Consider the following 105,477-nt stretch of genomic DNA (forward strand, 5'->3'; position numbering starts at 1 on the left):
CATCGCCCACTGCGCCGCGGTCAAATCTCCCCGACCCACGCAAAGATCATCTCGGAAGTGGACCCAGATGATCCACTTCTGAAACAGGCCCTAGTTCCCAAGCAGCATGGTTGGCGCTGAGGCACAAACAATCCACCTCTGAAGGCTCCCCGGACCGAGCCAATGCGACGGCCGCTATGGCCCGAGAAACCGCTGCCCGATCGGTACAGGGCCCTCGGGCAGGGAATGGCCCGCCAGCTCGGGCTGGGAGTGGCCTGTCAGGCCGCCCAGCCATGCGCCGACAGCCAGCCGTGATGTACGGGGATGACGTCCGACACGACAGAGCCTTGGGAACTGGAGAACGGCTTGTCACGTGGGTAGCGGCCCGCGATGCTCTGGTCGGCGGTCGGCGGTCGGCGGTCGGCGGTCGGCGGTCGGCGGTCGGCGGTCGGCGGTCGGCGGTCGGCTGGACATGGGCTGGACGGCGGGCTGGACGGCGGGCGGTCGATGGTCGGCGGTGGGCTGGACGGTGTGTCGCCATCTGATGGACGGCTCCGGCCCGGACAAGACCGCCGAGTTCGTCTATGCAGTGGGCTGGGCGGTGGGTGGGGACAATTGTCTGGCCGGCGTTTGGTACGAGGCGAGGGTGTCCGTTCGGGCGATGCCCATAAGTCACCGCCGCTGAGACGTGGAGGCAGGCGAACATGCTCCTGCAAGCCGGCCTCCGCGGGACGTAACCCCGCGCCCGGGCCGCCGCCACGCATTCGAGTCCCGCCCCGCCCGGCGTTCTTGTTTTCGAGGAGCGCATAGGTGCTCCAGAGTCCGTCGTTTCTGAAGCGCTCTCAGTCTTTGCCGGCACCCATCGCTGCGTTCCCTCGCGGCCTCAACCACATCCTCAGACCGCGTGTCCGCTGATCCGCCGGAGAGTGCGCCCGGCGTCCAGGAGTCGGTGGATGCAGCGGGGCTGAGGGAGGTTTTCTCCACGCTTAAATGTCGGCCGTTCAACTGGTGAATGTCAGCGGAACGACGAAGATGTCAGTGAAATCAGGGATGTGAAGGGCTTTGTCTGTGCTGGTCAGAGCGTTGATCACGGTCTGCGACAAAGTCGGGGTCACCGGTTACAGATCCCCCTCGCGCACCACCGCTCGCGGGGCAGACTGATGTCTGCGGCCATCGCTTTGCTCTCCTTCGGTCTCGACTTAGGCCCTCGAAGGATCAAGCGATGGCCGTCACCATTTCCCGCCCCTCGCTCTTGAACTTCCAACTCCACGCTCGTGAGCGGTCGTTCGAGTTCGCTTGGTCCTATGGTGCAAACCACGATCAAGTTGAGGCGGCACCGCGCCTACTACTGTCATGGCCGAAAGGGTCCAGGGGGAAGATGCGCGGCCAGGCGGTGACTCCACTCCATGGTGCTGGGTCGGCTCAACGCGGGAAGGCAGCGTGAACCGCCCCGACTTTGATGGACGCCTTGGTGTGCCCCGACTTCGGTGGAGTCGCTGGCGCGCCCCGGGTTGAGCGGAGGTGGTCCATGCCAGGGTGGAGGGCCCCGGAGCCGTTCACCACGGCACCGACGAGAACCTGCAACCTGGCCGACTTTGAACGGGTCTCCGAGGTGCCGCTAGCTCGGGCGGGACGGGATGGACAACTGCGGGCCCCGGTCGAGGGCCTGGCCTGGCGCGCAATCGGGTTCTGGGCACGACCGGGGCTGGCGAACGTGACGCGAATTGACCTGAGACAGGGCAAACCAGGTGCTGGTTGACCACGGGCGGGGTTGGTTTCTGGTTGAGAGGTGAGGTGTTGTTCTGACTCCGGTGGTTATGAGTTGTTCCTGGGATGGGGTTGAGCTTGAGTGGGGCGGTGAAGTTTTTCCTGCCTGTCGTGGCTTGGCAGTGGGAGGGATCGGAGTGGGGGGTTCTGGGATGAGTGGGGGTGTCGGTCGTGAAGAAGTGGTGGGGGAGTTCGGGCGGCATCTGCGGATTGAGCGGGATCTTTCGCAGCACACGGTGCGGGCCTATCTGAGTGACGTGAACTCCTTGCTTGATCATGTGGATGGGCGGCTGGAAGGACTTGATATCGGGGTGCTTCGTGAGTGGCTGGCTGAGCAGTATCGGGCCGGCAAGGCTCGGGCCACGCTGGCGCGGCGGACCGCTTGCGTTCGTACCTTTACCGCCTACTGCTACCGCCGCGGCTGGCTTGCGGCCGATCCGGGGTTGTTGCTGGGCAGCGCGAAGGCGGCTCGGCCGTTGCCTGCTGTTCTCGCTCCGGAGCAGGCGCAGGCCGTCCTGGAGGTGCCCTCGGCTGGGGAGCCGAAGGAACTTCGAGATCAAGCCCTTCTTGAGTTGCTGTACGCCACCGGTGTGCGGGTGAGTGAGTTGTGCGGGCTCGACGTCGATGACGTGGATCGGGATCGGCATGTCATCCGGGTCCTGGGCAAAGGGCGCAAGGAACGGTCTGTGCCCTTTGGGCTGCCGGCTCTTCGGGCGGTGGACAAATGGTGCATTCACGGGCGGCCGTTGTGGGTTCGGGCGCGGTCAGGGGCTGCGCTTTTCCTTGGGGTACGGGGAGGCCGCATCGATGCGGGGACTATTCGGCGGGTCGTGCATGCGCGGCTGGCTCAGGTGGAGGGGGCTCCGGACATGGGGCCGCATGGGTTGCGGCACAGTGCGGCGACTCACTTGCTTGAGGGTGGTGCAGATCTACGGAGTGTTCAGGAGTTGCTTGGCCATGCGTCTCTGAACACCACGCAGATCTATACGCATGTCTCGATCGAGCGGCTGCGGGCGGCTTATCGTCAGGCTCATCCGAGGGCCTGATGAGAGACCGCGGTGATCAAGTACGCGGGGACGTCGATGGTCGGTTGGCTGGGTGCGTCGCCGGGTGATCTTCTAATTTCTGTCGGTTGCGGATTTGCGGTGGCGGCCGGACTTCGCGTTGGTGGTTGTGAGGCGGCTGGGCGCTGGGTGGTTCTCCCCACGGTGCCGGGCGCCGGTGTTCGCGGGCTCTTGCTCTTCTCCCGTAGTAGCGCGGTGCTGGCCCCTTCTTCGGGGACGGTGGTCTGTTCGAGTACGTCTGTGGCTGCGCAGGGCTGTGATCAGGAGTCCTATCCCTAGCAGGGTGCCGAGGCCAATAGCCGATGTCGTGGTGGTGGTCGAGGCCGAGCGAGCCAGGAAGTCGAGCGCCGGGGTGGAGAGATCGGGGTGGTGTCTCCGGCGTGAGGTGGTGGGAGTGAAGGAGCCGGCTGCTGCCAGGGGGTGGCGTTGGCTTGGTGTGCTGTCGTGACGGCTTGGCGATGGGGTGTGCCGGGGCAGGCTGTGGGTCCCGTACTTGATCAAGGTGAGGGTGGGTGGGGTGGCGGCCAGGGCCCTTGGCGTTGCTGGTGGTGCAGGGCCGAGGATGGCTGGGGATCTTTGTGGCTGTGTGGTGAGCGGTCTGGTGGTCTCTCCGGCTGGCGGTTGGAGGAAATGTTCGTGCTCGTCGACATCCCGTAGAGAGTGCTCATGCACGGGCGGGAGCGAGTTCTCGTCGTCGTGCCAGAAAGGGAGGAGGCGGATGGTCGCCTGGCCCAGGAGCAGGAGGGGGTCGAGGTAATGGGTGCCGCGTCGGAGGCCCCAGTGCAGGCAAGATTCCCGGCAGTGGCCTGATGAGGCTTCTACGACGCCAAGCCTGGATCCCGGGGCGACGGGTTCGCCTCGCCGTACGGACGCTTTGACAGGGAGGTACGTCGTACGGAGGCCGCCCTCGTGCTCGACGGTGACCACACCTTTTCCGGCTACGGGGCCGGCGAAGCGGATTGTGCCGGTGCCGGCTGCCAGGACTGGGGTGGATGGGGCAGCGGCCAGGTCGATGCCGCGGTGTCCGGCAAGCCAGGGCTCGGGCGGTGGGGTGAAGCGGCGCAGCACGTGGGGGTGTCCGTCCAGTGGCCAGCGCCATGTGGGTGGAGATGCTCTCGCCGGGGGAGCGGGGAGAAGAAGGATCGCGGCGGCAGCGAAGAGCAGTGTTGTCAGGGTGCTCTGGGCTGCCGCGAGGGCATGGCGAGGGTGGGGTGGCATGGCTCTTTGCCCGGGTGTGGGGGCCTGGTCAGTACGGGGTGGTGTGGCCTTTTGCCTGGGTGTGAGGGCTTGGCCAGTGGGGGTTTGGCGAGGGTGGGGTGGCATGGCTTTTCGCCTGGGTGTGGGGGCCTGGCCAGTGCGGGGTGGTGTGGGTTCTTGGCTGGGTGTGGGGGCTTGGTGAGTGTGGGGTGGTTCGTCTTCTCGAGGTGGATTGAGGGGGTGGTTGGGTGGAGATGATGCGGCTTTTTGGGCCGGTTTGGGGAACTGGTGGGTGGGCGGTGGTGGGGTGCTCTGTGTTGCCTTGGGTGGGTAAGGCGTTCTGTTGGGGTGGAGTGTTTGGTGGAGGCTGCCCAGGGTGGGGGCGCTGATGGGGTGGTGGGTGTCGGGCTCTGGGGAGTGGGTGGGCCTTCTTTGGACCGTGAGGGTGGTTGTTGATGCTGGTGGGTGGGTTGCCGGGGTGGGAGGGAGAGAGGTCATGGCGCGAGTTTGGTTGAGCGCGCCGGGGTGGTTGGGAGGCGAACGGGGTTCTGGGGATGGAGCGGGCGAGGTGTTTATGGGTTGTGGATAACTGGCTCGATGGCGGCTTGGGGCGGGATGAAGCGCTGCGATGATGAGGCTGCCGGTTCTGGCCTTGGGCAGGTCAGTGGGAGGGGACACGCGCCGGGCGGTCTGGTTGGGGCGCGTGAGTGGGGAACCGGCGGGGCTTTGCCGAGGTGGCCGTTGCTGGGTGGATCGCAGGTGCTGAATTCGTCGGCGGATTGCGGAAGGAAATGTGCCGCATTGGCTCCTAGCGTGGCCAACACTCAAGCCGACAAGGAGCGTCAGATGGAGATTCGGCCGTTCACCATCGCTGTCTCACAGCCCGACGTCGATGACCTGAAAGTCCGGTTGGCCCGGACTCGCTGGCCGGACGAACTGCCCGGTATCGGGTGGAGTCGCGGGGTGCCGCTGGAGTTTCTGAAGGAGCTGGTTGCGTATTGGGCCGAGAGTTACGACTGGCGCGCTGCCGAGGCGCGGCTCAACGAGTACCCGCAGTTCACCACCGAGATCGATGGGCAGCGGATCCACTTCCTGCACGTCCGATCCGGCAACCCCGACGCTCTGCCGCTGGTGCTCACTCACGGCTACCCCAGCGCGTTCGCCGAGTTCACCATGCTGATCGAGCACCTGCGGCAGGACTTTCACGTGGTGGTCCCATCACTGCCCGGCTTCGCCTTCTCCACGCCGGTGGGCGAGACGGGCTGGGCGATGGCTCGTACCGCTCGGGCCTGGATAGAGCTGATGCGGCGGCTCGGCTACGACCGATACGGCGTCCACGGCGGCGACATCGGCGCCGGCGTCTCCGGTGCGGTGGCGGGCCTTGATGGCGAGCATGTCGTGGGCGTTCATGCGGTGACCGATCCGTACACGGCGGCGGCCACGGCCACGTTCCTTCCCGGCATGGCCGACAGGCTCGACCCGGCGGACCAGGTCGACCAGGCGGCCCTGGAGCGGATGGCCGAGTTCCGCGCCGACGGCTCCGGTTACCTGGCGATCCAGAACACCCGCCCCCAGAACATCGGCTACCTGCTCAACGACTCGCCCGCCGGGCAGCTCGGTTGGATCGCAGAGAGCTTCGAGCGGTCGACCGACCTGCCCTACGACCGGGATCAGCTTCTCACGATCGCCAGCCTCTACTGGTTCACCGGCTCTGGCATCTCCGCCGCTCGATTCCTGTACGAACAGGCCCACTCTTCCGAGTGGGGTGCGCCGCCGGCCGTGCCGCAGGGTTTCGCGGTGTTCAGCGCCGATCCCACCGTCCGCAAGCTCGTCAACCCGCCTGCCGAGGCCCACTGGACGGAGTATGAGAGGGGCGGACACTTCCCGGCCATGGAGGCACCGGAGATGCTGGCGAAGGATCTGCGGGTCTTCTTCGGGGGTTTGAAGTGATCAAACGCCTCTGACTCGACCGCACTTTCGCCCGCCATCTGTTGGTTTCGGGGCTCGGGTTGGGCTCGTCTGAGGGGTGGCGGGTTAGTGAGGAGCGTAGCGTTTGCAAGCGATCAAGGAGTTCATGGTTTGGGATGGGGGCGGCTCGCTGCTGGGTTTCGCCAGGCGGGTGGGGCGTGGTTGGCGGTGAGGGCGTAGGGGAGATGTCCAGATCCAGATGGCGCTCAGGGCGATGCCTGCTGCGCAAATGAGGATGACCGGGCGTAGGCCGATGAATTCGGCGAGGATGCCGCCGGTTATGCCGCCGAGGGCCAGGACGCCTTGCACTGCGAAGGTCATGGTGGCGTTCACCCGGCCGCGGAGCTCTGGGGAGGTTTCGCGCAGGGTGATGGCGCCCATGCAGGTGGCGAAGGCTACGACGATGCCGCCTGTGATCGTTCCGGTTAGGGCGAGCAGCGAGAGTTTCCACCAAAGGGGGCCGGTCAGCAGGCCTACCGCGAGGATTTCGATGGGGAAGAAGAGCACCGAGACGAGCAGGATGCGGTTCTCGCCGTAGCGCTTGGACAGGCGGGCCGTGATCCAGGCGCCCAGCATGCCGCCGATGCCGCTCAGGGCGATGAGGGCACCTAGCAGGGGCTTGGGGATGTTGAGCGTGTTCACCATGTAGAGCATGTAGATGGCCGTGTACGCCATGGCGAAGAAGTTGATTGTGACGCCTGCGCTCAGGAGAGCGCGGAGTACGGGATGGGTGACGCTGGTCCGCAGGCCCTCCATGACGTCGTTCCACATGCCTCGGGAGGTTGCCGGCTCGTTCCTCTCCGGGGTGCGGATGGCGCGGAGCAAGAGGGCTGAGGTCAGGAACGACAATGCCTCCGCCAACACGGCCAGCGGGGCCGTGAAGAGCTGAACCAGGAGACCGGCCAGGCCGGGGCCGCTGACCGACGCCACCGAGTAGGAGGCGTTCAAGCCGGCCATCGCCTCGGTTCGCTGGGGAGGGGCGGCGACTGCTGCCACGTAGGGGAAGTTCGCTGCCCTGAAGAGTACGCCGGCTGTGCCGATCACCAGGGCCACGGTGATCAGCCATGCGACGCTGAGGAGGTCGAGGAGCCAGGCCAGGGGGACTGTGGCGGCGGCTGCGCATGAGACGAGTTCGCAGGCGATCATGAGGGGCCGGTGCCGGGTGAGCCGGTCCGCGATGGCGCCTGACTGGAGGCCGAACACGAGGGCGGGCACCGAGGCGGCGGCCGTCAGCAGGCCCATCTGGGAGGGGGAGGCGGCCAGCAGGGTTACCGCGGTCAGGGGGATGGCCAGCTTGGAGACCTCCGAGCCGGTGACGGAGATCGTTCGGGCGGCCCAGAGGAAGCGGTAGTCGCGCTGTTTTCTGAGTGGGATGGGCGCGTGTGAGCTGCGGTCATCGTGGTTGGGGTGATTCGAGCCGGAGGTGCCGTCACGGGCCGCGTGCTTGGGGTCGGGGGTGTGGCGCTGGGGGATGTGGCGCGCACCGGCGGCGTGGTTGTCGTGAGGGGCGCGGTTTTCGTTAGTGAGGTTGCGGTCAGGCATTCGATCCTCGGTCAATGACGTGGCGGTCTCGGTCATGGCGCCTGCAGCCTCGGACGTGGCCGGCTGGAGGGATGGACTGAGCTGATTGGGGTCGGGCTTGGGCACCGGTGTCGTGGCTGTTACTGGGTGCGCGGCGGTGAGGGCCGGGTGGGTCAGTGGCGTTTGGGCTGATGTGCGGGGTTGGCGTTTGGTGGTGCTGGGCTGAGCGGGGGTTTGGCCTGGCCGTCGGGCCTTTGGCTGGTTATGGGTTGCGGGGGATTCGGTCTGGGTCGTCGTCGGTTGTGGGGTGCCCAGGCCGTGCGCCCGGGGGCGTCGGATCGGTGGGTTGATCGCGGATGGTGGGAGTGACTTCGGCGTTGGTGTTGTGAGGGTGGGGGACGGGGTGTTGGACGTATTGGTGGGTTGTGGGCGGTGCTTGGGTGGGCGTGGTTTGGGGTGATTGACGGGCGTTCTGGCTGGTGCGGGGGCGTGGTGGAGTTGTGAAGGGAACGCTTCATAACTGTGAAGATATCCCTTCATAGTTATGAAGGCAATGCTTCATACCTTGGGACGGGTAATCTTGGCGGCATGAGTGAGGGGCTCAGTGATCCCAGGGCGATGCGGGCGCTGGCCCACCCGGCGCGCCTGATGATCCTCAATCGGCTGGGTCTCGAGGGCAGTGCCACTGCCACTGAAGTGGCGGAGATCGCGGGGATCACGCCCAGTGCCGCGAGCTATCACCTGCGCATGCTGGCCAAGTACGGGTTCGTGGAGGACGCGCCGCCGCGTGGTGATGGCAGGGAACGGCTGTGGAAGAGCGTGAACAAGCCGATCAGCGTCGGAGTCAAGCCGGGCGATCAGCCGGACGTACGGGATGCCAAGGTGGCTCTGATGCTGGCGTTCCGCCGGGAAGCGCATGAAGAGGCGGATCGCGCTATGGCGGCCGTTGAGGCTGAGCCTGATGAGTGGCGGGATGTCACCCGGTTCAACCGGATGCGGATCAGGGTCGACCCGGAGGAGCTGGCTCAGCTCAACGAGTCGATCGAGAAGCTGGTCGAGCCGTACCTCATTGCCAATCGCGATGAGAAGGCCGCGCCGAGCGGGGCCAGGATCGCCGAAGCGCAACTGAACCTTTTCCCGGTCGCGAAGAGGCCGACGCCGGGGCTGCCTACCGAGGATCACGATGCGGCCGGCTGATGTGGAGCCGGCAAGGGTTGGGCGGAGGGCCTGGTTGAGGCGGTGGTTGACGTGCGGAATCGTGCTCTGGTCCGCGGCTGAGGTGCGGGTTTGGTCGGGCGGTTTGTGGGGGTGAGCTGCCGGGCGTTGGTCGAGTTGCAGGAAGCGGCCGGTGTTGGCGCGGTGCATGTCAGATGTTGATGGTGTTTGGTGCCTGGATGACTGAGTGATCACGATGGGGGTGGGTGTGAGGATAGAGAGCTGGATGTCTGATTGACCGTTGACGGTCAGGCTGGGCTGGTGCGGGAGGTAGACTTTTCGGTGGCCTGTGACCACAGGCCGACTTCGCATGCCCCACTGCGGACCGCGCCATCGGTCCGGGCCATGGGCCCGGCTGGCGGGGTTTCGGGGCATCAGGGCGGCAGACGACGCGCTGCTGCGGCACAACCGAGAACCGCGCCCTTCCGCAGGGCGCCAAGACCTGGAGGACCAGCACATGGCCCCCGTCGTCACCATGCGACAGCTGCTTGAGAGCGGCGTTCACTTCGGTCACCAGACCCGGCGCTGGAACCCGAAGATGAAGCGATTCATCTTCACCGAGCGCAACGGCATCTACATCATTGACCTGCAGAAGTCGCTCTCTTACATCGACCGCGCATACGACTTCGTCAAGGAGACCGTCGCCCACGGCGGCACCATCCTGTTCATCGGCACCAAGAAGCAGGCTCAGGAGGCCATCTCCGAGCAGGCTGCCCGAGTCGGGATGCCGTACGTCAACCAGCGCTGGCTGGGCGGCATGCTCACCAACTTCTCCACCGTGCACAAGAGGCTTCAGCGGCTGAAGGAGCTCGAGGAGCTCGACTTCGACAACGTCGCGGGCTCGGGGCTCACCAAGAAGGAGCTCCTCATGCGCCGTCGCGAGAAGGACAAGCTCGAGCGCACGCTCGGCGGTATCCGTGACATGGGCCGCGTGCCCAGCGCCGTGTGGGTCGTCGACACCAAGAAGGAGCACATCGCGATCAGCGAGGCCAAGAAGCTTGGCATCCCTGTGGTCGCGATCCTCGACACCAACTGCGACCCCGACGAGGTCGACTACCCGATCCCGGGCAACGACGACGCCATTCGCGCCGTCGGTCTGCTGACCAGGGTCGTCGCCGACGGTGTCGCGGCCGGTCTGATGGCTCGCTCCGGCGCCGCCCGCGGTGACGAGAAGCCTGCCGCCGCCGAGCCGCTGGCCGAGTGGGAGCGCGAGCTCATCGAGCAGGGCACCGGCGAAGCCGCTGCCGAGGCGCCGGCCGAGGCTGAGGCGCCCGCCCCCGCGGCCGAGGCTGCTCCTGAGGCCGCCCCCGCGGCGGAGGCTGCTCCTGAGGCTGACGCCGAGCCGCAGGCCTGACGTCAGCGCTCAGGTACCCGGGGTTTCCCAGGTACGGGCCCGTCCCGGTCGGGTGGGTGAAGAGTCCACCAGGCAGGGCGCGCGCCTTGCTCCGGCGAACGGAACGGCAGGACGAGGGATGTCCCTGGTCCTGCCGTGACCGGGCAAGGAACGGGCCACGAAGACAAGTGAACGGTTGAGCGAGGGGCCGCGGCCTCGCCGGGTGAGTGATCGCCAGGCGAGGACGCTTCCCAGTCAGGCAAGGACCAAGAGCCGGGCTGAGATCGAGGCTCAAGGTTCAGGGCCGATGCCGAGGCTGAGGCTGTGAGCCGGGATCTGGGCCGTAGGTCAAAGGCCTGGGTCGCGGTCCAGGGCCGGGCCTGTGAGGTCGCGGTTCAAGGGCCGTGGTCCAGGGCCGGGCCTGTGAGGTCGCGGTTCAAGGCCCGGGGCCGAGGCCCTGTGCCGAGGTTCGGGCCGGGGCCTGAGGTCTGGGTCGCGGGCTGGGGTTGTGAGCCGAGGTCCGGGTTGCGATCCAGGGTTGGGTCGCAGGCCGGGCCGGTGGTGAGCCGGGCCGTTCCGGGTGACCGGGGCGGATGGCCGGGCCGGGTTGGACCGGGTAGTTCAGCGGGCCAGGGTGGTCGGCCGGGCCGGAGAGGGCGGGTTCGCCCGAACCGGGCGGCGGGCCGGCCGGGTGGCGTCGGTGCTGGCTGGTGATGGTCCAGGATGGTAAGCCAGGGCGAGGCTGGGCAGTATGCCAGGCGAGCCGGGCCCCGAAACGCAAGACAGAGGCTGACGCAAGACAAAGGCTTCCGTACGGCAAGCGCCCGCCGTACGAACCAAGGGTGAGCAGGCGTGCCGTTGCCCGCCCACCTGATCCACGACGACGACGAAATCCCACAAGGAAAAGCAATGGCTTCCGTGAACATGGCCGATGTCAAGCGGCTTCGCGAAATCACCGCTGCCGGCATGATGGACTGCAAGAAGGCGCTCGAGGAGTCCGAGGGTGACTTCGACCGCGCCATCGAGCTCCTGCGCCTCAAGGGCGCCAAGGACGTAGGTAAGCGCGAGGCCCGCACCGCCTCCAACGGCCTGGTCGCGCTCAAGCAGGATGGCGACTCCGCTGCCGCGCTGCTCGAGCTCAACTGCGAGACCGACTTCGTGGCCAAGGGCGAGCGCTTCCAGGAGCTGGCCGCCCAGGTTGTCGAGCACATCCTCGAGACCAAGCCCGCCGACGTGGCGTCGCTGCTCGAGTCGTCCTTCGACGGCAAGAGCGTCAAGGAGCACCTCGACGTCGCCAACGCCGCGCTCGGCGAGAAGATCGAGATCCGCCGGTTCGCGGTCCTCGAGGGCGGCTACATCGGTGCTTACATGCACAAGACCGACCCGGCGCTGCCGCCGGCCGTCGGCGTGCTGATCCAGCTCGACAAGCCGAACGCCGAGGTCGCCAAGGACATCGCGCAGCACGCCGCCGCGATGGCCCCGCAGTACCTCAAGGCCGCCTCCGTCCCGGCCGACGTGGTCGAGAAGGAGCGCAAGCTCTTCGAGGAGATGACCCGCGAGGAGGGCAAGCCCGAGGCTGCCATCTCCAAGATCGTCGAGGGCCGTGTGAACGGCTGGTACAAGGACTTCACCCTCCTCCAGCAGGCCTTCGTCAAGGACAACAAGAAGAGCGTGGGCAAGTACGCCGAGGAGAACGGCGTCGAGGTCCAGGCCTTTGTCCGCTTCAAGGTCGGTCAGGCTTAGGCTTAGGCAAGCAACCGGCCAGGCAGGCTCGCCGCTCAAGGCGGGCCGCCCGGCCAAGGCAAGAAGCAAGCCGACAGCCTGAACTTGATTCACCGAACGAAGGAGGCCGCCGCCGTGCAGGACCACCGGGAGCCAGCCCACGAATCCACACGGACGGCGGCTTCCTCATCTCAAAATCCGCACAACCCGCTCAGATGGAAGCGGGTGATGCTGAAGTTGTCAGGAGAGGCGTTCGCCGGTAGCGAGCCGCTGGGCATCGATCCGGTGATCGTCGATCATCTGGCCGATTCGATCGCCGAGGCCGTCAAGGAAGGCGTACAGGTCGCGGTCGTGGTCGGCGGCGGCAACATGTTCCGCGGCGCCACCCTGTCGCAAGGAGGCATCGACCGCGCCAGAGCCGACTACATGGGCATGCTCGGCACGGTCATCAACTGCCTGGCCCTACAGGACTTCCTCGAGCGGCGGGGCGTCGAGACGCGCGTCCAGACCGCCATCACCATGCAGCAGGTGGCCGAGCCGTTCCTGCCGCGCCGCGCGATCAGGCACCTCGAGAAGGGGCGCGTGGTCATCTTCGGCGCGGGGCTCGGCTCGCCGTACTTCTCCACCGACACCGCGGCGTCCCAGCGGGCCCTGGAGATCGGCGCGGAGGCGCTGCTCAAGGGAACGCAGGTGGACGGGATCTACGACTCCGATCCACGCAAAAATCCGGATGCGGTCAGGTTCGACCATCTTGATTACGGCGAGGTGCTGCTCCGCGACCTCGCTGTCATGGACGCCACCGCGATCAGCCTGTGCAAGGACAACGACCTGCCGATCGTGGTCTTCGACCTCATGGGCGAGGGCAACATCCTGCGAGCGGTACGCGGTGAGAAAATCGGCACGCTGGTGAGTCCCGCAGGCAAATGAGGGAGCGAGCCCGACACCGCCAGCTAGAAGACAGGGAGCCGCTGTGATCGACGAAACCCTCCTCGAAGCCGAGGAAAAAATGGACAAGGCCGTCTCGGTCGCGAAGGAGGACTTCGCGACCATCCGTACGGGCCGCGTCACCCCCTCGATGTTCAACAAGATCAACGCCGAGTACTACGGCACGCCGACGCCGATCCAGCAGCTGGCGTCGTTCCATGTGCCGGAGGCGCGCATGGTGCTCATCCAGCCTTTCGACAAGAGTTCGATGGGCGCCATCGAGAAGGCCATCCGCGATTCCGACCTCGGTGTCAACCCCACCGACGACGGCCAGGTGATCCGCGTGACGTTCCCGGAGCTCTCCGAGGAGCGGCGCAAGGAGTACATCAAGGTCGCCAGGAACAAGGGCGAGCACGCCAAGGTGTCGGTGCGCAACATCCGCCGCTCCGCCAAGGAAGTCCTCGACAAGATGATCAAGGATGGCGAGGCGGGGGAGGACGAGGTCAGGCGGGCCGAGAAGGAGCTCGACGACCTCACCCAGAAGCACGTCGCGAAGATCGACGAGCTGCTCAAGCACAAGGAAGCCGAGCTGCTCGAAGTCTGAGCGGCACGCCGCACGGCGGACCGCGTTCGATGGGCCGCCGCAGGCAGCAGGCCTACGGTGGTCGCGTTGGGCCGGCCGCCGCAGGCAGCGGTTCGCACCTATGGCGGGTCGTCGCAGGCGGTGGTTCGCACTTCCGCGGGTCGCCGCAGGCGGTGGTTTGCACTTACGCGGGTCGTCGTAGGCGGCGGTTCGTGCCTGCGGCGGGTTGTCGTGGGTAAGGGGTTCGTGCCTGCGGCGGGTTGTCGTGGGTAAGGGGTTCGTGCCTGCGGCGGTCGTCGCGGGTAGCGGCTTGGGCCTGCGGTGGTCGCATTGGGCTGGCCGCCGCAGGTAGCGGGTCTTGAACGGCCCTCGCCCCGAGTGGCGGGGGCCGTGGCTCTTGGAGAAACTCTGTGGAAGAACGTACGGCTGACACCAGCTCGAGCGGCGGCGGCCGTACCGGAAGGAACCTGCCCGCCGCGATCGCGGTCGGTGTGGTGCTGGGCGCGCTGGTCATCGGCACGATCTACACGATCAAGGAGCTGTTCCTCCCGGTGGTCGCCGCTGCCGTGGGCGTCGGCGCGATGGAGCTGATCAAGGCCTTCGCCACCCGTGGGATCAAGGTGCCCGCCGTGCCGGTGCTCGCGGGCCTGGTGGCGATGCATGCGGGCGCGTACTGGGGCGGGCCGACGTGGCTGCTGGCCACGTTCGCGGTGTTCGCGTTGGTGCTCCTGGTCTGGCGCATGTTCAGCGACGGGACCGACGGTTACGTACGGGACGCGTCGGCTTCGGTGCTCACGCTGTTCTATCCCGCCATGCTCGCGGCGTTCGTGCCCATGATGCTGCGGCTCCACGACGGCGACCACCGGGTGCTGATCTTCATCGCGGTGACCGTGGCCAGCGACATCGGCGGCTACTTCGCGGGCGTGCTGTTCGGCCGGCACCAGATGACGGCGATCAGCCCGAAGAAGACCTGGGAAGGGCTCGCCGGGTCGGTGATCGCGTGCACGGCCGTCGGCGCGTGGCTCGTGGTCTGGCTGATGCACGGCGCCATCTGGCAGGGCGCGCTGATCGGCGCGCTGGCGGCGGTGCTGGCCACCGTGGGCGACCTGATCGAGTCGATGATCAAGCGGGATCTCGGTATCAAGGACCTGGGCACGATCCTGCCCGGCCACGGCGGTCTGATGGACCGGCTCGACTCGCTGGTGACGACGCTGGTGCCGGTCTGGCTGCTGATGACGCTGTTCTTCTAGCTACCGCTGCTGCGCCTCCAGCGTCTCGGTGGTGACCGGTGAGAGCCAGAGCCACCGTACGGCCTCACCCCCGAACGCGAATCCCGACATGTCTGGCATGTGGGGTGCGTTGGCCAGCATCAGGACCCCCGAATACCGCGGCCCCAACGGGAACGTCGAAGGCTCGTGATACCACTTCGCCGTGTGCCCGTGGCCGAGCCACGTGACCGAGTGCCACGGATACTGCGACAGCCACACCAGCAGCAGCGCCGCGTCGCGCGGGTCCTCGCGGGTGGCCACGGCCAGCTCGATCCTGGCGTACGCGCCCGGCTTGTCGATCCACTGCTCGACCGTGGGCATGCGCTGGCAGCTCATCCCCACCGTGGACAGCACGGTGTAGGCGCGGCCCTGATGCGGCGGCCGTTCGGTGATGCCGACGGTCGGCAGCCGCTCGCCGCTGGCGTCCCAATAGCGTCCCGCGGGACCGAGCGCCCCGTCCAGATGGCCCATCACGAACTGCTGGAACGACGGCCACGACCCCTCGCTGTGCCGCCAGCCCCAGTAGGACCTGGCGTTGGAGAGGCGGGGCAGCAGCCCTTCGAGCGCCTCCGACAGCGCCCACGCGAACGGCGACTCGCCCACCGCGTCGCGGGCGTAGCCGGGCATGCCCCTGCTCATGTCGGCCCAGCCGGGGATGACCGCCAGCAGCTCCTCGTCCTCGTACAGGGCGACCCCGTCCCCCTCCTCGAACCACAGCGCGGTGAGCTGCCCGAGCGGCCTGCGGCCGTCCGGGTGGAGGGTGTTGGCCCTGGGCATCAGCGGCGGCAGGCCGGCGTTGATGCGGGCCAGGTCGACCACCGCCGGGGCGGGGCGATGGTTGGCCAGCCAGACGGCGCCGTGCACCGTGCCGTCGGGCGAGCACAGGTAAGCTACCGAGGAGTCCTCGTCACGCTCGACCACGAGCGTCCGGCTGCCGTACGGGTTACCGGCGGCGAGAACGACCTCGGCGCCACCCTCGCCAGATGTCGACCGAAAAATCGCCATACGTGATGACTGTAGATCCGGTGGCAGCCACGATGCGAGCCGTACCGTAACCAGGAATGCCACCTCCGATCCGAACGTTCATTACCCTGATTGACAGCCACTCAAAGCAAAGGCAGGAACGTGTCCCAGCCCCCAGGCCAGCTCACCTTCGTCGCGCCCCGGCGGGCCAAGCCCGCACGGCACCTGGCCGACCTGTCGATGGCCGACCGGCGGGCCGCGGTCACCGAGCTGGGCGAGAAGGCGTTCCGCGCCGACCAGCTCTCGCGCCACTACTTCGAGCGGCTCACCACCGACGTCGGCGCGATGACCGACCTGCCGGCGGCCTCCCGCGAGAAACTGGCCGCGCTCCTGCCCGACCTGCTGACCTCGGTGAGGGAGATGACCACCGACCGGGGCACCACGCGTAAGACGCTGTGGCGGCTGTTCGACGGGGCGCTGGTCGAGTCGGTGCTCATGCGCTATCCCGACCGGGTCACGATGTGCGTGTCCTCGCAGGCCGGCTGCGGCATGAACTGCCCCTTCTGCGCCACCGGCCAGGCCGGCCTCACCCGCAACATGTCCACCGCCGAGATCGTCGAGCAGGTCGTCGCGGGCGCCCGGGCGCTGGCGGCCGGTGAGGTGCCCGGCGGGCCCGGCCGGGTGAACAACGTCGTGTTCATGGGCATGGGAGAGCCGCTGGCCAACTACAAGCAGGTCATCGGCGCGGTGCGGCGGCTGGTCGAGCCCGCGCCGCACGGGCTGGGCATCTCGGCCCGGGGCGTCACCGTCTCCACCGTCGGGCTGGTGCCCGCGATCGGCAAGCTCGCCGACGAGGGGCTGCCCGTCACGCTGGCGCTGTCGCTGCACGCGCCCGACGACGAGCTGCGTGACACGCTGGTGCCGATCAACACGCGGTGGAAGGTGGCCGAGGTCCTCGACGCGGCGTGGGCGTACGCGGCGAAGACCAAGCGGCGGGTCTCGATCGAGTACGCGCTGATCAAGGACATCAACGACCAGGAGTGGCGGGCCGACCTGCTCGGCAAGCTGGTCCGGAACAAGCTCGTGCACGTCAACCTGATCCCGCTCAACCCGACCCCGGGATCGAAGTGGACGGCTTCCCGGCCTGAGGACGAGCGGGCGTTCGTGCAGCGGCTGGAGTTCCACGGCGTGCCCGTGACGGTACGCGACACGCGCGGCCGCGAGATCGACGGCGCCTGCGGCCAGCTCGCGGCCGCCGAATAACCCACCCGCCGCGAGTTCCCCGGGCGGAACCGGGCTAGTGGGGTGCGATCGAGCGGGCCGCGAAGCCCTCGATCAGGTCGGCGATCATGGCGGCGCCCCTGCTGTTCAGGTGGATGTTGTCCGTGGTGAGCTGGAGGCCGCGGCCCTTGGAGATGGCGTCCAGGCTGCGGCCGAGCAGGAAGTGCTGCATCGCGGCGGTCTGCGCCAGCCGCCCCTCCGCCTGGTAGCGGATGCCGGGAGCCCGGCCCCGCTCCTCCAGGTAAGCCGTCATCCGCTCGTTGAGCGGCAGGTACGTGACACCCTCGGCCGCCGCGACCCGCCGGACGATCTCGCTGTACTCGGCGGCCCGCCGCACCGAGACCGAGTCGAGCTCCTCGCCGATGACGGGCAGGGAGAGCATCGCCACGCGGGCCATCGTCTCGTCCTGGAGGCGGCGGGCGATGGTGGTGAGGTTGGCGGCGTAGGCCTCCGGGGTGGGGTCCGTGGAGAGTTTCCAGCGCTTGCGCAGGGTCTTGGCGAGTGTCCCGCTGAGCGTGGAGTTCGCGTCGTTCGTGCCGATCAGTACGGTCACCACGTCGGGATCCTGGCTCACGACGTCGTCGAGCCGCTTGACCGTCTCCGACGACGGCTCGTAGTTGACCCCGGCGTTGATCACGGTCGCCTCGGGCAGCCGGGAGCGGAGCATGGCCACGTAGTCGGCGCTCACCTGTGCGCGGGTGATGCTGTCACCCAGGCAGATCATTTTCACCGTCGTCTCCTCTAGGGTGAGTGAGTGTTCACTAACCTACCCTACGCCGGAGCCACACGTACGTCCCCAGGCCGATCAGGCACCACACCAGGGTGATGGCGCCGAGCTCGGGGAGCTGGTCGAGGAGGTGACCCCCGTTCGCCGCCTTCATCCAGGCGATGAGCGGGACGGTGAGCCAGTGCAGGGGCGAGGAGCTGAGCAGCAGCATCGCCAGGAACCCCAGCAGCAGCCCCATGATCGAAAGCGCGGGGGAGCTGATGACCGCGCGGCTGGTGAGGGCGCCCAGCGCGGTGCCGGTGAGCGCGGCCAGGGCGTTCAGGACGAGAGCGGCGGCCAGCACGCCGCGCGACGGAGCCTGGCTCACGCCGAGCAGGAGCGCCGCGCCCATGCCGAGCGCCGCGAACGCCACACACGTCACGAACGCCGCCATCAACCCCGCCGCCACCTCCCTGCCCCGCCCGCCCACCTGGATCGCGGACAGCTCGCGCTGCCGGTCGGGCTCGGTGTCGAGGAGACTCCTGGTCGCCCAGGCCAGGATGGGGATGATCAGCACGGCGCCGTCCGTGAGGGCCGCGGCCTCGCCGCCGCGCGGCGCCCGGCTGCCGTAGAGGATCGCCAGCATGGCGAAGGCCAGAAGGAGCGCCTGGAACATGCGGTGCGAACGGATGTAGGCGGCCAGCCGGAACGTGGCCAGGGCGATCATCCGGACTCCTCGATCTCGCGGGCCAGGTAACCCTCGCCGCGCATCCTGGCGAGGAAGTCGTGGACGTCGGACGCGGGCACCGTGACGGCCACGACCGTCCCCCTGTCCTCGACCGGTTCGAGGCCGGGCGCCGTCGTGCTCTCCTTGAGGCGGCCGTCCACCAGCGACCAATGGCGTATCCCGGGCAGCGAGCGCAGGCCGCCCTGGTGGTCGCTGACGATGACGATGCCGCCGCGGCCCGCCACCTCGCCGGCGATCGAAGGGAGCGCTTCACGGGTGTCCACGTCGAGCCCGGCGAACGGCTCGTCCAGGATCAGCAGCCCGGGCTCCGACATCAGCGCCTGGACCAGGCCGACCTTGTGCGCGCTGCCCTTCGACAGCTCGCCCAGGGCGACGGTGAGGAGGTGGCCCATGTTCAGGCGCTCGGCCCACGGCTCCCAGCGGGCGCCATCGCGTACCCGGGACATGTGGCGCAGATAGGCCGTGACCGTGAACGGCTGGGCAGTCGGGAAGCGGTCGGGAGCGAAGCCGACCACCTCGGGACGCCCGGCGATCGTGCCGGTCGTGGGCCGGGTGAGGCCCGCAAGGAGGCGGAGCAGAGTCGACTTGCCTGCCCCGTTCACGCCGGTCAGCTCGATCACATCGCCGGGGGCGAGCTGGGTGTCGACGTCTTCGATGACGAAAGGATCACGTCTTCGGTAGCGGAAGGAGACCTTGGACAGACGCATGGTCTTGTAACGCTATATGTCGGGTCGCATCTCTAGCATAAAGAGCCCCACAATAGAGACGCCCCCAGCACGTTCTCAAGAGGAGTGGGCTTGAATCGCTTTCCACGCGTCATGGGTATGCGTTCAGGCTATGACCCCGCCGAAGTCGACGCCCTGATCGGGCGGATCGAGTCGACCCTGGGCAGGGGCATGCCCACTGTGGAGCCCGTCAGCGCGGACGACGTGCGACGGGCCACGTTCCGAGCCAAGCGTGGCGGATATGTCGAGACCGCGGTCGACTTCGCCCTGGAGGCGTTCGTGGTGGCGCTGGAGACCCAGGCCAAGCGGCCGGTACGCCTCGCCATGGCCGAGCCGACCGGCGAGATGCTGCGCGAGGAGTGGTTCGAGACCCAGGCGGCCCGCGTCGAACGGGTGGCCTTCCGCCCGGGTCGCATGGGCACCGGCTACAACGAGGACGAGATCGACGCCTTCCTGGACCGCATCGTGGCCACCCTGCGCGGGACGACCGACTTCCCGGTGACGGCCAAGGAGGTGCGGGCGGCGAAGTTCTCGACGGTGCTGTTCCGGTCCGGCTACCTCATCGCGGACGTGGACTCCTTCCTGGCCGGCATCGCGGACGTGCTGGAGCAGCGCCGTTAGGCGTTCTCGACCACGGAGAGCAGCCCGCCGAGGTCGGGCAGCCGCTGCTGGATGATCTTCTCGTCGGCGGGCCGCTCGCCCTGGCGGTTGATCCACACGCGCGGGATACCGAGGCGGTGGGCGGGGACCATGTCGTGGAAGTAGCTCTGCGCCACATGCACCCATTGAGTGGGCTCGTACGAGCGCCTGAACGTCTCGAAGTGCGCGTTGGCGGGCTTGTACGCGCCCACGTCCTCTGACGTCAGCACCGCGTCGAACGCCACGGGCAGCCGCCGCCGGGTCTCGGCGATGAAGTCGCGGTCGCAGTTGGTGAGCAGCGCCAGGCGCCAGCCCGCGCCGCGCAGCGCCGACAGTTCGGCGCCCACCTCGGGGAACACCGGCCAGTACGGGATCGTCGTGCCCAGCACCTGGGCGTCGTCCTCGTTCAGCTCCACCTTCTCGTCGGCGCAGGCCCTGCGGAGCGCCTCGGCCAGCACGTGGCGGTAGCGGAGTGTCGGGGACTCGGCCTGCACGACGTGCTCGTGCCGGTTGTACGCCTCCAGCAGCCGCGCCCCCTGACCCGGCGCGATCAGCTCGGCGCTGGTGCGGATGCCGTGCCGCCAGTCGACAAGTGTTCCGAAGCAGTCGAACGTTACCCATCGCATAGATCTCATAATGAGGGACATGGCGATATCCGTGCGTCCCATCGAGCCGCAAGATCTCGCGTACGTGACCCGGGTGCTGACCGAGAGCTGGGGCGGCTCGACCGTGGTGGCCCTGGGCCGCGGGGAACTGGTCGACGCGGCCGCGCAGCCGGGCTTCATCGCCGAGATCGAGGGTGAGCCGGCCGGGATCATCACGTACGCCCGGCGTGGCGACTCCGTGGAGATCATCACGATCGACGCGGTGGTGCCCGGCAGGGGAGTGGGGGCGGCGCTGCTGGACGCGGTGCGCGCCGTCGCGGCCGAGGGCGGGGCGGCCAGGCTCTGGCTGGTCACCACCAACGACAACACGCACGCCCTGCGGTTCTACCAGCGGTACGGGTTCGACCTGATCGCCCTGCACCGCAACGGCGTGGACCGGGCGCGGGACCTCAAGCCGGGCATTCCCGCCGAGGCCGACGGCATCCCGATCCGGCACGAGCTGGAGCTGGAGCTGCTCCTCTGACCCTCCCGCTCCCCGCGCGGGCCGGGATCGGCTCGTCGGTGGCATGGGGGCAGAGCTGGGGTCAGTGGAGGATCTGGTGGAGGGTGGCTGTCAGGCGGGTCGCCGGGTCGTCCTCGCTCGCCGAATCGTCCGAGCGCCAGGCCACGTAGCCGTCCGGGCGCACCAGGACGGCGTCGCAGCCGTACCGCGACTCCCAGTGCCCCTCGACGTCGACCAGCTCCGACCCCACCCGGTACACCCGCACGCCCTCGACCGCCACCCGCGCCCACTCCTCCCCGCCGGGCCCGCACAGCAGCACGAACGAGTCGTGGAACAGGTCGTGGACGCCGATCCGCCGCCCGTCGAGGGAGAGCCAGAGGTGCGGGGCCCGGGTGCCGGGAAGGGCGTGCCGTGACACCCCGTCGCCGAACACCGACTCGGGCGGGGTCCCGGCCATCGCCGTGGACGCGTACCGCTGCCCGAGGACGCACGTGACCGGGTCCACCAGGTCGTCCTCCGGGCCGGAGCCGAACCTGGCGGCCTGGCTGCGCACGGTCACGTCGGCCAGCTCCAGCGCCACCGGGCGGCGCTCGGCCTCGTACGTGTCGAGCAGCGCGTCCGAGGCCCGCCCCGCGAGCACGGCGGCGAGCTTCCAGGCCAGGTTGTGCGCGTCCTGGACGGCCGAGTTGGCCCCCAGTCCCTGGGCGGGCGGCCACACGTGCGCGGCGTCCCCGACGAGGAAGACCCGGCCGGAGCGGTAGCTGTCGGCCACGCCGACCGCCTCCGTCCAGGACGCCTTGCTGACGATCTCGACCGGTACGTCGCGGCCGATGACCGCCTTGGCCGCGGCGACGCAGCGCTCGTCGGTGAAGTCGTCGGGCGACTCCTTGTCCGGGTCGTAGAGCAGGGACAGGCCCCAGTGGTCGCGCAGCGCGTGGGAGACGAACGCCGCCGAGGCGGTGCCGCCGGGTTCGCCGACGATCCAGAACAGGGCCCGCTTGGTGATGATCTCCGACAGGTCGGCCTTGATGACGTAGGTCACGAAGTGCCGCAGGGGGCCGAGGCCGGTGCGGGCGATGCCGAGCCGCTCCCTGGTGGCGCCGCCGTAGCCGTCGGCGCCGATCACGTACCGGGCCCTGATCGTGTGCCGCTCGCCGGTGGCGCGGTCCTCCACCACGGCCGTCACGCCGTCGGCGTCGGGCTCGATCGACCGGCACTGCGTGTCGAACCACAGCTCCGCGCCCTTGGCGCGGGCGGCCTCGATCAGGATGGGCTCGACCGTGCTCTGGTCGGCCATGCAGAGCTCGCCCGCGGTCAGCTCGGGCAGCGCCCGCGGGGACTCGTCGCCGAACAGCCACTGCCACTCGCCCGCCAGCGTCGCGCAGCGGGCCACGCCGGCCTCCTCGTCGAAGGGCCGGCCCGCCTCCTTCACGCGTTCGTCGAGGCCGAGCGACCGGTAGATCTCGAGGGTGCGCGGGTTGATCCCCCGGGCCCGGCCCAGGAGCGACACGCCGGGGTGGCGGTCGACCAGGAGGCAGGGCACGCCCTGGTGGGAGAGGAAGAGAGCCGAGGCGAGGCCGGCGTAGCCGCCGCCGACGATGAGGACGGGGGTCTGCTTCACGACGCATTCTCCAGGGTGCGGGCGGGGTCGTCGACGGTCGGGTGGGTGCCGTTCCGGTGGGCCTGGCGGACGTCGCGTACGTACTCGGGGGACAACATCGCGGTGATGATCGCGACGCCGCCGCGGCGGACGCGGATCTCGCTGCCGGCGGCCCTGCCGACCAGGCGGATGCGCCGCGCGGAGCCCTCCGCGGGCACCTGGTGGTCCTTGACCTGGCCCCTGCCGCTCCAGCGCAGGTCCTGGTGCTCGACGGTGGCGTCCTCGGGGACCAGCAGCTTGACCACGCCGCGGTCGAGGTCGAGCCGCAGCTCGATCTCGGCGGGCAGGCCGGGGGAGCGCAGGTCGACGGTGGTCTGGCCGTAGCGGGTGCGGATCTCGAAGCGGCCCGCGGTGGTCCAGTTGCCCAGGCGCCGGGTGACGGCGTGGTCGGTGTGGATGCGTTCGATGTCGCTCATGAGGTTGATAGTTGCAGTGAAACTAGTTTCACGTCAACTAGTAATTTTGAGGCTAGTATTGGCCCATGGCTCTCGATCGTGGCTCGCCGCTCGCCCTGACCGTGCTGGCCCTGCTGCGCCACCAGCCGCTGCATCCGTACGGGATCCAGCGCATGCTCAAGCAGTGGGGCAAGGACCTGGTCGTCAACGTGGGCCAGCGGGCCGGCCTCTACCGGACCATCGACCGGCTGCTGGAGGCCGGCCTGATCAGCGTCCGGGAGACCGAGCGCGACCAGCAGTACCCCGAGCGCACGGTCTACGAGCTCACCGCCGAAGGCGGGACGGCGCTGCTCAAGTGGCTGGACGAGATGCTGGCCACGCCCAGGCAGGAGTTCCCGCAGTTCCCGGCCGCGCTGGCGAACGCGCTCATGCTCGCCCCGGAGGACCTGGCGGCGGCGCTCGAGCGGCGCGAGCGGGCGGTCGCCGAAACGCTGGCCGGGCTGGAGGCGAGCCTGGCCGACGATGCCGACCTGCCGCGCATCACCATGCTGGAGATCGAATACCTGCGCGAGGTGACGGCCGCGGAGACCCGGTGGCTGCGCGCGGTCATCGACGACCTGCGGGCCGGGCGGCTCACCTGGTCGCGGGAGTCGCTGGAGGAGGTCGCGGCGGAGCGAGAGTGACCGGGGCGGGCTCGGCCCGCGGCCTGTGCAGCAGGGCCACGATCACCGCGGTCACCGGGGCGGCCAGGAACGCGCCGATGATCCCCCAGAGCAGGCCGCCCACCGCGATCGCCACCAGGATGATCACCCCGGGCAGGTCGAGAGCCTTGCCGTAGACCTGCGGCGCCAGCACGTGCCCCTCGATCTGCTGAATCGCCACGGTCACCCCGACCACGATCAGCGCCACCAGCCAGCCCTTGGCCACGAGCGCCACCACCGCGGCCAGCAGCCCCGCCGTGAACGCCCCCACGATCGGCAGGAACGCCCCCACGAACGTCAGCACCGCCAGCGGCAGCGCGATGGGCACGCCCAGGATCCACAGCGCGAGGCCGATGAAGAACCCGTCCACCGCACCCACGATCGCGATCCCGCGGATGTAGCGGCCGATCACGGAGAAGATCAGGACGCCGGTCTCGGTGATGCGGGCCCTGGCCGAAACGGGCGCGAGCTCCACGAGCCAGTGGAAGAGCCGGTCGCCGCCGTGCACGAAGTACACCGACAGGACGAACGCCACCGCCGCCCCCACCACGATCTCGCCCGCGGTCCTGACCCCGGCCAGCGCGCCCGTGGCGATCTGGCGGCCCTGGGCGGTCAGGTACTCCTTGGCCTGCGCGGCGAGCTTGCGCGGGTCGACCCCGAACCTGGAGGTCAGGTCGTACAGGTTGTCGAGCACCCTGGTGAGGCTGACCCGCAGCTGCGCGACGCTGTCGATGGTGGGCGGCACCAGCAGCGCGATCAGCCCTCCGGCCAGCACGATCCCGCCGACGAAGACGATCGCGGTGGCCAGGGCGCGGTTCACCCCGCGTGACCTGAGCCAGCGGGCCGGGGGCAGCAGCAGCGCCGTGATGAACACGCCGACGATGACCGAGATGACCACCGTGGCGATCTGGTTGAGGCAGAAGCCGACCACCGCGATCAGCGCGACCCACCCGAGCAGCCGCCACGGCCCCATCCCCTGCCCCCTATCGTGCCTGGTCAGAGGCCTTCCCCGGGGGGATGGGGGGCAACCCTGGTCAGGCGGGCGGCGTCAGGTGGAGGCGCTGGGAGCGCTTGTTCTCCTCGTACGTCTCCCGCGCCGCGCCGGTCGTGCCGCCGACCTCCGCGACCGGCACGTCCCACCACGCCTCGGAGGAGGGGGCGTCGTCCGCCATCGGGTCGGTGCGTACGTAGATCACCGTGGTCCTGTTCCCCGAGCGGGCCTCCTCGAGCGCCTTGCGCAGGTCGGCGACCGACTCGGGGCGCAGCACCGTGGCGCCGAGGCTGGCCGCGTTGGCGGCCAGGTCGACGGGCAGCGGCCCGCCGTCGCGATGCCGGTACGAGGTGCCGAGCCGCTCCGCGCCCACGCTCTCCGACAGGCGGCCGATGGAGGCGAACCCGGAGTTGTCCACCAGGACGACCACCAGCTTGATCCCCTCGGAGATCGCCGTGATCAGCTCCTGGGCCATCATCAGGTACGAGCCATCGCCCACCAGGACGAACACCTCGCGCTCCGGCACCGCCATCTTGACGCCCAGCCCGCCGGCGATCTCGTAGCCCATGCAGGAGTAGCCGTACTCGACGTGGTAGTTGCCGGGCCCGCTCGGCCGCCAGAGCTTGTGCAGGTCGCCGGGCATCGAACCGGCCGCGCACACCACCACGCCGTCCTCGGCCGCCGCGGCGTTGACCGCGCCGATCACCGCGGACTGGGGCAGCGGCGAGCCCTCCAGCGAGTAGGCCCGGTCCACCGCCGCGTCCCACTCCCTGGTCAGCTCGGCGGCCCGCGCGCGGTAGTCCTCCGGCGCGCCCCTCCAGCCCGCGAACGCCTCGACCAGGTCCGCCAGCCCGTCGCGGGCGTCGCCGACCAGTTGCAGTCCCGACAGCTTGGCGGCGTCGAAGGCGGTGATGTTGAGGTTGAGGAAGCGGGCGTCGGGAGCGAAGATCGTCCGGGAGGCGGTGGTGAAGTCGCTGTACCGGGTGCCCACGCCGACGATCAGGTCGGCCTCGCGGGCCAGCGCGTTGGCGGCCGTGGTGCCGGTGGCGCCGATCGCGCCCACGGCGAGCGGGTGCCCGTACGGGAGCGCGCCCTTGCCGGCCTGCGTCTCGGCGACCGGGATGCCGTACGTCTCGGCGAAGATCCGCAGCTGCTCCGTGGCCTCGCTGTAGATCGTCCCGCCGCCCGCGACGATCAGCGGGCGCACGGCCGACTTGACCAGCTGGGCCGCCCGGAACACGGCGGCCCGCTCGGGGCGCGGCCTGGGGACGTGCCAGACGCGGCGCGCGAACAGCTCCTCCGGCCAGTCGTGGGCCTCCGCCTGCACGTCCTGCGGCAGCGCCAGCGTCACCGCGCCGGTCTCGGCCGGGTCGGTGAGCACGCGCATGGCGGCCAGCAGCGCCGACGGGAGCTGCTCGGGGCGGTTGATCCGGTCCCAGTAGCGGGAGACCGGCTTGAAGCAGTCGTTGACCGAGATGTCGTACGAGCGCTGGTCCTCCAGCTCCTGCAGCACCGGGCCCGCCACGCGGGTGGAGAAGATGTCGCCGGGCAGCAGCAGCACCGGCAGCCGGTTGATCGTCGCGCCCGCCGCGCCCGTGATCATGTTGGTCGCGCCGGGGCCGATGGAGGTGGTGCAGGCCAGGGTGGCCAGGCGGTTGCTGGCCCGGGCGTAGGCGGCGGCCGTGTGGACCATGGCCTGCTCGTTGCGGCTCAGGTGGTAGGGGAGGTCCTCGGTGGAGGTGGCCAGCGCCTGGCCGAGCCCGGCCACGTTGCCGTGGCCGAAGATGCCGGAGCAGCCGCCGAAGAACCTGCGCTCCACGCCGTCGCGCTCGCTCCACTGCTGGGCCAGGAAGCGCACGACGGCCTGGGCGACGGTCATATAGGTCATGAAGTCCTCCCGAACGGCAGTCTCGGGTCTGTGGGCTGGCTTTCCCAGGAGGAGCGGATCCACGCGTGGCGGGGGTCGTCGCAGAAGGCCATCGAGCGTTCCTCCGCCGGGCCCGCCAGGACGTTCAGGTAGTAGAGGTCGTAGCCGGGGGCGGCCATGGCGGGGCCGTGGTAGCCGTACGGGACGAGGACGACGTCACCCGAGGAGACCTCGGCCAGGGTGTCGATGTGGCCGCGTTCGGAGGAGTAGACGCGCTGGTAGGCGTTGCCCTGGCCGGCCACCTCGAAGTAGTAGATCTCCTCCAGGACCGCCTCGCCGGGGTTGTCGGTGTCGTGTTTGTGCGGCGGGTACGACGACCAGTTGCCGCCCGGGGTGATGACCTCCACGGCCATGAGCTTGTCGCAGTCGAAGGCGCCGGGGGCACAGAAGTTGTTCACCTGGCGGGTGGCCTGGCCCGCGCCGCGGATCTCGACCGAGACCTGGTCGGCGGGCACGTGGCGGGGCTCGAGGGCGCGGGTGGCGAGGGCGGAGGGCAGGGCGATGCGCCCGGTGCCCCGGAGGGTGACGTGGGAGCCGATCGGCACGTAGGCGAAGTCGCTCGGCCCGCTGAAGACCGAAGGCCGTCCCGTCAGCTCGAACGTCGCGGCGGAGGTGGTGACCGTGCAGGATCCCGACAGCGGGAGGACCAGCGTCTCCTCGTCGCCGGTGTCGAACGAGACCGGTGTGTCCGCCAGGTCCACGATGCGCAGGCCCGAGTACGTCCAGCCCGCCAGGGACGGGGTGATCTCGACGGACCAGGGGCCGTTCGCGGCCTTGCCGAACGGAACGTATGTCATGCGCGGGTCTCCCGTACCAGTGCCGCGGCGTTGTCCACCGCTTTCGCTACGTCGTCATCCGGAGGGTAGAGCAGGGCTCGGCCCACGACGAGGCCGCGTACGCCGGGAAGGCTCAGGGCGCGGTCCCAGTCGGCGTAGGCGGCGTCGATGTCCGGCGGGTCGCCGCCGAGCAGCAGTGCGGGCAGGGTGGTGGCGGCCATCACGCGCTCCATCTCCGCCACCGCCGGGATCTTGAGCCAGGTGTAGGCGGAGGTGGTGCCGAGCGCCTGGGCGATGCTGATCGCGCGGATCACGGCCTCGGGGGACAGGTCGTTGCGCAGCGCCCCGGACTCGGAGCGCCGCGCCCAGAAGGGCTCCACCATGGCCGGCAGGCGGTGGCGGGCCAGGTCGGTGACGGCCCGGGCGCAGGACTCCAGGGTGGCCACCGTGGCGGGGTCGGCCGGGTCGATGCGGAGCAGCATCTTGCCGCCGTCCAGGCGCATCTCGTCGATCGAGGCCGCGTCGAAGCCGGTGAAACGGTCGTCCACCTCGAAGACCGAGCCCAGCAGGCCGCCCCGGTTCATGGAGCCGAAGGCCAGCTTGCCCTCCAGGGCGCCGAGCAGGAGCAGGTCCTCCATGACGTCGGGGGAGGCGAGGATGCCGTCCACGCCGGGGCGGGAGAGCGCCACCTGGAGGCGGTCGAGCAGGTCGGCGCGGCTGGCCATGGCCAGCGGGCGGTCGCGTACGCCCAGGGCGCCGCGGGCCGTGTGGTCGGCGGCGATGATCAGCAGTCGCTCGCCCTCGCCGGGCAGGCCGCGCCGCTGCCGCCGGGCCGCGGCCTCGGCGATCTCCTCCGGCCGGGTGGCCCGGATCTGGGTGAGCCGCTCGTAGCCGGAGGTCCTGGGCAGGGTGAGGTCGCTCAAGAGCCCGCTCCGTTCAGCAGGTCTTCCACCTCGGCCGTGGACGGCATGGCGTCGGCGCAGGCCAGCCGGGCGGCCACGAACGCGCCCGCCGCGTTGGCGAAGCGCACCGTCCGCTCCAGCGGCCAGCCGCGCAGCAGCCCGAGGCAGATCGCCCCGCCGAACGCGTCACCCGCTCCGATGCCGTTGACCACCTTCACCTCCACCGGTTCCGCCACCACGCTCTCCTCGGAGGTACGCGCGAGAACCCCCTCAGGGCCCATTTTCACGATCGCGACCTTCACCCCGGCGTCCAGGAGCGCCTGCGCGGCGGCCTCCGGGTCGCGCACGCCGACCGCGTTCTCCACCTCGTCGAGGTTGCCGACCGCGACGTTCGCGTACGGGAGCGTCCGCCGCGCGGCCTCGTGGGCCGCCTCCCGCGACTTCCACAGCGACGGCCGCCAGTCGAGGTCGAACACGGTCCAGCCCGACGTGCGCGCCGACAGCGCGGCGGCGTGGGCGGCGGCGCTCGGCTCCTGGCTCAGCCCGGTCAGCGAGAACCAGAACAGGCTCGTCTCCGCGATGGCCCCAATGTCGAGATGGGACGGGGAGATCTGCAGGTCAGGCGGGTGCTCGCCGCGGTAGAAGTAGATCGGGAAGTGGTCGGGCGGGAAGATCTCGCAGAACGTCACGGGGGTCGGCGGGCCCTCGACGGTGCTCACGAAGGCGTCGTCCACTCCGAACCCGCGGATCGCCCTGCGGACGAACTCTCCGAAGGGGTCCGCTCCCACGCCGGTGATCACGGCGGAGCGCAGCCCGTGGCGCGCCGCGGCCACGGCGACGTTGGTGGGGCTGCCGCCGAGGAACTTGCCGAAGGATTCGACGTCGGCCAGGCCGACACCGGTCTGCAGCGGGTAGACGTCGACGCCGGAGCGCCCGAACGTGATCAGGTCGTACAAAGCACCTCCAGGATGGAGCTTACCTTCGACACTATGGCATATTGTCATGACATTCGGATGTCCGCTATGTAACCTAATGTCCCTCAGCTCAAACCCCCGGGCGACTCACAACACGCCTGTTCGGACGGTTGGCTCCCGGCCCGATGAGCAAAGACACAGCGTGTGAGCACTCTCCGTAAATTTGGCCAGGCCTTTACGTCATATGGATGTCATGACATATTGGCCCAGGGCGTTACCTCCTTACGGACCTGTCGGAGGGTTTGGATGGCATTGCGGAAACGGTCGATAGGTGTGGTCGCGGTCATCACCGCGGCCGGGCTGGGGCTCGCGGCCTGCGGCCAGTCGTCCGGTGGCGGCGGAGGCGGTGACGCCATCGAGCTGACGATCACCCAGAACGCCATCGCGGGCGGGAAGAACGCCGCCGGCGCCAACTTCATCGCGAACTGGGTGATCCCCAAGTTCGAGGCGGCGCAGAAGGCGAAGGGCAAGAACGTCAAGGTCAAGTTCGTCCCCAGCGGCGTCGACGACGAGCAGTACAAGACCAAGCTCTCCCTGGACCTCAAGTCAGGCAAGGGCGCCGACGTGATCGACATCGACGGCATCTGGGCGGGCGAGTTCGCCGAGGCGGGTTACCTCAAGCCGCTGGCGGACCTGGTCGGCGCGGACGCCGACAGCTGGGACGGCTGGTCGCAGATCCCCGAGGCCGTCCAGGGCCTGGCCACGTTCAACGGCAAGAAGTACGCGCTGCCCGTCGGCACCGACGGCCGGGTGCTCTACTTCAACAAGACGCTCTTCCAGAAGGCCGGGCTGCCGGCCGACTGGCAGCCGAAGAGCTGGCAGGAGGTCCTCGACGCCGGGACGAAGCTGAAGTCCTCCGGCGTGCCCGTGCCGATCCAGATCAACGCCGGCACGGCGATGGGCGAGGCCACCTCCATGCAGGGCGTGCTGCCGCTGCTCGCGGGCGCGGGCGGCGAGGTGCAGAAGGACGGCAAGTGGGCGGGCGCCTCCCAGCCGCTGAAGGACGCGCTCGGCCTCTACCAGAAGATCTACGGCGGCGGCCTCGGCGACCCCAAGCTCCAGCAGGAGGCCAAGGGCCGCGACAAGTCGTTCCAGCAGTTCGCCACGGGCAAGATCGGCATCCTGATGGAGGGCGACTACTTCTGGCGCGGCGTCGTCAACCCCGCGACCGGCGTGGCCAAGATGGCCGACCGCGACCAGGTCGTCGGCTATGCCATGATCCCCGCGATGGAGCCCGGCAAGGGCATCCGCGGCCAGGACTTCGTCAGCATGTCGGGCGGCGCGCTGCGTGCGGTGAACCCCAACAGCAAGCACCCGAAGGAGGCCTTCGAGCTGGCGACCTTCACGCTCTCTCCGGAGGGGCTGAAAGAGGAGACCAAGGACGGCAACGTGCGCATCACGCCGCGCACCGACGTCAACAAGGAGATCCTCGCCGGTGAGCCGCTGCTGACGTACATCTCGGAGAAGGTGCTGCCGCTGACGGCCTACCGGCCGCCGGTGGCCGTCTACCCGCAGGTGTCGGTGGCGCTGCAGGAGGCCACGGCCGCGGTGGTGGGCGGCACGGCGCCCGACCAGGCGGCGGCCGACTACCAGAAGAAGCTCGAAGGAATCGTCGGTGGCCCTGGCAACATCGCCTCCTGAGCCCACCGAGGCCGCCGCGCCGGGCCGCTACAGCTCGGACGCGGCGGGTCTGGGCAGGCTGCGGGCAGGGGCCTTCGTGGCCCCCGCCCTGCTGCTCGTCGCGGTCTTCCTCGTCTTCCCCGCGCTCTGGGTGCTCTATCTCGGCCTCACGAACTACCGCCTGACCGGCGCCGCCGCGGCGGCGCCCCAGTTCGTCGGGCCGGCCAACCTCATCGACGCGGTCTCCAACCCGGAGTTCTGGAGCTCCACCTGGCTGACGGTCGAGTTCGTGGCGGGCTCGGCCGTCATCGGGCAGGTCGGGCTCGGCTTCACGATCGCCTGGTTGCTGCGCGACCGGCGCGGGCCAGTGAAGCGGGTGGTCGAGGGCCTGGTCATCCTGGCCTGGATCCTGCCCAGTGCGATCGTGTCGTTCCTGTGGGTGGCGCTGCTCGACCGCGACGCGGGCACGCTGAACGCGCTGCTCGGCATCCAGGGCTTCGCCTGGCTGCTCGACCACCCCATGCTGTCGATCATCGTGTTCAACATCTGGCGCGGCACGGCCTTCTCGATGATGTTGTACGGCGCCGCGCTCGGGAACGTGCCCCCGTCGCACCTGGAGAGCGCCCGCCTGGCCGGGGCCTCCGGCTGGCAGCAGCTCAGGGATGTGGTGTTCCCGCACATCAGAGGCCACATCCTGACGAACCTGCTGCTGATCAGCCTGTGGACCTTCAACGACTTCACCCCCTTCCTGCTCACCGCGGGCGGCCCCGACGGCAAGTCCGAAGTGCTGGCCGTGCACGTGTACAAGGTCGCGCTGCAGAGCGGGGAGCTGGGCCACGGCGCCGCGGTCTCCACGATCATCCTGCTCATCAACCTGGTCGTGGCGGTGTTCTACCTGCGGCTGCTCCGGAGCAAGAAATGACGCGTTTCGTGCTGGGCCGGATCGGCTTCTACACGCTGATCGCGGTGCTGCTGGCCTTCTTCACGATCCCGCTGCTGTGGCTGGTGACGGCGCCCTTCACGTCTAACCCGACGTACCAGGTCACGGTGCCCGACTTCACCTTGGAGAACTTCAAGGCGGTCGTCGAGCATCCGTACGCGCTGCCGTCCCTCTACAACTCCGTGCTGCTGTCGGTCGGCACGGCCGTCCTGGTGGTGATCATGGCCGGGCTGGCCGCGTACGCGCTGAGCCGGGTGCGGCTGCCCGGCCGGGACGCGCTGCTCTACGCGTTGCTGCTGCTGTCGTCGATCATCACGGGGACGGCGGCCATGGTGCCGTTGTTCCAGCTCGCGGTGGAGCTCAACCTCATCGACTCGCAGCTCGGGCTGATCCTCATCCTGACCGGCGGGCTGCTGCCGGCGGCGATCTTCATGCTCAAGGACTTCATGGACTCGACGCCGAAGTCGTACGAGGAGTCGGCGCGGGTGTTCGGGGCCACGCCGCTGCAGATCGTGCGGCACGTGGTGGTGCCGCTCGTACGTCCTGGTCTGGCGACGGTCGCGGTCTGGGCCGTGGCCAACGTGTGGGGAAACTTCCTGATGCCGTATCTGCTGCTGAGGGACGTCGAGCAGTATCCGGCGGCGGTGATCACGTACACCCTCTACACCGAGGGCGGCCAGGCCAACCTCAGCATGTTGTCCACGTTCGGCCTGCTGTACTCGATTCCCGTGGTGCTCATGTACCTGTTCGTCAGCAAGAAGTACGGCTTCCGCTTCCACGGAGGGATCAAGCGTTAATGGCCGGAATCGAACTACGCGGGCTGACCAAGGTCTATCCCGGCGGGGTGAAGGCGCTCGACTCGCTCGATCTGGTCATCCCCGACGGCGAGTTCTTCGCCCTGCTCGGCCCCTCCGGCTGCGGCAAGACCACGCTGCTGCGCACGATCGCCGGCCTGGAGACCGCCACCGGCGGGGCCGTGGTCATCGGCGACCGGGACGTGACGGGCGTGCAGCCCGGCGGCCGGGACGTCGCCATGGTCTTCCAGGACTACGCGCTCTTCCCGCACATGGACGTCACGGACAACATCGCCTACCCGCTGCGCATCAAGAAGGTCGCCAAGGGCGCCCGCCGCGACAAGGCCGCCGAGGTGGGGGCGCGGCTCGGGCTGGAACAGCTCATGGATCGGCGGCCGGGCCAGCTCTCGGGCGGGCAGCAGCAGCGGGTGGCGCTGGCCAGGGTGATGGCCACGCAGGCGCAGGCGTTCCTGTTCGACGAGCCGCTGTCCAACCTGGACGCCCGGCTGCGGCTGGAGGCGCGTACGTTCCTGAAGAAGCTCCAGCGCGAGCTCGGCGTCACCACCGTCTTCGTCACCCACGACCAGGCGGAGGCCCTGGCCATGGCCGACCGGATGGCCGTCATGGAAGCCGGGCACATCCGGCAGATCGGCACGCCGGCCGAGGTCTTCCAGCGGCCCGCGAACACGTTCGTGGCCGGATTCATCGGCTCGACACCCATGAACCTGCTCGACGGCGTCGTACGAGGTGACACGCTGGAGGTGGCAGGGTGCAAGGTGGCGGTCCCGGCCTCGGCCGAGGGACGGCTCTCCGACGGGGAGAAGATCGTGTACGGCGTGCGACCCGAATACCTGGCCTACTCGCCCGAGCCCGGCGGGGGCGCGCTGGGCGGCAAGGTGGCCATCGTGGAGAACCTCGGCGCGTCCCACCTGGTGACCCTCGACGTCAACGACGTGACCGTGCAGGCCGTCGTGCCCGAGGGGAGCGAGCCCGAGATCGGCGACGACGGCTACGCGACGCCCCGGCGCGACCGCGCCCTCGTCTACCGGGACGGGGAATTGGTGTGAGGGGTCACTGGAGCCTGGACGACCGGCTGGAGCGGATCCTGCGCGAGGTGCCCTTCGAGGTGCCCGCGGGGACCGCCGCCGTGACCGTGCGGCTGGCGTACGACCGGTCGCAGGGTGTCATCGACCTCGGCTGCGGCGCTCCCGGCGGCTTCCGCGGCTGGTCGGGCGGCGCGCGTGACGAGTACACGATCACCCCGGACTGGGCGACGCCCGGCTACCTGCCGGGCGAGCCTGAGGCGGGCACGTGGCACGTGTGGCTGCGGCTGCACCGCATCCCGCCGCAGGGCCTCGACTACTCGCTGGAGATCACCACCTCGGCCGTCGCCCCCGCCGAGCCGGTGGCCGAGGAGCCGCCGCACGGGGAGCGCCCGCCCCGGCGGGACGTGCCCTCCGTCGACGGCCTGCGGTGGTTCGCGGGCGACTTCCACGCCCACACCCTGCACAGCGACGGCAGCCTGACCATCGCCGAACTGGCCGAGCTGGCCCACGCGGGCGGCCTCGACTTCCTGGCCGTCACCGACCACAACACCGTCAGCCACCACCCCTGGCTGGGCAAGATCGACCGTGGGATCACGCTCATCCCGGGTCAGGAGGTCACCACCGACCGGGGCCACGCGAACGTGTTCGGGGAGGTCGGCTGGGTGGACTTCCGGCAGCCCGCCGACTCCTGGGTCGAGCACGCCGAGCGCGCGGGCGGGCTGATCTCGATCAACCACCCGCTCGGCGGCGACTGCGCCTGGCTGCTGCCCATCACCCGGCGGCCGCGGATCGCCGAGGTCTGGAGCTCCGGCTGGTGGGACCGCCGCTGGGGCGCGCCGCTGGCCTGGGCGGACGCCTGGCGCGACGACGTGATCGCGATCGGCGGCAGCGACTTCCACCGCCACGGCTCCGACGGCCTGCCCGGCGGACCGACGACATGGGTGCTGGCCGAGGACACGAGCACGGTGCTGGACGGCGTGCGCGCCGGGCGCACCGCCGTCTCCACCGGCCCCGACGGGCCGCTGCTGCTCAGGCTGGGCGACGAACTGCTCGCCCTGGACGCCGACGGCCTGGTCCTGGTACGCCCCGACGGCACCCGGCAGGTCGTACGCGGGGAGCGCGTCCTGCTGCGGGCCCTTGACGGACGCCACCGCCTGGAAACTTACGAGAACGAGGTGATCGCACTGTGCGAGTGAAAGTCGCCAACGCGCCCGTGAGCTTCGGCGTGTTCGAGCTGGCCACCGAGCCGCCACCGTTGAGCGCCGACGAGATGGTCCGGGCGCTGTCCGAGGCCGGGTACGAGGGCATCGACTCCGGGCCGATCGGCTACCTGGGCACCGGATCCGGGCTCGCCGACCGGCTGGCCGGGAACGGGCTGCTGCTCGCGGGCGGCTGGGTGGACCTGCCCTACAGCGACGCGGCGGCGTACGACGCCGGGCTGCCCGCGCTGGAGGCCGCGCTCGACGTGTTCGCCGCCGCGCCGCCGGCGCCCGAGGGGTTCGGGCCCCGGCCCACGCTGGCCTGCTCGGGGTCGCCGGAGCGGTTCGCGCGCCCGGGTGGGAGCGTTCCAGGATTGGCGGCGTCCGAGTGGGCGGGCTACGCGGCCCGGGTGCAGAGGGCGGTCGACCGGTGCCGCGAGCGCGGGCTGGAGCCCGTGTTCCACCACCACCTCGGCACCTACGTCGAGACCCCCGACGACGTCGAGCGGCTGCTGGAGCTGACCGACGTGCAGCTCTGCCTGGACACCGGCCACCTGCTGCTGGCCGGGGGCGAGCCGGTGAGCGCGCTGCGCGACTGGTCGGGCCGGGTCGGGCACGTGCACATCAAGGACGGCGACACGAAGATCCTCGCCCAGGCCCTGGCCGACGGCGTGGACCTGCGCGAGCTCATGGGGCGCGGCGGATTCGCCCCGCTCGGTGAGGGCGAGCTGGACCTACCCGCCGTGGTGCGCGTCCTGGACGAGATCGACTACGCGGGATGGGTCGTCATCGAGCAGGACACCCTGCCCGGACGCCGCACCGTCGCCCAGAACATCGCCGACCAGGCGGCCAACCGCCGCATGCTGGAGGACTTGGGACTGTGAGAATCGCGCTGGTGGGATGCGGCGCCGTCACGCAGGCGGTCTATGTGCCGTTGCTGTCGAGGCGGCGCGACCTGTTCGAGGTGGTCGCGGTCTGCGACCTGTCGCGGACGCTCGCCGACGCGGTGGGTGACCGGCTGGGCGCCGCCGGGCGCTTCACGTCGGTGGCTGAGCTGCTCTCGGCCGGGGGTTTCGAGGCCGTGCTGGTCCTCGCCTCGGGCTCGCACGGGGAGACGGTCGGCCGGGCGCTGGCCGGCGGGTACGCCGTGCTGTGCGAGAAGCCGCTCGCGCTGACCAGGGCCGAGGTGGCCGGCCTCCCCGAGGGGCGGCTGATGGTGGGCTACATGAAGCAGTACGACCCGGCCGTGCGCCGGGCCGAGGAACTGCTGGCCGAGCTGGGCGGACCGGAGGCGATCAGGTCGGTCGAGGTGACCGTGCTGCATCCGAGCGGGGAGTCGCAGCTGGCGTTCGCGAACCTGACGCAGGCGCGGGACGTGGATCCGGGGCTGCTCGACTCGTTGCGGGCCGCCGAGCGCGATCTGGTCTCGCGGGCGCTGGGGGAGTCGGCGCCGGAGCAGGTACGGGCGCTGTACGGGGTGGCCTTGGGATCGATATGCCATGATTTGTCGCTCTTGAGGCGCTTTACCGGGTCTCCTGCGGAAATTTCGTACGTTGAGGCGTGGGGGCCCGCGCCGGGGTCCATCGAGATCACCGGGCCCCTTCCCGTCCGGGGGCGGTTCTCGATCCGCTGGCACTACCTGGAGGACTACCCGGCCTACCGCGAGACCGTGGCCATCCACCACGACAGGGGCTCGCTGGAGCTGGTCTTCCCCTCGCCCTACCTGATGAACGCGCCCACCACGCTCACCGTGGTCTCCGGCGCTGAGAGCCGCACCGAATACCGCGACGTGACCGAGGCGTTCGAGGTACAGCTGGCCGCCTTTCATGCTTTCGTGAACGATGGCAAGCCGCCCCTCACCGACGCGGGCGGCGGGCTGGAGGACATCGTGACCGCCCAGCGGATCGCCGCTCGTTACGCCGTACAGCATGATCTGCCCATCGGAGGGGAGGCCATGAGCGAGCGGAGCGAGCGACCAATCAAACACAGTAGCGTCGCGCTCATGCGACCGACGGAGGAGGGCGCATGAGCGCCGAGATTGTCGTCGTACCGCACACGCACTGGGACCGGGAGTGGTACGAGCCGTTCCAGCGCTTCCGGCTGCGGCTGGTGGCGCTGCTCGACGAGGTGCTCGACACCATGGAGCGCGAGCCCGCCTACCACTTCACCCTCGACGGGCAGCTGGCCTGCGTGGACGACTATCTGGAAGTGCGGCCCGAGAACCGCGACCGCATCGCCGCGCTCGTCGAGTCGGGGCGGCTGGCGGTGGGGCCGTGGCAGATCCTGCTCGACGAGTTCCTGTGCTCGGGCGAGAACATCGTGCGCAACCTCGAACTGGGCATGAGCCGGGCGGACAAGCTCGGCGGGGCGATGCCGGTGGGGTACCTGCCCGACATGTTCGGGCACACGGCGCAGATGCCGCAGATCCTGCGCAAGGCCGGGCTGCTGCACGCGTGCGTCTACCGCGGGGTGCCGTCCTCGGTGACCGCGGACGCCTTCGCCTGGGTCGCGCCGGACGGGACGGCGCTGCGCACCCAGTACCTGCCCGCGGGCGGCTACGGGAACGGGGCGCACCTGTTCTCGGACTCGGCCGGGCTGGCCGAGCGGGCGGCCGCGTTCGTCACGACCATGCGGGAGTGGCACGGGCCCGAGGGGGCGCTGCTGGCCATGTACGGCACGGACCACTCGGCGCCGGTGCGCGGGCTGCCGGAGATGGTGGCGGCGATCGGCGCCCGGATGGACACCCTGTCCGGATATATCGGGAAATATTCCGGTGAGGTGGACGGGCTGCCGCGCGTCGAAGGCGAGCTGCGCTCCCACGCCCGCGCCAACATCCTGCCCGGTGTCATCTCGGTCCGGGCCCACGTCAAGCAGGCCATGGGCCGCGCCGAGCGGATGGTCGAGCGCTACGCCGAGCCGCTGGCCACCCTCTGGGGCGCCGAGTGGCCGGGCCGCTTCCTCGACATGGCGTGGTGGCGGCTGGTCGACGCCAGCGGCCACGACTCGGTGACCGGCTGCGGCGTGGACGACACCGCCCAGCAGGTGGCCGCGCGCATCGCCGAGGCCGAGCACCTCGGCCAGGCCGTCCGCGACATGGTGACCGCCCGGCTGGCCGCATCGGTGCCCTCCGACGGGGTGCTCCTCGTCAATCCGACCCCCGCCGCGCGCAGGGGCGTCGTGGTCGTGGACGTGGCCGGCACCGACCCGCTGGTGGACCCCTCGGGCGCGCCGGTGCCGGTGCAGCCGCTGGAGTACGCGCCCACGCTGCTGCTGGACGAGGAGATGGACGCCGCCACGGCGCTGACCTTCGTCCACGGCACCGAGCTGTACGGGCAGCACATCACGGCCTGGTCGGTGGAGGGCGAGACGCTGACGTTCACGGTGGCGCGGGAGACGTCGGCCGTGATCGACCTGGACGACCTGCGCGCGGCGACCGGCGGCGTGCGGCGGGTGCGCATACTCGCCGAGCCCAGGCGCACGGTCGCCGCCCTGGTGGAGGTCCCGCCGCTTGGCCACACGAGCATCCGGCCGGTGCCCCGCGAGCAGGTGCACGGGTCGCCCGCCGGTGCGGGCCGACCGGCTCCGACACCGGTGCGCGGCGACGAGGAGGTGCTGGACAACGGCCTGCTCCGGGTCACGATCGCCGGCGACGGCACGCTGACGCTGGTGAGCGCGGACGGCACGACGGTCACGGGAGCCGGGCGCATCGTGGACGGCGGCGACGTCGGCGACACCTACAACCACGCACCTCCGGCCGACGACCTGCTCGTGTCCGAGCCGTCGTCCGTCGAGACGGAGCTGATCTGCTCGGGTCCGCTCATGGCGGCGGTGGACGTACGGCGTACGTACCGGTGGCCGGCATCGGGTGACGGGATCGACGGCGCGCCCGAGCTGCCCGCTCCCTCGCGGGCCCCGCGGACCGAGGAGATCGTCGTCACGACCCGCGTCGAGCTGCGGGCCGGCGAGCCGTACGCACGCCTGCGCGTCGAGTTCGACAACCGGTGCGCGGACCATCGGGTTCGGCTGCACGTGCCGTTGCCCGCCCCGGCGACGGAGTCGCACGCCGAGGGCCAGTTCGCCGTGGTCACCCGCGGGCTCACCTCGGAGGGCGGCTGCGGCGAGACCCCGCTGCCCACCTTCCCCGCCTCCTCGTGGGTGGCGGCCGGAGGCGTGGCGGCGCTGCTGGAGCACGTGACGGAGTACGAGGTGGCGGACGGCGAGCTGGCCCTGACGCTCCTGCGTTCGGTCGCCTACCTGTCCCGCAACCGCAACGCCCTGCGTCCCGAGCCGGCCGGGCCGCAGCTGCCGACCCCGGCCGCCCAGTCACGCGGGATCCGCTCGGTGAGCATGGCGCTGATGCCGTACGCGGAGTCCTGGCAGGAGGTCGTGCCGCAGGCCGAGACCTTCCGCCACGACCTGCTCGTGGTCCCGGGCCAGGGCGACCGCGCCTCGGCGCTGCCCGATCCCGCGTCCGGGCTGTCGGTGACGGGCGACGGCGTGGTGATGACCTCGCTGCGGATGCGTGACGACCGGCAGGAGCTCAGGGTCGTGGCCCTCACGCCGGCCGCCACGGAGGCCGTCATCGAGGGCGCCTTCACCGAGGCCCGCCACGCCGACCTGCGCGGCCGCCCCGGCGACCGGCTCCCGGTCGCGGACGGCGTGCTCCGCCTGGCGCTGAAGCCGTGGGAGATCGCGACGGTTCAGCTCTCCGGATAGCCGCCCCAGCGCCTGTTCGCGTGCCTCGGTTCAGCTCTCCGGATAGCCGCCCCGGCGCCTGTTCGCGCGCCTCGGTTCAGCTCTCCGGATGGCCGACGAGCCGCCTCAGCGCCTGCTCGCGCGCCTCCCTGGCCAGGTCCTCCTCCGACCGGGGCAGGCCGAGCGCCAGCGCCCGGTCCAGGTCCGCCAGCGCGCCGCGGAAGTCGCGGAGCGCGATCCGGACCTGGCCCCGGCCGTGGAGTGCCCGGGCGGCGTTGCGGTCCAGGTCGAGCGCGTCGTTGTAGGCGGCCTCCGCGTCCGCGGGCGAGCCGGCCCGCCAGAGCGCGTGGGCCAGGAGCGTGCGGGCCGGGACGTCTCCCGGCATCCTGGCCACCGCCTGCCGGCCCAGGTCCACCGCCTCGTCCGGGCTGCCCATCGACAGGCAGACCTCGGCGAGCGCCGTCAGGACCCGTACGGTGGCCAGGGCGTCCTGCTGGCTCTCGAACTGCGAGCGCGCCGCGGTCAGCGTCTCCCTGGCGGCCTCCAGGTCGCCCTCGACCCTGGCCACCTCCGCCTTGAACGCCAGCAGGTTGGCGAACTGCCGCTCGTCGCCCTGCTCCAAGGAGCGGCTGGCCGCCACGTCGGCGAAGCGGCGGGCCGAGATGAAGTTGCCCTCACCGAGCGCGGCCTCGGCGGCGGCACGGAAGTCGGCGGGCGTGTGCTCCTGCGGCCGGTCGCGGGCAGGCGTGACGTGGTGGGCGGTGCGGATGGCCTCGACCAGGCGTTCCTGGCCGAGCTGGTACCACAGGCTCCTGGCGCGCTGCTCCTCCGTGAGGATGTGCCGGGCCACCAGGGCGTCCACCACGGCGTTGGGCATGTCGGCGGTCTGCGTCAGGCCTCGGTAGGCGGTGCCGCGCGTGCCCCGCTCGGTGATGAAGGTCGTCTCGATCCAGGCGCGCAGCTCCGGCTCGGACACGCCGGTCTCCAGGCTCACGTCGCGGACCGCGCGGTCGAAATAGGCGGCGAGGATGCCGGCGAGGTCGCCGAGCTGGGCGAGCAGCTCCGCGGTGATCGTGTCGTCGTAGTCGCCCAGGCCGGACCAGAGCGCCGCGCACGCGATCTGCAGCTCGAACGGCGAGACCCGCTCGCTGACGATCTCGACGCTCTCGCCCAGCCGGTCGGTGTAGGTCGTCTTGCGCAGCCGCTCGACCAGCCGCTCCGCCACGCCGGGCGCGTAGCGGTGGCCGCTGTGCGAGGCCGGTCTCGTCACCGCGGCCACCGCGGACGCCTGCCCCAGGCCGTCGAGGCGCACATAGGCGAACGGCTGGGGGCTCAGCAGCCCTTCGTAGCCGCTCAGCGTGGCGAGCTGGTCGTCGCGAACCAGGAGCAGCAGGTTGAGCGGCAGGTCTCGCAGGGCCTGGGCCAGCTCGCCGATGAGGCGGTCGCGCTCGGGCAGCCGGGCGGGGAAGGCCGTGAACAGCTCTTCCATGTGGTCGATCGCGGCCAGTACCCGGTGCGGTGCGGCGCCGGCGAGGATGCTCTCCAGCGCCGAGCCGACCGTCTGCCCGGGGTCGGGGGTCTGGCGGGCGGGGGTCCAGCTGCTGATCAGGGTGAAGCGGTAGCCGCCCGGCCCGGACGCGTGCGCGAGGGGCCAGGTGGGCTGGTGGATCAGCCGTCCGACGGGCAGCGTCAGCGTGCGCGGCTCGTCGTCGAGCAGCGGGAGGACCCCGGCGTGCAGCAGGGACGTCTTGCCGACGGCGGCGGGGCCGTGGAGCACCACCACCCGCTCGGACAGCCAGGCGTCCCGCAGGTGGCGGGCCTCCTCCGACCTGCCGTGGAACAGGGCGGACTCCGTGCGGCGGAAGGGGCGCGGGCCGACGTACGGCTCGGGATTGCTGGTCATGGCGTCCCCCGGAGTCCGGCGGCAAGCTTGTCGTTGAGCGAGCGCGGGGTCTCCCACAGGATGCGGATGCTCTGGGCCTGGAAATAGCGCGCGAGGTATTGGCGCTCCTCGGCGGAGTGGTCGTCCGGGTTGAGCTGGATGCTCGTGTGCTCCCTGCGCATGGTGCCGGGCAGGCCGTGCAGCAGGGTCCGGAACATGACGTGGAACGTCCAGTCGCGCAGGCCGTAGCCGATGAACAGCAGCGCCTTCGTCCGCAGCGCGGTGCGGACCGGGAAGGGCAGCAGCGTCATCGGGTGTCCGCCGCGGAGGGCAGCGGACGACGCGTTGGTGTGCCTGCCGTCCTGGGCCAGCCTGACCAGGAAGTCGAGGTAGTCGTCCTCGATGAGCACGATCGAGTGCGGCTCCTTGTGGTGGCCGTGCAGATGGAACACGAGTGGCCGCTCCACGCACGGGGTGAAGGCTGGTTCACGAAAAGGACTCCCGGTCCAGTCGTCGGAAGACATCGCATACCACGGACACAAGTCCCAGATGGGCTGTTTCCTCGCCTGCTGCAGAGCCAGGAACATGAAGTCGTCGTAGTTCGTGGTGATGTACAGGGGGAGAGGGTAGCGGGCCAGCACGGCGTGCACCGGGAATTGATCCGTCCGGTCAGGCGGGGTCGCGTTGGCGAACTCGGCCCTCAAGAATTCGCGTTTCGTCCTGGTTGCGTCACGATAGACCATCGTGGTCGCGTATTGCATCACGCGTGCCAGGTTGTCGGAATCCGCGTACGGGTAGTTGATCTTGCCGGCCCATTTCGCGGCGAGCTGACCACCGAGCGGGAGCCGCTCCGCGCTGGCTCCCGCGCCGAGAAAGGGGATGCAGTCTCCATTGTTGAGATCCCCGATCAGCAGATCCCAGGCGGCCTCGTTGTCGCGGTCGATGCCACCGGCGTGCACGCGTCACCGCCTTCCGGGTCATGGCGGCGAGGTGCGGAACCCTTCAGAGGGTCCATGAAAGGGCCGCCGCAGTCAATAGCCGTGAATGGCCGCATGGTGGCGCGGCGTCATCTCCGACATAGATCAATATATGTTAGTAATCCCGGCAAAGAGCGCTTTAGGTGACGGAGTAAACCGCTGTTAAGGGCGGTCCGCTTCAGGGGGAAATGCTCTTTCCGCTGGGTGCGGACGCGACCTGCGGCGGGCAGATATCGCATTAGGATCGGTGGCGAAAGCCGAATAGCGACCAGTGGCGGTGATCGTGATGGAGGACGTCGCGCGGCAGGAGCGCCGCCCCACCCTCTGGGGGCGGGAGATCCCGTTCCGCAACCGCTGTTTCACCGGTCGTGAGCGTGAGCTCGCCGAGCTCCACGGCCGGCTCGCGCAGCACTCGACCGCGCTGGTCGGCCAGCCGCCCCAGCCGGTCTACGGCATGGGCGGCATCGGCAAGACCGAGATCGCCGCCGAATACGCGCATCGCCACGCGGAGCACTACGACCTCGTCTGGTGGATCAGGGCCGAGCAGGAGGAGACCATCGTCAACTCGCTGATCGGGCTGGGCCGCAAGATGTCCCTCGACGGCTTCCGCCCCGACGATCGCGACTACTCCGCCAGGCTGGTCCTGTCCGCCCTCGCCAATCGCGAGCTCTACGAGCGATGGCTGCTGATCTACGACAACGTCGAGAGCGCCAACTCGGTGCAGCACTACCTGCCCAGCGGCGGCGGCCACGTCATCATCACCACGCGCGACCGCCACTGGCGGCGGGCGATGGACCTCGACGGGATCGAGGTAGGGGAGTTCCTTCCCGACGAAACGGTCAAGTTCTTTCATAGGCGGGTGACCGCCCTGGCCGACCCGGGTAGGTCCGGCTCCGTGGAAGCCGAGGCCGACGCGAAGGAGCTGGCCAATCAGCTCGGAAACCTCCCGCTGGCCGCCGAGCACGCCGCCGCGTATCTGAACGAGACCGGCACCAGCATCTCCGAATACCTGGAGTTGTTCCGCGACAACGCGCACGCGCTGCTGGCCAGCTCGGTCGACATCAAATACCCCCAGACCGTGGCCACGACGTGGAGCGTCTCGCGCAGCAAGATCTCGCCGGAGGCCGACGCGCTGTTCAAGCTGCTGGCCAGCCTCTCCGCCGAGCCGATCGCCGAGGAGCTGCTCGTGCAGCCCGCCGTGGCCTCCAAGCTGCCGCAGCCGCTCGACCGGGTGCTGAGCGGCGTGACCGAGTTCCGCAGGGCGGCCAGGGAGCTGGGCCGCTACTCCATGCTCAAGCTCGACGGCGTGCGCAACGTCGTGCAGCTGCACCGCGTCGTGCAGGCCGTGACCAGGGACCGCATGGTGCGCGAGGACCCGGAGGCCGCGGCCCGCTTCCAGGAGGCCGCCCACCTCCTGCTGGCCGCCTCCGATCCCGGGGCGGTCGACCGCGAGGACAGCGAGCAGATCTACCAGCGGTCCCTGCAGCACCTGGTGCCCTCGCGGGCGGTCGAGTCCGCCGACCGCCTGGTCCGCAAGCTGATCATCAACCAGGTCGAGCAGCTCTACCGCCGCGGCGGCCACCAGGAGAGTCTGCGGATCGGCCTGCCGACGCTGGAGCTGTGGCGGCAGCGGTTCGGCCAGGACGACAAGCAGACCCTGGCCCTGGCGGTCCAGGTCGGCAACGCGCTGCGCACCGCCGGCCAGTGGGAGGAGAGCCTGCGCCTGCACGCCGACACCCTCCAGCGGCTGCGCGACAACTTCGGCGAGCTGGACGCCGTCTACCTGAGCTGCGCCCGCGTGCACGACGTCGGGCTGCGGCTGCTCGGCCGCTACGCCGACGCGCTGGACAACGACCTGAGGCTGCTGCCGCTCTTCGAGCAGCAGCTGCGCCCCGACCACCCCGACACGCTGCGGATCCGCAGCAACGTGGCGGTGAGCCTGCGCTGCCTGGGCCGCTTCCAGGAGGCCCTGCGCTACGACGACGAGACGCTGGCCGAGCGGCAGCGCATCTTCGGCCCGGTCGAGCACGCGACGCTGAGCTCGCAGTTCGGCCGCTCCCGCGACCTGCGCGGGCTGGGGCGCTACGAGGAGTCCCTCGACCTGATCCGGCGGATCAGCAACGCCATCGACCGCAAGAACCAGCCATGGAACCAGTTCCGGCTCCTGGTCGCCATCGACTTCAGCGTGGCACTCAACCGGGTCGGCCTCTACGAGGACGCCTTCGTCCAGGGTGTGAAGGCCTGGGAGCGGCACAAGTCGACCCTCGGCCAGGAGCACCGCCAGACGCTGCAGTCGGCCACCAACCTCATCAACGACTACCGGCTCACCGAAGACCTGGCCGGCGCCCAGCGGCTGGGCGAGGAGACGGTGCTGAGCCTGGAGAAGGTGGCCGGCCCCGACCACCCCAACACACTGGCGGCCTACAACAACCTGGCCATCGTGCTGCGGGTCAGGAACAATCCGGGCGGCGCCCGCGGGCTGAGCGAGCGGGCGGCCGAGGGAATGAAGGCCCTCCTGGGCGACACCCACCCCAACACCCTCATCGCCATGTACAACCTGGCCAGCGACCTGGCCGCGCTGGGCGAGGTGGGGCAGGCCCGGAGGCTGGGCGAGACCGTGCTCGAGCGCAACGTCACGACGCGGGGCCCCGACCACCCCAACACCCTGGCCGCCATGGCCAACCTGTCCCTCGACCGCAACGCCGACGGAGACAAGGACGGCGCCCAGAGCCTGCGGGAGAAGATGATCGACGGCTACCAGCGCTCGATCATGCCTGACCACCCGCACGCCCGGCTGGCCGCCCAGTACGGCCGGGTCAACCTGGGCATCGAGCCCATGAACGACTGACGGTCTAGATCGAAAACCCGGGATTGGCGCTCCGCCAGCGCGCACGGTGCCCGTCCCGGAGCTCGGCCGCCCGCCGCTCGGCCGAGGCGGGCACCGGCTCGTGCAGCCACTCGCCGAGCCGGCCCAGCAGCCCGTTCACCAGCACCTCGCCCGGCCCGGTCAGGCCCTCCGAGCCGCTCGCGCGGGTCAGCGCCTCGAACGTGATGGCCCGGCGGTAGGCGAACTCCGCCTCCGCCCGCTCGACGGCCGGGCTCGCGTGGCGTTCGACGGGCGGGTTCGCGTGGCGTTCGGCGCGCCAGAACGCGGTGATCGCGAAGTTCGCGAAGCAGCCCTGCAGCAGCGCGCCGAGCGGTCGCGGGTCGGAGCGCCAGGGCGCGTACCAGCGGCGTCCGTCGTCGGGGCCGGTCAGCTCGACCATGTCCTCGACCGCGCCGAGCACCAGGTGCCACACCTCGTGGACCAGGCTCTCCGCGAACGCGACCGGGTCCGGTGGCGGCGAGAGCGCTATCGCCCCGTACGCCCAGCCGGACGTCGCGCTGGCGGGCCGCGCTCGATCCCGGCCCTCCAGCGGCACCAGCGTGGTGAAGACCGCCGCGATCGTCCCGGCGGCGTAATGATGCCGTTCGCAGAGCACCTGCCAGGCGCGGCCGAGCTCGCGCTGCCACCACACCGGGTCCGCCTCGCCCCGCCTGCCGAAGCCCGCCAGGTACGGGTCGACCGCGTCGAGCCTGACCGCCAGCCCCAGCCCGTCCGCCTGCGCGTGCAGGGTCGGGATCGGGACGAGACCGGACTCCGCGAACGTGCCGAGCCCCGGGACGAACGCGCCGGGGCGCAGCGGCGGCCGCCGCCCGGCCCGCAGCGCCGCGCCGGCGCTGAAGGAGACGAGATAGCCGAGGTCCGGATCCTCGCCGTCGCGCAGCCGCCGCAGGCAGTCGACCGCCCAGCAGCCCACCTGGGGGAGCACCAGCAGCTCCGCCATGAGCCGCGGATCGCTCTCCTGCAGCTCGGCCAGCGCGCGGAACGCGGCATCGGCGTCCGTCCCGCGCACCTGCCGCCGCACGGCCTCCACGAGCAGTTGATTCCTGTGGAGCTGGATCTCCCGGAGCCGGGTCAGCAGCTCGGAGGTGAGGTCGTCGTCGACCAGGCGGTGGCAGATCTCGTACGTCTCAGCGGCCGAACACTCGTTCAGCCATCGCACGGGACGGCACCGTTGTTGGCATCCTCCTGCCACAGCCGATCCCACGGCCCCCTTCGCCCGAGGATCTTGCTCACCAGCCCGTCGAGGGTGGCGTCGTCGAGTTCGGTCAGTTGGAGCAGCGTCATGTCAGTCAGCTCCGCAAGCCCGGTGCCAACCGCGTGAGCCGGTTCCCCCATAGAGAGTCCCTCCTAGGCTGCTGCCGAGATCATACGACGGCGCTTTGCCCGAATGAAATGCCGGTGAATACGGCTCGGTTTTCGGCCGGTGCCAAACCCGGGTGATGACCTGCTTGTGGCCACCCACAACACACACCGTGTGACTTCGTTGGTTCTACAATTGCCGCAGGTCAGAGGCATGACGAACACTGGGCCGCATGAACCTTGGCCCTGTCGACTCCTCTCAGGTCCCGCGTTTCGCCGGGCTCGCCACCTTCGCCCGCCTGCCCAGGCTCGACCAGGTCGAGCGGGCCGACGTGGCGGTCGTGGGCGTGCCGTTCGACACCGGCGTGTCCTACCGGCCCGGCGCCAGGTTCGGCCCGGCCGCGGTCCGGGAGGCCTCCCGGCTGCTGCGGCCGTACCACCCGGGGCTGGACGTCTCGCCGTTCGAGCGGGTGCAGGTGGTCGACGCCGGTGACATCGCGGCCAACCCGTTCGACATCGGGGCGGCCATCGAGAGCATCGAGGGCGCGGCGGACTCGATCGACGCCAAGCTCGTCGCGATCGGCGGCGACCACACGATCGCGCTGCCGCTGCTGCGGTCCGTGGCCAGGAAGCACGGCCCGGTGGCGCTGCTGCACTTCGACGCCCACCTCGACACCTGGGACACCTATTTCGGCGCCGAGTACACGCACGGCACCCCGTTCCGGCGGGCGGTGGAGGAGGGCCTGCTGGACACCGAGGCCGTCAGCCACGTCGGGATCAGGGGCCCGCTGTACGGCAAGAAGGACCTCGAGGACGACCGGCGGCTCGGGTTCGGCATCCTGACGGCGGCCGACGTGCTGCGGCGCGGCCTCGACGAGGTGATCGACGTGCTGCGGCAGCGCATCGGCGACCGGCCCCTGTACGTGTCCGTCGACATCGACGTGCTGGACCCGGCCCACGCCCCGGGCACGGGGACACCGGAGGCGGGCGGGCTCACCAGCCGGGAACTGCTGGAGATCCTGCGCGGCCTGGCCGGCCACAACCTGGTCGGGGCCGACGTCGTCGAGGTGGCCCCGGCGTACGACCATGCGGAGATCACCTCGGTCGCCGCCTCCCACGTGGCCTACGACCTCGTCAGCCTGCTGGCGTTGCAGGAGCAAGCATGAGCCTCACCGAGATCGAGACGTACGGGGTCGAGCGCATCCCCGACGCGGACCGCAACGCGCGCCCGATCGACCTGTTCCGGCTGGCGTTCGGAGGCGCGAACACCTTCGCCACCTGCGTGCTCGGCGCCTTCCCCATCCTGTTCGGCCTGTCGTTCTGGCAGGGGCTGGCCGCGACCGTGCTCGGGCTCGTGGTCGGCGCGCTGATCCTGGCGCCGCTGTCGCTGTTCGGGCCGCTCAACGGCACCAACAACGCCGTCTCCTCCTCCGCCCACCTGGGCGTGCACGGCCGGGTCGTGGGCTCGTTCCTGTCGCTGCTGACCGCGATCGCGTTCTTCTCGATCTCGGTGTGGTCGTCGGGGGACGCGCTGGTCGGCGGCGCCCACCTGCTGGCCGGGCTGCCCGACACCGACCTGTCGTACGGCGTCGCGTACGCGCTCTTCGCCGTCCTCGTGCTGATCGTCTGCGTGTACGGCTTCCGCTTCATGCTGTTCGTCAACAAGATCGCGGTCGCGGCGGCGTCGCTGCTGTTCGTCCTGGGGGCGTTCGCCTTCGCCGGGGACTTCGACCCGTCCTATCCCGGTACGCTCCCGGCCGGCGACCCGCTGTTCTGGCCGTCGTTCATCGGCGCGGCGCTGATCGTGTTGTCGAACCCCGTGTCGTTCGGCGCCTTCCTGGGCGACTGGTCCAGGTACATCCCGGCCGCGACGCCGAAGTCCCGGGTGATGGCCGCGGCCTTCCTGGCGCAGCTCGCCACCATCCTGCCGTTCCTGTTCGGCCTGATCACCGCCTCGATCATCGCGACCAAGGCCGCCGACTACATGGACCCGGCCGCCCCCAACTACGTCGGCGGGCTGCTGGCCGTCTCGCCCGGCTGGTACTTCGTACCGGTCTGCCTGATCGCCCTGATCGGCGGCATGTCCACCGGCACGACCTCCCTCTACGGCACCGGGCTCGACTTCTCCAGCGTCTTCACCCGCTTCTCCCGGGTGCAGGCGACGGTCTTCATCGGCACGCTGTCGATCGTGTTCATCTTCATCGGCCGCTTCGCCGCGAACCTCACCCAGAGCATCTCCACGTTCGCCACGCTGATCATCACGTGCACGGCGCCGTGGATGGTGATCATGATGCTCGGCTACGTGACCCGCAGGGGCTGGTACGACCCCGAGGCGCTCCAGGTCTTCAACCGGCGCCAGCGCGGCGGCCGCTACTGGTTCGCGCACGGCTGGAACTGGCGCGGGCTGTCCGCCTGGCTCGTCTCCGCGGGCCTCGCGCTGCTGTTCGTGAACCTGCCGGGCCAGTTCGTCGGCCCGCTGGGTAACCTGGCCGGGGGAGTGGACATCTCGCTGCCGGTGGGCCTGGCCGTCGCGGGCGTGCTCTATCTGGCGCTGCTGACGGCGTTCCCGGAGCCCCGCGAGGTGTACGGTCCCGAGGGCCCGCGCCTGGTGCGCACGGCCGACACGCCGATCCTGCCCATCGTGGAGACGGTGGGCTAGCGAGTGCCCCAGGAGTAGGTCTGCTTACGCAGCTTGAGATAGACGAACGACTCCGTGGCCCGCACGGCGGGGATGGCGCGGATCTTGCTGAGGATCTCCAGCAGGTGACCGTCTCCCTCGCAGACCACCTCGACGATCACGTCGAAGGAGCCTGCCGTGAGGACCACGTAGTCGATCTCGTCGATGGCCGCCAGCTCGTCGGCCACGGCCTCCAGGTCGCCCTCGCAGTTGATGCCGATCATGGCCTGCCGCGGGAATCCGAGCGTCAGCGGGTCGGTGACCGCGACGATCTGCATGACGCCCGCGTCCTGCAGCCGCTGGACGCGCTGACGCACGGCGGCCTCCGACAGGCCCACCGCTTTCCCGATCGCCGCGTACGGCATGCGCCCGTCGGACTGGAGCTGCTCGATGATCTGCTTGGACAGATCGTCGAGCACCACCGGCCCGGCATTGGCGTTGTTGCGGCGTACGCGGGGCGGCGTCGTCATCGACGGAATCCTCCTACTGGTCCGGCGTTACGGGTGCGTTCCCGCTGAGTTGCCGTCCTGGTGCGACATGTTGTCAGTTCCTGGCGGCCTGTCAAGCGAATTCGTAGCAATTTGGTATCTTCACCACGAAATCCCTTGTCGAGATGCACCTGCTCTGTAAGAGTCGCGGCATCTCAGCCACCCACTTGGAGGGCGCATGATCCGTCTACAGAACTTCATCAATGGTGAGTTCGTGGACGCCAAGAGCGGCAAGTTCTCCGACATCATCGACCCGTGCACAGGCGAGGCCTACCTTCAGGCCCCTGTCTCCGGCCCGGAGGACGTCGATGCCGCCTTCGCCGCCGCTGCCGCCGCGTTCGAGTCGTGGGGCAGGAGCACGCCGGGTGAGCGGGCCAACCTCCTGCTCAAGGTCGCCGACGCGATCGACGCGCGGGCCGATGAGATCAACGAGGCGGAGTGCCTCAACACCGGCAAGCCGCGGGCCCGGATGGCCGAGGACGAGACCCCGGTGGCCGCCGACCACTTCCGCTTCTTCGCGGGCGCGGCGCGCACCCTGGAGGGCCCCACGGCCGGCGAGTTCCTCGCCGAGCACACCAGCGTCATCCGGCACGAGCCGATCGGCGTGATCGGCCAGGTCACGCCGTGGAACTACCCGATGATGATGGCGGTCTGGAAGATCGCCCCGGCCCTGGCGGCCGGCAACACGGTCGTGCTCAAGCCGTCCGACACCACCCCGGCCTCCACGCTCAAGCTGGCCGAGATCCTCGGCTCGGTGCTGCCCGCGGGCGTCTTCAACGTCGTCACCGGCGACCGCGAGACCGGCGCCCTCGTGGTGAGCCACCCCACCGCCTCCATGGTCGCCATCACCGGCTCGGTCGGCGCGGGCATGTCGGTGGCCAAGAGCGCCGCCGAGGACCTCAAGCGTGTGCACCTGGAGCTCGGTGGCAAGGCCCCGGTCGTGGTGTTCGAGGACGTCAAGGACCTGCGCAAGGCCGCCTCCGACATCGCCACCGCCGGCCTCTACAACGCCGGCCAGGACTGCACCGCCGCCTGCCGGGTGCTGGTGCACGAGAGCGTGCACGACGAGTTCGTGGCCGCGCTCGCCGAGGCCGCCGCCGCCACCGTGACCGGCGACCTGGGCAACGAGGACGCGCTCTACGGGCCGCTCAACAACGAGAACCAGCTCTCCAGGGTCCAGGGCTTCATCGACCGGGCCCCGGCGCACGCCAAGGTCCTCACCGGCGGCCACCGGGTCGGCGAGAAGGGCTACTTCTTCGCGCCGACGATCGTCGACGGTCTCAAGCAGGACGACGAGATGGTGCAGAACGAGGTCTTCGGCCCCGTGATCACCGTCCAGACGTTCGCCGACGAGGCCGACGCGCTGGCCAAGGCCAACGACGTGAAGTACGGCCTGAGCGGCTCGGTCTGGACCTCCGACCACGGCCGGGCCATGCGGATGTCCAACCGGCTCGACTTCGGCGTGGTCTGGGTCAACACGCACATCCCGTTCGTCTCGGAGATGCCGCACGGCGGCTTCAAGCACTCCGGGTACGGCAAGGACCTGTCGGTGTTCGGCCTGCACGACTACACCCGGGTCAAGCACGTCATGCACTACATCGGCGAATAGGACAGCGGCTGGGATGACTGAGCTGAATGCGATAGAGCTTGAGGACGTCGTCAAGGAGTACCTCTCGCATGGCGAGGTCGTCCAGGCGGTCAAAGGCATCACCCTGGGCATCGCCGAGGGGGAGTTCTTCTCCCTCCTCGGCCCGTCAGGGTGCGGCAAGACCACGACCATGAGGATGATCGCGGGGTTCGAACCGCCCTCGAAGGGGCTGGTGCGGCTGCACGGCAAGGACGTCACGGACGTCCCGCCCAACAAACGCGACATCAACATGGTCTTCCAGTCCTACGCCCTCTTCCCGCACATGAGCGTCTGGGACAACGTGGCCTTCGGGCTGAAGCAGCGCAAGACGCCGCAGGAGGAGATCAAGCGGCGGGTCGGCGAGATGCTGGAGATCGTCGACCTCACCGGCAGGGAGAAGCGCCGCCCGCGCGAGATGTCCGGCGGCCAGCAGCAGCGCGTGGCGCTGGCCCGCGCGCTGGTCAACCGGCCGCGGGCGCTCCTGCTCGACGAACCGCTCGGCGCGCTCGACCTCAAGCTGCGCCAGGCCATGCAGATCGAGCTCAAGCGCATCCAGCGCGAGGTCGGCATCACGTTCGTGTACGTGACCCACGACCAGAACGAGGCGCTGACCATGAGCGACCGGATCGCCGTCATGAACGACGGCCTGGTCGAGCAGCTCGCCGGGCCGCGGGAGATCTACGAGCGGCCCGCGACCGCGTTCGTGGCCGGCTTCATCGGCACCTCCAACCTGCTCACGGGCACCGCGAGCGGCGGCGAGCTGAAGATCGGCGGCGGCCGGGTGCTGGTGCCCGGGCACGACGGCGACGTGACGGTGACCGTGCGGCCCGAGAAGATCACCATCGACACGGTCGAGCCCGGTCAGGGCCTGAGCGCCGTGCGCGGCACCGTCGCCGAGGTGGTCTACCTGGGGACCTACAACAGCTACACGGTGAGTCTCGCCGACGGGGCCGAGATCACTGTGTTCCAGCAGAACGCGCTTGACGCTTCGGCCACGGCGGAGCGGGGGGACTCCGTGTGGCTGTCGTGGCAGGCGCAGCACTCATATGTGATTGGAAGTCGATAGCAGCTCATGAACCACCCCATGCTCCGTTCCCGTCGCGATTTCTTCCGGGTCGCCGGGTTCTCCGCCGCAGGGCTCGCGCTGGCCGCGTGCGGCGTTCAAGGACAGAAGGCCGCTCCGCCGAAGGCCGACGCGGTCAAGGATTTCTGGGCCAAGCAGACCAAGCACGGCAAGGTCGTCTTCGCCAACTGGCCCGAGTACATGCCCGAGGACAAGGCCCCGCTGGAGAAGTTCAAGCAGGCCACCGGCATCTCGTACGAGTACAAAGAGGTCATCCAGGAGAACGCCGAGTTCTTCGGCAAGGCCGACCCCGTGCTGCGGGCGGGCCAGTCGCTGGGCTACGACATCGTCGTCATGACCAACGGCGTCCAGCTCCAGCACATGATCGAGCTGGGCTACGTGACGCCGCTCGACCACTCCCAGCTCCCGAACTTCGAGGCCAACGCCGGTCAGAAGTACAAGGAGCGGGCCTACGACCCCGGCAACAAGTACACGGTGCCGTACACGTCGGGGGTGACCGGGATCGCGTACAACACCAAGTACGTGAACGAGGACATCACCAGCATCGAGTCGCTGTTCGACCCCAAGTACAAGGGCCGGGTCGGCATGATGGCCGATGCCCAGGAGATCGCGAACTTCGGCATGTTCGCGCTGGGCATCGCCCCCGAGAAGTCGACCGAGGCGGACTGGAAGAAGGCCGGGGAGAAGCTCAAGGCGCAGCGCGACGCCGGAATTGTCCGGAAATATTACGATCAAAGCTACATCGACGCTGTGTCCAAGGGCGACGTCTGGCTCAGCATGGCCTGGTCGGGCGACGTCTTCCAGCGCCAGCTCGCCGGCGAGCCCGTCAAGTTCGTGGTGCCCGAGGAGGGCGGCACGATCTGGACCGACAACATGCTCATCCCCAAGAACGCGGCCAACCCGGTGGACGCGCTCATGCTCATGGACTACCTCTACCAGCCGGCCGTGGCCGCCGAGCTGGACGAGTTCATCCAGTACGTCACGCCGGTCCCGGCCGTGCAGGACCTCCTCAGGGAGAAGGCCAAGACGGCCAAGGGCAAGGACAAGAAGTCCCTCGAGGAAATGATCGACAGCCCGCTCATGTTCCCCACCGAGGCCGACTACGCCAAGCTGCACAACTACACCCCGCTGACCACTCAGCAGGAGCAGGTCTTCAACCCGATCTTCCAGTCCATCACCCAGGCGTAGCGCATGAGGCGGCTCACCCCCTACCTGCTGGCGCTGCCGAGCTGGATGTGGCTGGCGATCTTCCTGGTCGTCCCCATGGCCGCGATGGCCTCGGTCTCCCTGCAGACCGGCAACGCCATCGACGGCTTCGCCATGACGTTCAGCTTCTCCAACTACAGCGACGCGCTCGGCCGGTACAGCACCCAGCTGGTGCGCTCGCTGCTCTACGGCGGCCTGGCCACCGTGGCCATGCTGGTGATCGGGTACCCGGTGGCGTACTGGATCGCGTTCAAGGGCGGCACGCGCAAGTCCGTGTACCTGTTCCTGCTGCTGCTGCCGTTCTTCGTGTCGTTCGTGCTGCGCACGATCTCGTGGAACTTCCTGCTGTCGGACAACGGCATCCTGTTCGGCACGCTGAAGGGCTGGGGGCTGCTGCCCGAGGACTTCCACGTGCTGGCCACGACGGTCGCGGTGGTGGGCGGGCTGACGTACAACTTCCTGCCGTTCATGATCCTGCCGATCTACGTGTCGCTGGAGCGGGTGGACCCGCGGGTGATCGAGGCGGCCCAGGACCTGTACGCCACGCGGACCGCGGCCTTCCGGCGGGTGGTGCTGCCGCTGTCGCTGCCGGGGGTGTTCGCGGGGGTGCTGATGACCTTCGTGCCCGCCACGGCCGACCCGATCAACGCGCAGATCCTCGGCGGCACGGCCAACACGATGATCGGCAACATCATCCAGACCGAGTACCTGACGAACCTCAACTACCCGACCGCCTCGGCCCTGTCGTTCACGCTGATGGCGGTGCTGCTGGTGGGCATCTTCATCTACGCCAGGGCGCTCGGGACGGAGAACGTGCTCGAGGCGGCGGCCCGATGAGAGGGATCAGGCTCGGCGACCGGCTCCTCCACATCTACACCTGGATCATCATCCTCTGGCTGTCCTCGCCGATCGCCGTGATGATCCTCTTCGGCTTCAACGACAAGAAGAGCAAGTCGAACACCTCCTGGCAGGGCTTCACGCTCCGCTGGTACGCCGAGCTGTTCGACATCTCCGACCTGACCGTGGCGCTGCGCAACTCGCTGGTGATCGCCGCGGTCAGCACGATCATCACGGTCGTGATCGGCACCATGCTGGGGCTGGCGATCGGACGGCACCGCTTCCGCGGCAAGGGGGTCACGAACTTCCTGGTCTTCGCCGCCATCTCCACACCCGAGCTGGTCATGGGCGCGTCGCTGCTGTCGCTGTTCGTCTCGGGGAACGTGCCGCGCGACGCGAACACGATCATCGTCTCCCACGTGCTGTTCTCGCTGTCCTTCGTGGTGGTGACGGTACGCGCGCGGATCGTCACGCTGGACCCGTCGCTGGAGGAAGCGGCCAGGGATCTGGGGGCGACGGCCTGGGGGACGTTCAGGCAGGTCACGCTGCCGTCGATCATGCCGGGCGTGATGGCGGGCGCGATGTTGTCGTTCGCTCTGTCCATCGACGACTACGTGGTCACCAGCTTCGTCAACGGCTCGACCGTCACCTTCCCCCTGTGGATCGTCGGTGCGGTCAAGACCGGGATCCCACCGCAGGTCAACGTCATGGGTACGCTGATCTTCGGCATCGGGGTGCTGATCGCGATCGGAAACGCGGTGGCGGCACGGCGCCGTACCTAAATATCCTCCACGAACTTCGTAGGGAAGTGGGATTTGTGGATCCGCTGAAGGCGCTTGCTGACGCGGAGCGCAAGCCGTACTGGCTGGACAGCCCGGCCAGACCCGAGCCGCGACCGCGGCTCGACCAGACAACGAGCGCCGACCTGGTCGTCGTCGGCGGAGGCTTCTCAGGGCTGTGGACGGCCCTGATGGCCAAGGAACGCGATCCGTCCCTGGACGTGGTCCTGCTCGAAGGACGCAGGATCGGCTGGGCCGCCACCGGCCGCAACGGCGGGTTCTGCATGGCGACCCTCACCCACGGCCTGGCCAACGGCCTGGAACGGTGGCCGGACGAGATCGGGCGCCTGGAGCGCATGGGCGTGGCCAACCTCGACGAGATCGAGCAGACCCTGGAGCGCTACGGCGTCGACTGCTCCTTCGAGCGCACCGGGGAGCTGCACGTGGCCACCGAGCCGTGGCAGCTCGACGGGCTGCGCGAGCACCTGGAGCTGATCTCCGAGCTGGGGCTCGACTACGTGCCGCTCGACCAGGATCAGGTGCGCGCCGAGGTGAACTCGCCGACCTACCTGGGCGGGCTCTGGGAGCGCAGCGGGTGCGCCATGCTCGACCCGGCGCGGCTGGCATGGGGGCTGCGGGAGGCGTGCCTGCGGCTGGGGGTGCGCGTCCACGAACGCACCCCGGTCCGCTCGCTGCGCGACGACGGCACGACGATCACGCTGCGCACGCCGTACGGCGCGGTCGCGGCGCGGCAGGTGGCGCTGGGGACCGGGGTGTTCCCGCCGCTGCTGCGGCGGCTCAAGCACTTCGTGGTCCCCGTGTACGACTACGCGCTGATGACCGAGCCCCTGACGGACGACCAGCTCGCCGAGGTGGGCTGGCGCAACCGGCAGGGCGTGGGCGACTCGGGCAACCAGTTCCACTACTACCGGCTGACCGACGACAACCGGATCCTGTGGGGCGGCTACGACGCCGTCTACTACAACGGGGGTCTGGTCAAACCCGAGTACGAGCAGCGCGACGAGACGTTCGTCAAGCTCGCCGAGCACTTCTACGACACCTTCCCCCAGCTCGACGGGGTACGGTTCACCCATCGGTGGGGCGGGGTGATCGACACCTGCAGCCGGTTCAGCGCCTTCTACGGCCAGGCGCACGGCGGGCGGCTGGCCTATGCCACCGGCTACACCGGGATGGGCGTGGGCGCCACCCGCTTCGGCGCGAACGTCATGCTCGACCTGCTGTCGGGCGAGTCCACCGAGCGGACCGAGCTGCGGATGGTCAAGGAGAAGCCGATGCCGTTCCCGCCGGAGCCGGTGCGCTCCGGGGTCATCCAGTTCACCCGGTGGTCGATCGCGCAGGCCGACCAGCACCAGGGCAAGCGCAACCTGTGGCTGCGCGCGCTCGACCGGATGGGGCTGGGGTTCGACTCGTGATCCTGACCACGCGAATCGAGTTCGTGGTCGACGGCCTCACGCTCGCCGGGGACCTGCGGGTCCCCGGCGGCGCGGGGCCGCGGCCCGCTCTGGTGTTCACGGGGCCGTTCACCGGGGTGCGCTCCCAGGTCACAGGCTTGTACGCGGAGCGGCTGGCCGAGCGAGGGTACGTGACGCTGTCCTTCGACCATCGGAACTGGGGGGAGTCCGAAGGGCTTCCCCGCCTGGACGAGGATCCGCAGGGCAAGCTGCGGGACCTGCGGGGGGCGGTGTCGTTCCTGCGGTCACGGGCCGAGGTGGACCGGGATCGGATCGGGGCGGTGGGGGTGTGTCTGGGGGGTGGTTACGCGCTCAAGTTCGCCGCCTTCGACCCCCGAGTCCGGACATTTGTCGGTATCGCGGGCGCGTACAACAACCCGTACAGCATGCGCTCCGGCATGGACTACCAGGCGGCGCTGGCGGGCTTCACGGACGTCCTCGAACGCCAGGACCAGGGCGGCGCCGTGGAGTACATGCCGGTCGTCTCCTCCTCGCCCCCGGAGGAGGGGGAGGCCGCCATGCCGGGCGACGAGCCGTACGCGTACTACGGCACCTCACGGGGCGCCTCGCCACACTGGTCCAACTCGGTGACCAGGGCGAGCGTGCGGGAGCTGGTCACGATGGACAACATGATGGGAGCCGACTTCCTGTCGCCCAAGCCGGCGCTGATCGTGCACGGGGTCGTCGACCGGTTCTGCTCTCCGGAGGGGGCCGAGGAGGCGTTCCGGCGCCTCGACCAGCCGAAACAGCTCGTCTGGGTCGACGCCAAGCAGCACATCGACCTGTACGACCGCGAACCGTACGTCACGCAGGCCGTGGACGCCACCGCCGCCTTCCTCACCGAGCACCTCTGACCACCACCCGGCACCCGGATCGGCAAGATCATGTGAAGACTTGACCAGCGACCCACCGAGCACAATGGCCTGATCCACACGGCATGGCATCCTCGCTTGCGACCCCCGACGATCCTTCGGAGGTGGACGCGTGCGTACGAGGTGGATGCTTGCCTGGCCGATGCTGCTCCTGACCGCGGGATGCGGCGCCGACCAGGCAGCCGTCATCCCCGCGGCGGCCAAGCCTCCGCCGAAGGTGGCCCGCTGCATGCTGAGGATCGCGGCCCCGCGTGCCGGGGTCGCGGCCCGCATCCAGCTCGTACGCGACATCTCCGCCTATATCGGCACGCGCCCGGGCCGCATCGTCTACGGCGTCCTGGACCTGGTCACCGGGATCCACTTCGGGCAGGGAGAGCACGAGAACGACATCATCACCGCCAGCGGCGCCAAGGTGGACATCCTGACCGCGCTCCTGCACCAGCGCACCCGCGACCTGGACGAGGAGGAACGCGACCTCGCCGTCCTCATGATCACGGAGAGCGACAACCTCGCCGCGGACGCCCTGTGGTCCCGCGTCGGCGCCTCCTCCGCGATGAGCGCCTTCTACCAGAGCGTGGGCCTGACGGAGACGACACCGGGACCCGCCATTTTCTGGGGCGGCACCCTCACCAGCCCCGCCGACCGCATCCGCCTCCTGAAACTCCTGGTCAGAGGCAGGAAAGGCCGAGAGGGCGACCTGACCGCGGCCGACCGCCGGCTGGTGCTCGGCCTGATGTCCCGCGTCCAGAAGGACCAGTCATGGGGCGTCAGCGCCGCCGCCCGCCCGGGAGACCGGGTGGCCCTGAAGAACGGCTGGACGCCACGCCCGTTCATCTCCGGCACGTGGGCCATGACGAGCTACGGCCGCATCTCGGGCCCGGGCCGCGACCTGCTGCTGTCGGTCCAGACCGACTACCAGCCGGGCCCGGACGCGGGCATCCAGACCATCGAGGGCGTGGCCCGCCTCATCCGCAACCGCCTCGACTCCCTCGCCCCGACCATCACCCGCCCCTGCATCGGCAACCCCATCGCCTGATCATCCGCGCCTACCGCCGCCACCCTCACCGGGCAAAAGGTCTTCTCGGGGAGGCGCTTCGCGCCGAGGGGCTCAGGCGCTTCTTATTCGGGCGCCTGGCGGCGCACCCCTCCGCGCCTTCGGCGCCATCGCCCACCCGTGACCCGGTTACCGGTCTGGCCTGCTGGAGCCCACCCCCGAACCCCCCGCTCGCTCCGCTCGCCAGACGCCCCCACCCGTTGACCGGCTATGCGGTGGACCGACTGATGCCCACCCCGGACCGGCGTGCCGCGGGGCTGTCGTTGCCCGACGGGACAACGCCGAACTTGCGCCCGATCACCAGGTGGGCCTGCTGGATCGGGCCCCGTTGACACCGTGGTCGGGACACGCAATGGGGCAACCTTCGGGTGCGGTGGAAGAGCGGCTGTGGGTATTCGATGGACCACAGGGTGCGGCGCGGCGATGGGACGGTTGATATCCGGAGCGATCCCATCCGCCGTGCCCGTCTACCGGGCTCGGCCTGACAGCAGTGCCGCCCAGATCGCGCGAGCTTCAACGATCGAGCACTGGTGGGTCTCGAGAACCACGTCCCCAGCTTCGGCCTGCAGGGTGCGGCGGATGAGAGTCTGGCCGCCACCCTCGCACAGCTCGTAGAACACGGCCCTGCATGTACACGTCCACGCCACGGTGCGGACGCGATCCAAGGCACCGCATGGTTCCAGCCATGTGAGCCGGACATGCCCACGTTGGGCCATGGGTACGTGCGGACTCAGGCAGCCTTTGCCGGGCGTCACGACACACCTGCGACCATGATGCTCGGCGCTTCACGGAGTTCGGCGTATCGAGCAGCGATCCTGCGCGCGGCCCGCTCCGGCTCGAACGCGGAATGATGTGCGTAGAGCCAGCGGCCCGTCTGGGAGCGGCGCCCCGTCCACCATCGGTACCAGAAGCCGTCCGTCCACACCACGAGCCCGGTCCACACCGACACCAGCGCGAGACCGCGCCCTTCGTGGACATCGGCGGAGATCCCCATGCGCGCCAAAGCGGCGCGGAGTTCATCGGCGGTTTCCAGCGCCGACAGGGGCCGGACCGGGCCGAGGTCGATCGGTTGACGGGGTTCGGGGCAGCAGACGCACCGATTCCACGCGTTTGCTTCTTCGTGCCGCATGTGACGTTCCCTCCTGTTGGGGGACGTGGCCTCAGGCCACGCCACGCAGGGGGAACCGTAGGTGCGGGTCAACGGCGGAACCCGCACGGTGGTGAAGGTCAAGGAGCCGCACAAAAGTGCGGGTCAGACGATGCCCGCCCGGCGAGCCAGCCCGCGAAGCTGCGGGGTGCTGGCACGATGCTCCCGCTTGAGCAGTTGGGTCAGCAGCTCGCGGGGACGGCCACCGTAGCGGACAAGCTCGGGCGAGAGCCGTTCGGCTTCGAGGAGCATATTGACCGACGCGGCGTCCTTGCGCTGCAAGGCGTAGGCGCGGGCGAGGTCCAGGTGCACCTGGGCGCGGCGTCCTACCAGGCCGTCAGACAGGTGTGCCAGGTTGAGGGTTTCGCTGCTGCCGATCGCCTGTCGGGTGTCGCCGAACTCGACGGCCGCTGAGATCTCGTGAATGGTCACGTTGGTCGTGCCGAAGGCGGTCCAGAAGTCGTTGCGGTCTTCGCCGAGAGAATTGGCGATCTGCCGGGCCTGCGCGAGGAAGGTACGCACCCCGGCTTGGTCGTACGCCGCGGCGGCGGCTGTGACGGCGACCAGGTAGAGCGCGCCCACAATGGGCAGAGCGCGCGGCGTGGGGCGCTTGGAGGCGCTCTGCAACGCGTCGGCCGCCTGGAGGACCAGGTGCAGCGCGCGTTCCGTTTCGCGAAGCCGTATCAGGACGTAGCCGAGCCGGTAGGCGCTCACGGCGGCGAGGAGGGGCTTGTCCGCTTCTTGCGCGGCGGCCAGCGAGCGGTCGGCGGCCACCCAGGCGAGTTCCGCCTCCCCCACGCGGCGCAGCGTCGTGGTGGCGGAGTGGTAGGTCAGCGAGCGAAGGGTTTGGTACGCCCGGCGCTGGGCGGCGGGGGCATGGCGGCTGCCCAGTTCGGTGGCCACGATAAGGCGGGGCAACCGCCTGCCGACCTCGTTGTAATGGGTGGCCTGGTAGAGCCGGTTCACGCGGCGGATCTCGTGCCGCAGCCACACGACGCTCTCGTGGGAGCCTTGGGTGTGCTGGGGGTTGATGAGGGAGGAGAGGCCGTCGTAGCCCATCATCGCCTGCCGGATGGCCGATGCTGCCTGGTAGCGCGTCATCGCAGTCGTCTTCTTCACGGTGAGTTCATCCACAGGCAAGCCGAGGATGTCAGCGAGGGCGTTGATCACGGTGTGGTTGTCCACGGCACGTTGCCCGCGCTCCACCTGGCTCAGCCAACTCTCGGAACGGCCGACGAGACCGGACAGGACCGCTTGGGACAGTCCACGGCGACGGCGTGCCCGAGCGATCCGCCGGCCGATCTCCCCGCGGGCGTCCATGCCATCACCCCTGCGTCTGTCGCTCCCCGGCAACGGTGTGTAGCTCCTGCATGATGCGTTCCCAGGATGGCATGCGGGACTGCGGCGGGGCGGCGGGATCGAACAGGACCCGCACGCCCATCTCCCGAAGCGTGTCCAGGCTCCGCTGAAACGCGAGGTGCCGGGCGAGCGCGTCCTTCAGCAGCGGCACGGCAAGGATCGGGACGCCGAACCCCGTCACCTCACACAACAGGCCGACGGCGAAGGTGTCGGCGATGCCGTTCGCCCACTTGTTGATCGTGTTGAACGTCGCCGGAGCCACGATCACGGCGTCGGCGGGAGGGAGACCCTTGGGGTCCTCCGGCATGCGGTACGTGCTGCGGACCAGGTCACCGGTCAGACGCTCCAACTCCGAGACATCGACGAAGCGTTCCGCCATCGGCGTGGTGACCACGTGTACCTGCCACCCGGCTGCCCGGGCCATGGGGACCAGGTGATGGAGATCGGCGGCGGCAGGTGCGGCACAGGCGATCACATAGAGAACACCGCGCGTGCCCTCGTGGGGTTCCATGCTGGTGATCCTAATGAGAGGCCGATGTCCGCTCTCGGTGACCGCTCTGAGAATTCGTGCAGGGCAGGTGAGCCGACCAGCGGGAATGACCTTGCCATTTCCCCAGGCAGGACTCGCCCCTACCGAGGTCGCCCGGGGCAGCAAGGACATAGACGAGTTTCGGCCGTGTGCCCGCTGCGGTCTTCGGGGCCCGTGTCAGGCGGGGTCGGCACAGATTGTTCGCCTGGCTTGTGGCGCTCCGCACCAGTTGGCGCCGGGTCGGCGGGAAGCGGGACGGTGGAGTGCGGCGCGAGGTGGACGGCGCTCAGCACAGCGTCTCGGCACTCGGCCGGCGACCTGGGAGGCCTGTTCGAGGCTTACCGAGTCCGAAGGAACGGCGGTCGAATGGGCGCAGGTTTGGCTGGAGTGGCCGGGAACTGCCAGAGTGACGAGATGTCTCGACTTGTTCCAGAATTGATCTGCTCCGACATTCAGGCCAGCTTGGCCTTCTATCGGCTGCTGGGCTTCGAGATCCGCTACGAGCGGCCCCAGGAGCGGTTTGCCTACCTGGAGCGTGACGGGGCGGATCTGATGTTGGAGCAGCCGTTGAGCCGGGACCGTCTCTACCCGCGCGCGGAGCTGGACCACCCCTACGGGCGCGGGATCAACCTCACTGTTGAAGTGGACGACGTAGATCGGATTCACGACGCGCTGCTCGCCGCCGGCTATGAGATGTGGCTGCCGTTGGAAGAGCGCTGGTACGAGCGCAGCGTCGATGCCGTGGGCGTGCGCCAGTTCGCGGTGCAGGACCCGGACGGCTACCTGCTGCGGATCTCTCAGCAAGTGGGAACCCGTTCTCGATAGCCACTGATGTCCTTGCCGTGGATGCTCGTTTCTGCCAAAGCGCCAGCAGGTCAACGCCGATGAGCGCACGGTACCGGGATCGCGTCCGAGGGGCGCGGGGACCGGCAGGGCCCCGCCTGGGGGTGTGGGGGCTGGCCCCCACAGGGCGCTGCCTGAGCGCTCCATCGCGCATAGCGCGCCCTCATCGCGAGGACCGAGCAGTTGGGGGATCGGTAGGGGGCGCTGCCCGAGCCACTATCGGGCGTAGCGCCCCCCCGTTGTGAGGACCATGCTGGTTTCCGGGGTCATGCGTGGGTCAGGACTTCTTCCGGGATGACCTTCGGTACGCCGCGCAGCCCGATCAGGGCCAACACGGCCACTACGGCCAGGAGGGCAGCAGTGACCAGGGCGGTCACGTGCAGACCCTCGATGAAGGCCGTCTGTGCTGCTCGCATGAGCTGATCCGCCTGCTCCGGCGGCAAGGTCGTGGCCGTGCTTACCGCGCCTGCGATCGACTCTCGTGCGGCGTCGGCGGCGGGGAGGCCCGTGGGGAGGTGGAGGTTGGTTTGGTACGCGGTGTTCAGGACCGTGCCGAGGATGGCGATGCCCAGTGCGCCGCCCAGTTCGAAGGCCGTCTCCGAGACGGCGGCGGCCGCTCCCGCGCGTTCCCTGGGGGCCGTGGCGAGGACGTTGTCGTTGTTGACGGTGAAGGTGAAGCCGACCCCCAGGCCGCCGATGATCATGACGGGGAGCAGGGCGAAGTAGTTCAGGGAGGGGCCGAGCGTGCTGTAGTAGAGGAACGAGCCGGCGTTCATGGCCAGGCCCAGGGCGACCACGCCGTTCCTGCCGATGCGGTGGATCAGCTTGGCGGCCATGATGCCGCCCACCGCGCCGCTCAGGCCGCCCGGCAGTTGTGCGAGGCCCGCCTGGAGCGGTGACCAGCCCAGGACGAGCTGCAGGTACCAGCCGAACATCAGCATCATGGCCGACATCGTGAAGATCGCCAGCAGGTTCGTGACGATGGACGCGCTGAACGCCCGCCGCCTGAAGAGCCGGACGTCGATCAGCGGCTCGGGCAGCCGCGTCTGGCGCCACACGAACAGGCCCAGCAGCAGGACCCCGGCCGCGCCCGCCACCAGCACGTCGGCGTGCTCCAGGCCCTTGTGCGCCGCCTCCTTGACCGCGTAGACGGCCGTCACCACGCCGGCGAACGAGAGGACGACGCTGACCAGGTCGGGCCGGCCCGCGTGCGGGTTGCGCGACTCGGGCAGCACCAGGATCCCGCCGACCAGCACCAGCAGCATGATCGGTACGTTGATCAGGAAGACCGAGCCCCACCAGAAGTGGTCGAGCAGGAGACCGCCCACGACCGGGCCGATGGCGAACCCGGCGGCGCTCATCCCGCTCCAGATGCCGATGGCCGCGGTGCGCTCGCCCGGGTCGGTGAACACGTTCCGGACGATCGACAGGGTGGACGGCATGATCGTCGCTCCGGCCACGCCGAGCAGGGCCCTGGCCGCGATCAGCAGCTCGGGGTTGGGCGCGTACGCAGTCACCACCGAGGCGGCGCCGAACGCGGCCGCGCCGATCAGCAGCAGGCGCTTGCGGCCGATGCGGTCCCCGAGGTTGCCCATGGTGACGAGGAGGCCGGCCAGCGCGAAGCCGTACATGTCGCCGATCCAGAGCAACTGGGTGGAGTTCGCGCCGAGGTCGGTCACCAGCCTGGGCAGGGCCAGGTGCAGGACCGTGAGGTCGAGCGAGAGCAGCAGGGTGGCCAGGCAGGCGATGGCCAGGCAGGACCATTTGTTCTTCATGCCGCCTACTGTCGGGAGCGCGGCTGACGGCCTGCCTACCGCTCGCTGACCGCCCCGCTGGCAGGCCCGTCCGGCGGCTGGCTGACCGCCCCGCTGTCAGGCCCGGTTGAGCGGGCGTTCACCTCGTCGAGGGCGGCGGTGATGCGGGCGCGGGTCTCCTCCGTGGTGTACCAGTCGTTCGGCACCTCGTCACGAGCCTGGACGAGCAGCGCGCGGGCCTCGTCCAGGTCGCCCTGGAACAGCGCGACCTGGCCCAGCCCGAGGTGCGCCCACGCCATCGTCTCCGTCGAGCCGTTCCTGCGCGACATCTCGGCGGCGCGCAGGTAGTCGGCCCGCGCGCCCGTCGCGTCGGCCTGGTTGAGCCGGGCGTCGCCCCGCCGGCACAGGGCCTCGGCGATCTCCGTCTCGGCGCCCAGCTCGGTGGCCACCGCCAGCGCCTCGTCGGCCAGCGCGATCGCGGTCGTGAAGTCGCCCTTCTCCTGGTAGAGAGCGCCGAGGCCGGACAGCGTCATCACCATGCCCCACCGCTCCCCGATGGCCTTGAACGCGGCCAGGCTCCGTTCGAAGTTGACCAGCGCCTCGGCGGCCCGGCCGGTCGACTGCAGCAGGAACGCCACACCGCCGTAGGACAGCGCCTCCTGCCAGGGCTCGAGCTCGTCGGCGCGGCTGGTGAGCGCGGCGTAGACCTCGTCGTACTCGCCGGGCGGCCCTGTGTAGGCCGAGAGCAGCATCGAGAGGAACTCCACCCGCATCGGCAGGTTGTACGTCGGCAGCAGCTGCCGCGCCTCCGCGAGCCGCGCGCGCAACTCCTCGTCGATGCCGCCGGTCCAGGCCCTGATGAGCACGCACATGACGTACTCCTCCTCCATGCCCGGCGGATGCCGGAAGCCGAGCGCGGCCATGAGGTCGGCGGCCAGATGGGCGCTGGTGATGCGGTTGCCGCGCATCCACCAGTAGCAGCCGCAGTTGGCCAGCAGCCGCAACCCCAGCTCCGGCTGCCCGGACGCGGTCGCCCAGCGGATCGCCGCGTCGAGCTCGTCGCTCTCCTCGTCGAGCCGGACCAGCCACTCCAGCTGCTCACCGGTGCGCAGCAACGGGTCGGCCGTCATGACCAGGTCGAGGCAGTAGCGGGCGTGCGCCTCGGAGATCGACTCGGCCTCGCCCGACTCCGCCAGCCGTTCCGCGCAGAACGCCCTGATCGTCTCCAGCATCCGGAAACGGTCGCCCACGAACTCCACCAGCGACTTCTCCGCCAGCGAGAAGAGCACGTCCTCGGGCAACCCGCACACCTGCTCGGCCGCCTCCGGCCGGGCGCCGCCGACGAACACGCTCAGCCGCCTGGCCAGCCGCTGCTCGCTCTCGTCCAGCAGGTCCCAGCTCCACGCGACGACCGCGTGCAGCGTCTGGTGCCGGGGCAGCGCCGTACGGCTGCCCCTGGTCAGCAGCCTGAACCGGTCGTCGAGCCGGGCCGCGACGTCGGCCACCGGCAGGGTGCGCAGCCGCGCCGCGGCCAGCTCGATGGCCAGCGGCAGCCCGTCGAGCGCCCGGCAGATGCGTACGACCGCCGCGGCGTTGCCCGCGTCGACGGCGAAACCAGGCCGTACGGCGGCGGCGCGGTCGGCGAACAGCCGGACCGCCGGATAGTCCAGGGGGCTGCCGGCCTCGGGCGGCGGTAGCCGCAGCGGCGCCACGGGCAGGATCGACTCGCCGGTGATGCCGAGCGCCTCGCGCCCGGTCACCAGCACGCGTAGCTCGGGGCAGGAGGCCAGCAGCAGGTCGGCCAGGTCGGCGGTGGCCGCGATGACGTGTTCGCAGTTGTCCAGGACCAGGAGCAGCCTGCGGCCGGCCAGCGCGGTGACGAGCCGGGTGGCCGGGTCGACGGTGAGCCGGTCGGGGGTGGGCGGGGCGTCGCGGATGTCGAGGGCGGACAGGACGGCCCCGGGCACGCCGGCGTCCTCGGAGACCGGCGCGAGCTCCACGAAGCACACGTCGCCGGGCTCCTGGTCGGCCGCCTCGGTCGCCAGTCGCGTCTTGCCCGCGCCGCCGGGCCCGATCAGCGTGACGAGCCGGTTGGTCCGCAGCCTGGCGGCCACCTGCTCGATCTCCTCGGCCCTGCCGACGAAGCTGGTGAGCTGGGCGCGCAGGCCCTGCCGCCGCGGGGCCGCGGGGGCGGCGTCGGGAGCGGGGGCGCCGAGCGCCGGGTCGGCCCTGAGGACGGCCAGGTGGGCGGCGGCCAGCTCGGCCCCCGGCTCGACGCCGAGCTCCTCGTCCAGGATCTTCCTGGCCTCGTCGTAGACGGTCAACGCCTCGGCCTGCCGGCCGCTGCCGTAGAGGGCACGCATGAGCAGGGCGCGCAGCCGCTCGCGCAGCGGGTGGGCGGCGGCGAGCTGGCTCAGCTCGGCGACCAGCTCGCGATGCCGGCCCAGGTCGAGGTCGGCCTGCACGCGGTCCTCGGTGGCGGCCAGCCGCAGCTCGGCCAGCGCCGTCGCGGCGGCCTTGGCGTGCGGGGCGTCGGACAGCGGCGCGCCCCGCCACAGCTCGAGCGCCTCGCGCAGGAGCGTGGCCGCCCGGCCGGGATCACCGCCGGCGAGGGCCTGCCTGCCCTGCTGCGTCAGCAGCTCGAACCTGCGCGCGTCCACGTCCTGAGGGTCGGCCACCAGCCGGTATCCCGCCGGATGGAACTCCACCAGGTCCCTGCCCAGCGCCCGGCGCAGCCTGGAGACCTGCGACTGCAGCGCGTTGGCCACGCCCTCGGGCGGTCTCGGGCCGTACATGCCGTCCACGAGCTGCTCGCCGCCGACGATGCGACCGGCGTGCAACGCGAGCAGCGTCAGCAGCGCGCGCACCCGGGGACCGCCGAGCGCGACCGGCTCGCCGTCCTCGTCCAGCGCGCTGGTGGGCCCGAGGATCTGGAAGCGCATGCGTCGATTATCGCGGTTGCGGCAGCAGCGCGGTGATCTCGGCGTAGGTCGGCAGCGGAGGGGCCTGCCTGCCCCGGGCGGCGGACACCGCCGCGAGCGCCCCGTGGAGCGCGGCCCGGTACAGCAGCGACCCGGTGCTCACCCTGGCCACGCCGGCCTCGGCGAGCTGGGGGAGCGTGGGGCCGTCCGGCTGGTAGAGGACGTTGAGGGGGAGCGGCGTGCTCGCGGCCACCTCGGCGATCTCGCGCAGATCGCTCATGCCGGGCACGAAGATCCCGTCGGCGTGGCCGTAGGCGGCCACCCGTTCCCGCGTGTCGCCGGTCTTCAGCCAGTACGTGTCCGTACGGGCGTTGACGAACACGCCGTGGCCCTTGGCCGCCTCGATGATCCGCCGGTGCAGCTCGATCGGGCGCAGCGTGCCGTCGGGTCGGCCGTCCTCCAGGTTGATCCCTGCCACTCCGAGCGCGGCGAGGCCCGCGACCAGGTCGGACACCTCGCCGGGGTCGTCGCTGAAGCCGCCCTCGATGTCGACGGTGACCATGACGCCCAGGTCCTTGATCGATTCGGCCAGCTCGATGGTCTCCGCCCTGGTGGCGCCGGCCGCGTCCGGTCTGCCGTACGCGGCGGCCACGCCGAGGCTGGTCGTGCCGATCACCGGGAAGCCCTCCCGGGCCAGGAGGGCGGCCGAGCCGTAGTCCCAGGCGTTCGGCAGCAGCAAGGGATCGCCGGGGCGGTGCAGGTCGTGGAAGTTCATGAGCGGCTCACGTCGAGAAGGGCTTCGAGCACGCCCGCGGCCAGCGCGAGCGCGTGGGCGGGCCCGGGGCAGGGGCGCACGCCGTGGCCGAAGGTCAGATGGGGGGCACGGCCGCGCGAGAGGTCGAACCGGTCGGGATCGGCGAGCACGTCAGGGTCGCGGTTGGCCGACACCAGGTCGATGGTCACCTCGTCGCCGGTCCGCGTGTCGAGCCTGCGGGTGGCCTTGAGCGGCGGGTCCTGCCTGAGCGTCTCGTGCAGCAGCGCCTCGGGGTCGGCGCCGGGTCCGGCGTGCCCGAGGGCGTTCTCGATGAGCGCCTCCGTGGCGGCGTGCCCCTGCAGCAGCAGGGTGATCTCGGGGATGGTGGCCTGTTCGAGCAGCTCGGTGACGGCGGCGTCGGCCTCCGGGCTCTCCTCGCCGGACAGGTAGCCGGTCGCGGCGGCGGCCACGGCGCCCGTGTCCTTCACGCCCAGCGCGGCGCCGAGCACGGCCGTGGGGACGCCCCGCCAGTCGCCGCCCCGCTCCAGCGTCATGGCCCTGGCCGCCGTTCTCAGCTCGGCGGGGTCAAGGGCGGCCAGCCGCTCCTCCAGCAGGCGGCGCCGCCCGGCGTGCGTCTCTCCGGTGCTGAACCTCGACACCTGGGCGCGGAGCCAGGCCAACGTGCCCTCCTCGGCGTCCTGTCGTACGGGAGGCGGCACGTACCTCGGGTCGGCGAGCACCGCCTCAGCGGCTGAGTGGCGTGTGATGAGCATGGTTCCACGCTAGAACGGCGTCATTTCGTCGCGGGTCGAAGGGTGGGGGCATCAGGCCGCCAGGCGGTCTGTCCGCTCGGGGCGTTCGGGCTCGGCCGGGACGGCCTGGGTGCGCACGGCGGGCCGCTTCGCGACCGACACCAGCGCCATGGCGACGAGCAGCGCCATCTCGGCCAGCACCACGCCCCGCTCCAGCGGGCCGTAGTAGCCGGCGCCGCCGATCAGCGGCGAGGTAATCGAGGCCGGGTGGGCCGCCAGGTAGAAGGCCAGCATGGCCGCCGAGGTCACGCTCAGGGCCCGGACCGCGTTCCACAGAGGCGCCGCCTCCCGGCCCCTGGCCAGGGTCCAGCCGGCGACCGGCAGCGAGGCGAACACGACGGCCGCCGCCCACCGGTGGATCTCGCCGGTCAGCGAGCCGACCTGCGAGTTGCCGGGGTCCGTGGGGAAGATCGCGCTCATCATCAGCCCCGCCGCCCCCGCCAGCAGCAGCACCCTGGTGGCCGCGGTGCGCGCCGGGTCGCTCGCCGCCAGCCCGTACGCGAGACACAGGCACGCCCCCGCCAGTGCCAGCATCCCCACAAGGACGGGCACGAGCCCGCCGGAGACTAACGCGTAGTCGCTGAGCAGCGGCTGCGTCGGCAGGGCGACCTGCGCGTACGCCAGCGCGCACACGGACACCACCGTGCCGGAGACAGCGCCCCAGGCGCTTTGGACTGGGGTCATCGGGCCACCTCATCGTAGATCTGCTCGAACCGGGCCAGCGACGACCGGTCATCGTGGGTGAGAGCCAGCTCCCTGCTGGTCTTGCCGAGCCGGGCCCGCAGGTCGTCATCGGTGAGAATGTTCGTCAGGTGCCTGGCCAGCGAGATCACGTCGCCCGGCTGGAACAGGTATCCGTTCTCGTCCACCAGGTGCGGCAGCGCCATCGCGTCGGCGGCCACCACGGGCAGCCCCATGGCCATGGCCTCCAGCGTGGCGATGCTCTGCAGCTCGGCGATGCCCGGCATGGCGAACACGTCGGCGGCGGCGAACGTCTGGGGCATGAGCTCGTCGGGCACGAAGCCCAGGAAGGAGACCCGCTCGCCGACGCCGATGCGGGCGGCCAGCCGCTCCAGCTCCGTGCGCTGGTTGCCGCGGCCGACGAACACCGCCTGGGCGTCGGTCCGGTTCAGCACGAGCGGCAGCGCGCGGACGATCTCGTCCAGGCGCTTCTCCTCGTCCAGGCGGCCGACGAACAGGATGGTCGGCCTGTCGGGCAGGTCGAACAGCTTGCGCGCCCACGCCTTGGGTTCGGCGCGCGGGTGGAACCTGGTCAGGTCGATCCCGCAGGAGACCGCCTCGACCTCGCGGCCGAAGCCCTGGTCGGCCAGCAGCTTGGCGGCCAGCGGGGTCGGGGTGGTGATGCGGTCGGCGCGGTTGAAGATCCGGCTGAAGTCGCGCCACGCGAGCCGGCCGGCCTTGATCCGGAGCCGCTCGGGGATGTGGCAGAACTGGAAGAGGTTGTCGGGCATGAAGTGGTTGGTGGCCACGATGGGCACGTCCGCGCGCCGGGCGGCGGCGATGGCGGCCCTGCCGACCACGAAGTGGCCCTGGGCGTGCAGCACGTCGGGACGGATGCCGGCGATCAGCCGGTCGAGCCGGGCCGGCACCGTGAACCGCATCGTGGGGTGGACCGGTATCGGCGCGGAGCGCAGGCGGTGCACGATCACGTCGTCCACGACGTCGGCGGTGGGCGGGCCCACGTCCGACTGGCAGACCACGTGCACCTCGTTGCCGCGCGCGGCCAGGCCGGTGGCCAGGCGGTGGGTGAAGTAGGCGGCGCCGTTGACGTCCGGCGGGTAGGTGTCGGTCGAGATCAGGATCCGGCGCGGCCGCTCGGGGGCCGGGGTGGGGGCGGTCTCGGCGATCTGGGGGAGAGAACGCAGGGGCATGGCCATGGAAGTGACTCCGGTTTCACAAAGGGGTGGGGGAATGAGTCGGGGGATTGTTGCGGGACTCCAGCGGGCTGGTGCGGGCCAGCGCGACGGTCCCGGCGGCGGTCAGGAGCGCCGCCGCGACCGGCACGATGCCGGTCGGCACCGGCTCGCCGAGCAGCAGCGCGCCGAACGCCACCGCGGTGAGCGGGTCGGCGATCTGGAGCGAGGCGAACGAGACGCCGAAGTGCCCGACCGCGTAGGCCCGCTGGAGCATCACCAGCGCCAGCAGCAGGGGCACCGGCAGCGCCAGCACGTACCACCAGTTCCAGGTGCCGTCCAGCAGCACGCGCATGAGCGTGGCCGTCGCGCCGTAGAGCACGCCCGAGCTGGTCGCGAGCAGGGCGGCCCGGCCCGCCGGTGAGGCCGCCCGCGAGGCGGCCCACAGCAGGACCGCCGCGACTCCGGCCACGCCGAGCAGGGTGAGCACTCCGTCCGGGCCGAGGTAGGTGGGACCTTCCGAGTTGGGGACCAGCAGGACGAGTCCGACCAGCCCGGCCGCCACCACACCCGCGGCCGCCAGCTCCTTGGGGGAGGGCTTGCGGCCGTGCAGCGCGGCGGCGAGGGGCAGGGCGAACAGCAGGCTCGCCACGCCCATCGGCTGGACGACGGTCAGCGGCCCGAGCCCGAGTGCCACGATGTGCAGGCCACCACCCGTCAGAATGGACGCGCCGCCGATCAGCCAGCGCGGTTTCCGCAGTAGGGCGAGCAGCCCCGGTTTGGCCGACCCGGCTGCTTCGAACTGCTGCAGAGCGGCTCCGAGCGCGAAGAACAGCGAACCGACCAGGGCGATCGCCGCGGCCAGCACAGTCATTTCGCACTCCTTTCAGACGGATGGTTGCCAGACAGGGTCAAACGGACGTGTCCGCGGGAAGACGTTCTGGGGAAGCCTGGATGGCGCGTCGCTTCCTGAGCCATCTCACGAGCTCGACGAGCGCGGTGATGGACACCGCGATGCCCAGGCCGAGGAGCAGGCCCTTGATCGGGTCGTTCTCGAAGGCCATGCCGCCGAAGAAGCCGATCAGCCCCGAGTACACCGCCCACGAGCTCGCCGCGATCGCGTCGAAGAACGTGAACGAACGCAGCGGATGCCGTACGGCGCCCATGGTCAGCGTGGTCGCGGTGCGACCGCCGGGGATGTACCTGGCCACCACGAGGACGAGGCCGCCCCGCTCGGCCAGCGTGTCGCGGGCCCAGACGAACGCCTTCTTGTTCCGCAGCCTGCCTGCCGACTTGTTGCCGATCAGGTAGGAGATGTGGTCACCGGCGAAGGCACCCAGGGCCGCCGCCACGATGACCAGGGCCAGGTTCGTCTCGCCGGAGGCGGCGAACACCGCGGCGGTGATCACTGACGTCTCGGCCGGCACGATCGGGAAGAACCCGTCGAGCAGCGCGAGCCCGAACAGCGCCGCGTATAACCAAGGTGATGACATCACCTGCTGGACCAGGTCGAGAATGGCATGCGACATGAGTGTTCACTCCGATCGTTAGGGCACCCACACAGCGTGTCTGCGTGGCACGGCCGGGGACATCGGGGATGCCCCGGGTCGAACGCGGACCCATCCCTTATGCGGATCAGGGCCGGTACCCCATGAAGGTAGAAACTCCGCAGGTCACGGCACATCGGACGATCGGCACGCACCGCCCCCTACTTTCGTCGGGGGCTCGGTTCCGACCTCCGGGTGACACCATCGATCAAAGCGGTTTCCGCAGGCCGAAACAGGAGTGGAGGTAGGCGCTTTCGGGGTGGGGCTAGCTCTACCGCGGCAGGGGGCGCCGCCCTACCCTGACTTTCGTCAGGGTCGCCGGCTGACTTCCGGCGGCATCCGCGGGCACGGGAGGCGGCTACCGTCGGTCCGGTGAGACGTCTTCGCCGGGAGAGCCGTCGCCAGGTGGTCTACGACCTGCTGCTCTGGGCCGTGCTCGGCATCTTCGTGGCGGCCATGGGCCCCGACCCGTTCGTGGATCCGGCCGCCTTCGCCATGGTGAGCCTGCCCAGGATCGGGCTGGCCACGGTCGCGGTGCTGGTGGGCCGCCGCTGGCCGCTGGCCGCGCTGGTACTGCTGTTGCCGCTGGGGCCGTGGCAGTTCAGCGAGGGGTTCGCGACCGTGGACCTGAGCTGGCTGCTGCCCAGGCGCAACGTGAAGATCCTGCCGCTGCTGGCCAGCTCGCCGTTCATCATGTGGTACGCCTACCTCACCGGGCGGCGCCTGGCCGTGCTCTGGCCCGCGCCGCTGGCGTTCTGCCTGATCTCGGCCGTCGGTGTGGGCGTGGTGCTGGTCAAGGGCGGCGACCTCGCTCTGTGGGTGTCCATGGTGACCGCGCTGCTCGGCACGTACGTGGTGCCGTACCTGCTGGGGCTGCTCAGGCGCAGGCTGCTGCAGGGGCGCACGCAGGCGAGGCTGGCGGCCGAGGCGCAGGCGCGGCTGCGCGAGCGGGCCAGGATCGCGCGGCAGATGCACGACTCCCTCGGCCACGATCTGGCCCTGATCGCGGTGCGGGCGGCCGGGCTGGAGATGGCCCAGGGGCTGGCCGAGACGCAGGTCAGGGCGGCGGGGGAGCTGCGGCTGGCGGCGGCCGACGCCACGGACCGGCTGCGCCAGATCATCGGGCTGCTGCGCGAGGACTCCGACGCGGCGCCGCTGTCACCCGTGAACGAGGACGTGACCGAGGTGGTGCGGCGGGCCAGGGACTCCGGCATGCCGATCACCCTGGACCTGGCGCCGGGGCCGGTGCCCGACCTGGCGCACGCGGTGGTCCAGGAAGGGCTCACGAACGCCGCCAAGCACGCCCCCGGAGCCCCGGTCGGGGTACGGGTCTCGCCGGAGCGCGTCACCGTGCGCAGCGGCCGGCCGCGCGCCCGGCCCCTCGCGCTGCCCGGCGGGCTGGGGCTGGCGGGCCTGCGCGAGCGCGTCCGGCTGGCCGGGGGCACCTTGACCGCCGGCCCGGTCGGCGACGGCTTCGAGCTGGACGTGAGCATCCCCCGCGCGGGGGAGCAGGATCCCCGCGGCTCGGGAGGGAATGGACGGCCCGCCGGACGACGCTCGGAGCATGACTGAACGCAGACCGGGGATAGGCCGCGTCACCGCCGCGATCGCGGCGATGCTGCCGTACCTCACGCTGAAGACGCTCTGGCTGACGGGACACCCGGTCGGGGTCGCCGATCCGGCCTTCATGGCCGACCCGGCGATGATCGGGCTCAACACGATGACGTTCGGCATGGAAGCGGTCGGGCTGGTGCTGGCGCTGGCGTTCACCATGCGGTGGGGACAGCGGCTGCCGGCCTGGCTCGTGCTGCTCCCGCTCTGGGTCGGTACGGGCCTGCTGGCCGTGGTGATCGTCACGGCGCCGATCATGGTGCTGACCGGGGGGTTGGCGGTCTTCGAGACCGGCGGGGCCATCGAGCCGTGGATCTACATGATGGTCTACGGCGGGTTCGTCGCGCAGGGTGTCGGCCTCATGACGGCCTTCGTGCTCTACTCGCGTGACCGATGGCCGGGCGTCTTCACCACCCGGATCGAGCACGCGTTCGCCAGTCCGACCCGGTCGTTCCAGACGGTCGTGGCCTGGGGCGCGCTGCTGGTGGCCGGGCCGATCGGCGCGGTCAAGCTCGCCGGGGGCCTGCAGGACCGCGTCGAGGGCCTGCTGGCCGTCGCCGGGGCGGTCGCGCTCGTGCTGGCGGTCCGGCGGCGCGGGCGCGGCCCGTTCTGGGCGCCGCTGGTGGCGGCCTGGCTCGGCTCCGGCTCCCTGTTCAGCGGCGGGCTCTACGCGATGATCATCAGCTCCGTACGGGCGCCGCTCGGCGCGCCGGGGGCGGAGCTGACCGAGCTGTTCGGCATGCTGGCGGGGCTGGTCATGGGGATGTGCGGGGCGTTCCTGCTGGCCGAACGGTCAGGTGTGGGCGACGTTCAGCCGGCGGAGCACCCGCTTGAAGGCGAAGATGGAGAACGCGATCGCCAGTCCGCTGATCACGGCCACCGCTGATGTCCTCAGCACCATGAACCCGCCGAGCGACCCGGCCAGATATTCATGGACGGCCAGGGCGATGCTGAGCGTCGAGTTCATGAGCAGCACGAACGCCCACAGCAGCGTGATCCTGGCGAAGAACCTGCGGACCCGCTCGTGCTTGAGCACCGCCGACGGCAGATGGATGTAGTCGAGCGTGAGCTTCTGCACGAGCGGCCGGTTGAGCCGGACGGAGGCGAGGAACGCGATGCTGATGCAGATCGTGCCCATCTCCGGCTGGATGAAGAACCACATCCACGTGCCGGTCCAGAAGGCCACGAGGGCGCGGACCGTGATCGCGAACGCGGCCAGGAACATGGTGGCGGGCACCTTGACCCGCCTGATCAGCCGCCACCCCACCCCGATGTAGACCCAGGCGACGGTGGCGATGAGCGCCCCCTTGAATCCCAGGACCATCATGGCCAGGTAGAACACCGCCAGCGGCGCCACGACGCCTTCGAGCAGCCTGGGGGCCGCCTGCCGGGCGAGTGCCGTCAGGCGTGGAAGGTGGACCGGGGGATGGTTCAAGGCTGCTCCGCAGATAGGCCGATGATCAGCGTCTACCCGGGCTTCGGGGGACAAGGCTTGCCAGATGGACCGCTCGCCGTAACCAGCGCGGCATCACCCGCGTCCCGGGAAGCACGCCGGTGGCTTACCGTACCCGAGGAGAGGTGATGCGACTGCCTCTTTTGACGCGTTCCATCTGTTTCCACGAAAACAGCGAGGTCTTACGGCAGGCTTTCAACTGAGTGACGAAGTGGCGAGCTTCGCGCCGAATCCGAGGAACAGAGCGCCGACTCCGGTGGTCAGACCGGCGCTGAGCTTCCTGCGCCGGCTGAACTGGTTGGCCAGGAAGGTCCCGCCGAAGATCAGCGCCGTCAGGTAGAGGAAGCTGAACACCTGGATGATCGCGCCCAGGATGAGGAACGACAGCGCAGGGGTCGCGTAGCCCGGGTCGACGAACTGGACGAAGAACGAGACGAAGAAGAGGATGGCCTTCGGGTTCAGCAGGCTGATCACCAGGGCCTTGCGGAACGGGCGCGGCTGGCGCTCCATCTTGACCTGCGGCTTCTCCTCCTCGGTCGCCTTCCTCGATCGCCAGGCGCCCCTGATCATCTGGAAGCCGATCCACCCCAGGTAGCCGGCGCCGGCGTACTTGACGATCGTGAAGAGCAGCGGGTTGGAGCGGAGCAGGGACGCGGCGCCGGCGGCGGTCAGGAACATCAGCACGGTGTCGCCGATGAAGACGCCGGCCGCGGCCCGGTAGCCCTGGCGGACGCCGTTCTGGGCGGCGTAGCTGAGGACGTACAGGGAGTTGGGGCCGGGCAGCAGGATGATCAGCAAGGCGCCGATGACATAGGTCCAGAAATTAGTGATGCCGAAGAACATACGTCTTACTCCAGGGGGAGGACCAAACCGCACATCACGATATCTCGCCCGGCGCGTACCATATCCCGCCGTATACCTGCCTGTAGCCGAGCGCCCGGTACGTCGCGTCCACCAGCGCCTGGCCGCGCGCGTTGATCCCGAGGCCGATGCCCTGCTTGTTCATCGAGTAGCCGAACGCCAGGCGCGCCGCCGGGTCGCAGAAGCCGACCGAACCGCCCATGCCCACGTGCCCGAACGCGCTCGCCGACAGGAGCGCGCCCTCCTGGTCGGCGGGCGGCAGGTGCCGGTTGTCCGCCGCCTTCACGAAGCCGAGTGAGAACCGCGACGGCACCGCCAGCACCGCGTCGGTGCCCGCCGAGGCGGTGAGCGACATGTGGACCAGGTGCTCCCCGGTGACCAGGCCGCCGCCGCCCAGCGACAGCGGCCGGTACATCCCGGCCAGGCCGCGGGCGTTCGTGATCGCCCCGATGGCCCCGAACTCGGCCGCGTGCGCCGCCCGGCTGTCCGACTCGCCGGGTGTCATGTAGCCGCCCTCGTTCGCCAGCAGCAGCGCGGGCATCGAGGCCGGGTCCGTGAACGCCTGGACGTAGAAGGAGGGCGGCGTCGCGGGCGGGTCGGCGGGGATCGTCGGCGCGACCCTGTGCTCGTACTCCTCGGGGAGGCCCAGCCAGAACTCCAGGCCCAGCGGCTCGGCGACCTCCTCGCGGAAGAACGTCCCGAGCGAGCGCCCGCTCACCCGCCGTACGACCTCCCCGACCAGGTAACCGAACGTCAGCGCGTGGTACCCGTGCCTGCTGCCCGGCTCCCAGAACGGCTCCGCGCCCGCGAGCCTGTCGGCCATCAGCTTCCAGTCGTAGAACGCGCCGGGCGGCAGCTTCTCGCGCAGCACGGGCAGCCCGGCCTGGTGGGCGAGCAGGTGCCGGACGAGCGTCCCGCCCTTGCCGCCGGCGCCGTACTCGGGCCAGTAGCGGGTGACCGGCGCGTCGAGGTCGAGCTCGCCCCGCGAGGCCAGGATGTGGGCGCAGAGTGCCGTCGCGCCCTTGGTGCACGACCAGACGTGCCCGATCGTGCCGCTCTGCCACGGGACGTCCGGTGCGGCCTCGCCGCCCCACAGGTCGACGACCGCCTCGCCGTCGACGATCACGCACACCGACGCGCCCACCTCGCCGCGGCGGGCGAGGTTGCCCTCGAACTCCTCCGCGACCTGGGAGAAACGGGAGTCGCAAGTGCCCTGCACGCTCATTTCCCGAATCCATCACGAAAGCCGGACCCTGTAAACCTTCGGGCTTTACCGCCAATCCCTATGTGTTTACTATGGAATGCGGGTGGGCTCGCTGATGCGCTGGGGCTGGCGGCGCTGCTGTCCGTGGGTTCGCCGTTCGAGATGGGCGCGGTTCGCGTGGCTAGGGGTGGCCACGTGGACCGCGCCCTTTGACTGCTCGCGTCAATTTGAGTCTTGTCCTCCGGTGGAGGTCCGATCTACGCTCCCCATACTCGTTAGTAAGGTTTCCTAATGAACGAGTGAGGAGCTCACCCCCATGCATCGATCCGTGCGGCTCGCCGCCATTGCCGCGATCGTCGCCGCCTCCTTGCAAGCAGCCCCAGCGCAGGCCGCGACCACGTACGAGGCCGAGAACGCCACCGTCTCCCAAGGCGTGGTCGAGTCGAACCACGCCGGCTACAGCGGCACCGGGTTCGTCAACTACGACAACATCACCGGCTCGTACGTCGAGTTCGCCGTCGACGCCGCCACCGCCGGCCCCGCCACCCTCACCCTGAGGTACGCCAACGGCACGACCGTGAATCGTCCGATGGCCATCGCCGTGAACGGCACCGCCACCACCAGGGACTTCCCCGGCACCGGCGCCTGGACCACCTGGCAGGAGGCCACGGTCACCACCACGCTCAACGCCGGGACCAACACCGTCCGCGCCACCGCCACCACCGCCAACGGCGGCCCGAACCTCGACCGCCTGGTCCTCGGCACCCCCTCCAGCACCGGCACGCCCGTCCAGGCCAACGGGCAGCTGCAGGTGTGCGGGGTCAAGCTGTGCAACGAGCACGGCAAGCAGATCCAGCTGCGCGGCATGAGCAGTCACGGCCTGCAGTGGTACTCCCAGTGCCTCAACACCGCCTCCCTGGACGCGCTGGCCAACGACTGGAAGGCCGACGTCCTGCGGATCTCCATGTACATCCAGGAGGACGGTTACGAGACCAACCCCCGGCTGTTCACCGACCGGGTGCACAACCTGATCGAGCAGGCCACCGCCCGCGGCATGTACGCCATCGTCGACTGGCACATGCTCGACCCGGGTGACCCCAACTACAACCTGTCGCGGGCCAAGACGTTCTTCACCGAGATCGCCCAGCGGCACAACGGCAAGAACAACCTGCTTTACGAGATCGCCAACGAGCCCAACGGCGTCTCCTGGTCCACCATCAGGAACTACGCCAACCAGCTCATCCCGGTGATCAGGCAGTACGACCCGGAGACCCCGATCCTGGTCGGCACCCGCGCCTGGTCGTCGCTGGGCGTCTCCGACGGGGCGACCGAGTCCGAGATCATCAGCAACCCGGTCAACGCCGCCAACATCATGTACACGTTCCACTTCTACGCGGCCTCTCACGGCAGCGAGTACCTCAACACGCTGTCCAGGGCCGCCGACCGGATCCCGATCTTCGTCACGGAGTTCGGCACCCAGACGGCCTCCGGGGACGGGTCGAACAACTTCACGCGGTCGCAGCAGTACCTCGATCTGCTGGCCCAGAAGAAGATCAGCTGGGTGAACTGGAACTACTCGGACGACTTCCGCTCGGGCGCCGTCTTCACCGAGGGCACCTGCCCGAACGGCACCTTCGCCGGCACCTCCCGCCTCAAGCCCGCCGGGGTCTGGGTCCGGGACCGCATCCGCACCCCTGACGACTTCTGACCCCCCTCCCGGTCCGGCCAGGGTCCTCCCCGGACCCTGGCCGTCCCCCTTTTCCGGGCGCTCGGGGCGTGCGGCCGGGGAGACGGCGGGCGGCCCTGAGGGCACCCAGACGGACACGGGCAGCGCCGGTGGCGGGCGCGCGGCTGAGGCACGGGCAGCGGGCGCGGGGTAGTGGGGGGCAGGGCAGGATGTGACATGTGCGGATTTGCATTCTCGGGCCGCTGGAGGTCGAGGGCGACGGGGGACCGATCGCGGTCGGTGGGTTCCGGCTGCGGGCGCTCCTGGCCGTGCTGGCGCTCGAAGCCGGCCGTACCGTCACGACCGAGCGGCTGATCGACGCCCTCTGGCCGGACGACCCGCCCGCCAACGCGGCCAACGCGCTCCAGACGCTGGTCAGGCGGCTGCGGGTGGCGCTTCGCCCGTACGAGGTGGTGGAGAGCAGGCCGGGCGGTTACGCGCTGGCCGTGGCCCCCGACGACGTGGACGCCCTGCGGTTCAGGCGGATGGCCGCGAAAGGAGACGGGCTCGAGCTCTGGCGGGGGCCGGCGCTGGCCGATCTGACCTCCGTGCCGCTCCTGGCGAACGCGGCCGCCGCCCTGGAGCAGGACCGGCTCTCCGCCGTCGAGGCCCGCGCCGAGGCCGGGCTGGCGGCGGGCGCGCCGGTCGATCTGACGTCGGAGGTCGCCGCGCACCCGCTGCGTGAGCGGCTGGGCGCGCTGGCCATGCGGGCGCTCGCCGCGGAGGGGCGGCAGGCGGAGGCGCTGGAGCTGTTCGAGCGCACCCGCCGCACGCTCGCCGACGAGCTCGGCGTCGATCCCGGGCCCGAGCTGCGCGCCGCCCATCTGGCCGTCCTGTCGGGAGAGGTCCCGGCACGCCCGGCACCCCCGATGGCCCAGGTCAGGCAGCGGGGCAACGTACGGACCCCGCGGACCAGCTTCATCGGCCGCGAGGCCGAGCTGGACCAGCTGGGCACCCTGCTCGGCCGGGCCAGGATCGTCACGCTCGTCGGCCCCGGCGGCGCGGGCAAGACCAGGCTGGCCACGGAGGTGGCGCTCCGGTCGGCCGAGGCGGTCTGGATGGTCGAGCTGGCCCCGGTCAGCGACCCGGCCGACGTCGCAGGAGCCGTGCTCGACGCGCTCGGCCTGCGTGACGACCGCCCGCCGTACCGGCTGCCCGCCGGGGTGAGCGGCCCGGTGGAGCAGGTGGCCGAGGCCCTCGCGGGCCGTTCCGCGCTGCTCGTCCTGGACAACTGCGAGCACCTCGTCGACGCCGCCGCCGAGCTGGCCGAGCGGCTGCTGACGGAGTGCCAGGACCTGAGGGTGCTGGCCACCAGCAGGGAGCCGCTCAACCTGCCGGGCGAGCACCTCGCTCCCGTCCCGCCGCTGGAGCCGCCGCCCGTGGGGGCGAGCGCCGAGCAGGCGGGGGCGTACCCGTCGGTCCGGCTGCTGCTCGACCGGGCCGGGGCCGCGCGGCCGGGGTTCGCCGTCGACGGCGGGAACGTGGCCTCCGTGGTGGCGCTCTGCCGCAGGCTGGACGGCATGCCGCTGGCCATCGAGCTGGCCGCGGCCCGGCTGCGCACCATGACGCCGAGGCAGCTCGCCGACCGCATCGACGACCGGTTCAAGCTGCTCACCGGCGGCAGCAGGACCGCGCTGCCGCGCCAGCAGACGCTCAGAGCGGTCGTGGAGTGGAGCTGGGAGCTCCTGGGCGAGCAGGAGCGGGTGCTGGCCAGGCGGCTGGGCGTGTTCGCGGGCGGCGCGACGCTGGAGACCGTCGAGGCGGTCTGCGGGGGAGCGGCGGACGTGCTGGGCGCGCTGGCCGACAAGTCGCTGGTCCAGGTCTCGGCCGAGGGCCGCTACTCGATGCTGGAGACCATCCGCGCCTACGCGCTCGAACGGCTGGCGGAGGCGGACGAGGTCGGCGAGTACCGGCGGCGGCACGCGGCGTACCTGGTGGACCTGGCCGAACGGGCGGTGCCCGAGCTGCGGACGGCCGCGCAGATCGCCTGGATCGAGCGGCTGTCCCCCGAGCGCGACGACTTCGCCGCGGCGCTGCGGTACGTCATCGACGAGCGGGACGCCGGGTCGGCGCTGCGGCTGTGCGCGGCGCTGAACTGGTACTGGTGGATGACCGGCTACCGGAAGGAGAGCGCGACCTGGGCCGCGCAGGTGATGGAGCTGGTGGGTGACGATCCGCCTCCCGGGCTGGCCGAGGCGTACACGGCGTGCATGTTCGCGTACGGCGTGGACAAGTTCGGCACGATCGTCAACGACCGGTCCGCCATGCTGGCGCTGTCGGGGCTGATGGACCGGCTGATCGAGCGGGCCGAGCGGGAGGGGCCGCTGCACCCGATGATCAGGCTCAGCAGGGCCGTCATGGCCGCCGCCGCGGGGGAGGACGACCGTGCCGCCGAGCTGATCGAGGCGTACATCGAAAGCGACGATCTCTGGTTGTCCAGCTCCGCCCTCATGGTCGGCGGCCGGATGCGCAGCGAGGAGCGGCTGGAGCGGGCGGTGGCCGGGTTCAGGCAGCTCGGGGACCGGTGGGGGCTGAGCGAGGCGCTGCTGGGCCTGGCCGAGGTGCGGGCCGCCAGGGGTGCGCCGGCGGACGACCTGATCGCCGAGACCTGGTCGCTGACCAGCCGCTGGGTCGGGTCGGACGAGGCGATCTCGACGCTGCTCAGGCTGGCCGAGCTGCGGCTGCGGACCGGCGACCTGGACGGCGCGCGCGAGGACCTGGACCGGGCCAGGGCCAGCATCGACGGGGAGACGACGGCGTACACGCGGCTGCTGCTCGGCCTGGCCGAGGCCGCGCACGCCTGCCACCTCGGCGACCTGGACCGGGGTCTGGAGATCTACCGCGGGCTGTTCGCCGTGCTCGCCGAGGCCCCGCCGATGGCGCAGCTGGCCGCCGCGCTCAGGACCGCGTACGGCCGGGCGCTGGCCCGCGCGGGCGACCTGGCCGCCGCGCTCGAACAGCACCGCCTGGCCCTCGACGTGCTGGGCACGTCCAGCCCGGACCGGCCGCTGCAGTCGCAGGTGCTGGCCGGGTTCGCGCTGGCCGCGCAGGTCGAGGGCGACCAGGAGCGGGCGGCCGTGCTGTTCGGGGCGTCGGCGGCGATCGAGCCGTGCGACATCTCGCCCGACACCGTGGAGGGTGCGCGGACGGCCAGGGCCGCGCTCGGTGACGAGCACTACGACGAGTGCTTCGCCAAGGGCGCGGCCATGTCCAGGCAGGAGGTCTACGGGATGGTCGGCAGCACGACGTAGGAGGGGCCGTGCAGGGTGGTGGTGCCCTTGTCCAGATTCCGCCCGAATCGGGGGAAGTTCGAGCCCGCCACGTCGATCCTGATCCGGTGCCCGGGCAGAAAGGCGTTCGAGATCGCGCCCAACTGCACCGTCACCTCGCGCACCTCGCCGGGCACCAGGCCCGTCAGCCTGGCGATGCCGTCGGTCAGCAGCTCGGCCCGCCCGTCGGGGTGGACGTCGATCAGCTTGGCCGTCACGTCGGCGCTCGTGGCGGTCGAGGAGACCCGCGCGACCAGCTCGACCAAGCCGCTCACCTCCACCCGCTCGGTGAGGGGCGCCGTCCGGTGGCGCAGGACGTCACCGCGCCCGTCGAGCGGCCGCTGGTCGAGCGGGCCGAACGCGTCGAACGTCATGACCGCCCCGCCGACCGTCGGCACCGGGTCGCCCGGGTCGCTGACGAACTCCGCCGCCCCGCCCTCCCCGGGCGTCGCGCCGAGCCCGCCGTCGAAGCCCAGGTGGTACGGCACGGGCCTGGCCCGCCGGACGGGCCAGTCGTCCTCCTCGCGCCACGCGTCGTCGCCCATCACGAAGATCTTCACCTTCGCCCGGTCGCGCAGGGGCGCCCCGCGCAGCCAGTGGTCGAACCAGTCGAGGTGCACCCCGGTCCAGTCGATCGCCTCCTGGCTCGCCTGGTCGCCGTAGTCGCGCCCGCAGATGTCCCGCTCGTGCGTGAAGTGCGTCCACGGGCCCACGATCAGCCGGGACTCGCCGCCCAGCCGCTCGAAGTGCTCGATGGAGCCGTCGCGGAAGTAGTCGTACCAGCCGGTGCTGACCAGCGCGGGCACCTCGATGTCGCCGTGCCGGACGACGCCGCCCCGCCAGAGCGGGTCGAGGGGGTCGGGGGTGTCCATCCACGTCGAGTAGAAGGGCACCAGGTCGGCCAGCAGCGGCTGGTCGCTGAGCGGCAGCCGCTCCGACAGCTCCCTCAGGCGCTCGTCGAGCCCGTGGGGCAGGCCGATGGCCGCCAGGTATCGGCCCTTGTCCTCCTCCGTGGCCGTGCCGAGCGCGATCCGGCGGTCCAGCTCGTCCACGGCCAGCACCATCGCGCTGACGGTGAGGATGATGTTGAGGTTGGGGACGCCGCCCGGCTGGTAGACGCACTCGTACAGGCCGGCGGGGGAGACGTGCGGCGCGACGGCCTTCAGGCCCTCGGGGCCCTCCTGGGCCGCGAGGAGCTGGGTGATGGCCAGGTACGAGTCCCCATACATCCCGACATTTCCGTCGGACCAGGGTGCGGTCGCCGCCCACCGGACCGCGTCGTATCCGTCGGCCGCCTCGCCGCCGATGAACCGGAACTCGCCCTGCGAGGCGCCGGTGCCGCGCACGTCCTGGATGACGACCGCGTACCCGGCCGCCACCAGGCGGGGCACGTCGAGGTGGTACCCGGGGCCCGTGGCGCCCCGGCCGTACGGGGTGCGCGACAGCAGCACGGGGAAGCGCCCGCCCTCGGCCGGCCGCCACAGCGTCGCCACCAGCTCGGCGCCGTCACGGGTGGTCATGGTCTCGGTGGTCTCGATCATCGGACTCTCCTGTTGTAAGCACGAAGGGCAAGGGGGGCGAAGAGGACGAGCAGGGCGGCGGTCCAGCCGAGCGTGATCCACACGTCGGAGGCGTGCGGGCCGCCGGTCAGCAGCCCGCGCAGGGCGCCGGCCAGGTGGGAGACGGGGTTGACGCCCATCCACCAGCTCAGCCAGCCGGGCATGTCGGTGGCGGGGACGAAGGCGCTGCTGCCGAACGTGAGCGGCAGCAGCACGGCCGTCGCCATCCCCTGCATGGACGTGACGGACTTGGCCACCAGCCCGATCCAGGCCGAACCCCAGCTCAGCGCCATGGCCAGCAGCAGCACCAGCCCGAGCCCGGCCAGCGCGCTCAGCGGGCCGGTCGTGACGCGGAAGCCGACGGCGTACCCGACGACCATGGACATCACGATGGTGATCAGCAGCGTGAGCAGGTCCGCCAGGATGCGGCCCGCCAGCGGCGCGGACCTGGCGATCGGCATGGTCCTGAACCGGTCGAACACGCCGTTGCCGATGTCGGTGGCCAGGTTCATGCCGGTGGTGATCGTCGACATGAGGGCCACCTGGACGAGCACGCCGGGCAGCATGTACGCCACCGCGCCCGCCCGGTCGCCGCCGGCCGCCCCGCCGAACAGGTACACGAAGATGACGATCATGAAAACGGGCTGGAAGAGCAGGCCGAAGAGCTGGCCGGGATGGTTCTTCAGGGGGATCAGGCTGCGCCAGGCGAGCGTGAGGCCCTGAGAAAGCGCGGTGGTCATCGGTGGTCTCCGGTCAGGGTGAGGAAGACGTCGTCGAGGGAGGGCAGGCGCAGAGCGTGCTCGGCGAGCACGATGCCCGCGTCGTCCAGGTCCCTCAGCAGGGTGGGCGGCGCCGAGAGGTCGTGCACCGGGACGCTCACCACGCCGTCGGCGGCCTTCGCGCCGAGGAGGGTCTCGGCCTTCTCCAGGTCGGCGGCGCGCAGCGGCCGTACGTCGAGCCGGTGCCCGCCCGCCAGCGCCTTGAGCTCCGCGGGCGTGCCGGACGCCGCGACCCGGCCCCGGTCGATGACCAGCAGATCGTCGGCGAGCTGGTCGGCCTCCTCCAGGTACTGCGTGGTCAGCAGCACGGTCACGCCGTCGGCGGTCAGCTCCCTGACCACGTCCCACAGCTCGCCCCGGGCATGGGGGTCCAGGCCGGTGGTCGGCTCGTCGAGGAACAGGATCCGGGGTCGGCTCACCAGGCTGACGGCCAGGTCGAGGCGGCGGCGCATGCCGCCCGAGTAGCCGCTCGCCGCGCGGTCGGCCGCCTCCTCCAGGCCGAATCGGGCCAGCAGCTCCTTGGCCCTGGCCCTGGCCGCCGGCCGCGACAGGCCGAGCAGGCGGCCTATCAGCAGCAGGTTCTGGGTGCCGGTGAGCTTCTCGTCCACCGAGGCGTACTGGCCGGTCAGGCCGATCAGCTCGCGGACCTTCGCGGCCTGGCGGGTGACGTCGTACCCGCCGACCAGGGCGCGGCCCGCGTCGGGGCGGGCCAGGGTGGCCAGGACGCGCACCGCCGTGGTCTTGCCCGCGCCGTTCGGGCCCAGGACGCCGAGCACGGAGCCGGTCCGCGCCGCCAGGTCGACGCCGTCGAGCGCGCTCTTGTCGCCGTATCTCTTGACGAGCCCTTCGGCTTCGATCGCGTACTTCATGTCTCCGAGGGTGTCCGGGCCCGCTGGCATCCACCTGGCATCGACCTGTCAGGGGGATGGTGCATGTCCGTAACTTTGGGCCTTTCCTCCGTGCGGCAACGTCTTCAATCTCGGGTCAGGCGCCGGACACCATCCGATCCCGAGCGCCCGAGGAGGACGAGGTGCGACACCGATTAGTCATCCTGCTGGCAGCCCTCAGCCTGATCAGCCTGACCGGCATGTCAGGGGCGGGCGCCGCCGCGGAGCCCCCGGCCAACAAGCAGTACCGCGTGCAGGGCCCGGCGGACGCGCGGCAGCGCAGCGCCGTCGCGGCCACCGGAGCGGCCATCGAGGAGGTGGCCAAGGATTCGGTCCTGGTCACGGCCACGGCAGCCGAGGTCTCCGCCATCAGGCGGCTCGGCTACCGGGTGGCGGAGGTGCCGCGCCCGACATCCCCGTCCGGCGTCGGGACGCTTGACTTCCCGCCGGCGGACTCCGGCTACCACAACTACGCGGAGATGAACGCGGACATCAACGCCCTGGTCGCGGCGCATCCGAACATCGTCAGCCAGTCCACGTTCGGCACCTCGTACGAGGGCCGGGCGCTGCCCCTGATCAAGATCAGCGACAACGTGGGCACGGACGAGAACGAGCCCGAGGTGCTCTTCACCGCCCACCAGCACGCCCGCGAGCACCTGACGGTCGAGATGGCGCTGTACATCATGCACCTGCTGGCCGACAACTACGGCACGGACTCCCGGATCACCAACCTGGTCAACACCAGGGAGATCTGGATCATGCCGGACCTCAACCCGGACGGCGGCGAGTACGACATCGCCACCGGCTCCTACCGCTCCTGGCGCAAGAACCGGCAGCCGAACTCCGGCTCGTCGGCCGTCGGCACCGACCTGAACCGCAACTGGGCCTACAACTGGGGCTGCTGCGGCGGCTCGTCGGGCTCGACGTCCAGTGAGACGTACCGGGGCGCGAGCGCCGAATCGGCCCCCGAGATCAAGGCGGCGGCCAACTGGGTGCGCAGCCGGGTCGTCGGCGGCGTGCAGCAGATCAAGACCAACCTCGACTGGCACACCTACAGCGAACTGGTCCTGTGGCCCTACGGCTACACCCTCAGCGACACCGCGCCCGGCCTGACCCAGGACGACCGGGACGCGCACGCCACGCTCGGCCAGAACCTGGCCTCCACCAACAACTACACGCCCGAGCAGGCCAGCGACCTCTACATCACGGACGGGACCATCGACGACTGGATGTGGGGCGCCTACAAGATCTTCAGCTTCACGTTCGAGATGTACCCGACCGGCTCGAACCCCGGCTTCTACCCGCCGGACGAGCAGATCGTCCCGCAGACCACCCGCAACAGGGAGGCCGTGCTCCGCTTCCTCGAATACTCGGACTGCGTCTACCGGATCATCGGCAAGGAGACCCAGTACTGCGGCACCGGCAACCCGCCGCTGACCGTCTACTCCGACACCTTCGAGACGGCCACGGGCTGGACGGTCAACCCGTCGAGCACCGACACCGCCACCCTCGGCCAGTGGGAGCGCGGCGACCCCGAGGCCACCACCTCCAGCGGCGCCAAGCAACTCGGCACCACGGTCAGCGGCACGAACGACCTGGTCACGGGCCGCCTGGCGGGCTCGGCGGCCGGTGACTTCGACATCGACGGCGGCGTCACCTCGATCCAGTCGCCGCCCATCACGCTGCCGTCCACGGGCGCGCTGAACCTGTCGTTCTCGTGGTATCTGGCGCACGGTTCGAACGCCTCCAGCGCCGACTACTTCCGGGTCCGCGTGGTCGGCACCACCACCACCACCGTTCTGAACCAGGCGGGCGCGGCGTCCAACCGCAACGGCGCCTGGGCCACCGCGACGGCCGGCCTGAACGCGTTCGCGGGCCAGACGGTCCGCATCCTCATCGACGCCGCCGACGCCTCGGGCGCCTCCCTGGTGGAGGCCGGCGTGGACGACGTCAAGATCACCCAGCAGTCGTAATCCGCTGCATCACCCCGCCGCACAGGATCCCGGTCCTGTGCGGCGGACTCATGTTTGGGTCTTGTAAGGACGGGCTGTCAAGGCTACGATCGCGACAACTCTTAGGAAACTTTCCTAAAAGTAAGCCTCCGACATCACCGGTCCGCGCATACACCCCCCAAGGGCCCGTGCCCACCTCCACGGGCCCGTGCCGTACGGCTTGCGCTCTCACCCCCCGGTGCAAGCCGTACGGCACGCCACCCCTGAAGGAAGAACTCGTGAGACCTCGCGCGATCCTCCTGGCACTCTCCACCCTCGCACTCACCTTGTACGCCCTCCCGGCCCAGGCCGCCCCTCTCGCCCCCGGGGCCACCGCGACCTTCGTCAAGGTCTCCGACTGGGGCTCCGGATTCGAGGGCAAGGTCACCGTCACCAACGGCACCACCACGGCCATGAACGGCTGGAACGTCCAGTTCGACGTCCCGGCGGGCTACTCGATCCCCTCCGCCTGGGACGCGGTCATGTCCCGCAGCGGGCAGCACTACACCTTCACCAACCCGAGCTGGGCCTCCCCCCTCGCACCCGGGGCCAGCGCGAGCTTCGGCTTCAACGGCAGCCCCGGCAACTTCCCCGGCATCACCGGCTGCACGCTGAACGGGGCCTCGTGCGGCGGCTCGACGGCAGGGGCCCCGGGCCGGCCGGGCGCCGCCTCGGCCACCGCGACCGGCAGCGCCATCTCTCTCACGTGGGGGGCGTCCTCGGGCACGGTGACCGGCTACCGCGTCTACGAGGGCGCCGTTGTCAAGGCCACGGTCACGGGCACCTCGGCCACGATCGGCGGGCTCGGCTCGTGCGAGACCCACACCTACACCGTCAAGGCGTACAACTCCGTCGGGGAGTCGGACGCCGGTGACCCGGTCACCGCCACCACCACCGGCTGCACCGGGGGCGGCGGGACGCTGCCCAAGCACTTCCTCACCGGCTACTGGCACAACTTCGCCAACGCCGCGGCCGAGCTCAAGCTGTCGGCCGTCCCCAACGAGTACGACCTGATCGCCATCGCCTTCGGCGAGGCCACCGCCACCGCGGGCGAGGTCGTCTTCGCGCTCGACCCCGGGCTGTCCTCGGCGGTCGGCGGCTACACCGACGCCCAGTTCAAGGCCGACGTGCAGGCCCTGCACCAGCGGGGCAAGAAGGTCATCCTGTCCGTGGGCGGCGAGGCCGGGCGCGTGCAGGTCGCGAGCGCCGCCGCCGCGACGAAGTTCGCCGACTCGGTGTACGCGCTGATGCAGTCCTACGGCTTCGACGGCGTGGACATCGACCTGGAGAACGGCCTCAACGCCACCTACATGGCCCAGGGGCTGCGGGCGCTGCGCGCGAAGGCCGGCTCCGGGCTGATCATCACGATGGCCCCGCAGACCATCGACATGCAGTCGACCGGGGCGGAGTACTTCAAGCTCGCCCTGAGCATCAAGGACATCCTCACGGTCGTCCACACGCAGTACTACAACTCCGGGTCCATGCTCGGCTGCGACCAGGCGCAGGCGTACGGGCAGGGCTCGGTGAACTTCATGACCGCCCTCGCCTGCATCCAGCTCGAGAACGGCCTGCGCCCCGACCAGGTGGCGCTGGGCCTGCCGGCCGGGCCGGGCGCGGCGGGCGGCGGCGTCGTCTCTCCCTCCCTCGTCAACCAGGCGCTCGACTGCCTGGCCAAGCGCACCAGCTGCGGGACCTTCGTGCCACCGCGCGCCTACCCGGACATCAGGGGCGCGATGACCTGGTCCATCAACTGGGACGCGAGCAACAACTGGTCCTTCTCCAAGACCGTCAAGCCCCACCTCCAGGGAATGCCATGAAATTTCGCAGCAAACTCATCGCATTACTCGCCGGGATCGCCCTTGCGCTGACCGGCGCCGGATTCTCGACCGCCACGCCCGCCGCGTTCGGGGCCGTGCAGCAGCTGGCCGCCGCCTGGGCCCCGTGGACCTCGTACGCGATCGGCGCGGTCGTCACCTACAACGGCGTCGACTACGTGTGCATCCAGGCCCACACCTCGCAGCCCGGCTGGGAGCCGCCCAACGTGCCGGCCCTCTGGAAGGTCGGCTCGGGCGGCGGCAACCCCGGCGCGCCCGGGCAGCCCGGATCGATCAACACGTCCGTGACGAACTCCAGCATCTCGCTGAGCTGGGGCGCCTCGTCCGGCACCGTGACCGGCTACCGCGTGTACGAGGGCTCGACGCAGCGGGCCCAGGTGACCGGCACCAGCGCGACCGTCTCCGGGCTCGGCACGTGCACGACGCACACCTACACGGTGAAGGCGTACAACTCGGCGGGCGAGTCGGCCGGCCGTGACGCGACCGCCACCACCAGCGGCTGCACCGGCGGCGGCGGGACCAAGATGCCCGGCGCCCCCTACCTCTACATGGGCTGGGGCGACCCGCCGAACCCCGGCACCGTGATGGACGCGACCGGCGTCAAGTCGTTCACGATGGCGTTCATCCTGTCCGGCGGCGGCTGCAGCCCGGCGTGGGACGGCAACCGCCCGCTGACCGGCGGCGCCGACCAGCAGGCCATCAACACGATCAAGTCGAAGGGCGGCAGCGTCCAGGTCTCCTTCGGCGGCTGGCAGGGCAACAAGCTCGGCCCCAACTGCTCCACGCCGCAGGCGTTCGCCAACGCGGTCCAGCAGGTCATCAACGGCGTCGGCCCCGCCGTCGTGGACTTCGACATCGAGAACACCGACGAGTTCGAGAACTACACCGTCCAGGACCGCATCCTGAACGGCCTCAAGATCGTCAAACAGAACAACCCGAACGTCAAGGTCGTCGTCACCTTCGGCACCTCCAAGACCGGCCCCACCGCGCCCGGCGTGCGGCTCATCAACCAGGCCAAGGCGCTCGGCGTGCCGATCGACAACTACACGATCATGCCGTTCGACTTCGGCGGCTCGAACATGTACCAGGACACGGTCAACGCCTCCGAGGGCCTGAAGAACGCGTTGAAGAGCGCGTTCGGGTGGAGCGACGCCCAGGCGTACGCGCACATGGGCATCTCGGGCATGAACGGCCTGTCCGACCAGCAGGAGACGACCTCCCCGTCCACGTGGACGCAGATCCGCGACTGGGCCAACTCGCACGGCCTGACCAGGCTCGCCTACTGGGCCGTCAACCGTGACCGCCCCTGCCCGGGCGGCGGCGTGGTCTCCAACTGCAGTGGCATCTCCCAGTCCAACTGGGAGTTCACCCGCATCACCGCCGGATTCTGACCCGCTGAGCGGCCCGCCCCCCGCGCCGGGGCGGGCCGCGCGTGGAGGTATCGCATGAATCTCCGAGGACCGGTCGCGCTCGCCCTGGCGCTCGTCGCGCTGCACGCAACCCCGGCAGCCGCCGCCAACATCCTGGCCAACCCCGGCTTCGAGTCCGGGCTGAGCGGCTGGACGTGCAGCACCACGTCCGGCGCGCAGGCCGTGTCGTCACCCGTGCACGGCGGCACCCGCGCGCTCCAGGCCACCCCGCAGGGCAGCGACTACGCGCGCTGCCAGCAGACCGTCACCGTCAAGCCGAACACCGCCTACCAGCTCTCGGCCTGGGTCCAGGGCAACTACGTCTTCCTCGGCGCCACCGGCACCGGCGGCACCGACCCGCAGACGTGGGGCGCGCCGGGCGCGGCGTGGAGCCAGCTCAAGACCTCCTTCACCACCGGCGCCTCGACCACGTCCGTGACGGTGTACGTCAACGGCTGGTACGGCCAGGGCGCCTACCTGGCCGACGACGTGGTGCTCGACGGCCCCGGCGGCACCCCGGACACCCAGGCGCCGACGGTCCCCGGCAACGTGTCCGTCAGCGGCGCCACGAGCTCCAGCCTCACCGTGAGCTGGGCGGCGGCCACGGACAACGTCGGGGTGGCCCGCTACGAGGTCTCCCGCGACGGCGGGGCGCCGGTCGCCGTCACCGGGACGAGCCACCAGGCCACCGGGCTCGCCGCGGCCACCACGTACCGCTTCAAGGTCCGCGCCTGCGACGCCGCCGGCAACTGCTCGGCCTACACCCCCGAGGCGAGCGGCACCACGACGAGCGGCGGCGGGGGAGGCGGCGGCCTGCCGAAGCGGGTGATGGTGGGCTATCTGCACGCCTCATTCGCCAACGGATCCGGATATATCCGGATGAGTGAGGTGCCGAACGAGTGGGACATCATCAACCTCGCCTTCGGCGAGCCCACCTCGGTCACCTCGGGCGACATCAGGTTCCGGCAGTGCCCGGCGGCCGAGTGCCCCAACGTCGAGCCCGAGGCCGACTTCGTCGCCGCCATCAGGGCCAAGCAGGCACAGGGCAAGAAGGTGCTGATCTCGATCGGCGGCCAGAACGGCCAGGTCCAGCTCACGACCGCGGCGGCCCGCGACAAGTTCGTGGAGTCGGTGTCCGCGATCATCGACAGGTACGGCCTGGACGGCCTGGACATCGACTTCGAGGGCCACTCGCTCTACCTCAACCCCGGCGACACGAACCTCGCGAACCCGACCACCCCGGTCGTCGTCAACCTGATCTCGGCGCTGAAGTCGCTCAAGAGCCGGTACGGGGCCACATTCGTGCTGACCATGGCGCCGGAGACGTTCTTCGTCCAGCTCGGCTACCAGTTCTACGGCCCGGGGCCGAACGGCACGGCCGACAGCAGGAGCGCCTCGTACCTGCCCGTCATCCACGCCCTGCGGAACGACCTGACCCTGCTCCACGTGCAGGACTACAACTCGGGGCCGATCATGGGCCTCGACGGCCAGTACCACACGATGGGCGGGCACGACTTCCACGTGGCCATGACGGACATGCTGCTGGCCGGCTTCCCGATCATGGGCAACGCGGGCAACGTGTTCCCGCCGCTGCGCCAGGACCAGGTGGCCATCGGGCTGCCCGCCTCGCCGAACGCGGGCAACGGGTTCACCACGGTGGCGGAGGTGCAGAAGGCGTTCGACTGCCTCGCCAAGGGGGCCAACTGCGGCACCTACCGGCCGCGCGGCGTCTACCCGAACCTGCGCGGCCTCATGACCTGGTCGATCAACTGGGACAGGTTCAACGGCTTCGAGTTCTCCCGGAGCCACCGGGCGTACCTGAACGGTCTCACCTGACGAGCTGCGTGGGCTTGAGCGGGATGCCGAGGCCGGGCGGCCGGTAGGTCGGCAGCGCCTCGCCGTACTCGTGCATCCAGGCGTGGTCCACCAGCAGCCGCATCCGCCCGCCGCCGGGCGGGCCGCCCTCCTGCACCGGGGCGGCCCGCCCGGCCAGGCGCGCGACCGCCTCCGCGACCAGCCCGGCGTCGGGCGGCGACAGGTCGCAGTGGTCGTCCGGCCCGATGATCAGGTCCACGTCGGGCGGCAGCGGGTAGATCGGCCGCGGCAGGGCCAGCACGCGCGGCGGCGGCGCCATCGGCCAGCCGTCGCGCACCGCCTCCAGCAGCACCGAGCGCGCGGTCCGGCGCGCGAACAGCCCTTCGGCCAGCGCCCAGCTCAGCGCGCCCACGTCCGCGCGATCCTCGCCGCAGGCGTGCAGGCACAGGTACGGCACCAGCGGGATCCCGGCCCCGCTCGCCTGCGCCCACCCGCTGCCGCATCCGGTCAGCACCAGCAGCGCCAGCATCGCCCGGTAGGCGGTGTCGGCGTGCGGCGTCTCGAGCCGCCCCGGCACGAGCAGGCAGCGCCCGCCGGTCTTCTCCGCCGTCACGCCCAGCTCCCGCGCGATCTTCAACGTCCGCGACGCGGCCACCCCCGTGCACGCCTCCTGCCAGGCAGGCGTGTACGGCTCACCCGGGTCCGCGTATCCGGACGGCCACACGCCGGGCAACCCCGGCCGGCCCACCCCGTAAACGGCCAGCAGCAGGTCGAACACCGTCGTCACCAGCTCGTCGCCGTCCCGCAGCACCGGCACGCCCCGCCGCAGCACCCCCGGCCCGTCGTCGAAGCGCGGCAGCAGCACCTCCACCGCCTCGCCGCCGTACACGCTCAGCCGGTCGCACCCGCGCCCCAGCAGCCCGCCCGGCACGTAGGCGTCCTCGCGCGCCCGCAGCCGCACCAGCGACGGCAGGTCCGTGCGCTCCATGGCGTGCTCGGCGAACGGCGTCCTGTCCAGGAAGAACTCCTTGAGCAGCACATGCCCCATGGCCATCGCGAGCGCCCCGTCCGTGCCGGGCCGCACGACCAGCGTCTCGTCGGACAACCGCGTCGGATGCGTGCCGATCGCGACCACCTTCTGGCCCTTGTACCGCCCGGCGATCACCCAGGGGGTGTCCGGCGTGCGTACCAACCGGTTGTTCTCCCCCCACAGCAGCACGTACGCCGCCCGCGCCCAGTCGTCGGCCGCCGGGCCCGCGAACCGCGGTCCCAGCACCTGCTCCGGCGCGCACGGGTGCTCGGTCAGCACCGCGCCGCCGAGGCCGGCGATCAGTCCCGCCAGCGGCGAGGTGGACAGCGCCGCCACCCGATCGGCCCCGTGGGACGCGGCGGTGTGCACCATCGCCGCCGCCGCCAGTTCGGCCGCGGAAGCGTCGTCGAGCGGCACCCGCCGCTCTCCTCTGAACGGCCGATATTGCTGAGAATTCGCTGTGAGTTTCGCCCAGGCGGCAACCGGGTCACGGACCCCGTCCCGCACCTCGAAATAGAGCCTGACCAGTGCCTGGTTGACCTGCGATCCCCCCATGGAAAAAGTTCAACACAGACAGTGATGCTCTATCGCCATACGTATCGGCATGTCGGGGATAAGAATTGGAAGCCCTGGTGGAAACCACTGCCGGAGTTACGGCAGGCTAGAGGCCGCCATGGATTACGCAGTTCTCACGGGGATAGTCCTCGTCGCCGGTGTCGTACTCGCTCTAGTCGCCCAATGGCGGGATTGGCGTCCACCGCTCGTCGTCGCCATCGTCGTCGGCGTGGCCGTACGCCTGCTCATCATGTACACGTCGGCCATCGATTCGTGGCAACCCGTCGACTTCATGGAGAGCTTCAAGCCCGCGGGCGAGGCCGTGCTGCGCGGCCAGGACCCGGTGCTCGCCAGCGAGGGTGGCTGGCACTTCCTGCCGACCATCCCGTACGTGTACGGGATCCTGCTGTGGCTCGGCATCCCGTGGGAGTACGCCGGGCGCCTGGTCACCGTGGTCGCCGACATCGCGCTCATCCCGCTGGTGGCCAAGCTGGCCGGCGGCCCCAAGGCGTCGCTGCGGGCGCTCCAGTACGCGCTCAACCCCCTCGCCCTGATGATCGCCGCCATCCATGGCCAGGTCGAGCCGGTCGCGCTCGTGTTCGGCGTGGCGGCGTTCGTGGTCGCCCGCGGCCCCGGCGCGCTGGAGCGTCCCGGCATCGCGACGGACGTGGTCGCCCGGGTGCGCGCCGGCGTGGCCGCGTACGGTGTGCGCTCCTCGATCCCGCGCGTGATCGGCCGGGGCGGCATGCTGCACCGCGCGCTGCTGCCGGCCCCCGGCGACAGGGCCGACCTCAAGCGGGGCGCGCTGGCCGGCGTGCTGATGGGCCTGGCGCTGTGCGCCAAGAGCTGGCCGATCTGGCTGATCCCCGGCATGCTGCTGCTCCTGCCCAACCTGCGCTCCCGGGTCGCCGCGATGTTCACCACCGGGATCGTGCCGCTGTTCTTCCTGGTCACGCTGCCGGTCTTCGCGGGCACGTCCCTCAACCAGATCCCCGCCGTCATCAACACCATCCGCGACATCCGCCCCATCGTCGGCGAGTGGGGCTGGACCCCCTGGTACACCGGCGGCGACTGGGCGCTGCGGCCCGACCTGGCCTCGTTCGGCACGAACCTGATCTACCTGTGCGTCGTCGCGGCCGTGCTCTACTGGCGGCGCGCCGACCCGATCGACATGACGACGGCCATCCTGCTCGTCTTCATGGTCGTGACGCCCCGGCTCGGGGCCCAGTACCTGATGTGGTTCATGCCGTTCCTGGTCGCCCGGCCCACCAGGTTCGCCTGGCCGGCCATCGTGGGCGTGTCGATCTGGTCCGGATACGGCTACCTCTACATGACGCAGTTCGACGTCAACAGCTGGTGGTACCTGCACCAGGACTGGTCGCGGGCGTCGATCGTGCTGCTGCCCATCCTGGCGCTGGCCATGCCCTGGGGCCGCCGCGTCGCGACCACGGCCCCAGGGCTGGCTCCTCTCGTCGGCCCGTCGAAGCAGGCCAAGGTCAGCTCACCGGCATAGGCCCTCCCACAGGATGATCCACTGGTCGGGGTGGACGTGGGCCACGACGGTGTCGCGGGCGACGCCCGCCGCCTTCAGCGCGGCGTCCACCCCCTGGTAACGGGTCTTCAGCGAGGCGCGCACCGAGCCGCCGACGCCGCCGAAGCCCAGCTCGACCAGCTCCTGGTAGGAGCGGCGCGAGGCGACGAGCGGCTCGGGCCTGCGCTGGACGCGCAGGATCGCCGAGTCGACGGACGGGACGGGGCGGAAGCTCTCCCTGTCGACCGTGTCGCCGAGCCGCCAGTGGAACCACGGCCACGACTCCACCGTGACCAGGCTCCAGCGGCCGTAGTCGCCCGACCGCTTGCGGGCGTACTCCCGCTGGGTGAGCAGCGTCGCCGACGTCAGGGCCGGCGCCCGCAGGCACCAGTCCACGATCTTCGACGTGATCGAGTACGGGATGTTGCCCACGACCGCGAACGGCTCGCGCGGCGCCCGCGCGGCCGTGAAGTCGCCCCTGACCACGTCGATCCTGGGATCGCTGCGCGTACGGGCGGCCAGCCGCCCGGCGAGCAGCGGGTCGATCTCGTAGCCGACGACCCGCGCGCCCGCCTCGGCGAGCGCCAGGGTGAGCACGCCCTCCCCGGCTCCGGGCTCCAGCACGAGCCCGTCGGGAGCGGCGGCCTTCACCATCAGATCGACGGCATGCCGATCGGCCAGGAAATTCTGTGAGAGCGTGCGCCTCGCCCGGTCTCTGGGCGTGCGACCGCCGCCGCCATTCCTGGCTTTACGCTGAGTATGCGAATAGTTTCCGTGCGCGAAATTCTGCGCCACAGCACTTGCCCTTTCGGGTCCTCGAGATTGACAGGTCTCGAAGGGCCCTGGGCGCGCGTGCGGACGCTACAGCCTCACGTGTTCGCGTCCGCTAGCGGGCCAGAGCCCGGCCGTGGCGGATGCGAATGAAAACCGGGCAGGAGAACATGCATGTCATGCCGGTCACAGTAGGCAGCGGTCCGTCGTCCGGGCAACGGAATTAAATGTGATGCGCGGCCGGCGCCGGGTTCGGCCCGTGTTCCTGTGGGGCGCGCCCGGCCCGCTCACCGCGACGTGCCGGTCCGGCCGCGGGGGCCGATCTCCGACGTGAGATGAGCGCTTTGAGCCCGCTTTGAGGTGGTTCGGGTAGACCTTTACCCATGGACCGACCGGCCAGGGTGCTCGTCGTGGACGACGAGCCGAACATCCGCGCCCTGCTCTCCCAGACGTTGCGGCTGGTGTCGTTCGAGGTCAGGACCGCGGAGACGGGTGCGGAGGCGGTGACGGCCGCCAGGGAGTTCGACCCCGACATCGTGGTGCTCGACGTGATGCTGGAGGACTTCGACGGGTTCGAGGTCGCCAGGCGGCTGGGCGAGCGCGTCCCCGTGCTGTTCCTGACCGCCCGCGACCGGGTCGAGGACCGCGTCCAGGGCCTCACGCTGGGCGCCGACGACTACGTGGCCAAGCCGTTCAGCCTGGAGGAGGTGGTGCTGCGCATCCGCGCCATCCTGCGCCGCAGCCGCTCGACGCCCCGCAACGACGTGCTCCGCTACGCCGACCTGGAGCTGGACCCCGCGGCCCACCAGGTCTCCCGGGCCGGAGTGCCGGTGGACCTGTCGCCCACCGAGTTCAACCTCCTCGAATACCTCCTCACCAACGCCGGCAGGGTGGTGAGCAAGGCGCAGATCCTCGACAGCGTCTGGCACTACGACTTCGACGGCGACTCCAGCATCGTCGAGTCGTACGTCTACTACCTGCGCAAGAAGATCGACAAATGGGAGCCGCAGCTCATCCACACCGTGCGCGGCGTCGGCTACACGCTGAGGACCCCGCGGTGAGGCCGGCCGCCTGGACCCTGCGCACCCGCCTGGTCATGGCCGTGCTCGGGGTCGCCACGCTCGGGCTGGTGCTCTCCACCGTGGCGGGCGTCGTACTGCTGCGCGGCAGCCTGACGGACCGGGTGGACAAGCAGCTCGAACAGCTCACCAAGATGGCCACGATCAAGAACGGCCAGCTCTTCGGGTCGATACGGACGCTCACGGCGTCCCCGATGAATGACGTCGTCTCCGAGGTGCTCACGAAGCGGGTCGCCGCCATCCAGCAGATCATGGTGTTCGGCTCCGACGGCACGCTGCAGTACAGGTTCGGCGCCTCCGGCCAACCCGGCCCCGTCGTCGACGAGGGCAGGACCGGCGAGAACTACACCGCGCCGGGCACCTCGGGGCCCTCCTGGCGCGTGCGCGCCGTGAAGGCGTCCGACGGCAGCACCCTGGTCTTCGCCCAGTCGCTCGCCGAGGTCGAGCAGACCCAGACCTCCGCCATCGCCATTTTCATCGTGGTGGGCGCGTTCGTGCTGCTCCTGATCGGCCTGGCCGCCGGCGCCCTGGTACGCCTCGGCCTGCGCCCGCTGACCAGGATGGAGGCCACGGCCGGCCACATCGCCCGCGGGGACTTCGACCGCCGGGTGCCCGCCGACGACCCGCACACCGAGCCCGGCCGTCTGGCCCGCGCCATGAACGTCATGCTCGACCGCCTCCAGTCCGAGATCGCCGCCAGGACCGACTCCGAGGCCCGCATGCGCCGCTTCCTCGCCGACGCCTCCCACGAGCTGCGCACCCCGCTCACCTCCGTGCGAGGCTTCGCCGAACTGCACCGCAGGGGCGGCGACGCCGGCGAGGCGATGCACCGGATCGAGGACGAGGCCGCCAGGATGGGCGTGCTGGTCAACGACCTGCTCACGCTGGCCCAGCTCGACGAGGAACGCCCGATCGAGCGGCGGCCCGTGGACCTGCTGGAGGTGGCCGCCGACACGATCCGCGACGCCCGCGTACGCGCGCCGGACCGGCAGGTCAGGCTCGCCGCCCTCGACGGCCCCCTCGCACCCGTGACGATCACCGGCGACGACGCCCGCCTGCGCCAGGTGGCCGCCAACCTCGTCGGCAACGCGCTCTGCCACACGCCCCCCGACGCGTCCGTCACCGTCAAGGTCGGCAGATCGGACGGCCTGGCCGTGCTGGAGGTGTCCGACACCGGGCCCGGCGTGCCGCCCGAGCACGTGCCGCACCTGTTCGACCGCCTCTACCGCGTCGGCCGGGGCAGATCCAGGGCCGACGGCGGCGCCGGGCTCGGCCTGGCCATCGTCTCCGCCATCGTCAGCGCCCACGGGGGCCGCGTCGAGGTGGACACCGCGCCAGGCGAGGGCGCGACGTTCCGCGTCCTCCTACCTGGCTCCGAGGCGGCTCCCAGCTCGCTTTGAACGGCGCTCGGCACATTCGGAGGCATGACGAAGACACTCATCGCGCCCCCGCTGCTGATCGGGTTGCTGGCCGCGTTCGCCGTCGGCTGCGGCAGCCAACAGGGCGACACGGGAGTCGCCTCCGTGGCCGTGGGCTCCTCCGCCAAGCCCTCCGCGAGCGCGAGCCCGACCGGCACGGCGGACCCGCAGGAGCAGGGCAGGAAGTTCGCGCAGTGCATGCGCGACCACGGGATCCCCATGGAAGACCCGGACCCGAACGGGGGCGGCGGCCTCCAGGCGATCGGCGAGAACGCCGACAAGAAGAAGGTCATGGACGCCGTCGCGGCCTGCCAGGCCTACGCCCCCTTCAAAGACCGCAAGAACCTCGACCCGGAGCAGGTCGACAAGCTCCGCGAGCTGGCCAGGTGCATGCGCGAGAACGGCGTGGACTGGCCCGATCCCAACCCCGACGGCAGCTTCTCCAGCGGCACCGCGCTGAAGCTGGACCGGAACGACCCCACGTTCAAGAAGGCCTTCGAGATCTGTGGCAAGAAGTTCCCGAAGCTGGGGGAGCGGAAGTGACGCAGGTCAAGGAGCCCTCGACGGCCGTCCGCGCCTTACCGCCCCGCCGTCGCCGCCCCCTGCGGGCGCTGGCCTGGACGGGCGGCGCCGCGCTGCTCGCCGCCGCCGTCGCTGCCGCCGCCGTGGGCTTCGGCGGAGACGGCACCGGTACGGCCGCCGCCACCCGTACACCCCCGGCCACCGCCAAGGTGACCCGCACGACCCTCACCGAGACGAAGACCGTGGACGGCACCCTCGGCTACGGCGATCCCCTGACCGTCACCGCCAAGTCCCAGGGCACGATCACCTGGCTCCCCGGCGAAGGCACCACGATCACCCGGGGCCACGCCGTCTACAGCGTGGACGCCGACCGCCGCCCCCTCCTGTACGGCACCATGCCCCTGTACCGCACGCTGGAGGACGGGGTCGAGGGCAAGGACGTCGAACTGCTCGAACGCAACCTCGAGAAGCTCGGCTACACCGGATTCGACGTGGACGGCGAGTTCACCTGGGCCACCAGGGAGGCGGTCGAGGACTGGCAGGACGACCTCGGGCTCGACGTCACCGGCAAGATCCAGCCGGGGGACGTCGTGGTCGCCGACGGCCCCATCCGGGTCGCCGACCTGAAGAAGGCGCTCGGCGACAGCGCGGGCGGCCCCGTGCTGACCGCCACCGGCACCACCCGCCAGGTGCTCGTCAACCTCGACGTTACCGACGAGCACCTGGTCAGGAAGGGCATGAAGGCCACCGTCGAGCTGCCCGACGGCACCGAGGTGAACGGCAGGATCACCCGCGTGGGCAAGGTCGCCACCGAGACCGGCAGCGGAAACGACACGACCACCACCGTGGAGGTCAAGGTGTCGGTGAGCGGGCTGAAGAAGTCGTACGACGCCGCCCCCGTGGACGTCACGATCGTCTCCGACCAGCGCAAGGACGTCCTGGCCGTGCCCGTCGGCGCGCTGTTCGCCCTGGCCGAGGGCGGCTACGGCGTACAGGTCGTCGAGGGCCCGGCCACCCGCTACGCCGCGGTCGAGACCGGCATGTTCGCCGACGGCCGGGTCGAGGTCACCGGCGTCCAGGAGGGCACGACCGTGGCGGTGCCCAAGTGATCGTCGAACTGCACGACGTGAGCAAGGACTACGGCGACGTGGCCGCGCTCCGTGGAGTCTCCCTGGGCATCGAGCACGGCGAGCTCGTCGGCATCGTCGGCCCGTCCGGCTCGGGCAAGTCCACCATGCTCAACATGATCGGCACCCTCGACCGCCCGTCCGGCGGCCTGGTCCGCATCGCGGGGCACGACGTGGGCTCGCTCACCGACAAGCAGCTGTCCGCGCTGCGCGCGAACGTCATCGGCTTCGTCTTCCAGCAGTTCCACCTGGCCGCCGGGGTCAGCGCGCTGGACAACGTGGCCGACGGCCTCCTGTACGCGGGTCCGTCCCTGCGGGAGCGGCGGCTACGGGCGTACGAGGCGCTCGAACGCGTCGGCCTCGGGCACCGGCTCGGCCACCGCCCGCACGAGCTGTCCGGCGGCGAGCGCCAGCGCGTGGCCATCGCCCGCGCCGTGGTCGGCGAGCCGCGGCTGCTGCTGGCCGACGAGCCCACCGGCAACCTCGACTCCCGCTCGGGAGCGGGCGTGATGGAGCTGCTGCGCGAGCTGAACGCGGGCGGCACCACCGTGGTCGTCATCACCCACGACCGCGACATCGCGTCCTCGCTGCCCCGTCAGGTCGAGATGCTGGACGGCCTGGTCGTGCCGGAGGCGCGCGTTGGGCGCGTGGACGGGGTTCGGACATGACTCTTCTGGTTGCGGCCCGGATGCGGCCGCGCGACGTGATCAGGGTCGGCGGGGCGGGCCTGCGGGCCAGGCCGCTGCGGGTGTTCCTGTCGGCGCTCGGCATCGCCATCGGCATCGCGGCCATGCTCGGCGTCGTCGGCATCTCCGCCTCCAGCCAGGAGGACCTCAACCGGCAGCTCGAAGCGCTCGGCACGAACCTGCTCACCGTCTCGCCCGGCCAGACCCTGTTCGGCGAGGCGTCCCACCTGCCCGCCGAGTCGGAGGGCATGATCGGCCAGATCGACCCCGTCACCGCGGTCACCGCCACCGGCACCACACCGGCCAAGGTCTACCGCAACGACCACATCCCCGAGGCCCAGACCGGCAGCGTCTCCGTCACCGCCGCCCGCCTCGACCTCATCGAGGACGTCGGCGCCACCGTCGTCAGCGGCGCCTGGCTGAACGAGGCCACCCACCGCTACCCGGCCACCGTGCTCGGCGCCAAGGCGGCCGACCGGCTCGGCGTCGTCCAGGCCGGCCCCGACCAGCGGGTGTGGCTGGGCGGGCAGTGGTTCACCGTCGTGGGCGTGCTCGCGCCCGCGCCCCTGGCTCCCGAGCTCGACACGGCCGCCCTGGTCGGCTGGCCGGTCGCGGAGGAGCGCCTCGGCTTCGACGGGTACGCGACCACGATCTACACCAGGGCCCAGGAGCAGTACGTCGCCGCCGTCCGCGACGTCCTGGCCGCCACCGCGAACCCGGAGACGCCCAACGAGGTCGAGGTGTCGAGGCCGTCCGACGTCCTGGCCGCCAAACAGGCCACCGACGCCACGCTGAACGCGCTCCTGCTCGGCCTCGGCGGCGTCGCCCTGCTGGTCGGCGGCGTGGGCGTGGCCAACACGATGGTCATCTCGGTGCTGGAGCGGCGCGCCGAGATCGGCCTGCGCCGCTCCCTCGGGGCCACGCGCGGCCAGGTCCGGGTGCAGTTCCTCGCCGAGTCGCTGCTGCTGTCGGCCATCGGCGGCGTGGGCGGCGTGCTGCTCGGCATCGGCGTCACGGCGGCGTACGCGAGCCTGCAGAGCTGGCCCGCGATCGTCCCGGTCTGGGCGATGCTCGGCGGCGTCTTCGCCACGCTGATCATCGGCGGCATCGCGGGCTTCTACCCGGCCGTACGGGCCGCGCGGATGTCGCCGACGGAGGCCCTGGCCACTCCGTGAGCATGTCCGATTTCGACAAGAGGACGGCCCAGGGGAAGGAGTAGCTTCGCCGTCATGGACGTGATCGACCGTGCGGAGACATATCTGCAGCTCCACGGCCGCCTGCTCGACAGGTTGCGGTTCGCGGCGCTGTTCCGGGACGGGCCCCGCGAACGGGTGCTCGACGTGCTGCGCTGCTACCAGAACACCGACGGCGGCTTCGGCCACGCGCTCGAGCCCGACCTGCGCGGCGCGGGCAGCCAGCCGGAGCCGGTCGAGGTGGCCTTCTGGATCCTCGACGAGCTGGACGCGTTCGACTCGCCGATGGTGGCCGCCGCGTGCGACTACCTGGCCGGGGTCGGCACGCCGGACGGCGGCGTGCCGTTCGTGCTGCCGTCCGTCCGCGACACGCCCCGCGCGCCGTGGTGGGAGACCCCCGACGACCCGCCGGGGAACCTCGTCCCCACCTCGTCGATCGCGGGGCTACTGCACAAGCACGGCAGCACGCATCCCTGGCTCGCCGCCGCGACCGACTTCTGCTGGTCGCGGATCGCCGCCCTCACCGAGATCAGCCCGTACGAGGCCCGCGCCGTCGTGACGTTCCTGGACCTGGTGCCGGATCGCCCTCGTGCGGAGGCGGAGTTCGCGCGGCTGCGTGACGCGCTGCTCGCGAACGTCTCCTTCGATCCCGACGCGCCCGGGGACGCTCACTTCCCCCTGGATTTCGCGCCGTCGCCGCTGCGGCTCCCGATGTTCACGGAGGACGTCCTGGACGCCCACCTCGACGCTCTGCTCCGCGCGCAGTCCGACGACGGGGGCTGGAGCGGGAACTGGCTGATGTGGACGCCGCTGGTGGAGCACGAGTGGGGCGGCTACCTCACCGTGCACCGGCTCAGGACGCTGCAGGCGTACGGGAGGCTGCCGGGGTTCTGTCAGTGAGGCGGAGTACGTTGGAGGCATGTATGTGGAACGGCCTCCGACCGCCGACCTCGCGGGCCGTCTCGCCTGCGTGTGGCATCAGGTCAGCGAGGCCGACGCCACGCAGCTCGTGGTGCCCGACGCCTGCGTCGACCTGATCTGGGGGCCTGAGGGGCTGTTCGTGGCCGGTCCGGACACCGGGCCCATGCCGACCCCGATGGCCTCCGGCGACACCTTCGTCGGCATCCGCTTCAGGCCGGGGGCGGTGGGCGACTTCTTCGGCGTCCCGCTCCAGGAGCTGCGCGACCAGCGCGTCCGGGTGTCCGACCTCCCGTCCCTACGCGACCAGCCCGTCCGGGTGTCCGCCCTTCCATCTCTCCGTGATCAGCCTGCCCGGCCCGCCGACCTCACCTCCCTGCACGATCAGCCCGTCGGGGTGCTCGCTCACTCCTCCCTCCGTGATCAGCCCGTCGGGGCGTCCGCCCTCTCCTCTCGCCGCGATCAGCGGGTCTCGGTGTCTGACCCCCCGTCCCTCCGGGATCAGCCCATCCGGCTCGCCGACCTCCCGTCTCTGCACTCCGCGGATGTCGCGCCTCCCGGGCGGCTCGACGCGATGCTCGCGGCGGTCAGGGGCCGCCTGGCCCGCGAGGTCCCCGCCGATCCCGCGGGCGCCGCCATCGCCGGCGCGCTCAGGATGGGCCGCACGGTCGGCGAGGTGGCGTGGGACCTGGGGTTCAGCGAGCGCCAGCTGCACCGCCGCAGCCTGGTCACGTTCGGCTACGCGCCCAAGATCCTCCAGCGCATCGTCCGCTTCCAGCGCGCGCTGACCCTGGCCCGCGCGGGCGTCCCCCTGGCGGAGGTGGCGGTCACGGCGGGCTACGCCGACCAGGCGCACCTGTCACACGACGTCAAGCGGCTGAGCGGGGTGTCCATGCGCCACCTGGTCTCACCCGCGGGGTAGCTTGCCCGACAACAGCGCCTGGGCCCACCCGGCGGTCGGGTCGCTGTCGATGAACAGCGCCCGCGCCAGCAGGCTGAGCGGAATGGCGAGAATGGCGCCCAGCGGGCCCAACACGAAAGTCCACACGATCAGCGAAAGAAATGTCATCGTCGTCGACAGCCCCACGGCGTCCCCCAGGAACTTGGGGAGAATGAACGACTGCGTGACGACATTGGTCACGGTGTACGCGGCGACGACGAGCAACATTTTCTGCACGCCGCCGTCCAGCAGCGCGAGCATGGCGGGCGGCAGCAGGCCGATGATGAAGCCGATGTTGGGGATGTAGTTGGCGATGAGCGCCAGCACACCCCAGAGCAGCGGGAGCGGTACGTCCAGCAGCGTCAGGGCGATCACGTCGAGCACCGCGTAAATGATCCCGAAGACGGTCGAGACGATCAGGTAGCGCCGAGTTTTGTGCGCGAACGTGGCCAGCGCGGGGACGAGCCGCGCCCCGTTGCCCGTGCCGGCGGTGAGTATTTTCGCCGTCACCGGAGCGTCGAGACACATCGCCAGCAACAACACGACAATGAGAAACATCGACGACAGAATGGCGATCACACTGCCCAGCAGGGCCTGCGCGAATTCCACGATCTTGCCGGGGTCGAACGCCGCCAGTCCTTTGTTGAGCACGTCGTTGCTGACGCCGTGCGTGGTGGCCCAGTGCTGGGCGTCGGAGAGCAGTTGCTGGAACTGGACGGTGTACGAGGGCAGCAGCGAGGCGAGCTGGGTGGCCGAGATGACCAGGATGCCGACCATGCCGAGAAGCACGAGCACGACGATGAGGAACGGCACCGCGACCTGGAGCCAGGTGGGCGCGTGCCAGGCGGCGAGCCTGCGCCGCACGGGGGAGACGGCGATGACGAGCACCAGCGCCAGCACGATGGGGCCGGCAATCGACGCGACCTCACGGATTCCGTAGAGGACGATGACGGCGGCCGCTATGCCCACCAGGATGATGAGCGCCCTTGGCGCCGCTTGCTCTCGCACGCCCGGTACGTACCCCTGGTAGGCGTGCGTACCGTCGATTTGACGGTTCCCGGAGGCGTACATAGAGTTCACCAGTCCCGAGAGGGCGGCGCTTGATCGTCGATCTCACTCGGGGGCAACCTCCCTTCCACTTCGGTGCGAGACGTGCGCGTCTGGTTCTGGGGGCTGGTAAGTTAGAGGGGTTGTCCCGGAAACGGGGCGGGTCTTAATTCCAGCAAGTCGAGCAAGTCGGGTCAATTTGACAGGGACTTGAACGGCTGAAAGAATAAAGACACAACGAAATGAACGC

General features: G+C 70.4%; 88 protein-coding genes. 49 read left to right on the plus strand and 39 right to left on the minus strand.

All coding sequences use genetic code 11. The annotated features are described in order from the left end of the window. The first annotated feature begins 1,898 nt into the window (after positions 1 to 1,898). Entirely contained in the window at positions 1,899 to 2,792 is an 894-nt protein-coding gene (locus ABZX61_RS58195) for a tyrosine recombinase XerC (protein WP_355209907.1), read from the plus strand. A gap of 72 nt (positions 2,793 to 2,864) precedes the next feature. Here ABZX61_RS58195 and ABZX61_RS58200 read toward each other — a convergent pair whose 3' ends face one another. Continuing rightward, a complete protein-coding gene (locus ABZX61_RS58200; RefSeq protein WP_355209909.1) occupies positions 2,865 to 4,505 on the minus strand; it encodes a peptidoglycan DD-metalloendopeptidase family protein in 1,641 nt (546 codons plus the stop codon). A gap of 261 nt (positions 4,506 to 4,766) precedes the next feature. Between ABZX61_RS58200 and ABZX61_RS58205 the strand changes: the two genes are divergently transcribed. Further along, positions 4,767 to 5,957 carry an epoxide hydrolase family protein gene (locus ABZX61_RS58205; RefSeq protein WP_355209912.1) on the plus strand — a complete coding sequence of 397 codons (1,191 nt, stop codon included), beginning with the start codon at positions 4,767 to 4,769 and terminating at the stop codon, positions 5,955 to 5,957. Between the two features lie 84 nt (positions 5,958 to 6,041). Here the strand turns inward: ABZX61_RS58205 and ABZX61_RS58210 are convergent, their stop codons facing one another. Continuing rightward, entirely contained in the window at positions 6,042 to 7,553 is a 1,512-nt protein-coding gene (locus ABZX61_RS58210) for an MFS transporter (protein WP_355209915.1), read from the minus strand. 531 nt (positions 7,554 to 8,084) lie between these two features. Here ABZX61_RS58210 and ABZX61_RS58215 point away from each other — a divergent pair. The 6 genes from ABZX61_RS58215 (at position 8,085) to ABZX61_RS58240 (ending at position 14,523) form a co-directional block, all read left to right on the plus strand. Then, positions 8,085 to 8,693, plus strand: coding sequence for a helix-turn-helix domain-containing protein (locus ABZX61_RS58215; RefSeq protein ID WP_350739058.1), 609 nt, complete (start codon positions 8,085 to 8,087; stop codon positions 8,691 to 8,693). Positions 8,694 to 9,168: 475 nt separating this feature from the next. Further along, positions 9,169 to 10,065, plus strand: a complete 897-nt coding sequence (gene rpsB / locus ABZX61_RS58220) for a 30S ribosomal protein S2 (RefSeq protein ID WP_355209918.1) — start codon at positions 9,169 to 9,171, stop codon at positions 10,063 to 10,065. 888 nt (positions 10,066 to 10,953) lie between these two features. Beyond that, positions 10,954 to 11,787: a translation elongation factor Ts gene (tsf, locus tag ABZX61_RS58225; protein WP_350739053.1), complete on the plus strand. Its 834-nt coding sequence runs from the start codon at positions 10,954 to 10,956 to the stop codon at positions 11,785 to 11,787. Between the two features lie 207 nt (positions 11,788 to 11,994). Beyond that, positions 11,995 to 12,693, plus strand: coding sequence for a UMP kinase (gene pyrH, locus ABZX61_RS58230; protein WP_219912434.1), 699 nt, complete (start codon positions 11,995 to 11,997; stop codon positions 12,691 to 12,693). Between the two features lie 43 nt (positions 12,694 to 12,736). Beyond that, positions 12,737 to 13,294 (plus strand): ribosome recycling factor, encoded by a 558-nt coding sequence (gene frr, locus ABZX61_RS58235; RefSeq protein WP_192790776.1) that lies wholly within the window; start codon positions 12,737 to 12,739, stop codon positions 13,292 to 13,294. A gap of 389 nt (positions 13,295 to 13,683) precedes the next feature. Beyond that, the gene (locus ABZX61_RS58240) at positions 13,684 to 14,523 is read left to right on the plus strand and encodes a phosphatidate cytidylyltransferase (protein WP_355209922.1); all 840 of its coding nucleotides are present in this window, start codon (positions 13,684 to 13,686) and stop codon (positions 14,521 to 14,523) included. Here the strand turns inward: ABZX61_RS58240 and ABZX61_RS58245 are convergent, their stop codons facing one another. Next, on the minus strand, positions 14,524 to 15,546 hold the full coding sequence (locus ABZX61_RS58245; RefSeq protein ID WP_355209925.1) for a suppressor of fused domain protein: 1,023 nt from the start codon (positions 15,544 to 15,546) through the stop codon (positions 14,524 to 14,526). Positions 15,547 to 15,666: 120 nt separating this feature from the next. On the opposite strand from ABZX61_RS58245, the gene rlmN reads away from it, so the two are divergent. Further along, entirely contained in the window at positions 15,667 to 16,767 is a 1,101-nt protein-coding gene (rlmN, locus tag ABZX61_RS58250; protein WP_355209928.1) for a 23S rRNA (adenine(2503)-C(2))-methyltransferase RlmN, read from the plus strand. Positions 16,768 to 16,801: 34 nt separating this feature from the next. Here the strand turns inward: rlmN and ABZX61_RS58255 are convergent, their stop codons facing one another. From ABZX61_RS58255 to ABZX61_RS58265, 3 genes are read right to left on the minus strand one after another with little or no spacing between them, the layout of a single operon-like run. Beyond that, positions 16,802 to 17,509, minus strand: a complete 708-nt coding sequence (locus ABZX61_RS58255) for a GDSL-type esterase/lipase family protein (RefSeq protein ID WP_355210101.1) — start codon at positions 17,507 to 17,509, stop codon at positions 16,802 to 16,804. A gap of 37 nt (positions 17,510 to 17,546) precedes the next feature. Then, complete coding sequence (locus ABZX61_RS58260; protein WP_355209931.1) at positions 17,547 to 18,218, minus strand: hypothetical protein; 672 nt, start codon at positions 18,216 to 18,218, stop codon at positions 17,547 to 17,549. Continuing rightward, entirely contained in the window at positions 18,215 to 18,946 is a 732-nt protein-coding gene (locus ABZX61_RS58265) for an ATP-binding cassette domain-containing protein (protein ID WP_355209934.1), read from the minus strand. Before ABZX61_RS58265 ends, ABZX61_RS58260 begins: the two co-directional genes overlap by 4 nt. 84 nt (positions 18,947 to 19,030) lie before the next feature. Between ABZX61_RS58265 and ABZX61_RS58270 the strand changes: the two genes are divergently transcribed. Beyond that, complete coding sequence (locus ABZX61_RS58270) at positions 19,031 to 19,585, plus strand: DivIVA domain-containing protein (protein ID WP_350739033.1); 555 nt, start codon at positions 19,031 to 19,033, stop codon at positions 19,583 to 19,585. On the opposite strand, the gene ABZX61_RS58275 is transcribed toward ABZX61_RS58270, so the two are convergent. Further along, the gene (locus ABZX61_RS58275; RefSeq protein WP_355209938.1) at positions 19,582 to 20,229 is read right to left on the minus strand and encodes an HAD-IA family hydrolase; all 648 of its coding nucleotides are present in this window, start codon (positions 20,227 to 20,229) and stop codon (positions 19,582 to 19,584) included. The genes ABZX61_RS58270 and ABZX61_RS58275 overlap by 4 nt on opposite strands. Positions 20,230 to 20,248: 19 nt before the next feature. Between ABZX61_RS58275 and ABZX61_RS58280 the strand changes: the two genes are divergently transcribed. Continuing rightward, on the plus strand, positions 20,249 to 20,731 hold the full coding sequence (locus ABZX61_RS58280; RefSeq protein WP_350739028.1) for a GNAT family N-acetyltransferase: 483 nt from the start codon (positions 20,249 to 20,251) through the stop codon (positions 20,729 to 20,731). Between the two features lie 61 nt (positions 20,732 to 20,792). Here ABZX61_RS58280 and ABZX61_RS58285 read toward each other — a convergent pair whose 3' ends face one another. Further along, positions 20,793 to 22,331, minus strand: coding sequence for an FAD-dependent monooxygenase (locus ABZX61_RS58285; protein WP_355209942.1), 1,539 nt, complete (start codon positions 22,329 to 22,331; stop codon positions 20,793 to 20,795). Then, entirely contained in the window at positions 22,328 to 22,786 is a 459-nt protein-coding gene (locus tag ABZX61_RS58290; RefSeq protein WP_355209945.1) for a hypothetical protein, read from the minus strand. Before ABZX61_RS58290 ends, ABZX61_RS58285 begins: the two co-directional genes overlap by 4 nt. Before the next feature lie 65 nt (positions 22,787 to 22,851). On the opposite strand from ABZX61_RS58290, the gene ABZX61_RS58295 reads away from it, so the two are divergent. Beyond that, a complete protein-coding gene (locus ABZX61_RS58295) occupies positions 22,852 to 23,448 on the plus strand; it encodes a PadR family transcriptional regulator (RefSeq protein ID WP_350739020.1) in 597 nt (198 codons plus the stop codon). Here ABZX61_RS58295 and ABZX61_RS58300 read toward each other — a convergent pair. The 5 genes from ABZX61_RS58300 to iolC all read right to left on the minus strand — a co-directional run bounded on the left by ABZX61_RS58300 (position 23,399) and on the right by iolC (position 29,018). Next, complete coding sequence (locus ABZX61_RS58300) at positions 23,399 to 24,439, minus strand: AI-2E family transporter (RefSeq protein ID WP_355209948.1); 1,041 nt, start codon at positions 24,437 to 24,439, stop codon at positions 23,399 to 23,401. The two genes, ABZX61_RS58295 and ABZX61_RS58300, sit on opposite strands and share 50 nt — an antisense overlap. A 61-nt stretch (positions 24,440 to 24,500) precedes the next feature. Continuing rightward, entirely contained in the window at positions 24,501 to 26,336 is a 1,836-nt protein-coding gene (gene iolD, locus ABZX61_RS58305) for a 3D-(3,5/4)-trihydroxycyclohexane-1,2-dione acylhydrolase (decyclizing) (protein WP_355210104.1), read from the minus strand. Between the two features lie 5 nt (positions 26,337 to 26,341). Then, a complete protein-coding gene (gene iolB / locus ABZX61_RS58310; RefSeq protein WP_355209951.1) occupies positions 26,342 to 27,181 on the minus strand; it encodes a 5-deoxy-glucuronate isomerase in 840 nt (279 codons plus the stop codon). Then, complete coding sequence (locus ABZX61_RS58315) at positions 27,178 to 28,083, minus strand: deoxyribose-phosphate aldolase (RefSeq protein ID WP_355209954.1); 906 nt, start codon at positions 28,081 to 28,083, stop codon at positions 27,178 to 27,180. The genes iolB and ABZX61_RS58315 overlap by 4 nt, the downstream gene beginning before the upstream one ends. Next, positions 28,080 to 29,018: a 5-dehydro-2-deoxygluconokinase gene (iolC, locus tag ABZX61_RS58320; protein ID WP_355209957.1), complete on the minus strand. Its 939-nt coding sequence runs from the start codon at positions 29,016 to 29,018 to the stop codon at positions 28,080 to 28,082. The genes ABZX61_RS58315 and iolC overlap by 4 nt, the downstream gene beginning before the upstream one ends. Before the next feature lie 264 nt (positions 29,019 to 29,282). Between iolC and ABZX61_RS58325 the strand changes: the two genes are divergently transcribed. From ABZX61_RS58325 to ABZX61_RS58360, 8 genes are read left to right on the plus strand one after another with little or no spacing between them, the layout of a single operon-like run. Next, positions 29,283 to 30,677, plus strand: a complete 1,395-nt coding sequence (locus ABZX61_RS58325; RefSeq protein ID WP_355209960.1) for an extracellular solute-binding protein — start codon at positions 29,283 to 29,285, stop codon at positions 30,675 to 30,677. After that, on the plus strand, positions 30,652 to 31,578 hold the full coding sequence (locus tag ABZX61_RS58330) for a sugar ABC transporter permease (protein ID WP_355209963.1): 927 nt from the start codon (positions 30,652 to 30,654) through the stop codon (positions 31,576 to 31,578). The genes ABZX61_RS58325 and ABZX61_RS58330 overlap by 26 nt, the downstream gene beginning before the upstream one ends. Next, entirely contained in the window at positions 31,575 to 32,393 is an 819-nt protein-coding gene (locus ABZX61_RS58335) for a carbohydrate ABC transporter permease (RefSeq protein ID WP_355209965.1), read from the plus strand. The genes ABZX61_RS58330 and ABZX61_RS58335 overlap by 4 nt, the downstream gene beginning before the upstream one ends. Continuing rightward, the gene (locus ABZX61_RS58340; RefSeq protein WP_350738999.1) at positions 32,393 to 33,457 is read left to right on the plus strand and encodes an ABC transporter ATP-binding protein; all 1,065 of its coding nucleotides are present in this window, start codon (positions 32,393 to 32,395) and stop codon (positions 33,455 to 33,457) included. Before ABZX61_RS58335 ends, ABZX61_RS58340 begins: the two co-directional genes overlap by 1 nt. Then, entirely contained in the window at positions 33,454 to 34,632 is a 1,179-nt protein-coding gene (locus tag ABZX61_RS58345) for a CehA/McbA family metallohydrolase (RefSeq protein ID WP_355209968.1), read from the plus strand. Before ABZX61_RS58340 ends, ABZX61_RS58345 begins: the two co-directional genes overlap by 4 nt. Continuing rightward, entirely contained in the window at positions 34,623 to 35,519 is an 897-nt protein-coding gene (locus tag ABZX61_RS58350) for a TIM barrel protein (protein ID WP_355209971.1), read from the plus strand. The genes ABZX61_RS58345 and ABZX61_RS58350 overlap by 10 nt, the downstream gene beginning before the upstream one ends. Further along, positions 35,516 to 36,664, plus strand: a complete 1,149-nt coding sequence (locus ABZX61_RS58355) for a Gfo/Idh/MocA family oxidoreductase (protein WP_355209974.1) — start codon at positions 35,516 to 35,518, stop codon at positions 36,662 to 36,664. Before ABZX61_RS58350 ends, ABZX61_RS58355 begins: the two co-directional genes overlap by 4 nt. Then, positions 36,661 to 39,351 carry a glycoside hydrolase family 38 C-terminal domain-containing protein gene (locus ABZX61_RS58360; protein WP_355209976.1) on the plus strand — a complete coding sequence of 897 codons (2,691 nt, stop codon included), beginning with the start codon at positions 36,661 to 36,663 and terminating at the stop codon, positions 39,349 to 39,351. Before ABZX61_RS58355 ends, ABZX61_RS58360 begins: the two co-directional genes overlap by 4 nt. A 76-nt stretch (positions 39,352 to 39,427) precedes the next feature. Here the strand turns inward: ABZX61_RS58360 and ABZX61_RS58365 are convergent, their stop codons facing one another. Continuing rightward, on the minus strand, positions 39,428 to 41,233 hold the full coding sequence (locus ABZX61_RS58365) for a tetratricopeptide repeat protein (protein ID WP_355209979.1): 1,806 nt from the start codon (positions 41,231 to 41,233) through the stop codon (positions 39,428 to 39,430). Further along, complete coding sequence (locus tag ABZX61_RS58370; RefSeq protein ID WP_350738981.1) at positions 41,230 to 42,171, minus strand: SIR2 family protein; 942 nt, start codon at positions 42,169 to 42,171, stop codon at positions 41,230 to 41,232. Before ABZX61_RS58370 ends, ABZX61_RS58365 begins: the two co-directional genes overlap by 4 nt. A 304-nt stretch (positions 42,172 to 42,475) precedes the next feature. On the opposite strand from ABZX61_RS58370, the gene fxsT reads away from it, so the two are divergent. Beyond that, entirely contained in the window at positions 42,476 to 45,037 is a 2,562-nt protein-coding gene (gene fxsT, locus ABZX61_RS58375; RefSeq protein WP_355209982.1) for an FxSxx-COOH system tetratricopeptide repeat protein, read from the plus strand. A gap of 4 nt (positions 45,038 to 45,041) precedes the next feature. On the opposite strand, the gene ABZX61_RS58380 is transcribed toward fxsT, so the two are convergent. Together ABZX61_RS58380 and ABZX61_RS58385 are read right to left on the minus strand one after the other, a co-directional pair. Continuing rightward, positions 45,042 to 46,235 (minus strand): HEXXH motif-containing putative peptide modification protein, encoded by a 1,194-nt coding sequence (locus tag ABZX61_RS58380; protein WP_355209985.1) that lies wholly within the window; start codon positions 46,233 to 46,235, stop codon positions 45,042 to 45,044. After that, positions 46,223 to 46,360, minus strand: coding sequence for a hypothetical protein (locus ABZX61_RS58385; protein WP_350738974.1), 138 nt, complete (start codon positions 46,358 to 46,360; stop codon positions 46,223 to 46,225). The genes ABZX61_RS58380 and ABZX61_RS58385 overlap by 13 nt, the downstream gene beginning before the upstream one ends. Before the next feature lie 248 nt (positions 46,361 to 46,608). On the opposite strand from ABZX61_RS58385, the gene speB reads away from it, so the two are divergent. Together speB and ABZX61_RS58395 are read left to right on the plus strand one after the other, a co-directional pair. Then, positions 46,609 to 47,541: an agmatinase gene (speB, locus tag ABZX61_RS58390; protein ID WP_350738971.1), complete on the plus strand. Its 933-nt coding sequence runs from the start codon at positions 46,609 to 46,611 to the stop codon at positions 47,539 to 47,541. Beyond that, a complete protein-coding gene (locus ABZX61_RS58395; RefSeq protein ID WP_355209989.1) occupies positions 47,538 to 49,034 on the plus strand; it encodes a cytosine permease in 1,497 nt (498 codons plus the stop codon). The genes speB and ABZX61_RS58395 overlap by 4 nt, the downstream gene beginning before the upstream one ends. On the opposite strand, the gene ABZX61_RS58400 is transcribed toward ABZX61_RS58395, so the two are convergent. Further along, entirely contained in the window at positions 49,031 to 49,522 is a 492-nt protein-coding gene (locus ABZX61_RS58400) for an Lrp/AsnC family transcriptional regulator (protein WP_350738965.1), read from the minus strand. The two genes, ABZX61_RS58395 and ABZX61_RS58400, sit on opposite strands and share 4 nt — an antisense overlap. 196 nt (positions 49,523 to 49,718) lie before the next feature. On the opposite strand from ABZX61_RS58400, the gene ABZX61_RS58405 reads away from it, so the two are divergent. The 8 genes from ABZX61_RS58405 (at position 49,719) to ABZX61_RS58440 (ending at position 58,453) form a co-directional block, all read left to right on the plus strand. Next, on the plus strand, positions 49,719 to 51,149 hold the full coding sequence (locus ABZX61_RS58405; protein ID WP_355209992.1) for a gamma-aminobutyraldehyde dehydrogenase: 1,431 nt from the start codon (positions 49,719 to 49,721) through the stop codon (positions 51,147 to 51,149). A 13-nt stretch (positions 51,150 to 51,162) separates the two neighbouring features. Next, complete coding sequence (locus ABZX61_RS58410; protein ID WP_355209995.1) at positions 51,163 to 52,233, plus strand: ABC transporter ATP-binding protein; 1,071 nt, start codon at positions 51,163 to 51,165, stop codon at positions 52,231 to 52,233. Positions 52,234 to 52,251: 18 nt separating this feature from the next. Continuing rightward, positions 52,252 to 53,439 carry a spermidine/putrescine ABC transporter substrate-binding protein gene (locus tag ABZX61_RS58415; protein ID WP_350738957.1) on the plus strand — a complete coding sequence of 396 codons (1,188 nt, stop codon included), beginning with the start codon at positions 52,252 to 52,254 and terminating at the stop codon, positions 53,437 to 53,439. Positions 53,440 to 53,442: 3 nt separating this feature from the next. Then, positions 53,443 to 54,294: an ABC transporter permease gene (locus ABZX61_RS58420; protein WP_355209999.1), complete on the plus strand. Its 852-nt coding sequence runs from the start codon at positions 53,443 to 53,445 to the stop codon at positions 54,292 to 54,294. Continuing rightward, positions 54,291 to 55,076: an ABC transporter permease gene (locus tag ABZX61_RS58425; protein ID WP_350738949.1), complete on the plus strand. Its 786-nt coding sequence runs from the start codon at positions 54,291 to 54,293 to the stop codon at positions 55,074 to 55,076. The genes ABZX61_RS58420 and ABZX61_RS58425 overlap by 4 nt, the downstream gene beginning before the upstream one ends. Before the next feature lie 35 nt (positions 55,077 to 55,111). Next, the gene (locus ABZX61_RS58430) at positions 55,112 to 56,506 is read left to right on the plus strand and encodes an FAD-dependent oxidoreductase (protein WP_350738947.1); all 1,395 of its coding nucleotides are present in this window, start codon (positions 55,112 to 55,114) and stop codon (positions 56,504 to 56,506) included. Further along, complete coding sequence (locus ABZX61_RS58435) at positions 56,503 to 57,399, plus strand: alpha/beta hydrolase (RefSeq protein WP_355210004.1); 897 nt, start codon at positions 56,503 to 56,505, stop codon at positions 57,397 to 57,399. The genes ABZX61_RS58430 and ABZX61_RS58435 overlap by 4 nt, the downstream gene beginning before the upstream one ends. Before the next feature lie 130 nt (positions 57,400 to 57,529). Continuing rightward, positions 57,530 to 58,453 carry a serine hydrolase gene (locus tag ABZX61_RS58440; protein WP_350738941.1) on the plus strand — a complete coding sequence of 308 codons (924 nt, stop codon included), beginning with the start codon at positions 57,530 to 57,532 and terminating at the stop codon, positions 58,451 to 58,453. Between the two features lie 769 nt (positions 58,454 to 59,222). On the opposite strand, the gene ABZX61_RS58445 is transcribed toward ABZX61_RS58440, so the two are convergent. The 3 genes from ABZX61_RS58445 to ABZX61_RS58455 form a co-directional block, all read right to left on the minus strand. Further along, positions 59,223 to 59,600, minus strand: a complete 378-nt coding sequence (locus ABZX61_RS58445; protein ID WP_355210007.1) for a hypothetical protein — start codon at positions 59,598 to 59,600, stop codon at positions 59,223 to 59,225. A gap of 123 nt (positions 59,601 to 59,723) precedes the next feature. Further along, positions 59,724 to 60,938 carry a helix-turn-helix transcriptional regulator gene (locus ABZX61_RS58450; protein ID WP_355210010.1) on the minus strand — a complete coding sequence of 405 codons (1,215 nt, stop codon included), beginning with the start codon at positions 60,936 to 60,938 and terminating at the stop codon, positions 59,724 to 59,726. 4 nt (positions 60,939 to 60,942) lie between these two features. Then, a complete protein-coding gene (locus ABZX61_RS58455; protein WP_355210013.1) occupies positions 60,943 to 61,488 on the minus strand; it encodes a flavoprotein in 546 nt (181 codons plus the stop codon). 432 nt (positions 61,489 to 61,920) lie between these two features. On the opposite strand from ABZX61_RS58455, the gene ABZX61_RS58460 reads away from it, so the two are divergent. After that, positions 61,921 to 62,331 carry a VOC family protein gene (locus ABZX61_RS58460; RefSeq protein WP_355210016.1) on the plus strand — a complete coding sequence of 137 codons (411 nt, stop codon included), beginning with the start codon at positions 61,921 to 61,923 and terminating at the stop codon, positions 62,329 to 62,331. Between the two features lie 284 nt (positions 62,332 to 62,615). On the opposite strand, the gene ABZX61_RS58465 is transcribed toward ABZX61_RS58460, so the two are convergent. From ABZX61_RS58465 to ABZX61_RS58500, 8 genes are read right to left on the minus strand one after another with little or no spacing between them, the layout of a single operon-like run. Then, positions 62,616 to 64,124: a DHA2 family efflux MFS transporter permease subunit gene (locus tag ABZX61_RS58465; RefSeq protein ID WP_355210019.1), complete on the minus strand. Its 1,509-nt coding sequence runs from the start codon at positions 64,122 to 64,124 to the stop codon at positions 62,616 to 62,618. A gap of 35 nt (positions 64,125 to 64,159) precedes the next feature. Beyond that, complete coding sequence (locus ABZX61_RS58470) at positions 64,160 to 67,045, minus strand: BTAD domain-containing putative transcriptional regulator (RefSeq protein ID WP_355210022.1); 2,886 nt, start codon at positions 67,043 to 67,045, stop codon at positions 64,160 to 64,162. Between the two features lie 7 nt (positions 67,046 to 67,052). After that, a complete protein-coding gene (locus ABZX61_RS58475; RefSeq protein ID WP_355210025.1) occupies positions 67,053 to 67,799 on the minus strand; it encodes an isocitrate lyase/phosphoenolpyruvate mutase family protein in 747 nt (248 codons plus the stop codon). After that, positions 67,796 to 68,551 carry a cytochrome P450 gene (locus ABZX61_RS58480; RefSeq protein ID WP_355210028.1) on the minus strand — a complete coding sequence of 252 codons (756 nt, stop codon included), beginning with the start codon at positions 68,549 to 68,551 and terminating at the stop codon, positions 67,796 to 67,798. Before ABZX61_RS58480 ends, ABZX61_RS58475 begins: the two co-directional genes overlap by 4 nt. A gap of 51 nt (positions 68,552 to 68,602) precedes the next feature. Continuing rightward, positions 68,603 to 69,274 (minus strand): DUF998 domain-containing protein, encoded by a 672-nt coding sequence (locus tag ABZX61_RS58485; RefSeq protein ID WP_355210031.1) that lies wholly within the window; start codon positions 69,272 to 69,274, stop codon positions 68,603 to 68,605. Then, positions 69,271 to 70,488 carry a glycosyltransferase gene (locus ABZX61_RS58490; protein ID WP_355210034.1) on the minus strand — a complete coding sequence of 406 codons (1,218 nt, stop codon included), beginning with the start codon at positions 70,486 to 70,488 and terminating at the stop codon, positions 69,271 to 69,273. The genes ABZX61_RS58485 and ABZX61_RS58490 overlap by 4 nt, the downstream gene beginning before the upstream one ends. A gap of 16 nt (positions 70,489 to 70,504) precedes the next feature. Continuing rightward, on the minus strand, positions 70,505 to 71,338 hold the full coding sequence (locus ABZX61_RS58495) for a DMT family transporter (RefSeq protein WP_355210037.1): 834 nt from the start codon (positions 71,336 to 71,338) through the stop codon (positions 70,505 to 70,507). Between the two features lie 37 nt (positions 71,339 to 71,375). Continuing rightward, the gene (locus ABZX61_RS58500) at positions 71,376 to 71,993 is read right to left on the minus strand and encodes a DedA family protein (RefSeq protein WP_350738918.1); all 618 of its coding nucleotides are present in this window, start codon (positions 71,991 to 71,993) and stop codon (positions 71,376 to 71,378) included. Between the two features lie 390 nt (positions 71,994 to 72,383). Here ABZX61_RS58500 and ABZX61_RS58505 point away from each other — a divergent pair, with 390 nt between their 5' ends. Both ABZX61_RS58505 and ABZX61_RS58510 read left to right on the plus strand, forming a co-directional pair. Further along, the gene (locus ABZX61_RS58505) at positions 72,384 to 73,583 is read left to right on the plus strand and encodes a histidine kinase (RefSeq protein WP_355210040.1); all 1,200 of its coding nucleotides are present in this window, start codon (positions 72,384 to 72,386) and stop codon (positions 73,581 to 73,583) included. Next, a complete protein-coding gene (locus ABZX61_RS58510) occupies positions 73,576 to 74,508 on the plus strand; it encodes a hypothetical protein (protein ID WP_355210043.1) in 933 nt (310 codons plus the stop codon). Before ABZX61_RS58505 ends, ABZX61_RS58510 begins: the two co-directional genes overlap by 8 nt. Here the strand turns inward: ABZX61_RS58510 and ABZX61_RS58515 are convergent. The 3 genes from ABZX61_RS58515 to ABZX61_RS58525 all read right to left on the minus strand — a co-directional run bounded on the left by ABZX61_RS58515 (position 74,416) and on the right by ABZX61_RS58525 (position 77,161). Next, positions 74,416 to 75,057, minus strand: coding sequence for a VC0807 family protein (locus ABZX61_RS58515; RefSeq protein ID WP_350738909.1), 642 nt, complete (start codon positions 75,055 to 75,057; stop codon positions 74,416 to 74,418). The two genes, ABZX61_RS58510 and ABZX61_RS58515, sit on opposite strands and share 93 nt — an antisense overlap. Positions 75,058 to 75,270: 213 nt before the next feature. After that, positions 75,271 to 75,918, minus strand: a complete 648-nt coding sequence (leuE, locus tag ABZX61_RS58520; protein ID WP_355210046.1) for a leucine efflux protein LeuE — start codon at positions 75,916 to 75,918, stop codon at positions 75,271 to 75,273. Between the two features lie 34 nt (positions 75,919 to 75,952). Next, positions 75,953 to 77,161: a serine hydrolase domain-containing protein gene (locus ABZX61_RS58525; RefSeq protein WP_355210049.1), complete on the minus strand. Its 1,209-nt coding sequence runs from the start codon at positions 77,159 to 77,161 to the stop codon at positions 75,953 to 75,955. Positions 77,162 to 77,456: 295 nt separating this feature from the next. On the opposite strand from ABZX61_RS58525, the gene ABZX61_RS58530 reads away from it, so the two are divergent. Next, positions 77,457 to 78,848 (plus strand): cellulase family glycosylhydrolase, encoded by a 1,392-nt coding sequence (locus ABZX61_RS58530; RefSeq protein WP_350738901.1) that lies wholly within the window; start codon positions 77,457 to 77,459, stop codon positions 78,846 to 78,848. Positions 78,849 to 79,045: 197 nt separating this feature from the next. Continuing rightward, entirely contained in the window at positions 79,046 to 82,117 is a 3,072-nt protein-coding gene (locus ABZX61_RS58535) for a BTAD domain-containing putative transcriptional regulator (RefSeq protein WP_355210052.1), read from the plus strand. On the opposite strand, the gene ABZX61_RS58540 is transcribed toward ABZX61_RS58535, so the two are convergent. From ABZX61_RS58540 to ABZX61_RS58550, 3 genes are read right to left on the minus strand one after another with little or no spacing between them, the layout of a single operon-like run. After that, positions 82,090 to 83,676 carry a CocE/NonD family hydrolase gene (locus ABZX61_RS58540; protein ID WP_355210055.1) on the minus strand — a complete coding sequence of 529 codons (1,587 nt, stop codon included), beginning with the start codon at positions 83,674 to 83,676 and terminating at the stop codon, positions 82,090 to 82,092. The two genes, ABZX61_RS58535 and ABZX61_RS58540, sit on opposite strands and share 28 nt — an antisense overlap. Beyond that, positions 83,673 to 84,434: an ABC transporter permease gene (locus ABZX61_RS58545; RefSeq protein ID WP_355210058.1), complete on the minus strand. Its 762-nt coding sequence runs from the start codon at positions 84,432 to 84,434 to the stop codon at positions 83,673 to 83,675. The genes ABZX61_RS58540 and ABZX61_RS58545 overlap by 4 nt, the downstream gene beginning before the upstream one ends. After that, positions 84,431 to 85,342 carry an ATP-binding cassette domain-containing protein gene (locus tag ABZX61_RS58550; protein WP_355210060.1) on the minus strand — a complete coding sequence of 304 codons (912 nt, stop codon included), beginning with the start codon at positions 85,340 to 85,342 and terminating at the stop codon, positions 84,431 to 84,433. Before ABZX61_RS58550 ends, ABZX61_RS58545 begins: the two co-directional genes overlap by 4 nt. Before the next feature lie 161 nt (positions 85,343 to 85,503). Between ABZX61_RS58550 and ABZX61_RS58555 the strand changes: the two genes are divergently transcribed. The 4 genes from ABZX61_RS58555 (at position 85,504) to ABZX61_RS58570 (ending at position 92,431) form a co-directional block, all read left to right on the plus strand. After that, positions 85,504 to 87,333, plus strand: a complete 1,830-nt coding sequence (locus ABZX61_RS58555) for a M14 family metallopeptidase (RefSeq protein ID WP_355210063.1) — start codon at positions 85,504 to 85,506, stop codon at positions 87,331 to 87,333. 257 nt (positions 87,334 to 87,590) lie between these two features. Next, the gene (locus ABZX61_RS58560; protein WP_355210065.1) at positions 87,591 to 89,168 is read left to right on the plus strand and encodes a cellulose binding domain-containing protein; all 1,578 of its coding nucleotides are present in this window, start codon (positions 87,591 to 87,593) and stop codon (positions 89,166 to 89,168) included. Then, positions 89,165 to 90,577, plus strand: coding sequence for a carbohydrate-binding protein (locus tag ABZX61_RS58565; RefSeq protein ID WP_355210068.1), 1,413 nt, complete (start codon positions 89,165 to 89,167; stop codon positions 90,575 to 90,577). Before ABZX61_RS58560 ends, ABZX61_RS58565 begins: the two co-directional genes overlap by 4 nt. A 54-nt stretch (positions 90,578 to 90,631) precedes the next feature. Beyond that, positions 90,632 to 92,431, plus strand: coding sequence for a glycosyl hydrolase family 18 protein (locus tag ABZX61_RS58570; protein ID WP_355210071.1), 1,800 nt, complete (start codon positions 90,632 to 90,634; stop codon positions 92,429 to 92,431). On the opposite strand, the gene ABZX61_RS58575 is transcribed toward ABZX61_RS58570, so the two are convergent. Continuing rightward, on the minus strand, positions 92,424 to 93,995 hold the full coding sequence (locus ABZX61_RS58575) for a molybdopterin-dependent oxidoreductase (protein WP_350738876.1): 1,572 nt from the start codon (positions 93,993 to 93,995) through the stop codon (positions 92,424 to 92,426). The genes ABZX61_RS58570 and ABZX61_RS58575 overlap by 8 nt on opposite strands. Before the next feature lie 118 nt (positions 93,996 to 94,113). On the opposite strand from ABZX61_RS58575, the gene ABZX61_RS58580 reads away from it, so the two are divergent. Beyond that, entirely contained in the window at positions 94,114 to 95,508 is a 1,395-nt protein-coding gene (locus ABZX61_RS58580; protein ID WP_350738873.1) for a hypothetical protein, read from the plus strand. Here ABZX61_RS58580 and erm read toward each other — a convergent pair. Beyond that, positions 95,497 to 96,321 (minus strand): ErmE/ErmH/ErmO/ErmR family 23S rRNA (adenine(2058)-N(6))-methyltransferase, encoded by an 825-nt coding sequence (gene erm, locus ABZX61_RS58585; protein ID WP_355210075.1) that lies wholly within the window; start codon positions 96,319 to 96,321, stop codon positions 95,497 to 95,499. The two genes, ABZX61_RS58580 and erm, sit on opposite strands and share 12 nt — an antisense overlap. A 359-nt stretch (positions 96,322 to 96,680) precedes the next feature. On the opposite strand from erm, the gene ABZX61_RS58590 reads away from it, so the two are divergent. The 8 genes from ABZX61_RS58590 to ABZX61_RS58625 are packed head-to-tail and all read left to right on the plus strand — an operon-like array spanning position 96,681 to position 104,162. After that, positions 96,681 to 97,358, plus strand: a complete 678-nt coding sequence (locus ABZX61_RS58590) for a response regulator transcription factor (protein WP_355210078.1) — start codon at positions 96,681 to 96,683, stop codon at positions 97,356 to 97,358. Further along, positions 97,355 to 98,776 carry a HAMP domain-containing sensor histidine kinase gene (locus ABZX61_RS58595; protein ID WP_355210081.1) on the plus strand — a complete coding sequence of 474 codons (1,422 nt, stop codon included), beginning with the start codon at positions 97,355 to 97,357 and terminating at the stop codon, positions 98,774 to 98,776. Before ABZX61_RS58590 ends, ABZX61_RS58595 begins: the two co-directional genes overlap by 4 nt. Positions 98,777 to 98,800: 24 nt before the next feature. Further along, entirely contained in the window at positions 98,801 to 99,337 is a 537-nt protein-coding gene (locus tag ABZX61_RS58600) for a hypothetical protein (protein ID WP_355210084.1), read from the plus strand. Continuing rightward, entirely contained in the window at positions 99,334 to 100,425 is a 1,092-nt protein-coding gene (locus tag ABZX61_RS58605; protein WP_355210087.1) for a peptidoglycan-binding protein, read from the plus strand. The genes ABZX61_RS58600 and ABZX61_RS58605 overlap by 4 nt, the downstream gene beginning before the upstream one ends. Next, a complete protein-coding gene (locus ABZX61_RS58610; RefSeq protein WP_355210107.1) occupies positions 100,425 to 101,111 on the plus strand; it encodes an ABC transporter ATP-binding protein in 687 nt (228 codons plus the stop codon). Before ABZX61_RS58605 ends, ABZX61_RS58610 begins: the two co-directional genes overlap by 1 nt. After that, positions 101,108 to 102,304 carry an ABC transporter permease gene (locus ABZX61_RS58615; RefSeq protein ID WP_355210090.1) on the plus strand — a complete coding sequence of 399 codons (1,197 nt, stop codon included), beginning with the start codon at positions 101,108 to 101,110 and terminating at the stop codon, positions 102,302 to 102,304. Before ABZX61_RS58610 ends, ABZX61_RS58615 begins: the two co-directional genes overlap by 4 nt. A gap of 54 nt (positions 102,305 to 102,358) precedes the next feature. Continuing rightward, a complete protein-coding gene (locus ABZX61_RS58620; protein WP_355210093.1) occupies positions 102,359 to 103,222 on the plus strand; it encodes a hypothetical protein in 864 nt (287 codons plus the stop codon). A 19-nt stretch (positions 103,223 to 103,241) separates the two neighbouring features. Then, positions 103,242 to 104,162 (plus strand): DUF6597 domain-containing transcriptional factor, encoded by a 921-nt coding sequence (locus ABZX61_RS58625; RefSeq protein ID WP_355210095.1) that lies wholly within the window; start codon positions 103,242 to 103,244, stop codon positions 104,160 to 104,162. On the opposite strand, the gene ABZX61_RS58630 is transcribed toward ABZX61_RS58625, so the two are convergent. Then, positions 104,148 to 105,188 carry an AI-2E family transporter gene (locus ABZX61_RS58630; protein WP_355210098.1) on the minus strand — a complete coding sequence of 347 codons (1,041 nt, stop codon included), beginning with the start codon at positions 105,186 to 105,188 and terminating at the stop codon, positions 104,148 to 104,150. The genes ABZX61_RS58625 and ABZX61_RS58630 overlap by 15 nt on opposite strands. Positions 105,189 to 105,477 lie beyond the last annotated feature (289 nt).

Source organism: Nonomuraea sp. NPDC003709, assembly GCF_040610775.1.
GTDB lineage: Bacteria > Actinomycetota > Actinomycetes > Streptosporangiales > Streptosporangiaceae > Nonomuraea > Nonomuraea angiospora_A.

Excerpts from the sequence above, each read along its gene's own strand:
- ABZX61_RS58255 (WP_355210101.1), bottom strand. The coding sequence starts at position 17,509 with ATGATCTGCCTGGGTGACAGCATCACCCGCGCACAGGTGAGCGCCGAC.
- ABZX61_RS58365 (WP_355209979.1), bottom strand. The coding sequence starts at position 41,233 with ATGACCAGCAATCCCGAGCCGTACGTCGGCCCGCGCCCCTTCCGCCGC.
- ABZX61_RS58475 (WP_355210025.1), bottom strand. The coding sequence starts at position 67,799 with ATGAACTTCCACGACCTGCACCGCCCCGGCGATCCCTTGCTGCTGCCG.
- ABZX61_RS58485 (WP_355210031.1), bottom strand. The coding sequence starts at position 69,274 with ATGACCCCAGTCCAAAGCGCCTGGGGCGCTGTCTCCGGCACGGTGGTG.
- ABZX61_RS58335 (WP_355209965.1), top strand. The coding sequence starts at position 31,575 with ATGACGCGTTTCGTGCTGGGCCGGATCGGCTTCTACACGCTGATCGCG.
- ABZX61_RS58565 (WP_355210068.1), top strand. The coding sequence starts at position 89,165 with ATGAAATTTCGCAGCAAACTCATCGCATTACTCGCCGGGATCGCCCTT.
- ABZX61_RS58510 (WP_355210043.1), top strand. The coding sequence starts at position 73,576 with ATGACTGAACGCAGACCGGGGATAGGCCGCGTCACCGCCGCGATCGCG.
- ABZX61_RS58455 (WP_355210013.1), bottom strand. The coding sequence starts at position 61,488 with ATGGAACCCCACGAGGGCACGCGCGGTGTTCTCTATGTGATCGCCTGT.
- ABZX61_RS58215 (WP_350739058.1), top strand. The coding sequence starts at position 8,085 with ATGAGTGAGGGGCTCAGTGATCCCAGGGCGATGCGGGCGCTGGCCCAC.
- ABZX61_RS58325 (WP_355209960.1), top strand. The coding sequence starts at position 29,283 with ATGGCATTGCGGAAACGGTCGATAGGTGTGGTCGCGGTCATCACCGCG.
- ABZX61_RS58420 (WP_355209999.1), top strand. The coding sequence starts at position 53,443 with ATGAGGCGGCTCACCCCCTACCTGCTGGCGCTGCCGAGCTGGATGTGG.
- ABZX61_RS58200 (WP_355209909.1), bottom strand. The coding sequence starts at position 4,505 with ATGACCTCTCTCCCTCCCACCCCGGCAACCCACCCACCAGCATCAACA.
- ABZX61_RS58300 (WP_355209948.1), bottom strand. The coding sequence starts at position 24,439 with ATGGGGCCGTGGCGGCTGCTCGGGTGGGTCGCGCTGATCGCGGTGGTC.
- ABZX61_RS58615 (WP_355210090.1), top strand. The coding sequence starts at position 101,108 with ATGACTCTTCTGGTTGCGGCCCGGATGCGGCCGCGCGACGTGATCAGG.
- ABZX61_RS58620 (WP_355210093.1), top strand. The coding sequence starts at position 102,359 with ATGGACGTGATCGACCGTGCGGAGACATATCTGCAGCTCCACGGCCGC.
- ABZX61_RS58295 (WP_350739020.1), top strand. The coding sequence starts at position 22,852 with ATGGCTCTCGATCGTGGCTCGCCGCTCGCCCTGACCGTGCTGGCCCTG.
- iolB (WP_355209951.1), bottom strand. The coding sequence starts at position 27,181 with ATGACATACGTTCCGTTCGGCAAGGCCGCGAACGGCCCCTGGTCCGTC.
- ABZX61_RS58445 (WP_355210007.1), bottom strand. The coding sequence starts at position 59,600 with ATGCGGCACGAAGAAGCAAACGCGTGGAATCGGTGCGTCTGCTGCCCC.
- ABZX61_RS58280 (WP_350739028.1), top strand. The coding sequence starts at position 20,249 with ATGGCGATATCCGTGCGTCCCATCGAGCCGCAAGATCTCGCGTACGTG.
- ABZX61_RS58405 (WP_355209992.1), top strand. The coding sequence starts at position 49,719 with ATGATCCGTCTACAGAACTTCATCAATGGTGAGTTCGTGGACGCCAAG.
- ABZX61_RS58275 (WP_355209938.1), bottom strand. The coding sequence starts at position 20,229 with ATGCGATGGGTAACGTTCGACTGCTTCGGAACACTTGTCGACTGGCGG.
- ABZX61_RS58495 (WP_355210037.1), bottom strand. The coding sequence starts at position 71,338 with ATGACTGTGCTGGCCGCGGCGATCGCCCTGGTCGGTTCGCTGTTCTTC.
- ABZX61_RS58265 (WP_355209934.1), bottom strand. The coding sequence starts at position 18,946 with ATGCGTCTGTCCAAGGTCTCCTTCCGCTACCGAAGACGTGATCCTTTC.
- ABZX61_RS58290 (WP_355209945.1), bottom strand. The coding sequence starts at position 22,786 with ATGAGCGACATCGAACGCATCCACACCGACCACGCCGTCACCCGGCGC.
- ABZX61_RS58545 (WP_355210058.1), bottom strand. The coding sequence starts at position 84,434 with ATGACCACCGCGCTTTCTCAGGGCCTCACGCTCGCCTGGCGCAGCCTG.
- ABZX61_RS58590 (WP_355210078.1), top strand. The coding sequence starts at position 96,681 with ATGGACCGACCGGCCAGGGTGCTCGTCGTGGACGACGAGCCGAACATC.
- speB (WP_350738971.1), top strand. The coding sequence starts at position 46,609 with ATGAACCTTGGCCCTGTCGACTCCTCTCAGGTCCCGCGTTTCGCCGGG.
- ABZX61_RS58465 (WP_355210019.1), bottom strand. The coding sequence starts at position 64,124 with ATGAAGAACAAATGGTCCTGCCTGGCCATCGCCTGCCTGGCCACCCTG.
- ABZX61_RS58360 (WP_355209976.1), top strand. The coding sequence starts at position 36,661 with ATGAGCGCCGAGATTGTCGTCGTACCGCACACGCACTGGGACCGGGAG.
- ABZX61_RS58480 (WP_355210028.1), bottom strand. The coding sequence starts at position 68,551 with ATGCTCATCACACGCCACTCAGCCGCTGAGGCGGTGCTCGCCGACCCG.
- ABZX61_RS58530 (WP_350738901.1), top strand. The coding sequence starts at position 77,457 with ATGCATCGATCCGTGCGGCTCGCCGCCATTGCCGCGATCGTCGCCGCC.
- ABZX61_RS58210 (WP_355209915.1), bottom strand. The coding sequence starts at position 7,553 with ATGACCGAGACCGCCACGTCATTGACCGAGGATCGAATGCCTGACCGC.
- ABZX61_RS58575 (WP_350738876.1), bottom strand. The coding sequence starts at position 93,995 with ATGGGGGGATCGCAGGTCAACCAGGCACTGGTCAGGCTCTATTTCGAG.
- ABZX61_RS58195 (WP_355209907.1), top strand. The coding sequence starts at position 1,899 with ATGAGTGGGGGTGTCGGTCGTGAAGAAGTGGTGGGGGAGTTCGGGCGG.
- ABZX61_RS58460 (WP_355210016.1), top strand. The coding sequence starts at position 61,921 with ATGTCTCGACTTGTTCCAGAATTGATCTGCTCCGACATTCAGGCCAGC.
- ABZX61_RS58400 (WP_350738965.1), bottom strand. The coding sequence starts at position 49,522 with ATGACGACGCCGCCCCGCGTACGCCGCAACAACGCCAATGCCGGGCCG.
- ABZX61_RS58500 (WP_350738918.1), bottom strand. The coding sequence starts at position 71,993 with ATGTCGCATGCCATTCTCGACCTGGTCCAGCAGGTGATGTCATCACCT.
- iolD (WP_355210104.1), bottom strand. The coding sequence starts at position 26,336 with ATGACCGTCGCCCAGGCCGTCGTGCGCTTCCTGGCCCAGCAGTGGAGC.
- ABZX61_RS58385 (WP_350738974.1), bottom strand. The coding sequence starts at position 46,360 with ATGACGCTGCTCCAACTGACCGAACTCGACGACGCCACCCTCGACGGG.
- ABZX61_RS58395 (WP_355209989.1), top strand. The coding sequence starts at position 47,538 with ATGAGCCTCACCGAGATCGAGACGTACGGGGTCGAGCGCATCCCCGAC.
- rpsB (WP_355209918.1), top strand. The coding sequence starts at position 9,169 with ATGGCCCCCGTCGTCACCATGCGACAGCTGCTTGAGAGCGGCGTTCAC.
- fxsT (WP_355209982.1), top strand. The coding sequence starts at position 42,476 with ATGGAGGACGTCGCGCGGCAGGAGCGCCGCCCCACCCTCTGGGGGCGG.
- ABZX61_RS58340 (WP_350738999.1), top strand. The coding sequence starts at position 32,393 with ATGGCCGGAATCGAACTACGCGGGCTGACCAAGGTCTATCCCGGCGGG.
- ABZX61_RS58540 (WP_355210055.1), bottom strand. The coding sequence starts at position 83,676 with ATGATCGAGACCACCGAGACCATGACCACCCGTGACGGCGCCGAGCTG.
- tsf (WP_350739053.1), top strand. The coding sequence starts at position 10,954 with ATGGCTTCCGTGAACATGGCCGATGTCAAGCGGCTTCGCGAAATCACC.
- ABZX61_RS58415 (WP_350738957.1), top strand. The coding sequence starts at position 52,252 with ATGCTCCGTTCCCGTCGCGATTTCTTCCGGGTCGCCGGGTTCTCCGCC.
- ABZX61_RS58580 (WP_350738873.1), top strand. The coding sequence starts at position 94,114 with ATGGATTACGCAGTTCTCACGGGGATAGTCCTCGTCGCCGGTGTCGTA.
- ABZX61_RS58625 (WP_355210095.1), top strand. The coding sequence starts at position 103,242 with ATGTATGTGGAACGGCCTCCGACCGCCGACCTCGCGGGCCGTCTCGCC.
- ABZX61_RS58600 (WP_355210084.1), top strand. The coding sequence starts at position 98,801 with ATGACGAAGACACTCATCGCGCCCCCGCTGCTGATCGGGTTGCTGGCC.
- ABZX61_RS58550 (WP_355210060.1), bottom strand. The coding sequence starts at position 85,342 with ATGAAGTACGCGATCGAAGCCGAAGGGCTCGTCAAGAGATACGGCGAC.
- ABZX61_RS58490 (WP_355210034.1), bottom strand. The coding sequence starts at position 70,488 with ATGGCCATGCCCCTGCGTTCTCTCCCCCAGATCGCCGAGACCGCCCCC.
- ABZX61_RS58570 (WP_355210071.1), top strand. The coding sequence starts at position 90,632 with ATGAATCTCCGAGGACCGGTCGCGCTCGCCCTGGCGCTCGTCGCGCTG.
- pyrH (WP_219912434.1), top strand. The coding sequence starts at position 11,995 with ATGCTGAAGTTGTCAGGAGAGGCGTTCGCCGGTAGCGAGCCGCTGGGC.
- ABZX61_RS58245 (WP_355209925.1), bottom strand. The coding sequence starts at position 15,546 with ATGGCGATTTTTCGGTCGACATCTGGCGAGGGTGGCGCCGAGGTCGTT.
- ABZX61_RS58260 (WP_355209931.1), bottom strand. The coding sequence starts at position 18,218 with ATGATCGCCCTGGCCACGTTCCGGCTGGCCGCCTACATCCGTTCGCAC.
- ABZX61_RS58425 (WP_350738949.1), top strand. The coding sequence starts at position 54,291 with ATGAGAGGGATCAGGCTCGGCGACCGGCTCCTCCACATCTACACCTGG.
- ABZX61_RS58525 (WP_355210049.1), bottom strand. The coding sequence starts at position 77,161 with ATGAGCGTGCAGGGCACTTGCGACTCCCGTTTCTCCCAGGTCGCGGAG.
- ABZX61_RS58450 (WP_355210010.1), bottom strand. The coding sequence starts at position 60,938 with ATGGACGCCCGCGGGGAGATCGGCCGGCGGATCGCTCGGGCACGCCGT.
- ABZX61_RS58470 (WP_355210022.1), bottom strand. The coding sequence starts at position 67,045 with ATGCGCTTCCAGATCCTCGGGCCCACCAGCGCGCTGGACGAGGACGGC.
- ABZX61_RS58410 (WP_355209995.1), top strand. The coding sequence starts at position 51,163 with ATGACTGAGCTGAATGCGATAGAGCTTGAGGACGTCGTCAAGGAGTAC.
- leuE (WP_355210046.1), bottom strand. The coding sequence starts at position 75,918 with ATGTTCTTCGGCATCACTAATTTCTGGACCTATGTCATCGGCGCCTTG.